This is a genomic window from Candidatus Binatia bacterium (assembly GCA_029243485.1).
Classification (GTDB): domain Bacteria; phylum Desulfobacterota; class Binatia; order UBA12015; family UBA12015; genus VGTG01.
The window spans coordinates 115,344-222,213 of the sequence record JAQWRY010000007.1 but is presented as its reverse complement, the minus strand read 5'-3'; the positions used below and the strand labels follow the sequence as shown (position 1 = coordinate 222,213).

The window sequence follows — 106,870 nt, the reverse complement described above, 5'->3', positions numbered from 1 at the left end:
ATCGTCGCCTTGGTAGGCCTTTACCCCACCAACAAGCTAATGATGCGCAGGCCCATCCCAAAGTGATAGCTTTCAAGAAGAGGCCATCTTTCACCCCAAGAGCTGTCACTCCCGTGGTCATATCCGGTATTAGTCTGTCTTTCGACAGGTTATCCCAGACTTCGAGGTAGGTTACCTACGTGTTACTCACCCGTGCGCCGGTTTACTAAAGAACCCGAAGGTTCTCGTTCTCCCTCGACTTGCATGTGTTAAGCACGCCGCCAGCGTTCGCTCTGAGCCAGGATCAAACTCTCCAGTTAGAGAGTCGCTGTCAAACTTCGACAGCTAATTGAACAGGTCCCGACCTAATTCGATTCTACTGGTTTGCCAACCTCGCATCGAGATTGGCGCGCTACCACTTAGTTTTCAAAGACCGAACACTTGCCACACGGGCAAGGAGCGGAGAGTTAACTGAGCACCCCGCGAGAGTCAACAACTACCGGAGGACGGCTCACCAACTGACCTGCCGCTTCAGGCCGCCGTTGGAATCGGTGTTGTTAACGCCGCGGACGCGGAGCGTCAAGGGGGGTGTCACGAAAAAGGCACGAGGATACGTACTTTAGCTAGCCTGCGACGCCCCACGGCGACGAGGTATTCCCCCCCCGCAGGGAGCCGGTGCAGGGGGTCCTCGACAGCCTCTCCGTCCACCTTCACGGCGCGCTGCCCTGCCAGACGTCGCGCTTCGCTGTTCGACTTGGCAAACCCGATACTCGAGACGATCTGGAAAAGCGGCAGACCGCCCTCGGCGTCGGCCTCCAATTCGACCTCATCGGGCTCGTACGCATTTCTTTCCTGAAAACGCTGCTCGAAGTGCGTCCGAGCAGCGCCGGCGGCCTCTGCCCCGTGAAACTGTCCCACTATATTCTCCGCCAGGGCCTTCTTGGCCTCCATCGGGTGGATCTTCCCCGCGGCGACCTGCGCTCCGAGACCGGTCATCCCGTCGCTCACGAGCGTCGCGTAGCGAGCCATCAGGTCGTCAGAGATCGACATGAGCTTGCCGAACGTCTCCTCCGGGGCATCGGCCACGCCGATCGAATTCCCCAGGGATTTGCTCATCTTCTGTTTTCCATCGGTGCCTTCGAGGAGCGGCATCGTCAGAACCGCCTGGAGCGGCTTTCCGTAGGACTTCTGGATCTCTCGGCCCGCGAGCAGGTTGAACCGCTGGTCTGTCCCCCCCACCTCGACGTCGGCTTCCAGCGCCACCGAGTCGTAGGCCTGCACGAGCGGGTACAGCAGCTCGTGGATCCCGATCGCCCGGTTTTCCGACATCCGCTTCTCGAAATCGTCCCGCTCGAGCATCCGAGCCACCGTAAACTGGGCGCAGAGCTTCACCATGTCCGCCCCGTTCATCTTCTCCATCCACTCGGAGTTGAAGCGGACGGAGGTCTTGTCCGGATCGAGGATCTTGAAGATCTGCTCACGGTAGGTCTCAGCATTCGCCGCCACCTGCTCCCGCGTGAGCGCCTTGCGGGTCTCGGAGCGGCCGGTCGGATCGCCGATCCGGCCGGTAAAGTCCCCGATCAAAAAGATGACCTGATGGCCGAGCTCCTGGAACTGGGCGAGCTTCCGCAGCACCACGACGTGGCCGAGGTGTAGGTCCGGGGCCGTGGGGTCGGCGCCCAGCTTCACTCGGAGCGGCCTCCCCTCTTTTTCCGCCCGCGCGAGCTTCTTCTCGAACTCGCCTTCGGGCAGGAGATCGACCGCGCCTTGGCGGATGACCTCCATCTGCTCGGCAATGTTGCTCATGGCTGGTGCACCTCACGCAGACGCCGAATCGCTTGTGCGTTGCCCGTTTCCGGGTCGACGTCGATGAAGGCTCCTTGCAGGACGACGGGCCCTTTCGCCACCTCGAAACGTGCCGGGCGCTGGTTCAAGAACCGCTCGATCACCTCTTTGCGCCGCATGCCGATCACGGAATCCGTCGGCCCGCACATGCCCGCATCGGTCAGGTGGGCCGTGCCGCCCGGCAGAACGCGCTCGTCGGCGGTCTGGACGTGCGTGTGCGTTCCCACGACGGCCGCGACCCGCCCGTCGAGGTACCACCCCATCCCGACCTTCTCCGACGTCGCCTCGGCGTGCATGTCGACGATCACGACCTGAGCTTCCGCTCCCGGGCCGGCCAGCACCTCATCCGCCGCGCGGAACGGACAATCGTAGTTGTCCATGAAGACCCGGCCGATCAGGTTCAGAACACCCACCTTCACGCCGTTCTTTGCTTCGACTACGGCGAAACCGTGCCCGGGACTCCCCTGCGCGAAGTTCTGCGGCCGCAGGAGTCGCTCCTCTCGGTCGAGGTACGGGAGAATGCTGCGATGCTGCCAGATGTGGTTCCCCGACGTGAGTACATCAACGCCAGAGTCCAGCATCTCCTCGAGAGAATCCGGGTCGATTCCCCGCCCGCCGGCGGCGTTCTCACCGTTGGCGATGACGAAGTCGACCTCGTTCTCGGCCCGGAGCCGTCGCAGCTCGCTTCGCAGCAAGCGCCGGGCTCCACGCCCGACGACATCCCCCAGGAAAAGGATCTTCATGTTGCCCCCTGGAGGATTCTAGTGCGCAAGATGGCTCGCGCGGGTCTCCCGAATCACGGTGACCCGGATCTGCCCGGGGTACGTCATCTCGCTCTCTACCCGCCGCGCGACTTCACGCGCGAGCAGCGCCGACTCGTCGTCGTTCACCTTCCCCGGATCCACGAAGATCCGGATCTCGCGTCCGGCCTGGACGGCGAAGGACTTCTCGACGCCCTTGAAGGAGTTCGAGATCTTCTCGAGGTCCTCCAAGCGCTGGACGTAAGACTCCAAGACCTCGCGCCGGGCACCCGGGCGGGCTCCAGAGAGAGCGTCGGAGGCGTCCACCAGGGGCGCGAGCATCGTCTCCGCCTTCACCTCTTCGTGGTGTGCGGCAATCGCGTTGCAGATCTTCGCGGACTCCCCGTACTTCCGAGCGATGTCCGCACCAATCAGCGCGTGCGAGCCCTCGACCTCGTGGGTGAGCGCTTTGCCGATGTCGTGCAACAGCGCCGCGCGACGCGCCTGCTTGGCGTTCAAGCCCAGTTCGCTCGCCATGACGCCACAGATGAACGCCGCTTCGATCGAGTGCGCCAAGACGTTCTGCCCGTAGCTGTAGCGGTATCGAAGCATCCCGAGGAGCTTCACGATCTCCTGATGAACGCCGTGGACACCGACCTCGAAAAGGGCCTTCTGACCGGCTTCGCGGACGGTCTCTTCGACGTCCTTCTCGGACTTCCGCACCACGTCTTCGATACGGCCCGGGTGGATCCGCCCGTCGGCGATGAGCTTGTCAACGGCGATCTTGGCGATCTCCCGGCGGACCGGGTTGTGGCAGGAAATCACTACGGTTTCGGGTGTGTCGTCGATGATCAGATCGACGCCCGTGGCGGCCTCGATCGCTCGGATGTTCCGCCCCTCGCGGCCGATCAGCCGGCCCTTCATGTCGTCGCTCGGGAGGTGGACGATCGAGATGGTGCGCTCGGCGACCCACTCGCCGGCCAGGCGTTCGATCGCGACGGCGACGACCTTCTTCGCGCGACGCTCGGCGTCCTCCTTCGCCTCTTCCTCGATCTGCCGGACCCGACGGCCGGCTTCGAGGCGGGCTTCGGATGCCATCTCGTCGACCAGGCCGCGCTTCGCCTCGTCGCGAGTCATGCCTGCGGCGCTCTCGAGTGCCGCGCGGGCTGCGTTTAGGCTCTCGTCGAGCTCGGCCTTCGTCGTGTCAGCCACCTTCTGCTGATCCCGAAGGGTGTTGTCGCGGCGGTCGAGTTCCTTGCCCCGGGAATCGACCCTGGCCTTCTTCTTTTCGAGGTCGACTTCCAACCCGGTGAGGCGCTTCTCCAACTCAGAGAGTTCCCGTCGCTGGTCGCGGGTCTCTCGCTCGACTTTCGATCGAGCCTTTAGCGCCTCCTCTTTCCCCTGTACCTCGGCCTCTTTCGTGATCGATTCCGCCCTATTTCGGGCTTCGTCCAGTACCTTCTCGCCAGCTGCGTCGGCGTCTTGTGCCCGCTTCGTAATCCCGGATCGCTGCATCAAATACAACAGCGCCCAGATGACCGTCCCGACGACGAAGCCGGCCAGCCCCGTCTGCAAGTTGCTCACTCGTCCTTCTCCAATATATTTCGGACATCGTAGAACTCGTCAATCTACCGCCCCGGTGTCAGCTCCGGGACGAAACAGCCTGGAGCGCGGGGCGGACGAACCCGTTCGGACCCTAGGGACCATCTCGGCCAGGTGTCAAGCGATCCACCGGCCCACGGCTGGGATCACTCGACGTCGGGAAGCAGCCCGTCCACGAAGGCTCCCGCGTCGAAAGGCTGGAGGTCTGCCGCCGTCTCGCCGAGGCCGACGTAGCGCACCGGAAGGCCGAGTTCGTGTCGGATCGCGACCGCCATTCCGCCGCGGGCCGAGCCATCCAACTTGCTCAAAGCGACGCCCGAGACGCCGACCGCCTCGGTGAACGACCGGGCCTGCGAGATCGCGTTCTGCCCCGTCGTCGCATCCAAGACGAGAAGCACCTCGTGCGGAGCCCCGGGGCACTGGCGTTCGACGATCCGCCGCACCTTTTTCAGCTCCTCCATCAGGTTCACCTTGGTGTGCAGCCGACCCGCGGTGTCGATGAGCACGACGTCCGTCTTGCGAGCGACCGCGGCCGCCACGCCGTCGAACACGACGGACGACGGGTCTGCGCCCGTTTCCTGCCGGACGATCTCTGCTCCGCTTCGACCGGCCCAGACCTCGAGCTGCTCGATCGCCGCGGCGCGAAACGTGTCACCGGCGATGAGTAGGACCGAGCGTCCCGCCTCGCGGTGGCGGGTGGCGAGCTTGCCGATCGTCGTGGTCTTCCCGACCCCGTTCACGCCCACGACCAGGCAGACCCAGGGAGCCTCACCCGTCGGCTCACCCCCACCGGGCTCCTGGGCCAAGAGGGAACCCACCTCACGCCGCAGCGCCGCGCGAACGCCGGCTTCGGTCCGGTCGGCCGCGGGGAGCCCCCGCACGGCCTCGAGTAGCGTCTGGGTGGTCCGCACACCGACGTCGCTCTCGATCAGGCCCTGCTCCAGCCCTTCGAGGAGGGCGTCGAGGTCCGCGTCCTGTCCGAGTGCGCCCCGGATCCGGCGCGCGAGCGCGTCGCTGCTCTTGCTCAGCCCAAGCCGGAAACGATCGCCTGCCGATCGCTCGACCTCCCTCTCGGGTGCCGACCCCGGCGGCTCCGCCGCGGCTTCGACGTCGGCCCGCGCCCGAAGGCGGTCGCGCAGAAGGCCGAACAGCACGACCAGGAGCGCGATGCCCCAGGCCGAAGCCCAGCCGACCATCGCCGGGTTGGTCCACTCCGGCATCGATCCAGCGTCGCTCAGGCCGAGGCCGCGAGCACCTGGCTCTCGTCGTCGGTCGAGCCCATTCGGACCGAAACGATCTGCGAAACGCCCGCCTCCGCCATGGTGACCCCGTACAGAGCGTCCGCGGACTCCATCGTCCGCTGTTTGTGCGTGATGACGATGAACTGGGTGCGGGCGCTCATCCGACGAAGCATCGCGTTGTATCGCGTGACGTTCGCATCGTCGAGCGGCGCATCGACCTCATCGAGAACGCAGAACGGAGTCGCACGCAGCGAGAAAAGCGCCATGATCAGGCTCACAGCCGTGAGCGCGCGCTCGCCGCCGGACAGGACCGCCAGGCTTCCCAGGCGTTTCCCGGGGGGCTGCACCACGAGGTCGACGCCGGTCTCCATCATGTTCGACGGATTGGTCAGCTCGAGGGAGGCTTCGCCGCCCTTGAAGAGCTCAACGAACACTTCGCGGAACTTCTCGTTGGCCTGCTCGAACGTCTCCTTGAAACGCTTGCGGGTCGTACGGCTGAGCTCGCCGATCGTCTGCTCGAGATTCTCCATCGACGACTCGAGGTCGCTCCGCTGAGTCAGCAGGAACGCATGCCTGTCTTCCAGTTCCTTGGCGTCCGCGATGGCGGCAAGGTTCACGTCGCCTAGACGCCCGAGCCGATCCCTTAGGTTCGCGATGCGGGCCAGGGCCGATTCCTCTTCGAATTCCGCGGGGTGCTCGGCCTCGTTGACTTCGACCCCGTGGTGCTCTCGGGTCTGGACCGCGAGCGCATCGACCTGAGCTTCGAGCGACGCCGACCGGGTCTCCAGCGCGGAGGATTCGTCGCGGGCCGAGTCGTAGCCGCGGCGAGCGACCGAGAGGCGCTGTTCGCACTCCCCGAGCCTGTCCTGAACGTGCCGGGCCTTGGTGCGAACGGCCTCGACCCCCGCCTCACGCTCCGCCAGGGCGACGCGTGCTTCCTCGAGCTCTCGCGCGAGAAGCTCCAGGCCGGCCGTCGCGGAGGCCCGCTCCGACTGCAGTCGATCGACGTCCTCCACGAGCGTCTTCACACGGGCCATGACCACCGAGTGCTCGTGTTCGCGTTGCGCATGCTCGGAGACGGCGTGGGTCATCGCTTCTCGCGACTCCCCGAGCGACCGGCGGAACGCGTCCCGGTGGCGCTCACACTCCTCGACCACACGCTGCTGCTCGGCCAGCGACGTGACCGCGCTCTCGAGGCGCTCTTCCCACTCGGCAATGGCCGCAACAGCCTCCGCTTCCGCCTCTTGTGCCTCGCGCGCGAGAACTTCGGCGCGGGCGATCGCCTCCAGCGCAACGTCGAATTCCTGCTGGGCTTCCGTGGAACGGGCCCTCGAAGCCGACTGCTCGCGCTCTGCAGCGTCGCGCCGGTGCTCGGACGCGACCAGCGCCAGCGTGGCTTCGTGCGCATCCGAGTCGAGGCGGCGAAGCTCGTCACCGAGCTGGGCGCACTCGCTTCGGACGGCTTCGAGCCGGGTCTCGACGACCACGAGGTCCCGCTCGTCGGTGGCGAGCTTCTCGCCCAGTTCGCTGAGTGCGCGTCGCCTCTCGAGGATGTCGGCCGAGGCCGGGGCCTGGCCGCCGGTCACGACCCCGTTCGGGTGTACCACGTCGCCAGCTCGGGTGACCCAGAGGTACCCGTTGCCGTGCGTGTTCCATGCGTTGACGGCCGTGGCCAGGTCGTCGGCCAGGATGACGTTTCCGAACAGCGCGTCCCGCAGCCGCTCGTACCCGGGCTTCGCGCCGATGCGCGGTGCGAGTCGTACGGTTCCCCACGGCAGAGGCGCCGATCCATCGGCCTCGATTCGTCCCTCGATCGGAACCAGCGACACGCGGCCATCACCGGACGTCCGCAGGTGGTCCGCGATCTGAGCTCCGTCGAGAGGCCGGCCCACAACCGCCCCCTGGAGGACCTCACCGAGCGCGGCAGCGGCCGCGGGCTCGAGGTTTTCGGGGATCTCGAGGACCTCTACGAGGAGCGCCCGCGGCGGGGTCTCCATCGCCATGACGGTCCCGATGCCCTCGGCGTAGCCCGCGTAGGCCTGCTCCAGCTCCTGCAGTCCCTCGACTCGGCCACGCACGTGGACGATGCCCTCGCGCAGGCCCGCCTGCTGCTCTTCCAGACTTCGAACCGACTCTTCGCGGCCACGCAGCTCCGCGGTTGCGCGACGTCGGCTGCCTTCGAGGCGATCGTGCAGTTCGCGAGCCGCATGCTGCGCCCCGCGAGCTTCTTCGAGCTCGACACCGGCGTTCTCAACGTCGCGACGGCGTTCGCCCGCGCGCTCCTCGAGACGCGTGCGGTCACCGCGGAGTTCCTCCATGCGGGTCCCGCCCTCGGCCCGGCGAGCTGAAGCGGCCGCGGCCTTGCCGCGGTTTTCGTTGAGCTGCGCCAGCGTATCGGCGTGCTCCTGTCGGCGCCCTTCGCGCTCCGGCTGAGCGACCCGCAGGGATTCCTCGCCCTCCTGCAGAGCCACCTCGGCCCGGCGAACGACGCCGGCGGCCCGGACCCGGACCTCCTCGGCGTTCCGAACCTGCTCGGCGAGTTCGGCGTCGCGGCCTTGGATCGTGCGGGACTCTTCGGCCGTGCGCTCGATGCGCTCGTCCAGCCCGGCGACGACGTCCCGGGTCGCGGCCTGGCGCTCTCGGGCCCGGACCACGACGGCGCTGCTCTGGGCAACACGGGAGAAGCCGACCTCGATCTCTTCCTTTGCGATTCGGTCCTCGGCCTGGGCCTCGTCGCGGGCAGCTTCTTGGCTGGTCAGTTCTTCCTGCAGGCCCGCCAGGCTCTGGCGCACCTCCGCGAGTTGTTCGGCGATCTGATCCCGCTCGGCGTGGAGGACCTGGAACCGGTGGGACGCGAGGCCGATCTCCGTGGTTCGGAGTTCGTCCTGGGCCAGGCGGTACTCCTCGGCTCGTTTCGCCTGCCGACGGAGCGCGCCGAGCTGCCGGTCGATCTCCCGCATGACGTCATTCACCCGCGAGAGGTTCTCCCGGGTGCGTGCGAGCTTGCGCTCGGAGGCGATCTTGCGGGCGCGGAAGCGGGTCGTGCCAGCCGCCTCTTCGATGAACATCCGGAGCTCTTCAGGCTTGGCCTGGACGATCTGGCCTACCCGCCCCTGCTCGATCATGGCGTAGGCCTTGGGGCCGACGCCGCTGCCCATGAACAACTCGGTGATGTCACGGAGCCGAGCCACGGAACCGTTGATCAAATACTGCGACTCTCCCGAGCGGAAGATTTTTCGAGTGACGGAAAATTCGGCCAGCTTTGCAATCTGCGCAGCAAGGCCGTCTTCCAAGCCCTCGGTGCCGAGCGACGCCTCGTCGGCCTGGTCGAACGTCAACGTGACCTCGGCCATGTTCAGCGGATCGCTCGTCGCGTTCCCACCGAAGATCACGTCCTCCATGTCCTTGGCGCGCAGATTCTTTACGCTCTGCTCCCCCATGACCCATCGGATCGCGTCGGAGATGTTCGACTTACCGCAGCCGTTGGGACCAACGACCGCGTTGAGACCCGGCAGGAGGGTCACTTTGGTCGGTTCTCGGAACGACTTGAAGCCGACGAGATCGATCTGCCGGATACGCACTTCCTACCTCCCCTACCGCATCGGCCCGCGCGTCGCGCGCGGGCGCCTCAACCGAACCCGACTTCCCATCAAATTGTGGTCGGAGTCAAGAGTGGCCACAAGTAATTGCGGTCTGCGATGCAAACGACGCCCGAACATCAGCACGACTCCGTCGCGCGCACACCGAGAAACGGTCCCCACTCGGAATACCGGCCGCGCGACGCAGTCTCGGCAAGAAACGGAGTCCATGCAGGACGCCGGGGTTTGCGAAGAAGACGCACCCCGCACTGCTCGGGGGTTCGCCCCCCCTTGCGCCAATTGCATCGGTGACAAGAGCAGACGACGTTCTCCCAACTCGACGTTCCCCCCTGCGATCGCGGCAAGACATGATCGAGATTGAGTTGGCTTCGAGGAAGACGGCGCGCGCAGTACTGACAGGTGTCGCCGTCGCGCGAGTAGACGTTCTGACGACTGAACCGCACCTCCCTGCGCGGCACGCGATCGTAGACGGCGAGTTGGATGACCCGGGGGACCGGCATCGTCCGACCGATGAGCCCGAGACGCTCCCCCTCGCTCGGGCCCGCCTGGCACCAGCGCGCGAAGTCGAACGTCTCGTACGTCGTGTCCACGGCTCGGGCGATTCCTCCGTATAAGAGCACGCAGGCCCGGCGGACGGAGGTGACGTGGATCGGCAGGAAGCTTCGGTTCAGCACCAGGGCCTTGCTTCGGAGCAAGGCTTCCCCCCGGCGAGGAGCCTCTTTGGGGCCATCGCCGACGTCCCGTTGCCGAAGAGCCGCCGCGCCGTTCATCCGAATCGTTCTGGCCCTCCCCTGCGGGCGAGCAGGAAAACGCTACCGGCGTCCCTCGACCGAAGTCAAGGCGAAGAGCCTCCAAGGCCCGGGCCTTGGGGCTTTTCCCGGCATCTGCTTGCCCTTGGATTCCGCATTGGATAAGCCGGAGTCATGGCGGTCGCGCGAGACGCGTGCGCCGCGGACTCGCCAGCGCTCAGCTTTTCGCCCGACCCCGCCGTGGGGGTCGGCCCCAGTCGCTCTAGGCGCACCCGGCCCCGTTTCTCTTTGGGGCTCAGGCCGCTACGAATTACCGCAACTTCAAGTGCGTAAACAGATCGTCGTCAACAGTTCCGCCATCGAAACCCGCGTCGCCCTAACTGAAGGCAACGCGCTTGCCGAGTTGCACCTCGAGAGCGCGGGCGACCACTCGATCGTCGGCCACGTGTTCAAGGGGAAGGTTCTGCGGGTGCTTCCGGGCATGCAGGCCGCCTTCGTGGAGATCGGCCTCGATAAGGCCGCTTTCATGCATGTGTCGGATTTCTGGGATCCTCCACAGCGCGACGAGCACGCGGACGAAGCCGACGACGGCCATGATGACGGGGATCCGATGGCAGCGTTCGCCGAGGACGCCGACGTCGAGGAAGACCCCGCCGAAGTCGTCACGGCCGAGGACGACCCGGCGGAGCCGGACGACGTCGAGCTCGAGGATGAGACCGAGATCGACGCGACCGACGAAGCCGAAGAGGCGGAACCGGACGACGAGCCCGAGGAGGAGGACGAGGAGGAACGCGAGGACGACGCGCCCGCCAAGCCCGCGATTCAGGATGTCCTGAGCAAGGGCCAGGAAGTCCTGGTCCAGATCTCGAAGGAACCGATCGGCACCAAGGGCGCCCGGATCACGTCCCACATCTCGCTGCCCGGCCGCTTCGTGGTCTACACGCCGACGTCCGATCACATCGGTGTCTCCCGCCGAATCGACAATGAGCCCGAGCGCAAACGCCTTCGCGAGATCGTCGAGTCGGGCAGGACCAAGGGCAGCGGCGGCTACATCGTCCGAACCGCGTGCGAGGGGATCAGCAAGCGCGAGATCCTCGCTGACATGAAGTTCCTGAGCCGGTTGTGGGCCAACATTCTGAAGAAAAACGCGGACTCGCCGGCTCCCAGCCAGCTCCACGAGGACCTCGACATCGTCCTCCGCTCGATCCGCGATCTCTTCACGAGTGATGTGGACAAGGTGGTGGTCGACCACCCTGCCGACCACGATCGCATCATCGAGTTCATCGACGGAGTGCTGCAACCCAAGCTCAAATCACGGGTCGAACTCTACGACGACAGCGAGCCCGTCTTCGACCGATTCGGCATCGAGACCCAGGTTCGCCGGGGCCTAGAGCGACGTGTCTGGCTCAAATCGGGCGGCTATCTGGTGTTCGATCAGACCGAGGCCCTCACGACGATCGACGTGAACACCGGACGCTTCGTCGGCAAGAGCACCCACGAGGAAACGGTCCTGAAGACCAACCTCGAGGCGGCCGGGGTCTCGATCGATCAGCTTCGCCTGCGAAACATCGGCGGCATCATCATCATCGACTTCATCGACATGGAGAAGGCCGCCAACCGCAAGAAGGTCAGCGACGCCATCGCTGAGGCGGTGAAGCGCGACAAGGCCCGGACCAACATTCTGCGGATCTCCGAGCTCGGCCTCGTACAGATGACCCGCAAGCGCACCCGCGACAACCTTCGCCAGCTCATCACGTCGCCCTGCCCCACGTGCTCGGGCGACGGACGGCTCCGTTCGATCGAGTCCCTCGCCGCGCAGGTGATGCGTGACGCCCGGCGCCACGTCGGGTCGGCCGGGAACGTCGCTTCGTTGCGCGTAAAGGTCTCTACGGAACTCGCAGAGGCGCTGCGCAAGCGTTTCCAGAAGGGCGTGGCCGAAACCCGCAAAGACCTCGGCGTCTCCATCGACGTCCGAGCCGACCAGAACCTCGCCCGCGGCGAATGGGAGATCGAGGTGACGTCGACCGGCGACACCGAGCCTGCCGCCGACGGCGAAGGCTAGTGCCCGCCAGCCCGGCCGAGGGCTTCGAATCGCCGGATCCAACCGGCGTCGCCGGGCCGGCGCGTCCGGACCGAGAGCACTCGCCCGCCGCGGGCCGCGAACGCAACGAGCAATTCGAGCCCGTCGATTGGCTTTCCTCCGCGCCGTTCGTCCACCAGGATTGTCGACAGCCGCCGGTTCAGATCTTCCCGATCCAACCCAGGCGGCAACGCGAATCCTCCCGCTACCAGTTGCTCGCCGCGAATCGGGAACCACCGCGAATCCTTCTCAGACGGCTCCGCCGGAGCCCTACCACTTGCGGTAACTCGTAAATCCGCCAGCTTGGAGTCAACGGAGGCCAGCTCCTCGATCAGCCGATTTCGCCGGGCAAGGAGCCCGGAGATCTGTCCGTCTATCGCATTGGCGGCGTTCGGCCGAAGAGACTTGGACGACCCAGTCGGGACCCACCTCGCGGTATCCTTGATTTGGGACATGACAAAATCCTATACGTTCCCAGTTGGGAGTTGCCCAGAGGAGAGTGGTTGATGGAGTTGCCGAAGTGTCAGAAGTGCAACGGGGGGTTGTTGATACCGCTCTCGGATTACGGGCAAGAAGGTGCAACCGTCATGTTCAAGGCGTGGGTGTGCACGAGCCCGTCCTGTGGTTTCTCGATCCGAATCGACAAAGGTGAGGTTACCTTTGGGCGCAAAGTGGAGCAGCGGCATTAGCCCGACTCCCTACCGACTCAGTCCGAGCGGCACGTTTCGACCCGCTCGACCTGGCCATCGCTGACCAGGACGACCTCGCCCCACCGTCCGGTCGCCCGCCACCGAGTGCCTGCACGGTGGTAGCGTGCGCTGACCTCTGGAGCCGGAAAACCAAAGCGGTTGAAGGTTCCGAGGGACGCGATCGCGAGCCCTGGGCGCACGGCGCGAACGAATGCCGCCGTGCTCGACGTCCGGCTTGCGTGGTGCGGCACCTTGAGCACTGTCGCCGCCAGATCCGCTCCACCCCGGACCAGACTGCGCTCGGCTCGCGCTTCGATGTCACCGGCGAACAAGATGCGGGTGGCGCCGTAGCGCGCGGACAGCACCAGCGAGGCATCGTTGCGGCCAAAGGACGCGCTCGCTTCCGGCGGGTGTACAACGGTGAGCTCCACCTCCCCGCGGGAGTCCCAAAAGCGTTTCCCGGCGCTCGCGGCCACTTGGGCGGCTCCCCCCCGACGCGCCGCCTCCAGGAGCGCCTGAAAGCTGCGAGACTCCGAAGGCCTGTCATTCCACAAAAATTCGCCCGGCCGCAGCGCCTCGATCACGGCGGCGAGACCGCCGTAGTGGTCGCGATCCGCGTGGGATAGGACCACGGCGCGCAGAGAGCCACCCCGGCGGGCCGCCACGGCGGGAACCACGACACTCGCCCCGGTATCGAAGTCGCCGCCGAGCCCACCGGCATCCACGACCCATAGGTCCCCTCCCGGCGCCTCCAGGAGCAGAGCGTCCCCCTGGCCGACGTCGAGTGCGGCCAACCTCATCTGCCCGGTCGGCGCCCGTAACCAGAGGGCTGCCGCGACGATCCCGCAGGCCAGCCAGGCCCTTCTTCGCCACCGGCGCGACCGCAGTGCCATCGTCGCGATCGCAGCGAGCCCCAACAGCACGGTCGCGACACCCGGAAGCTCGAGCGGGACCGCCGCATGGGGCCACGTGCCGAACCAGTCCGCGATAGCAATCGAAAGATCGATGAGCTGCCCGGCCCAAACGAACCCGACCCGGCCGACCCACGGCGCCCACGGGCCGCAGAGGGCACTGACCAGCCCCAGACCCAGCGCACCAACGCCCAGCAAGGGCCCGATGACCAGATTCGCGACAACACCGACCAGAGACACCATTCCGAAGTAGTGCGCTGCGAGCGGCGCCGTGCCGACTCCCGCTGCGAGCGAGACCATCACGCCGCTCACCAACCAGGCCCACGCCTTCCGGGGCCGTGCCGATCCGGAGCCAGGCGACATGGCACTCCCGAGCGCGGTCCCGCGAGACCGCGTGGCCAGCCCCAGAATCGCCGCGACGGACACGAACGAGAGCTGGAACGAAAGGTCCCGCAGGATGTCGGGGTCGGTCAGCAACAAAAGTCCGGTTGCGAAGAGGAGCGCACGAAACGACACCGCCCGGCGGCGAAGGCAGAGGCCGAGCCCCACCACCGCGGCCATCCCGAGCGCGCGCATCGTCGAGACGGCCCCGCCAGTCAGGAGTGCGTAGGCAGCCGCAGCAAGAACACCCGCAGGTGCCGCGACTCGGGTGAGCGCGATCCCCAGCGCGAGCCGGCGCGGCACGGCCAACGCAAATCGGGCGATTGCGACCACACTCGAGGCCACGATGGCGAGATGCATCCCGGACACCGCGAGAAGGTGCGCCGTACCCGTCCGGGCGAACGTCTCGCGGAGGGCCGGCGTGAGACGCCCCTTGTCCCCCAACACGAGTGCCCGCAGCACAGCCGCTGCCGGATCGCCGACGCTCTGGTCGATCCGCGTTCCGATGTCGCCACGGACCCGCCTCACCCAGCCCCCGACGGAGCGCACCGGGGCCGGGCCGACGCCGGTGAGATTCCCATCGTCGCGCACCCAGGCGGTCCATTGGACGCCGCGGTCGACGAGCCAGCGGGCCCACCGGTCCCGGCCGCCATTGCAGAAACCTCGGACAGGCCGCGGCGTCAGCCGCACCTCGACCTCGTCCCCAATTTCCCAGGGGCTTCGACTCCGGCCCACCGATACCCGGATTCCGTCCCCTACAGACGGCCCACGCAGCCTCTCCTGCGTCTCCGCCACCCGCACCTCGAGCCTCGCCCAGCCAACCCCGGGCGCCCACTCCCCGCGTCGCACCAACTCCACGACGCCCCGAACGGTTCGCTCCCGAAGGGGCCCACCGACGAACGCGGGTTCCCCCGAGACGAGCCCATTCGCCCGGACATGCCCACAGAGGGCGCACGAGGCCGAAAGCAGCACCACCGCTCCGAGACGACGATGCCACAGCAAAACGAGCGGCCCGACCAGCACGCTCGTCAAGATGATATTCAGCCCGTACGGGCTACCGAGGAGTGCCAGCTCCGAGCCCAGGGCCAGACCGGCAACGGCTACAGGGAGCGGCAGCCTCCACCCGAGCGGGCGCCGGCGAGAAAGCGCCCCCACCCGGACTCGCGCGCGGGCCCACCTGTCGCGAAGGGCACGGAGCACGCCGCGTACCTGCCCGTCCGCGGTCGCTCTCGGAAGCGCGGGAGTACCCGCAGGCCCTACATGCCTTCGAGCGCGGCCTTGACGGTCTCGGCAAGTGCACGACCAATCCCCGGCACAGCGGCGACGTCCTCCACCGATGCCGCCCGAACCCGCGCCACGCTGCCGAAGTGCCTCAAAATCGCTTTCCGGCGCGTCGCGCCCACGCCGACGATCTCGTCCAGGGGCGACCGAAGCCGCGCCCGGTCACGGAGCTTCTTGTGATACGTCACTGCGAAACGGTGCGCCTCGTCGCGAACCTGCTGCAGCAAAAAGAGCGCATTCGAATTGCGCGCGAGAACGACCGGGTTTGTGCGCCCGGGAAGGAACACGCGCTCCTCCACCCTCTGAACCTCCGAGGCCTGCGCATCACTGAGCGCTCGTGCCTTTGCCAGGCCGACGACGTCGAGCCCCTCGACCCCCAACTCCGAGCACACTGCGAGCGCGATCCCGAGCTGGCCCCGGCCACCGTCGATCACGAGCAGGTCGGGAAGATCGTCGCGGCGCAAGCCCGCCGAAAGCCGGCGGGTGAGCATCTCGCGCATACTCGCAAAGTCATCGGTGCCAACGACCGTCTTGATCCGGTACCGCCGGTACCGGCTCGTGTCCGGCCGGCCCTCGTCGAACGCAACGACCGACCCCACGGTTTCGCCCCCCTGGAACGTCGAGATGTCCACGCATTCGAGCCGCTTCGGCGCGCTTCGTAGGTGGAGACGGCGCTGAAGCTCGTCGGCCGTGTGCGCCAGCCGCTCCTGAGCGTCTCGACGCTCGAAGAAAGCCTGCTGCGCGTTCTGGGTCGCCAGCTCGACCAGGGCGCGCTTTGCACCCCGCTGCGGCACCAGGATCTCGACGGCCCCGTCTCGTCGCTCGCGAAGAAGTTCGACGCGCGCGGCGTGATCTTCCAACCCCACCGGCAGCAACACCTCGCGCGCCACGGCCCGGTTGCCCTGATAGAACTGCGTGAGCATTGCGCCGAGGACCTCGTCGTCCGGGAACTCCCAGTCGCCAAAACCGAACGACTGGTTCGCAGTCAGCCGCCCGGCACGAACGATCAGGACCTGCACTTCGATGAAGCCGCCTTCGCGGTACAAACCGAACACGTCCTGATCGACCCCGGCGTGCGCGACGACCTGCTGGCGTTCACCGGTCGTCGCGATGGCCTTCAGTTGATCGCGAAGCCGCGCCGCCTCCTCGAAGTGGAGGTCTTCCGAAGCCCGCGCCATCCGGTCCTCGAGCAGGCGCGTCAGCTGAGAATCTCGACCTTGCAAGAGGAGCGCCGCCGACCGCAGGTGCCCCTCGTAGTCCTGGCGATCCACTGGCAGAACGCACGGCGCGAGACATCGTTTGATCTGGTACTCGAGACACGGCCGTGAGCGGTTCCGGAACACGGCGTCGCTACAGGTCCGAAGCGGGAAAACTTTGCGGATGACGTCGATCGTACCGCGCACCGCCGACGCGGAATGGAACGGACCGAAGTAGCGACTCCCGTCCTTCACGATCTTGCGCGTCACCAGCACGCGGGGCCATTCGTCACGCGACGTGATCTTCACGCTGACGTACGACTTGTCGTCCTTCAGCCGGACGTTGTACCGCGGTTTGTACTGCTTGATGAGGTTATTCTCGAGGATCAGCGCTTCCTTCTCGTTGCGCGTGACCAGACACTCGACATCCTCGATCTTCCGCACCAGGAACTCGATCTGATACCGGCCGTCACCTCCCCGGAAGTAGCTCTGAACGCGAGCGCGCAGGCTCTTGGCCTTGCCGACGTAGAGCACGCCGCCCGAGGCATCTTTCAGGAGATAGACGCCCGGACGCGGCGGAACCGCTTCGAGCTGGGCCTCGAGGCGATCCGCCGGGCCCTCCTCGGACGGCGGCGGCGGCGGCGTCACCGCCGCCGCCTCGCGCCCCGACCGAAGGCCTTCTTCTTCCCGCCCCGCTTCGCTTTTCCCGTTCCTTCGGCGACGAGACCGGCCCCCTCGCCCTCGCCGGAGAGCTCCTGGATCCGGTCCCGCAGATCGGCGGCGCGTTCGAACTCCAAGGCCTCGGCCGCCTCGCGCATCTCTCGCCGGAGCTCGACGAGGTCAGTCGACTTCCCACCATCCTCGTCCGGAAGCGACACCGTCGTGTAGTCCGCCTCGTAGCTCTGCACGAGGGGCGAACCGATCGCCTTCTTCACGGACTCGGGCGTGATCTCATTGTCCACGTTGTACTGCCGCTGAATGTCCCGACGACGAGAAGTCTCATCCAATGCCCGCCGCATCGAGTCGGTGATGTGGTCCGCGTAGAGGAGCACCAGTCCGTTCACATTGCGCGCGGCGCGACCGATCGTCTGGATCAGCGAGCGCGTCGATCGCAGGAAGCCCTCTTTGTCGGCGTCGAGAATGGCGACGAGAGACACCTCCGGAATGTCCAACCCCTCGCGCAGGAGGTTGATCCCGACCAACACGTCGAAGTCTCCGCGACGAAGACCTCTAATCAGCTCGACACGCTCGATGGTGTCGACGTCCGAATGGATGTACCGCACGCCGATCCCGACATCCTGGAAGTAGTCGGTGAGATCCTCGGCCATCTTCTTGGTGAGCGTCGTCACCAAGACCCGCTCCTTCAGCTCGATTCGCTTGCGGATCTCCTCGAGCAGATCGTCGACCTGGGTCCGGGCCGGGCGGACCTCGACAACCGGGTCCATCAGGCCCGTCGGCCGGATCACCTGCTCGGTGACGAGGCCCTCGCTCTTCTCGAGCTCATAGTCGCCCGGAGTCGCAGAGACGTAGACTCGCTGGGGGGCTCTTGTGTCCCATTCCTCGAAGTTGAGGGGCCGATTATCGAGCGCGGACGGGAGTCGGAAACCGAAATCGACGAGCGTCGACTTCCGGGCACGATCGCCCCGATACATGCCGCCCACCTGCGAAACGGTCACATGGCTCTCGTCGACGACCAGCAGGTAGTCGTCCGGAAAGTAGTCGAGCAGCGTCGACGGAGGCTCCCCGGGGTTGCGGCCGTCGAGGTGGCGCGAGTAGTTCTCGATCCCGTTGCAGAAGCCCATCTCGGCCAGCATCTCGAGGTCATAAACGGTTCGCTGTTCGAGTCGTTGTGCTTCGAGCAGCTTGTCGTCTGCACGCAACTCGTGAAGTCGCTCGGCGAGCTCGGAGCGAATCGCCTGAACCGCGTCGTCGAGCTTGTCGCGCGTCGTCACATAATGACTCGCCGGATAGACGCCGACGCGCTCGAGGCCGCGAAGGTTTCGTCCCCGAAGCGGGTCGAACTCCGTGATCGCCTCGATCGTGTCGCCGAAGAACTCGACGCGCAGAGCACTCGCGTCCTCATACGCAGGGAAGATTTCGACTACATCTCCGCGTACCCGGAAAGTCCCGCGGTGAAAGTCGATGTCGTTGCGCTGATACTGAATGTCGATCAGCTTCTTGAGCATCGCGTCGCGATCGATCGTGACGCCGCGCTCGAGAAAGACGAGCATCTCGAAGTACTTTTCAGGAGAGCCGAGCCCGTAGATGCACGAGACGCTGGCGACGATGATGACGTCACGCCGCTCGAGAAGCGCCTTCGTCGCCGAGTGCCTCATCTTGTCGATCTCGTCGTTGATCGACGAGTCCTTCTCGATGAACGTATCGGTCGACGGGACGTACGCCTCGGGTTGGAAGTAGTCGTAGTAGCTCACGAAGTACCGAACCCGGTTCTTCGGGAACATGTCCTTGAACTCACTGTAGAGCTGCGCGGCGAGCGTCTTGTTGGGCGCCATCACCAGCGTGGGCCGGTTCACGCGAGCGACGATGTTCGCGATCGTGAGGGTCTTCCCGGACCCCGTCACGCCGAGTAACGTCTGGTGAGGAACCCCCGCCTGCAGACCCGCGGTGATCTCCTCGATCGCGGCCGGCTGATCGCCCGCCGGCTCGAAGGGCGCCTCCAGTTCGAACGCTCCCTCGATCATGGAAGCCTTCCTACCATGCAAACCGAGCGGCGCTCAGTCTCCGTAGCGCTTCTCCTGGTAGAGTTGACCGACGGCCCGCCGCTGCTCGGGCGTGAGGTCGCGGTAGGCTTTGTAGTTCTTGCGGATGGTGTCCTTCTCGCCCGGGCGCATGGCCTGCCATTCCTGATAGCTCCGCTGGATCTCCTGCTGCCGATCCTTCGGCATGTTCTTGTAGATGTCGTACTTCTCCTGCGCCTTCTCGCGATCCCCGGGGGAGAGTTGGTCCCATCCCTGGATGGGGATGACATCTTCTGCGGGTGCGACTGGTGCGCCCAGAACCAGCGGGAACGCGGCCAGGAGCGCCCCGAACCATCGAATCGTCATCAGGTACGACCCACTTCTGCCTCGCGCCCCTCCGCACCCGGGGAGTCCAGGAGAGCGGGCAGCTGGCGGAGCTTCTCGAGGCGACGCACGATGACGAAATCGACGAACATGTCCGGGTGCTCGACCAATTCCGGCGGGAGCACCGGCGGCGCGGTTTCGGCCACGGCCACCAGCGGCGCCGGCGCGCTCGTCGGCCCGGTCACAGGCGGAGCCGACGGGATCAGCTGGTAGAAGAAGAGGGCGGCGGCCGCCGCCGCGGCGAATGCGATGGGGACCAGGCCCCCTCGTCGCGCGCCGCGCCGCCCATCGCCGGCGCCCCGTGCCCAGCTTGGAGGCCGGGCATCACTCGCGCGACGAGAGCCCTCGCTCGGTCCGTCGGCCGCGGCCCATAACTCATCGAAGCGGGGACGGGCCGGGGGCTCGGCCGCTAGCGCCCCCTCGAGAAGCGCCTGCGTTCGCACCAGTTCTCGATGCTCCGCGGCACAGCCCCCGCAGATCTCGAGGTGGGCCTCGACCTGCACCGTCGCGGCCGGGTCGAGCTCTCCGTCGAGGAGCCCGACCAACTCCTCCCTTAGTTCTTCACAACTCATCGATCGTCCTGGATCCATTCCTTCAAACCCTCTTTGAGGCGGCGGGTTGCACGAAAAACCAAGCTTTTCACGGCCTGTTCGGTGCACCCAAGCACCGCACCGATCTCCTCGTAACGCAGGTCTTCGACGCGGCTGAGCAGCAGCGCCGTCCGCTGGTTCTCCGGCAGCTCTCCCATCAAGGTGTGCAATCGCTCCTCGAACTCGTGGCCGGAGACCAACTCCTCCCCGGCGAGCGCCTTGCGATCCGGCAAGTCCATGGGCTCCCCGTCGGCGTTCTCGAGCGGCCCGACCCGGCCCCGATAGTCGAACCGACGAACCTCGTTGAGACACAGATTGTGCGCGATCGTGTACAGCCAGGTCGTGAATCGAGCCCGAGGTTCCCAACGCTCCCGCGCCCGGTAGACCTGCAGGAAGATGTCCTGAGCGAGTTCCTCGGCGCGCGCTCGATTGCCGGTGAACTTGGCCGCATAGCGCACGATCGGATCGAGATGCTTCTCGTAGAGCTGCCGGTACGCCTCCCAATCGCCCTCGCGGACCCTGGCCATCAACGCCGCGTCGGGGTCGGGGCGGCCTTGTGGGGGGGCGCCGACCGGCTCGCTCAAGAACACCGCCTGCACACCCATATTTTCTACGACTTTTGCGGGTTAGCCTCAAACCACTATCCTCTCTTCTCATGGCGGAACCACCGTCGGGACCAGCCCCCAAAGGGAGTCGACCCGAGCTCCCGACCCTCCAGGAGCACATGAGCCGGATCCAGTCGTACCTGCGAGGGTGCGGACTGCTCGCGTTTCCGGGCGAGACACCGGTGCGCCACGAGCTCGCGCGCTTCATGGAGAAGCACAGCGACGAGACGGCGCGGATCTGGGCGGACACGATCGGCCCGGCCTTCGACATCGACGACGAGGAACTCGAGTTCCTGGCGAAGGACATGCGCGAGGCTCAGGAACGCTGGCTCGCGCACATCTGCGACCCCCACGACGTCGAGACCTACGAGGTCTTGCGCGAACACGCGCGCGGCGGGTTCATCGCGGAGCATCCACCCTCTCGCTTCCTCGCAAGCCAGCTGAAGATCCGACAGATCCTCGCTGATCTGCTGCGGCGCGAGATGCGCGACAACTTCGCGCTTCCGGAGCTCTTGAGCCTCCTCGACCAGGCTCTGTGGGAACGCGTCCTGCACATCACCGACTTTTTCGTCGAGGCACGCCTCTCCGAACGACGGAGGCTCGAGCTCCAGCTGATTCAATCAGAGAAGATGGCGGCGATCGGACAGCTGGCCGCCGGCATCGCACACGAGATACGCAACCCCCTCGGCATCATCATGAACGCGCTATACGACCTCGCCGAGCTGCTGCCCGATGCCAGTGCCGAAGTCGAAGAGGACCTTCAGATCGCGCGCGCCGAGATGGGCCGCGTACAAGAAATCATCAACAACCTGCTCGAGTTCTCGCGCGACAGCACCACCGAAATGCAGAGCGTCGACCTGAATCGCCTGGTGACGCAGACGCTGAAGCTCATGAACAAGCATTTCCAGAACAGCGGCGTGCAACCCGAGACGTGCTTCGCCGACGTCGGACGCTGCCGCGCCAGTGAGAACGGGATGCGACAAGTGCTGCTCAACCTGATCACGAACGCCGTCCAGGCAATGCCGCACGGCGGAGAGCTTCGGATCGAAACCTACCGCCGCAGCAACGGGCGGGTCGTGCTCGCGATCAGCGACACGGGCATCGGCATTCCGGAGGAGCACCTCGGGCGGATCTTCGACCCGTTCTACACGACGAAGGATCCCGGCGAAGGCACCGGCCTGGGCCTCTCCGTCGTCCATTCGGTCATCGCGAACGCGGGCGGCACTCTCGACGTGAGGAGCACCGCCGGTAGCGGGACAACCTTCTCTATCGAGCTCGGTGCGGACGAGTCGAAAGCGCCGAACGGGAGTGCGTCGTGAGCCCACCGACCGTGACCCGCATCCTCGTCGTAGACGACGAACCGAACCAACTGACGACCATTTCGCGGATCCTCTCCCGACAGGGGCACGAGGTGGCGACCGCCGCCAACGGCGCTGACGCCCTCGAAGTGCTCGCGCGCGACGCGATCGATGTCCTCATCACCGATCTCAACATGCCGGTAATGGACGGGATGACCCTGTTACGCGAAGTCGCCGATCTCACGGCGCGCCCGTCGACGGTCGTCCTCACGGGATACGGAACCATCCAGTCGGCCGTCGACGCCATGAAACACGGCGCCGCCGACTACCTCATCAAGCCGTGCAATCCCGACGAGCTCAAGCTCGTCATCGAGCGACAACTCGAGATGCGTGCGCTGCGTCGGGAGGTCTCCGACCTGCGCCGAGAGGTGAAGCGACACCAGCGCTACGGAGCTCTAGTCGGGAATAGCGCCCCGATGCGGGCGGTGTACGACGTCATCGAGAGCGTCAGCCAGAACAAGAGCACCGTGCTGATCACCGGCGCGAGCGGCACCGGCAAGGAGCTCGTCGCACGCACTCTGCATGCCCGATCGCCTTGGTCCGCGGGGCCGTTCATCGCCGTCAATTGCGGTGCGGTGTCGGAGACGTTGCTCGACAGCCAACTCTTCGGGCACCGACGCGGCGCCTTCACCGACGCCGTCGGCGATCAAGAGGGCCTGTTCCAGGCCGCGCACCGCGGGACACTGTTCCTCGACGAGGTGTCCGAGATCCCCTTGGCACTCCAAGTGAAGTTCCTCCGCGCCGTCCAGGAGCGCGAGGTCCTGCCTGTCGGGGCCACCCGCCCGAAGAAGGTCGACGTCCGGATCGTCGCGGCCACCAACAAGGACCTTCGCGAAGAGATGAACCAGAGGCGCTTCCGCGAAGATCTGTTCTACCGGTTGAACGTCGTCACGCTCCGGCTCCCCTCCCTCGCCGAAAGGCCCGAAGACGTCGAACCCCTCACCGAGCATTTCATCGAAGAGATGGCCGCGAGCTACGGCGTCGGGCCGAAGACGCTGACTCCCGCCGCTCGGGCGCGCCTCGTGAGCTACGCGTGGCCCGGCAATGCTCGCGAGTTGCAGAATGTGATCGAGAGAGCCTTCGCCCTCTCCGACGCCACCGAGATCGACCTGTCCGACGTCAACCCGGCACTGGCCCCGATGACCGACGGAGGCGACGCCCCAGGCGGCCAGGTTCCCAGCCCGAGGATTCAGACGCTCGAAGAAGCCGAGCGGGAGCTGATCGTCGCCGCCCTGCACGACTCCGCCGGCAACAAGAACGAGGCCGCGCGCCTCCTCGGCATCGACCGACAACGCCTGTACCGGAAGATCGCGAGGTACCAGCTGAAGTAGCAGGTTGTGCAAGAGCTCCGGACCGAGCCAGGTGCGTCGATTCGGCCCGATGTCCAGGCGCGAAGCCGCCGCGATAGTCGGTCACTCGCGCTAGGTTTCGCAACCCAAGGCACCGGGCCGGCGCGGCGTGCCTGGCTACGGGAGGAGCTTTTCAACAGCCTGCTAGTGCTCAGGTCGTGTAGGCCGAGTTGAAGCGAACGTAGGCCGGCGAGAGGTCCGACGTAATCATCCGAGCACGGCCCCGCCCGCCTCCCAGCCGGATTCGCACCGAGAACTCGTCCCGCGTCATCCGTCGCCGCGCGCGCACCTCGACCCCCGAGCACCCCGCGCCCCGACGGAACACCTGCACGTCGTCAATCCAGATCGAGACCGCCGAGGGCTCGAACGCCACGCCGCTGTACCCAATCGCACACGCGATCCGGCCCCAGTTCGGATCCGCACCGTGGAAGGCGGTCTTCACCAGCAGCGATCGGGACACCGTCTCGGCCACCCGCCGCGCGACCGGCGTCGACGAGGCACCCGACACTTCGATCGACACCGCTTTCGTCGCACCCTCCCCGTCGAGCGCCACCATCCGAGCCAGGGAGTCGCCTACGCGGACCGCCGCCCCCCGCAGAGCGCGCAGGGGTGCTTGTCCACGCGTAATCGGGTTTCCCGCGCAGCCGCTCGCGAGAACGTAGAGGCTGTCGTTCGTCGACGAGTCACCGTCGACACTCAGTTCGTTGAACGACCCGCCGGCAACTTCCCGAGCAAGCCAACGGGCCTGCGCCGGCGACAGCGCGGCGTCGGTGAGAACCAACACGAGAAGAGTCGCCATGTCCGGCGCGATCATCCCCGCGCCCTTCGCGATTCCGACGACCGAGACGGTCCGACCACCGATCCGGACCTTCTCCTCGGCGACCTTGGAGAACGCATCCGTGGTGCGGATCGCTCGCGCGAAGCGCCACAGCCCGGCAGGACTCACCCGGTCGGCCGCCGCGGCCACACCGCGCTCGAGTCGCACCATCGGCAGTGGGACGCCAATCACCCCGGTCGACAGCGGCGCCACGAGGTCGGCTGCGATCCCCAACTGCTGCCCGACCACTCGACTCGTGCGCCGTGCGTCGGCGAGCCCTCGGCGGCCGGTGCAGGCGTTCGCGTTGCCGCTATTTACGAATAGGGCCTGCAGCCGGCCCCCGCGGACCCGCTCGCGGCCCAACAGGACCGGCGCCGCGGCAAAGCGGTTTCGAGTGAACACGGCCGCCGCCGTGGCGGGCGCGTCGGCCACGATCAGTCCGCAGTCCGAGCGTCCGCTCGGCTTGATCCCGCAGGCCGCCGCACCGAAGCGAAAGCCGGCCACTTCGATCGGGCGTTCCTTGACCACTCGTTTCACCAGTCCCACTCCTTCCAGGGGCGCCGCATGGCGCCCCCGGGGTGTTTCCCAATACCGAGCACATCGCAAGCCGCGAAAACCTACCGAGGACGGGCACTTCTGCTCTGACGCCGCGTTGAAAGGCCCTGTGCACAACTGTATCCATGTGGGGAGAACGTGGTGCGGGGCCGTCCGAGTCGGCCGCAAGGAGGAGAAGGACCTGATGAACGACGGCCAAACGACATCGGCGACGACCAAGAAAACCCAGGAAGTCGACACCGTCGTAATCCGATTCGCCGGCGATTCCGGCGACGGAATGCAGCTCACCGGCACGCAGTTCACGAACGCATCTGCGCTCGCGGGCAACGACATCAGCACCCTCCCCGACTTCCCGGCCGAGATCCGCGCGCCGGCCGGGACGCTCGCCGGCGTGTCCGGGTTCCAGGTGAACCTGTCGCACCACGAGATCTTCACCCCCGGCGACAGCCCCGACGTTCTGGTCGCGATGAACCCGGCCGGGCTCAAGGCCAACCTCGACGACCTCCCGACGAACGGCATCTTGATCGTCGACCGCGAAGCCTTCAGCGAATTGAACTTGAAGAAGGCCGGCTACGCGTCCAACCCGCTGACGGACGGATCGCTCGACAAGTTCCAACTCTTCGCGGTCGACATCTCGAAGCTCACGACGCTCGCGCTCAAGGACAGCGGCCTCTCGAACAAGCACGTCCTGCGCTGCAAGAACTTCTTCACACTCGGGCTCATGTCGTGGCTGTACCAGCGGCCGGTGGAGCCGGTGAACAGCTTCATCGCCGCTCGGTTCGGAAAGAACGAGAGCCTGCTCGACGCCAACAAGCGTGCGTTCAAGGCCGGCTACAACTTCGGCGAGACGTCGGAGATGTTCGCCTCCCAGTACGAGGTCCGCCCCGCAGAGATCCAACCCGGCACGTACCGCAACATCACCGGCAACGCGGCACTCTGCCTCGGGCTCGTAACCGCGACGCGCAAGGCGAAGTTACCGCTGTACCTCGGCTCGTACCCGATCACCCCGGCAAGCGACATTCTGCACGAGCTCGCGACCTACAAGAGCTACGACGTCGTGACGTTTCAGGCGGAAGACGAGATCGCCGGTGTCGGCGCCGCGCTCGGAGCGGCCTTCGGCGGCGCTCTAGCCGTCACCACGACCAGCGGACCCGGCATCGACCTGAAGTCGGAGACCATCGGACTCGCGGTGAAAACCGAGCTTCCCCTGATCGTCTGCGACATCCAGCGCGGCGGCCCCTCGACGGGCCTCCCGACGAAGACCGAGCAGGCCGATCTCTTGGCCGCGCTCTACGGCCGGCATGGGGACGCGCCCGTGATCGTGTTGGCCCCCGCGACGCCGTCGGATTGCTTCGACATCGCTATCGAGGCGGTCCGCCTGGCAACGAAGTACATGACGCCGGTCTACCTGCTGTCCGACGGCTACCTGGCCAACGGGGCCGAGCCCTGGCTCCTCCCGAAGATCGAGGATCTTCCGGACATCGAGGTCGAGTACCGGACCGACCCCGAGGGCTACTACCCGTACCTGCGAGACCCCGAAACGCTGTCGCGCCCGTGGGTCGTCCCCGGCACGCCCGGCCTCGAGCACCGCATCGGCGGTCTCGAGTCGGAGTACCTCACCGGGAACATCAGCTACGCGCCCGCCAACCACGAGCAGATGGTCCGGCTGCGCGAACAGAAGATCGCCGGGGCTGCGCGTGAGATCCCACCGATGGAACTCGTCGGACCCGAGTCCGGCGACGTTCTCGTCCTCGGCTGGGGCAGTACCTACGGCGCCATCACCGCGGGCGTACGGTCCCTCCTAAAGGACGGGCACGCGGTCTCACAGGCGCACCTTCGCTACCTGAACCCGCTTCCGCCCGATCTCGGCGACGTCCTCTCTCGGTTCAAGCACGTCTTGATCCCCGAGATGAACATGGGCCACCTCTGGCGTGTCATTCGCGCGGAGTACCTGGTCGATGCTGTCGGATTCAACAAAATCCAAGGACGCCCTTTCAAAGTCCAAGAGATCATTTCCCGCGTGAAGAAGTTGCTGGAGGAGAGCTGAACGATGTCCATCGCGAACCTCGATGAGCCGACCAAGCTCACCCGGAAAGACTTCGAGTCCGACCAGGAAGTGCGATGGTGCCCGGGCTGTGGGGACTACGCCATCCTCGCCCAGGTGCAGCGGGTTCTGCCCGATCTCGGCGTGCCCCGTGAGAACTTCGTGTTCGTATCGGGAATCGGGTGCTCGAGCCGCTTCCCGTACTACGTGAACACCTACGGCTTCCACACCCTGCACGGGCGTGCGCCGGCGGTCGCGTCCGGCATCAAGATGAGCCGGCCGGAGCTTTCCGTATGGATCGTGACCGGCGACGGCGACGCCCTGTCGATCGGCGGCAACCACCTGATTCACATCCTGCGCCGCAACCTCGACGTGAACCTGCTTCTGTTCAACAACCAGATCTATGGCTTGACCAAGGGCCAGTACTCCCCGACGTCGGAACCCGGCAAGGTGACGAAATCTTCGCCGGACGGGTCCGTGGACAACCCATTCAAGCCTCTGGTCCTCGCGCTCGGCGCCGAGGCCACTTTCGTCGCGCGCACGATCGACGTCGAGGCCAAGCATCTCCAGAAGATCGTGCGCGCCGCCCACGCGCACAGAGGCGCCTCGTTCGTCGAGATCCTGCAGAACTGCAACATCTTCAACGACGGCGCCTTCGACGACGTGACAAACCGTGGCACCAAGGCCGACCACCAGCTCGTCCTGGAAGACGGCCAGCCGATGATCTTCGGCCAGGAGCGCGCCAAGGGCATCCGCATGAACGGGATGCGCCCCGAGGTCGTGAACGTGGCGGACGTGGATGCGAACGACATCCTGATCCACGACGTGAAGAACCCCGTGTTGGCCTACCTGCTGGGCCACATGACCGCGCCGGACTTCCCGACGCCGATCGGCGTGATCTACGACGTCGACCGCCCGGTCTACGAGGAAGGCGTCCAGGAGAAGCTAAAAAAGGCGCGTGCACAGCCCGATGCCGACGACCTCGAGGCGTTGATCTACAGCGGCGATACCTGGACCGTCTCGTGAGGTCGCGCCCCCGGGGCGGCCACGGTCACAGGGGGTAGTCCGCCCACCACGCGACGGCGCTGCGCGCCACGACCGCCACGGCTGCCCCACACAGAGTTCCACAGGCGAGGGACGCCAGCAGGCCACCGCGCCGGCGCGCCACGGCCCAGGCACCGAGGGTCTGCGCGAAGAGCATTGAGGCGAGCGAGAGATCGGCCGTTCGAGGATAGATGCACCACGGACAGTGGCGCAGCCCCGCTTCGAAGATGTTGCAGTGCTCGATCCCCCCCGACGATGGCCACGTGCAGCCGCAACCGAACAGGAGGTCGCACAGGGGTAGTAAGGCCGTCACGGTGACCGCACCGAGCAGGACGCTGCAGGCCACCACCCGCACCGGCATAGATCCCCAGACGCCACCGGGCCCGTTCTCGACCATCACTGCGCGGGCTCCGACGGGGTGAACGGGCCGCTCGGCGGCGGCCCGGTCTCGCCCCCGGCGAGCCAATCCGCGAAAAGGGTGACGGCAGAGGCCACGGCCCGCAGGGGGAAGCCGTGCCACTCCGCAGGCGCATCCGCCAACTTTTCGGCGCCGGAGAGAGAGAGAGAAGCGGCGCCGACGCGGTTTCCGGCGGCATCGTGATGCCAGGCGACTGCAGCTTGAATGACCCCCTGGAGCCACCTCTTGGCCTCGCCCTGCGCGGTGAGCCAGGCCGGCTCCAGGACCTCGTGCACCTCGAAGTACAGGCCCGCCTCGAACAGGACACGGGCCTGCCCCAACCGAACCTCGAGGGAGATCCCCCGCGGGGCCTCGGCCACTACCCGAACGTAGGCGCGAAGCTTTGCACGAGCCCGGTCGCGCCACTCCTCGGCATCCTCGAAGCCCGCGGCACGCAATGCCGCGGTCGCCGCTGCGGAGGAAGACGCGTCGCCGGGTCGGCCTCCGTCGGCCAGGGCCAGCGTCGACTCTAGGACGCGGCAGGGTCCGGGCACCCGCAGCCCATCCATCAGCAGCTCAGCGAGAGCGTTGCGCGCCGGAAGCGGGAGCAGTCCGCCCGCGTCCCGATCCACCGGCTGGGCCACGGTTTTACACTGCCACGGCCACGCGCTAGTGCCTAACGGCCGGTGGACAGCAGCTCGGACACACCCGCACCAAGTTCGTTGCAGAGAACGGTGGTGCGTCGGCTTTGGATGACCCTGGGCGGACTGGCGATTGCGATCGCGTTCCTGGACCCACGCGCCTGGCCCCTCGGCTGGGTCGGCCTCGTGCCGCTCTTTGCGCTCGCACCGCACACGCAACGAAAGCGCAGCGCGTTCCTCGATGGTTGGATCGTCGGCGTCATCGCGAACGGCACGGCATGCGCATGGCTCGTCGAAACCATCGATCGCTTCGGCGGCTTCCCGATCGTGGTCGCGCTTTTCTTCTACGGCGCGCTGATCGCGTTCACGGCGATCCCATTCGGGATCGTCGGCGCTCTTCTGCGGTGGGCCGGACCCCAGGCCTCGATCCTCCTAGCGCCCGCCCTCTGGGTCTCGGGCGAGTTCCTGTTTCCGAACTTCTTCCTGTGGCGAATGGCCTACTCGCAGCGCGAGGTGCTGTGGCTCGTGCAGATCGGAGACGTCACCGGCCCGTACGGGCTGTCCTTCGTGATGGCCTGGTTCGCGAGCGCACTGTCGCGGGCGCGCCGTCGGCCTTTGGCGCTGGTCCCTCCCCTCGTCGCCGCGGCCTTGCTCTGCGCCTACGGCGTCGTGCGGGTCGATACGATCCGAAGCGAGATGGCGAGCGCCCCGGAGGCCTCGATCGGTCTCGTGCAAGGGAATCTGTCCCTGATCGAGAAGGGCCAAGGCAATCTCTTTCAGGCGAACGTCGAGCGCTATAGGCGACTCTCCCTCGACCTCGATCCGGTACCCGACTTGATCGTTTGGCCCGAGACCGTCGTCGGCTGGGCCATCCCCCGCGACGCCACGTTTCTGGGCGATCATGACCCATTCCCGGAAGCACCGGCGCCGGTCGTGTTCGGCGCGATCTCGTACGAGGGAGCCGGGGAAGACGTGCACTGGTTCAACAGTGCGTTTCTTCGCATGAACGACGGCCGCGTGAACGGGCGGTACGACAAGCTGGTCCTGATGCCGTTTGGGGAGTTCCTCCCCTTCTCTTCCACCTTTCCGTGGATCAAGTCGCTGAGTCCCAACACCGGCGACTTCACGCCGGGCGACGGTCCGGTCGTGCTCGAGGTCACACCGGACCTGCGGGTCGGCGCCCTCGTTTGCTACGACGACATGCTGGCCGGCCACGTCCGGGAGGCAGCGCGCCAGGGAGCCACGGTGCTTCTGACCCTCGCCAACGACGCCTGGTTTGGGGACAGCGCAGCCCTCGACCTCCATGAGTCGCTGGGCCTGTGGCGCGCCATCGAGAATCGGCGTTTTCTCGTGCGCGCGACCAATACGGGCCTGACGTCGGTGATCGACCCCCTCGGCGTCGTCACGCTCGAACTCCCCACGTGGATCGAGACGGCCGAAACCACTCAGGTCCAACTACTGGAGATCCCTAGCCTTTATCAGGAGTATGGTGACCTGTTCGCTTGGTCAGCCGTGGCGCTCGCCCTCGCGCTTCTGCTAATATCTGGCTGGCGCGGAAGTCTTGCATCTGCGCAAGATCCCTCTTGATCACGGGGCGACCCGCCCCGCCAATTGTCGGCAAACCATCTCCGAGCTCCAGCCTCGAGCAACTCTAGCCGATGTACGCAACGTCGGAACGAACGTATGTATCTCGAGTTCTATGGTCTCAGTGAGAAGCCGTTCAGCCAAACGCCTGATCCTCGGTTTCTGTACTGGAATGACGCCTATCGCGAGACGTTGGCGAGTCTCAGCTACGGGATCCGTGAGCGCAAAGGCTTCATCGCCATGCTCGGCGAGGCCGGGACAGGGAAGACGACCCTCCTGCGCAAGCTCCTGGACGACCTCGGCGACGACATCGTTTCCGTATTTCTTTTCAACCCGAACGCGACCTTCGAGGAGATCCTCGAGTACACGCTGAGTGAGTTGGGCATCACCGCGCCCTCTGGGCGGAAGCTCCAGATGCTCCAGCGACTCAACGAGTTCCTCCTCGCCGCATACAGCGAAGGGCGCAACACGATCCTGATCATCGATGAGGCCCAGGACCTCGATTCGGACGTGCTGGAATCGCTGCGGCTCCTCTCGAACCTGGAGACCGCCGAGGACAAGATCCTGCAGATCGTCCTCTCGGGCCAACCCGAGTTCGCAGAGAAGCTGGCGGATCCCGGTCTGCGACAGCTGAAGCAGCGCATTTCCGTGCGCTGCCGCCTCGAGCCGCTTCAACGAGACGAGCTTCCGGACTTCCTGAGCGCCCGACTGGCGGTGGCCGGCGGGTCGCCCGACCTGTTCGACCCCGAGACCTTTGACACGATCTGGACCTTTACGTCCGGAATCCCACGGATCATCAACTCGGTCTGCGACAACGCGCTCCTGCTCGGATACGCTCTCGGGAAGCGCACCATCGACGCCGGAGTCATGCAGGAGGTAATCACCGACCTCCGGAAGATCGACGTCGATTCGTGGTTGCCGACGGCAGCCCCGGGCGAACCCGACATCGCGGTGCCGGCGGAGTCGCCAGCCGCCCCGCCCCCGCAACAGGCCCAGATCCAACCCGCGCCTATGAGCGAGCCCGCGCCCCGCGGCTCGGGACGTCCGCCGAACAGCGCGAACTCCCTGGGTTGGATGGTGGCCGCGGTCCTCGCGAGCCTCGTCCTGCTCTTCGCCGGAGCCTGGCTGGGCCGGGTCGGAACCGATGGGACCTCCATGCCGGTGAGCCCCGCGGTCGACGCGACGGATGCTCGTACCGGTGCCGTCGGCGTCACCCGCACCGCAACGGCCACCGCGGCAACCGACGCCCCCGCCAGAGTGAGGGCGGAGCCTCCGACCGAAGTCGAGGTGGTTGCAGAGGCGCCAGCATCGGTCCCCCCCGCCGACGACGGCGGCTTGCCGTCCCGCGAGGTCGACGAGGTCCGGGACCGCATGAACGACTCCGCCTCGGGCACACCCGCAGGGATGCCTTCGGTCCCCGAAGAACCCGTCGTCTTGGCGGAGGCGCCTCCCGCGGTGCGCGAGGCGCCGGCGCCGGCGCCGGCACCCGCGCCGGCACCCGCAGCCGCCGAAGCCAAAACGAACACGCCCGGCGGCCCCCTAGGGCCACTCGAGGAATCCACCCAAGCCGCTCGCCGTGAGGTCCTGCAAGCGGATCTCGTCGCCGACGCGGTCCCCGCGGCTCCCCCGACCGAGAAAGCAGCCCCGGTCGCGGCCATTCCAGTTCCGGCGGCGCCGGTGCCCGAGGAGAGACTGGCGCTGGCGCGCACCGAGCCCATGGTCCCGGCCGCCCGCCCTAGCCAGCCACCGTCCGCGCCCGCGAGCACCGTCTCGGTCTCGAGGGGGGACACCCTCCAGGGGTTGGCCAATCGCCGCTACGGCTCCTCGAACCTCACCACCCTGGATATGCTGCGCGTCGTGAATCCAGACGTACGAGACGTCGACCTGATCATCGCCGGCTCGGGGCTCGAGTTCCCCGATCCCGGGCCGAGGTCCCGCGTCCTTCCCGACGGGAGCGGCTTCGCCGTTCTTGCACTAACGACACAAACACTCTCTCGAGCCCTCGCCGTACAGTCCTCCCTGGAGGACAGCCTGGATCGCCCGGTGGCCCTCGAGCGCTTAGCCACGCGCGGAGGCACCAGCATTTTCCGGGTTTCGGTCCGTGGTCTGAGCGACGAATCCGACGCCGCGGCGGTCGCCACGGGCCTCGGTTCCATCCTCGAGGACCCCAAACCATGAACAATGCGTCTGCGCGGCTCTCGTATTTTTGCACGATTCAGCCACAAGTCTGCATACTTGCAGGTTTTGCGCCTTTGAGCCGGAGGGCGATCCACCGCGAAAGCGCTGTAAAATCAAGGTCTCAAGCCCGCGGCCGATTAAGCGGAGTGGCGTCGGTTTTGCACAATGTCTGGGTTGGATGGGGCGGATCTGCAGATGGGAGAGTTGCGATGAGCGATTCTCCACGTGGGCTTCGATCGACTCGATCGGGTTCCCGGCTGCATTCCGACCCGCCCTGGACGGTTCCCAGCTCCTGGATCCTGCGCATTTCCCGCTTCCGACACTCCGACCAACCGTCATGCCCGCTCCATTCGCGTCTGCGGACGAATTCCACTCGCCGCAAGCTTCGGCGCTCGCACCCGTACACATCCGTTCGACGCACTGGAGCAGCACTCTGTCCGCAAGGATTAGGTTGAGAGATATCGATGCACAACAAACCTTATAGCGCCTGCGATAAAGACACCGGTTGGCAGCGCTTCATCACCACCTTTTTGGTGGTTGTCGTCGCCGTCGGCGGGTCTGCATGTGGGCCGAGCACTCGCCAGCAACATCAGCAGGCGCAGGCTCAACTCATGCTTCAGCATGGCGACGGCGCGGAGTCTCCGATGGGCGCGAGCACCGCCTTCGCTCCTGCCCCGGACTTCGATGATTACAGCTACCGGCTCGCACCGGGCGACATCATTGACATCAAGTTCCCGTACCATCCGGAAGAGAACGAGCGCGTTCCTGTTCGTCCCGACGGCATGATCGACCTGCAAGTCGTGGGTGACATCGACGCCGCCGGCATGACCGTAGCGGAGCTCGAAGCAGAGATCGTCGCGCTGGCCTCTCGCACACTGAGAGACCCGGTCGTAAGCGTCGTGATCGCTCAACTCGCGGAGCACAAAGTCTATGTCGGAGGCGATGTCCTTCGGCCGGGTTTCGTGAACTATCGCGACGGCCTGACACCACTCCAGGCAGTGATCGAACGCGGTGGATTCACGGACACTGCAAAATCAGACGAAGTTCTGTACATCACCCGTATTGGCGAGGAGATACAAGCACAGAGACTTGACTTGGAATCCATCATAGATGGAGACTCTACTGGGGAAGTCATCATGGCGCCGGACGACGTCGTGTTCGTTCCAAAAACTTTCATCGGCAAGGCAGATGTTTGGGTTGACCAGTGGATTCGCGGTCTTCTCCCGACTGTTCCACGGCCAGGCTTCGACCTGAACTCCGTCGCCTTCTAAACACCCGGAATTATACTACACAGTGGGAAAGACTTACGAAGCCCTCAAGCGCGCAGAAGCCGAGCGTAAAGCCAAGGCAGCGCGAGACGTCAACACTATCGTTGCGCCTAGGCGAACCACTGCGACGGCTCCGACGGAATCGACTCCGACGGAAACGCCTCCCGCGTCGGCAAGGGCTGACACGACCGACGACGTCCCGGCGCCCTCCGAGCGGCGCTGGTTCCGTTTCGGTCGACAAGGCAATGGCGATGGTCACAGCGAGGCCGAGAACGGCAACGGCAATGGTCACGCGCAAGCCGGCAACGGCAACGGCAACGGTCACGCACACGCCGGCAACGGCAACGGCAATGGTCACGCACAAGCCGGCAACGGCAACGGCAATGGTCACGCGCAAGCCGGCAACGGCAACGGCAATGGTCACGCGCAAGCCGGCAACGGCAACGGCAATGGTCACGCGCAAGCCGGCAACGGCAACGGCTACCCGCGCCAGGGCAACGGCAATGGCTACCCGCGCACCGGAAACGGAAACGGCTACCCGCGCGCCGGCAACGGGAACGGAAACGGAAACGGCTGGCGCGGCAACGGGAACGGGAACGGTTGGCGCGGCAACGGGAACGGCAACGGCCGTGCGCCCTACCGGTTCCGCGAGAGCCAGGGCAACGGCGGCTTCCGCGGCAACGGCTTCTTCGGAAACGGCCGCGGGAACGGCGGCAATGGAAACGGTCGCGGAAACGGCGGCAATGGAAACGGCCGCGGGAACGGGAACGGCTGGCGTGGGAACGGTTACCGCAACGGAAGCGGTTACCGCACATTCACCTTCGACGTCCCTCCGACGACGATTGAAGAGTTCCAGCAACTCCGCAAGAACATCATGGCGACCAAGGCGCCCCGCGCCCTGCAGCTCATCCTCCTCGTCTCCTCCCGGCACGGCGAAGGCGCCACGACCACCACGGCCCTACTCGGGTCCACGATGTCCCAGGGCGGCCGCTGCCTGCTGATCGACGCGAACTTCCGAACGCCAGGGCTGACCCGAATCTTCGGCGGCGACCACGCGCCCGGCCTCTGCGAAGCACTCGCGGACGGCGGCGCCACGTCCGAGCACTATCACGCGACGGAAATCCCGAACTTGTACTTCATGCCGACCGGCCAGGGCCCGACGCGCGTTCCGTACATGTTTGAAGGACGTGGACTCGACGACGTCGTGACCTCCGTTCGCAAGGAGTTCGACTCCATCCTCATCGACGGTGCGCCGATGGAGATGTACGCGGACAGCTCTTACCTCGCACCCCGCGCCGACGGCACCATCCTCGTCGTGCAGGCCGAGTCTACTCCGACTGGAGCCCCCGCGGTTTCGCTTCGTGAACTCGAGCGGGTTGGCGCGCATGTTCTCGGCGCCGTCCTGAACCGGACCCAAAACTACATTCCGGAGCTTCTCGCCCGCCTCACGAATCCGCAGGAGCTCATCGAGGTCGCCGTGGTGCCCGGGCCCGAGGAGCCTCGATGAACGAAGCCGTACGCGAGTTCCTCCATATTCTGTTCAAGCGTAAGCGGTTCGTCGTGATCGCTTTTCTTGCGATCTCGATCCCCATCATCGCCTTCACGCTGGTTCGTCCCCCGAAGTACGTCGCGCGGGCGAAGCTCCTTGTCATCGGCAGTCGTAGTTACATGCACCTCTCCCCGCAGGAGACGCGCAAGACGACGCAGATTCCCGAAGCACAGGTCATCTTCGCCGAGATCGAGAACCTCCAGAACCGCTCGTTCCTCCTCGCCGCCGCACGCCGGCTCCAGGTCGACATCATCGACGACGCGCCAGCCGATCCGGACAAGCGCGCCTCTCGCACCGCCGCCGCCATGCGCAAGGGCCTACAGGTAAGCGCCTTTCCAAAGTCGCCGATGATCGAGATCGCGTTCGTTCACCCCGACAAGAACCTCGCGGCAGCCGTAGTGAACACCCTCGTCGACACATACCTCGAGTATCACCCGAGCTTGTACGAGTCGCCGGAGATCGCCGTCTTCTTCGAGAAGCGGAAGAAGGATCTCGAGACGAAGCTGATCGCCGCCGAGGCGGACCTCGACCACTACCAGCACAAGACGGGCATCATCGACCTCGACCAGCAGTTGGATGAGAGTGTTCGCCAGATGATGGCCAACGAACTCGCGATCGACGAGACCTCCGCCCTCGCCGCTCAGAGCAACCAGCTGATCACCGAGCTCGAAGCCACGCTGACAAACGAGCCCGAACGCGTCGCGAGCGACGTGAACATGGTGAACAACCCGGTTGCCCGCGCGCTCGAGGAGCGCATCGGGATCCTGACCGTCGAGCTCTCCGATCTCCGCCAGAAGTACACGGGCGTCGACCGTCGTGTTCAAGACAAAATGCGACAGATCTCCGAGCTCCGCGCGCAGGTGGCCGGCCAGCCGCAGCGGATCATCGGCACCGAGCGCTTCGAACGAAACCCGATCCGGCAAAACCTCGAAGAAGAGTTGCACCGCGCACGCGCAAACCGCGAAGCGATGCTCGCCAAGAAGGCTTCGCTCCAGGCCACCGTCTCGACGTACAACGAGCGGATCCAGGACATCGACAAGCACGGATCCAAACTGCGCTCGCTAGGGAACACCGTCGAGCAGCTGCGTATCGCACTCAATCGCGCGATAGAAGACAACCACGAAGCATCCCTCTCAATGGAAATGAGTGCGGACAAGTTGGACACCGTCCGCATCGTCGACCGTGCCTACCCGCCGAACAAACCGAGCGGGCAGAATACGATGCTGACCATCATCGTCGCCCTCATCGCCGGCGGTGCGCTCGGTATCGCGGGCGCCTTCGGCCTCGAATACCTCTACCAAACCTACCACTTCGGCTCCGACATCGAACGCGAGCTGGAACTGCCGGTTCTCGGCCTCATCTCCGACATTCACCCGAGCTAGTCGTCCCCGCGACGATGCTGTACGGCCGGCGTATCTTCCACAGGAGACGACCATTTCCAATGTGATCCGCAATCTGGCCAAGCTGGCGATCCACCATGGAGGGATCTCCTCCGTCGCCCGCGCCTGCCTTGCAGGCCGCGCCGTCATTCTTCGCTACCATTCCGTGAGCACCGCGGCCGATGGCACCCACCTGTGCCTGGATCCCGGCCTCGCCGTCCGCCCAGAGCATTTCGACCGCCAGTGCGCCTACCTCGCGCGGCACTACAACGTGATCTCGCTCGACGAGATGGTAACCCGACTGATCGAGGGAAAGCCGCTCCCCCCCAAGGCCGTCGCCCTCACCTTCGATGACGGCTACCTGGACAATTACACGCAAGCCTTCCCGATTCTCGAGCAGCACGGTTTGAACGCGACGTTCTACGTCACGACCAACTGCATCGACAACGAGGAGATTCTCTGGACCGGCCTCCTGCGCTTCGTCGTCTTCACGACCGAGGTGCCCGTGCTCGAGACGCACGAACCGATGGCCTTCCGGCTCCCCCTCGGCAGCCCCGAGGAGCGCAAAGAGGCGTTCACCAAACTGGTCGTGACGATGAAGAACGTCCCGACAGCCCGCCGCCTGGAACTCCTCGAAGCGGTTCGTGTCGCCGGCGAGATCGACGATACCTCGGCCCTCAGTGGGATCATGATGTCCTGGGACCAGGTACGCGAGATGCACAAGGCCGGAATGATCTTCGGCGCGCATACCCTTACCCACCCAAACCTACCTAACGCCACGCCGGAAGAGGCGCAGCGAGAGATCGATGGTTCCGGCAAGGCTCTGGCAGAACAGATCAACGAACCCATCCGCCACTTCTCGTACCCGAACGGCCGAGGCAGTGCGCACCTCACCGAGGCAGTGAAGGGCATGGTCCGCGACGCGAAGTTCGACTCCGCGACGACCTCCGTGACGGGCAGCGTGCAGATCGGCGACGACCCGTTCGCGCTCAAGCGCATCGGCATCTACAACCGCCACGGAGCGCTCCCTGAGTTCACTCTAGATATCGAACGGGGCAAGATCGGAGCGTGAGGGGGGCGTGACCGCATCCCCACTCCCCGCCGGAAGCGCCACCACCCGGCGCACCGGCGAAGTAGCCGCCCTCCCCGCGTGGGCGCTGGGCGGTCTCGCCATCGCGGCGATCGCTCTCGGCCTCGCTGCGCTCGTAGACGATCGCGCGGTATTCGTCGGTGCGGCTCTCGTCGTCGGCCTCTTCGGCGGTGCGCTGGTCTTCTACAAGCCGCACATCGGCGTCTTCATCATCATGTCGACGATGTTGATGTCCTACCCGGATGCCCTGAAGGGCGTCAGCCCGTTCACCATCAACAACATGCTCGGGGCGATCCTGCTCACGCTCCTCGTCTTCGAGACCTACCGCACACACGACTACTGGTTCTTGCGCGAGCCCGAGATCCGGCTCCTCGTGATCATCTCGCTCTGGATGATCACGATCGCCCTGGTCAGTGACTTGTTCCTGCCCGACAAGCGCCTTCTCCCGGCGGTTTCGCGCGCGAAGGTCACCGGCCCCGCATTCTACGGCAACAACGACGATACGGCGAGATGGGTCTTCGAACTCGTCTCACGGCTCGTCTTTGTCATCTTCTTTCTGCAGTGGATTCGCACGCCCAATCAGCTCCGCTGGGCGCTGTTCCTGTTCGCCTTCTGCGTTGCGTCCGTGCTGCCCACACTCGGCCCGGATATGACCCGCGGTGAAGCCGAGTATCGAATCACGTCGAAGGTGGTTGGCTGGGCGGTGAACCTGAACCGCTTCGCGTTCATGATGAACGTCGGCATCGCGCTCTTCATCTATCTCGCCAATATCGTCAGACCATTTTTCTGGAAGTTCGTCTTCCTCTCGTGTGCCGCGGTCAGTATGCCGCTCGTGCTGCTCTCTGCCTCGCGCAGTGGATTCATCGGCCTCGGGTTGATCGCCGTCCTGATGCTGCGCAGTGGGCAGATTCCGCGCCGCTGGAAGATCGGCTCCGCCATGGCGGGCCTCGCCATGGCGGTCCTCGCGTTCTCGTTCGTCCTGACGGATGCGCACCGAGAGCGCCTGCTTAACATCAACCCGTTCGCCACCACAGACGTGAACGCCGGTCCGCGCGAGGAGGGATCGCGCTCGACCGAGCAGCGTGTGAGCACCCTGGAAAACGCGTTCATCGTGATCGCGAAGTACCCACTGACGGGCGTGGGCCTTTCGAAGTTTCGTTGGGTCAACGCGCTGATGAACAACTCGTATAAGCCGCCGCACAACTCCTACGTCTGGGCCGCTGCAGAGGGAGGAATACCAGCGCTCGTGATGTACTTGATGCTCTTCGGCTTCCTGTTCACACGAATCCAAAAATTAAGACCAAAGTTCAGGAACCATCCAACGCTGCCGTATTTGGCGGATTGGCTCCATCTGTACATGGTCCTGTTCTTCTTCTTCTCCATCTTCGCGGATGTCTGGATCGAGGTTCACCTGTACTTCATCGTCGCCTTCTCGATCGTGTTGTCTCGTTGGGCGGAAGAGGACGAGCTTCGCGGGCGCGGACTTCCCGGCGTCGTCGCCGGGACACCCGGAGCGCAACGCGCGGCCTCCCGCGCGTTGTACCGACAACCCGAATCATGATCCGGATCGCATACGTCATCGACCACCTCCGGATGGGCGGCGCCCAGCGCCACCTCCTGCAAGTGGTGCACGGGCTAGATCGCCGCCGCTACGCGCCGGAGATGTGGACAACCTCCGCCAGCCGCGGCGAGCTGGCGGCCGACTTCGAAGCCATGGGTGTCCCCGTTCGAAGCTTCGAGATCGAGTCCACGCTCATGAGCCCGAAAACCCTCCAGGCCTGCCGCCGGGTCGCGCAGGATTGGCGCGCGCGCGACATCCACATCGTGCACGCCTACCTCTTTGAGGGGAATCTTCTCGGCACGATCGCCGGGAAGCTCTCGAAGCGCCCCGTCGTCCTGATCAGCAAGCGAAGCCTCGATCGCTACGATCGATTCGATCGCCGCGCGGCCGCGTGGTGGTGCAACCGCACTGCGAACCGGGTCCTCGTGAATGCGATCTCCGTGCGCAATGTGGTCCTCGAACACGAAGGCTGCTCGCCCGCCGTCATCGAACACATTCCGAACGGCGTCCCTCTCCCCGACCCGCTGAACCTACCGGAGGCAGCCGAGCCCGAAGTCGATCCGCGAGGCGACGGGCCGCTCGTCGGCATGGTCGGCCGACTCGGCTGGAAGAAGGGGTATGAATACGCCCTGCAAGCCTTCGCCCAGCTCCGGGATCGCATCCCGGGCCTCCGCGTCGACATCGTCGGGGACGGCGACCTGCGCGATGAGCTCGCAGAGCAAGTCCAGCAGCTCGGCCTGGCCTCTACGGTGCGCTTCCTGGGCCAGCAGACCGACGTTGCCCGTCGGATGAGCGGGTTCGATTGCTACGTTCTCTCGTCGGTCATCGAGGGGATGCCCAACGCGCTCTTGGAAGCGATGGCGCTCGGCCGTCCAGTCGTGACGACGTCCGCGGGAGGCAGCTCGGAGGTCGCGATCGATGGGAAATCGGGAATGGTCGTTCCCCCGCGCGACGCGGACGCCCTAGCGAACGCCATCGAACGCGTGCTGACGGACCAGCTCCTCGCCGAGCGCATCTCCCGGGGTGCTGCGAGCCGGGTGAAAGAGCAGTTCAGCGAGAAGGCCATGCTCACAGCGCTCGATCAGCTGTATTGCAAGGAGATGGCTGCCGCCGGCCTCAAGGCAGAGACCAAAAATGTCGAAGAGTCCCCAGGGAGCGCTCCGGGCGAGAGGGTGGTTCCGAATTGACGACGATGGGAGCATTTCTATTTTGGGGTGGAGTTCTGACACTGGTCTACCAGTACGTCGGATACCCCCTCCTCCTGTCGCTCTTGGCCCGGCTCCGACCCGACGTCGAGCGCGGCTCGTACGCGAGCGATGACGAGCTGCCTTCCGTGACTCTGATCATCTCGGCGTACAATGAGGAGGAAGTGCTCGACCGGAAGCTCGAGAATGCGGTCGCGCTCGATTACCCCAAGGAGCGTCTCGAGATCGTGGTCGTCTCCGACGGCTCCACCGACCGGACCACCGAGATCGCGGAGAGCTTCGCCGATCGCGGGGTGGTCCTTCACGAGTACACGGAGAACCGCGGGAAGAACCTCGCGTTGAACGAGTCGATGCCTCGGGTGCGGGGCGACATCACCGTCTTCACCGACGCCAACGGAATGTACGAGCCCGACGCCATGAAGAAGCTCGTGCAACCGTTCGCCGACGCCACCGTCGGCAGCGTGTGCGGCGAGCTCGTGTACCGAAACTTCAACGAGAACGCGATTGCCGAGGGCTACAACCGGTACTGGGAGCTCGACCAGATGCAGAAGCGTCTGGAGAGCGACCTCGGCACACTTCTCGGAGCGAACGGGTCGATCTTCGGCGTCCGGACAACGCTCTGCCGCCCCATACCCAATGACACCTGCAACGACATGGTGCAGCCCATCTGGGTCGGAGCCGCCGGACATAAGTGCCTGTACGAGCCGGGAGCGCTCTCGATCGAGGCCGGCTCGAAGGATCTCGACGACGAGCTGAAGCGCCGGTCGCGCATCATCGGTCGAGGCATCCGGGGGATCTTAGCCGTCTGGCCGGACATCGTCCGCGGGCGCGCCAAACTCCTCGGACTCGAGCTCCTCTCCCGCAAGGGTCTTCGTTACTTGACGCCCGTCTGGTTCCTGATGATCTTCATCGGATCTGGACTCGCGACAGGACTGGGATTGTTCTATCAGCTCGCCTTCGCCGCGCAGGTCCTGGCCTACGGAGCGATTCCGGTCGCCCAGCTCTTGCCCGAAGGACGGCTTCAGCGGCTGGTTTCGCCGGCCGTGTACTTCGGCATCGCGAACCTCGCCGCCACGATGGGCTGGTGGAAGGTCCTCACGGGCTCCGAGCTCGGCCGCTGGAATACCGCGGACCGCCCGTTCGAGACCGGCAGCGATGTGGCACCGTCCGCGTCGGATGGCAGCGACTGAGATGGCTTCCTCCGAGATCACGAACGCTTTCTCCGTCGACGTCGAAGACTGGTTCCAGGTCTCTGACTTCGAGGAGCAGGTCCGACTCGAAGACTGGGACAAGTACGAGAGCCGGGTCGTCGAGAACACGCGGCGCCTGCTGCGGATGCTGGCCGAGTTCAACGTCAAAGGCACGTTCTTCATTCTGACGTGGAACGCCGAGCGCTTCCCCGGCCTGGTCGAAGAAATCGCGGCCGACGGGCACGAAGTCGCGACCCACGGCTACGCGCACCGGCTTGTCTACGAGCAGGGGCGTGACCTTTACAAGCAGGATCTCGAACGCTCGCAGGAGATCCTCATGGGAATCCTCGGGACGCCCGTGAAAGGCTATCGAGCGCCGTCCTTCTCCGTGACGTCACGCTCGATGTGGGCCCTCGACGTCATGCTCGAGGCCGGCCTCGAGTACGATTCGAGCATCTTCCCGGTCCAGGACGCCCTGTACGGTATGCCGGGAGCCCTACGGTTTCCGTTCGTGATCCACCAATCCGGCGATCGCCGGCTGGTGGAGTTTCCTATGACGACCGCCAAGGTCGGGAACAAGAACCTGCCGCTGGGCGGCGGGGCCTACCTTCGCCTCCTGCCCTACCACTATATGCGGTGGGGCATGCGCCGGGTGAACCGGGAGGGCGAGCCCGCACTGGTCTATCTCCACCCGTGGGAAATCGACCCGGAGCAGCCCCGGATCAAAACCCGAGGAAAACGGGGCTTTTCGACCCACTACCTCCGGTTGGAGGCCATGGAGGAAAAGCTCCGCCGCCTCCTCTCCGAGTTCCGCTTCGCCCCGATGAGCCAAATCCTGGCCGAACGGGGCTGGCTGGCCTCCTAACTCAAGTTTGCAACTTGTTTATAACCGGCCACACCCTCAGAATGACCGATCGAGTGTAGGAACGAACGCAATGCCACTCAAAGCCTTCATCATCACCCAGGAAGACTGCCTGTATCTGCCGCAGTTCACCCACACGGTGCTTCGACACCGGCGGGCGAACCTCGCCGGGATGACGATTCTGCCGGCGCTGATGCCCAAGCAGACCTGGACCACGACGATGCGCGATCACCTGGCCGTCTACGGCCTGGTTCAGTTCTTCCGGCAGGGGCTGCGCTACGCATCGCGACGCGCGCTCGCGATCCTAGAGCAGTACGTGCCGCTTCCAGGACACTACTCGGTCCAAGGCGTCGCGAAGGCGTACGATCTCCCTCTGCACCCGACCGAGAGCGTCAACTCGAAGGAGTACCTCGACTTCCTCCGAAGTCTCGACCTCGACGTCATCATCTCGATCAACGCGAGTCAGAAGTTCAAGAGCGAGATCCTCGCCCTGCCCCGTTTGGGCTGCATCAACGTGCACGGGGCTCTCCTTCCCCGGTACCGCGGGCGGCTTCCCAGCTTCTGGGTTCTCGCGAACGGCGAGAAGGAAACGGGCACGACGGTGCATTTCATGAACGAGGAGCTCGACGACGGCCCCATCCTCCTACAGGAGACCGTCGAGATCGGCGACGCGGACACGCAGGACACGGTAATCCGGAAGACCAAGGCTGCCGGAGCGCGGCTCATCATCGAGGCGATCGATCGCCTCGAAGGTGGCAGTGCCAGCACGCAGCCCAACGATCGCAGCCAAGCAACGTACTTCTCATTTCCTACCCGCGCCGACGGCCTCCGTCTGCGCCAGCAGGGACGTCGGTTCCTTTAGGGAACCCATTTCCATTCCCGATCCGCCGGAGCGCACACGCCATGACGAACGACGAAAATTCCGTAGCCGATGACATGAAGGGATGGTTGCGAGACCGCGGTCTCACCAAGAGCAACCTGAAATCCTACAAGTACTGGATTCCGTACACCGTCGCCGGCGGTAAGGCATGGACGCCGCAGTCGGTCACCTTCGAGCTGACCCTACGCTGCAATCTGTCCTGCCAGATGTGCCCACTCGATCTGCCCCGCATGATGCACAACAAGACCGACGGGGAGCACGTGAAGTCCCGCCAGGGCCACGAACTCAGCACCGAAGAAGTGAAGAAGGTCATCGACGACATCGCGAAGATGGGCGTCGAGGACATGACGATCACCGGCGGTGAGGTCTTCCTGCGCAAGGACGCGTTCGAGATCATCGAGCACATCACGAAGACGCCGATTCACCTCTGCGTGAACACGAATGGCTGGTTCCTCCGCCCCGAGGAAGCCCGTCGACTCGTCGCCCTGAAGCCGCATGCACTGTCGATTTCGGTCGACGGCCCGGACGATCTGCACGATGAGATCCGCCGCGGAAAGGGCAGTTTCCGCCGTTTGCTCGAGGGCATCCAGAACATCCAGGACGCCAAGAAGGAGTTGGGCGTCCGGCGGCCGAAGATCGGCATCACCGTGACCGTCTCGGCCCTGAACCAGCATCGCTACAGCGAGGTTCTCGACTGGTTGAAGGACACCGGCGTCGACACGGTCGACTTCGACTACATGTTCTACACCACCCCCGAGCACGACCGGGAGACCGAAGACCTCGTGCCGCTTCCGGTCGCCTCAAAGGAAGAGGACCAGGACCTTCCGATGTACCTCCGTCAGGTCAACGGCCAGACGCTGTTTGAGGAATCGGAGAAGGCGAAAAAGAAGAGCGAGGAGTACGGCATTCCGATCGGATTCGGGCCGCCGCTCACGACGCCCGAGCAGATGGAGCGTCGCTTCCTCGATGACGAATACGCCTTCGTCGAGAAGTGCTTCTACCCATGGAAGACGTTCCGCATCAGCCCGTATGGTGACGTGTACTCATGTTCGATCGACGTCGCCTTCGGCAACGTTCTCGACTCGAGCGTGATCGACATCTGGAACAACGATGCCTACCAGACCTTCCGCCGGACGTTGAAGGAGCGCCGCCTCTTCCCGAAGTGTGCGAAGTGCTGCGCGCTCAACAACGACTTCTGGCGCTACCTGCCGACCTTCGGCTGATCTCAGCGAGCTTTTCATCATCATGAGTGAGCGTTCCCATCGGGTAGCCCTCGTCGGCGCCGGCCGTATCGCCGCCGTCCACCACGGCTACGCCAAAAATGTGCCAAACGCCCAGGTCGTGGCGGTGTGCGATGCCGACCGCGACACCGCCGAGGAGTTCGCACAGCAGCGCAACATCCCAGCGTTCTACGACGACATCGAGGAGATGCTGCGCAAAGAGCAGCCGAACATCGTGCACATCGTGACCCCGCCCGCGACACACGCGAGGCTTGCCGTCGCCGCGATGGAGAACGGGGCCAACGTCCTTGTCGAGAAGCCGATGGCGATGTCCGTCGAGGACTGCGACCAGATGATCGAGACCGCGGAGCGGTACGGTCGGCGGATCTGTGTCGACCACAACCGACTGTTCGACCCCGTCATCTTGAAGGCACGCAACCTTGTGGACAGCGGCGCCCTCGGAGAGATCGTCTCCGTGGAAGCGCTCCAGGGTGTGAACCCCGTCGACGGTGGCCCTGCGCCGACCGGCGACGCTCACTGGAGCGTCGCGGACCCCTTCGCCCCGCTCTACAACCTCGGACCCCACCCGCTGTACCTGGCCGCGCACTTCCTCGGCCCGGTCGACGGCGTGCAGATCGTCGGGCAGCCGATCGGCGCGGACGGCCTGCTGCGGGAGATCCGGGTTCTTCTCGAATCGAACGGAACCTACGGCTACGTGACGTTCTCGATGGGCGCCCAGCCCTACCTGAACCACGTGAACGTGTTCGGAACGAAGGGAACGCTGCGGGCCAACTTGAACACCATGGCGATGACCGTCGAGAAGGTGCGCAAGCTCCCGAAGATGGTCGCGAAGTTCACCTCTAACCTGGAACCGGCTGCGCAACTCGTCGGGTCCACGGTCGAGACTGTCCTCGCCGTGGCGCTGCGCCGAATGAAGACGTACCCGGGCATCGGCCAGAACATTCGACGGTTCTACAAGAGCCTCGATCAGGGCGACCCCGCACCGGTGGATGGCGCCGCCGGCCGCCAGAACGTCTGGCTGCTCCGCGAGATCGAGAACCACTTCTCTACCGTCGCACGCGCCGAGACCGGCACGGGCCACATCACGAATGGCGAGGACTCATGGAACTCCTGACGGGTTGCACGGGATACCTCGGACGCCACTTGTCTGCGCGACTCGCGGCCAAAGGCCGCACGCTGCGCGCGTTGGTACGGGTTGGAACGGACTTGAAGCGAATCCCAGAGGAGATCCAGGAGACGGTCTGGGGCGGACTCGACGACCCCGCCGCGCTCGCCCGGGCCACCCACGCGATCGACACCGTGTTCCACGTTGCGGCGCGTGTCAGTTCCGGTGGCTCTCGGGATGCCTTCGAACGCGACAACGTAACCGCCACCGAGAACCTTCTCGAAGCGGCGGAAGCTGCCGGCGTGAAACGGTTCGTCTACGTGAGCTCGGCCGGCATCTATGGCTCCGACGCCGCGTCCGGCGACATCGACGAGACCACGCCCCTCGATCCCTCGATCGAACAGCGCGGCGCGTACGCCTGGTCCAAAGCCCGGGCAGACGACCGGGTGCGACGCTTCGGCGAGAACTCGAACGTCGAGGTCGTCATCATCCGCCCGGGGCTCTTGTACGGGTCCGAGGCCAAGCCCTTCCTCGGCCGCCTCAGCTTCCCGGTCCCACGCGGCCGTGGGAGACGCATCGTCGTAGGGTCACGCAACAACCTGCTGCCCCTCACCCATGTAGACAACGCCTGCGACGCGATAGTGCTCGCCGGCGAGCGCGGTGCGCGTGGCGGAACCTACAACGTAGTCGACGGCACGACCTCGCAGGGCGACTACCTCGCGCTACTGGCCACCTCCGGCGTCGCACCGATCCGTCCCACGTACGTCCCCTCGGCACTTTTCACCCCGATCGCCATGGGCTGTGAATTGGCGACTCGTCTCACCGGTCGCTCCCTTCCGCTCACGCGGTACAAGCTCAAGCGAGCCACCGAGAGCCTGCGATACGACACGAGCGCGGCGCGCGACCAACTCGGGTGGGAACCAATCCTCGACCTCACCGCCGGCGTCGACAGCATGAAGAGCCCCACGACGCCCGACGATTCGACGGACAACTCCCGCTGACCCCTCCGACGTGGCCTGCGCCGCGTCGGATATTCGATTTCAGGATCGCTTTCATGGACGAAAATCAGGTTTCGCCGAGCCAAGGCGGTGCACAGGTCCTGCAGTGGCGACCGCGCTCCGGCTCCGGTCTCCCGCAGACGGCGGGCCCCTCGGGGCCCCCGCTCCGCGTGCTGTTCATCATCGATGAACTCGACATCGGCGGGACCGAGCAGCAGATTCTCGAGCTGGTCAAACGAATCGACCGAGAGCGCTTCGAGCCCCACGTGTGCTGCTTCCGCTACGGCCGGAAGGCGAAGGAAATCGCGTCCTTCGGCGTCCCGGTCCACCACGAACCCAAGCGCATGAGGGCCGACCCCGGCTTGATTCTGCGGCTCGCCAGTCTGATGAAGCGCGAGCGCTTCGACATCGTCCAGACCTACCTCTGGACCGCCAATACCTGGGGCCGCCTCGCGGCCCGACTGGCCGGCGTGCCCATCATCGTCGCATCCGAGCGCAACGTCGACATCTGGGAAGAGGCCTACAAGCGCGTCATCGGCCGGTGGCTCGCGCGCAGGACCGACTGCGTGGTAGCCAACTCCGAGGCGGTACGAACCTACCTTCTCGACCGAGGCGGACTCGACCCGGACAAGGTGCTCACTATCTACAACGGGGTAAATTTCGAGCGCTTTCGCGCCCCATGCGATCCTCAGGTTCGCCGCCAGGAACTCGGCGTACCGGACGACTGCATCCTCGCCGGAGTCGTGGCTCGCGTGGAGCCCGCCAAGGACCACGGCACGCTCCTGCAGGCCATGTCGCTGATCCGCGACCGTGCGCCGAAGCTGCACCTCGTCGTGGTCGGCGGCGGAAGTGAAGAAGAGCGCCTCCGACGCATGACGCGCGAGCTCCGCATCGCCGACCGCGTCCACTTCACGGGGTTCCGTACCGATGCAGCCGAGTGGCTACAGAGCCTCGACTTCTCCGTCCTCTCCTCGGTGAAGGAAGGACTCTCGAACTCAGTCATCGAGTCCATGGCGGCCGGCCGGTCGATCGCCGCGACCGACGTCGGCGGGAACGCCGAGGTGATCATCCAGGAAGAAACCGGACTGTTGGTCCCGGCCCGCGACGCGCCCGCCCTCGCCAATGCCCTCGCGCGCCTGTGCGGTTCCAAGGAACTTCGCGAGAAGTTCGGACGAGCCGGACAAGAGCGGGTCGAGACCGTCTTCGCGGTGGCCTCCATGGTCGCCCACACCGAGCAACTCTACCGGAGCCTCGCGGAGCGCCTGAAAGCGGCGGCCTGAACATGCTGGCCTTCATCGTCAATCAGTTCCCGCGCCAGGTCGACGCGTACTTCCTTCGCGAACTACGCGGCTTGCTCGAAAGCGGCCTCGATTTCGGGATCTACTCTCTCCTCCCCGCGCCGAAGGGCTGGAAGATTCACGAGGACGCTCGCCCCCTGCTCGAGCGTACGATCTATCCGCCCGCTCCCACAGCGCTCGGCGGACAGACCCTAGCTCAGCTGGCCCGCCACCCCGCACAGACCGCGGGAATCGCGGCCCGCGTCGCCGCCGGCCACCGCTCGATGCCAGCGGCCCTTGCGAAGTCGATGGCAATCCTGCCGCAGAGCCTCGCATTCGCGCGCGAGATGCAGGAACGCGGCGTGCGCCACATCCACGCGAACTGGGCGACCTATCCTGCGACTGCCGCCATGGTCATCTCCGAACTGACAGGACTGCCCTACAGCTTCTCGGGACATGCGACGGACATCTTCGTCCATCACGCGATGCTGCGCGAGAAGATCGAAGCCGCGCAGTTCGTCATTACGTGTACGAAGTTCAACCGCACCTACCTCGCCGAGATCGCGCCGGAGCACGCCGACCGGATCCGCACCGTGTACCACGGCGTGGACCTGCCGGCGTTCGCACCGACCGGCGCGCCGAGGCATCCGCGCCTCGTGCTGAGCGCCGGTACGCTGCGCACCTGCAAGGGCTACGACGATCTGATTCGCGCGATCGGCCTGCTTCGCGATCGCGGCTCGGACGCCGAACTGGAAATCGTCGGCGAAGGCGAAGAGCGAAGCGCTCTCGAGAATCTGATCAGCTCCCTGAATCTCGGGGACCGGGTGCGCCTCCCCGGTTATCGCCCGCAAGAGGAACTGATCCCCGCGTATCAAACCGCAGCGGTCGTGGCCCTGCCCGCGCACCACGAGGATCATTTCGGCATCCCGAACATCTTGATCGAAGGACTGGCCGCGGGCGCGCCGGTGGTCTGCACCGAACTCCCGTCGCTCGCCGAACTCGTGGAGCACGGCGCCAGTGGCCTGTTCGTACCCGAGCGTGACCCCGCCGCCCTGGCGGACGCCCTGGGAGAGCTTCTCGCCGACCCGGAGCGCGCCGATCGGATGGCAAAGGAAGGGCGTCGCCGCGTCGTCGAGCACTTCGACATGGAACAAACCGTCGCCGAGCTCGTTCGCACATTCCGAACGGCCACGCAGAAAGAGGCCGCCTGATGGTCCGGTCCCGGCTCTCCCGCAGCCTCCGAACCGTCGCCGGCGAAGCGGCGGCGGTGGCGCGCCGCGTAAGGCCGAGCCGGTCGGGCACGGCGCGAGTCCTGTACTACCACCGCATCGAAGAAGAAACGCACCGCTCCTGCGTGCGGCCGAGCGCGTTTGCCGAGCAGATGGCGCTCCTGCGACGGGAGGGATACCATCTTCTCCCCCTCAGCGCAGTTCGTGAGCACCTCGACACGAAGCGGCCCTTCCCCGATCGGACAGTCATCGTCACGTTCGACGACGGCTTCGCGGACAACTACCAAAACGCGTTTCCGATCCTGCAACGCGAATCGATCCCGATGACGCTCTTCCTCACGGCGGACTTCATCGGCACCGACGAGCTCCCCGTGCTGCGAGATCGCAGCGGCGTGAAGCCGCTCGACTGGGCTCAAGTAAGCGAGATGGCGCACCACGGAGTCGAACTCGGCGCGCACACGCTCACCCACCCGAACCTCACGGACCTCGACGACGAAGCACTTCGCCGCGAGGTCACCGAATGTCGTGATCGAATCGAGGAACGCACCGCCGTCCGGGTTCGAACCTTCTGTTATCCGCGGGGCGACTTCGACGACCGAGTGAAGGACGTCGTAAGAGAGGCCGGATACGATCTGGCCTGCACCACGATGGAGGGCTGTGTCACCAAAGAAACGCATCCGTTCAGCCTTCGCCGAACGTTCATCGCGAACGACGACTCCCTGCGCGACTTTCGCCACAAGATCGAAGGCAGCTTCGACCTTCTTCACGGCGCGCGCGCGTGGTTGCGTAACGGCCCCGGCCAACAGGCCGCGGTCTAGGAGAGAATCTGCGTCATGTGCGGAATTGCAGGACAGCTCTCCCTCGACCCCACCGCGATTCTGAACCAAGCCGACGTTCAGCCGATGTGCGACGTTATCGTACACCGCGGCCCCGACGATCAGGGCTTCCTCGTCGACGGGCCGCTTGCGATGGGCATGCGGCGCCTCTCCATCATCGATCTCGAGGGCGGCCACCAGCCGCTCTACAACGAGGATCGCACGATCGGCGTCGTTCAGAACGGCGAGATCTACAACTTCCGCGAGCTCCGCGAGGAACTCGAGAGCAAGGGTCACAAGTTCGAGACGAACAGTGACACCGAGGCGATCGTCCACCTTTACGAGGAGTACGGAACCGCCTGCGTCGAGAAACTGCGCGGCATGTTCGCCATCGCCATCTGGGACGCACCCCGACGCCGGCTGATGCTGGCGCGTGACCGCCTGGGCATCAAGCCGCTGTACTACGGCCATTCGCGCGGGCGTCTTCTCTTCGGCTCCGAGTTGAAGAGTCTGCTTGCGGCCGGCCTGGACTGCGCCATCGACCGACAGGCGCTTCACGACTACCTGACGCTCACCCACATCCCCGCACCGGCCAGCATCTTTCGTGATGCGCGCAAGCTCCCGCCGGGCCATCGGATGATCGTCGAGAATGGCAACACGACGATCGAGCGGTACTGGACACTCGACCTGACCCCGAACCCGGCTCTCGCCGACGAGCGCGTCGCTCTCGACGCCGTGCGCGACGCGGTCGACGATGCGGTTCGAAGCCACCTCGTCTCCGACGTGCCTCTCGGCGTCTTTCTCTCCGGCGGCGTCGACTCGGCCACTCTCGTTGCGTGTATGCGCAAGTTCCACACCGGCGAGCTCAAGACGTTTTCGATCGGATTCGAAGAGAAGACGTTTAGCGAACTGGATCGCGCGCGTATCGCTGCAAAGAAGTACGAAACCGACCACCACGAGCTCGTGGTCACGCCCGACGCCGTGGCGCTGGTCCCCGACCTCATGGCGTCGTTCGATGAGCCATACGCCGACTCGTCGGCAATCCCGGTCCTCTGCGTCTCGCGTCTCGCGCGCGAACACGTGACCGTCGCGCTTTCGGGCGAAGGCGGCGACGAGATCTTCGCCGGCTACAAGACGTACTCCGCAACCCTCCTGGCCGGGTGGTATAGACGCCTCGTCCCATCACCGGCACGGAAGCTCCTCGCCAGCATGGTGGGACAGCTTCCCGTATCCCACGGCAAAGTCAGCTTCGACTACATGGCCAAACGCTTCGTCGCGGGAGCAGACCGTGACCCGCTCGAGGCCCACCTCTCCTGGAAGGCCATCCTGGACGAGGACGCCAAGCGCGAACTCTACGCCTCACAGCCCGACGGCATCGAGGAGACACTGCGCTTGTACCAGGAGGCGGCCGGAGACGTCGACGAGCGCGACCTCCTGGCCCAGCTTCTTGCGATCGATACCCGGATCGGGCTCGAGAGCGATATGCTGGTGAAGGCCGACCGGATGACCATGGCGACCTCTCTCGAAGGTCGGGTCCCCCTGCTCGACCACCCGCTCGTCGAACTCGTGGCATCGATCCCCAGCAGCCTCAAAATGAAGCGCCAAACGAAGAAGTACCTTCTGCGCAAAGCGATGGAGGACCGCCTCCCCCACGAGACGCTCCACGCCCCGAAACAAGGCTTCAACGTCCCGATCCCGAGCTGGCTCGTCGGCCCCCTGCGGGAGCGGGTCCGCGACACCCTGGCGCCCGACCGGATCCGAGCGGCCGGCTTCTTTGATGCCGATGCCGTCCAGAACCTCATTCAGGGCCACGAGACCAAGGAACGCGACAATAGCCGCGAGATCTGGACCCTCCTCATGTTCCAGAGCTGGCACGACGCACTGAGCCAATCCACCCCGGCCGACGCTCAGCCGCGACTCGTGGGTTGACGGCATTCTTACCCGTCGTGCATTCTGCCGATAGAAGTTCTGGAGCCACCAACTTGTCGAGACCCGTAACCTTGCGCGCCGTGCCCAATCCCGCAGAGCCCCCGGGAATATCGGAGGAAACCGGGGCGACCAGCCAAGCGCCGGCGCGCGTCGTCCCGCCCGAGGTCCCCGAGTCCTCGATCCGGTACCTCGTGCAGGCCACACTTTCCCTCACTGCTCTCCTGCTGCTTTCACCGATCCTACTGACCGTCGGACTCGCCGTGAAGATCAGCAGCCCAGGCCCCCTGTTCTACGCCGGCGTGCGCGTCGGCAGGAACCAGAAGCTCTATACGATGTACAAGTTCCGGACCCTTCGTGAGGGTTCGGAACGACAGATCGGCGGTCGACTGCTCAGCGCGCAGGACGACTTCTACACTCCGATCGGCAAGTTCCTGAAGCGCTCGAAGCTCGACGAAGTTCCGCAGCTCATCAATGTCCTCCGCGGCGAGATGAACTTCGCAGGGCCGCGTCCTCTGCGACCAGTCTTTCTCGAGCGTTATCTCGACGAGATCGCACACTACGCCGATCGGTTCCGCGTCGCGCCCGGCATGACCGGACTCGCGCAGGTCCGCGGTGGCTACTTCACCTCTCCGCAGAACAAGCTGCGGTACGACCGACTCTACATTTCGCATCGAACCCTGTTTCTCGATGCGCAGCTCGTCGGCCTCACCGCTCTCAAAGTACTAAACCGCTGGATCACCCTCGGGGCGTTCCTTCTGGTGCTTCTCCTCTTCGTTTCGTTCATCCCCGCCGGGATGATCTCGGATCTGTACATCGAGTTGGGCGGTGCCAAGGTCAACCCGCTACACGGGGTGATCGCGTTCGGCGCGCTCTGGATGATCTTGCGGCACGCGCCGCGAGACCGGATCAGCCTCTACCGAACGCCGCTCAACTTGCCGATCGCAGCGTTCCTTCTGCTGTCGCTCGCGTCGGCCTTCCTGTCGGACTCGCCGGTACAGGCCATTCGCGGCGCGACATACTACCTCATCACCGGCTTCATCGTGATGCTCGCAGTGATCAACGGCACATTCACGCGCCAATTCGTTCGCAGTGCAATCAACGCGGTCGCGCTGATCTCCGTAGCGATCTCGGGCATGGGACTCCTGGAACTTCTCGTCTCCGACTACCTCGCTCCGGATTCGCCGATCCGAAACCAATTCGGCATGGTACCGGGCGCGATCTCATCCACACTTGGCAGTCCAATCGCCCTTGCAACGTACCTGCTCCTGGGCGTGCCCTGCGTGCTCTGCAGCTTGTCACGCGCCCACACAAGGGAGATGCGAGACTTCTGGGTCGCCTCCACTACGATTTGCCTCGTCGGGATCCTACTCACCCGTCACCCGGCTGGGCTCATTACCCTCGCCCTGATCGCCAGCGCCTACCTCTGGCGTCACCTCAGCATTCGCTGGGCCTTCGCGGCGCTCATCCTCCTCGCGCCCTTTGCGTACCTCTCGGTGTACACCGCTCTCCCTGCGGGGAATCTCAACTGGCAGTCCGTGCTCTGCGGTGAGGCCACCGAGGCCTGCACCGCGCTGACGAAGCTTCCCGCCCGCGAGCTGTTGCTCGGGCTCGGGCCCCGCACGCTCGGCGAGTTGGTTCCTCCGGGCTCCCCGGCGAGCGATGCCGCCCTCCTGCAGGCGAACGGCAACCTGAGGCTCCTACTCGAGAACGGGCTCCTCGGCTGGGGCGCGATGCTCTGGATCCTCGGCGCCGCCCTGGTGTCGCTCTACCGCAGCCAGCAAACGATGGCCGACCCTGGACTGCGCGCCGCGCTCTGGGCCGTGCTCTTCTCCGTGGTGGGTTTCCTGGTCGCGATGCAGAGCTTTGACCCGTTCGACAACATCGCGATCCAGCTGCTGTTCTGGGGCCTCCTCGGCATCGGTATCGGGACCGAGGTCCGCCTCGGCGAGCGCCCGAGCGACTACCGCATCGCCCTCAAGCTCGGCCAGGAATAGTCTCTCAGCCGCCGACGCGGACGTCACCGGCGAGATCGCGTGCGGTGATTTGCCGCGACCAAGCGGCCACGCGAAGAGTCACCTCCGAAGACCCCGCGCGGCGCGGTCCCGGACAACGGATCGTCTCGAGCGAGAGTGTGCCCTTCCAGGCCCCATCCGCTCCCGAGGTCCCGGCGACCTGGCCTCCGGAGGTCACCACCTCCACGCCGGCAACCGCCGCACCCGCGGCATCGACGAAGCGAACGTCCACTCGCTGCTCCACCCGAGCCACCCCCGCGCCTTTGCACTCGACGCGCCGCAGAAGAGTATTGACCGCGGTCAGATCGCTGTCGGCATTCAGCTCGAGCGATGTGCCGCAATCCAACCCGGCGCCTTCAAGCCGAACGGAACGCGCTTCGATCAGCCGCACACATGGCTTGGAGCTGCTGATCTTGCCACCGGACACGGTGATGTCCCGAGGCACGGTCTTACCGCGGGGGCCCTTGTTGTAGGGCTGAATCGTGAGGCCCTGGCCCGACACCGTGTTGCCGATCAGCTTCACCCCGGAAGACTCGCCGCGAACCTGGATCCCGCGACCGTCGATCGTGTTGCCCTCGACCCGCACGTTCCGGGCGTGTTTGATGAAAACCGACGAAGCGCCCCCCCCGCGGAGGGTCGAGCTCTCAAGGCTATTCCCGTCGTTCTCGAGGAAATAGACGTTCTCCCGGTAGTTCTCCTCGAAGCGCGAGGAGCTCACACGGTTGTTTCGCGCGTCGTTCCCGATATGAATGCCCTCGTCGGCATTGTGATGGACATACACGTTCTCAATGACGTTGTTCGATGCGCCACGCGCCACGTCGATGCCGTACCCCTTGTGTGCGACCGGGTCGCCGTTGTGATGCGACTCGACGTTCTCGACGCGCGCGCCATCGACGCCGGCGAGCCGAATCCCGCGTTCGAAACCGGTCACCTCGAGGTTTCGGACGACGGCGCCCGACGACTTCTCGTCCAGGACAACACCGCTGCTCGACCGCGCACGGCTTCCACGCAGCGTGTGCCCGCCCCCCTCCAGCGTGACGCCCCCGCGAACCGTCAGGCCGTGTTTCTTGCAAGGCCCGAGGCTGCCGACGAGCTCGTAGTTCTGCGCAACATGGTCGCCACACCGACACACCTTCCGCCCACCGCACTCACGTGCGTCCGCCGTGCCTACGGGCCCGACGACCGCGAAGGTCAGTAGAACCAGCGAGAGGATGCGCGTTCGATGAATCCAGGACCACCCGAAAGAGAGCATCCTTCGATCATCGGCGGAGACTCCGAGGTTCGCAAGCGGGGCCCGCAGCGGATCCTATGGCTCATCGCTTGTGTGCTGGCCGTGGGCCTTGTGTGCCTTGTACCGCAGTTCCTTGCGATCTCCGGCGAGATTCCATCCTCCGCCCAGGCAATCTACGTCTTCCCGGGCCAGGTCCCCGAACGCGCGGAATGCGGGGCCGCACTCTACCGGCAAGGCGTCGCCCCGAAGGTGGTCTTCTCCGGCGGTCGCGTCGACACGGAACTCGCGGCCATCGGGCACCCTATCGACGATGCGACGCTCAACGCCCGCATCGCTCACGACCATGGAGTGCCAGACGAGGCCGAAGTTCTCCTTCACGCGGGCTCGAGCACTTGGGAGGATGCCTTGGCCCTCGGCGCCTGGATGCGCTCCGCAGACGTGCGCGAGGTAATCGCCGTCACCTCACCGACCCACTCGCGCCGCGCCCAGTTGACGCTCTGGCTTTCGCTGGGCGACCTGGGGGATGGCATTCGCGTCTACCGGTGCGGGACGATCTACGGGCCCCTGTGGTGGACGCGAGAGCGCTCGATCGTGCGGGTCACGCTCGAGGCATTGAAGTTCGGATTCTATGCCATCCGCTACTTCGTGCCGGCCCTCCTCGGCTTCGATCCCGTTCCACCCCGGCCCCAGAGGCACGCATAACATCGCCGATATGACCCGACTTGCGGGGTCCCAAGTCACTGCAGTAGGACCGCACCGTGCAACGTTCCAAGCCGGAATGCACGTTCAGAGGCCGAAAGAGGCTCGCTTTTCCGACGTCTGTTTAGGCCTTCGTGGCCTTTTCCATGCTCTGTCGACCAGCACCCGACAGCCACTGCGCTGCCATGGGCGAGTCCGCCACGGATCATCGTCAAAAGCGAGAGAAGAATCGAAACCCGAGGGCACCAGCGCATCTCGCACTCGTGGTCCTGTTCGTAGCCGCCGCCCTGTCGCCGAGCCTGGCCTGGAGCCGCCGCCTGCCGATGCGCGCTCGTCGCGCCGCCGCAACGCTGCCGACGACCAATTGGCTGGACTTCACCATCATCGCGGAGAACCGGCTGGACATCGGTGCGAACCTGAACCTCTCGGGGAACTTCGCGACGTGGGCGGCCGGGGGCACTCTGGAGCTCGGGCGGAACACCTACCAGCTCGATGACGCTCCGCCTCCGTTCGTCGCCGCGGACACGCTCAACCTCGCAGCCGTCGCGTCTGAGGCCAACGCGTACACGAACATAGTCACAGGGAACCCCACCGGCAAAGTGCGCGGCACCACCGAACCCACGAGCTTCCCGCTCGGCCTCAGCCTTCCGACCTTCCCCACGGCACACGTCTGCAACAACTGTACGCTCAGCGGAGCCAACTTCGTCGTCTCTCCCGGCGGCTCGTTGACCCTCCCCCCCGGTTGTTACGGAGAGCGCCTCGCCCGACAGAACTCGACCGTGTTCCTCGAGACCGGCACGTACAACTTCACCAAATGAGACATCCAAAAGTTCGCGAGCGTCACCGCCAACGGCCCGGTTCAGATCCACATTCGGGAGAACGTCCACACCCAAGAGAGCAACATCTTGGCCGCGACTAGCGGCGAGATCCTCGACTTCCAAATGTGGATTGGTGCCCGCAAGTCTTGCCTGCCGACGGCGACGCCTCAGCCCACGCCAACACCTCAGGTCACGCCGACACCGAACTTCCCAACCCCCACCCCGACCCAGCCGTTCATCCCGCCGACCTCCGTCCCGACCCAGCCGTTCACCCCGCCGACGCCTACCGAGGCTCCCACGCAGAAACACCCCTGGGCCAAGAAGTCCGGGCTGATCGACACGCTCTTGCCGGAACGTGCCGGCGATCGCATCGCGCCCAGCATGAAGAGAGCGCTCGGCGTCCGCCGATAGTCGGTTCCCCGGGGCGGGGGCGGCCCACTTCGCGTGGCCCCCGCTTGCCGTTTGGGGACTCGAAAGGCACCTTTGCGTTCGTGGCGCGCTTCCTACCGGCTCCTCTGTACGCGATCGTCGACGTCATGAGCGGAGAAGCCGCCGAACCGCTGGCTCTCGGCGAGAAGCTCGCTGCTGCAGGCGTACCCTGGCTGCAGCTCCGCGTGAAATCCACGCCGAGTCGTGAGCACGTCGCGATCGCGGAGCGGCTCATCGGACTGGCGAGGCCCCACGGCACGCGCGTGATCGTGAATGACCGCCTCGATGTCGCGCTCGCAAGCGGTGCCGCCGGCGTGCACCTCGGCCAGGACGACCTCCCGCTCACCGCCGCTCGGTTTGTCGCAAACCACCCCGAGTTCGTGATCGGTATCTCCACGCACGACGTGGGTCAGGCCCGTGCGGCGGAGGCCGGCGGCGCCGACTACATCGGATTCGGACCGATGTTCCCGACGTCGAGCAAGGCGAACGCGCTCCCCCCCCGAGCAAACGGCGCACTCGGCGCCGTGCGGGCTGCGGTCGGCCTGCCCATCGTCGCGATAGGCGGTATCACCGAGGCCACGGCGTCCGGCGTCCTGTCCGCGGGCGCGAACGCCGTCGCCATGATCGGCGCCCTCGCGAGCGCACCCGACCCGGTCGGGCTCGCGACGTCCCTGCTGCAGCTGAACGGCTACAGATCGTAGTCGTCGTAGTCCGCGTCCCCGCCGGGGTCGTCGTCTCGCGAGCTCAGATTCTCAAAGCTCGTGAACTCTTTGCGGAACGCGAGACGCGCCGTGCCGGTCGCACCGTTCCTCTGCTTCGCGATGATCACTTCGGCGACGCCCTGATCGGGCGAGGCCTTGTTGTAGAAGTCATCCCGATAGACGAAGGCGATCACGTCGGCGTCCTGCTCGATCGCACCGGACTCACGGAGATCGGACATCATGGGCCGCTTGTCCGCGCGACTCTCCACCGCCCGGTTGAGCTGCGAGAGCGCGAGGACGGGCACCTCGAGCTCCTTCGCCAGCGCCTTGAGCGAGCGAGAGATCATCGAGATCTCCTGCTCGCGGTTGTCGACCTGCCGGTGCGCCTGCATCAGCTGCAGGTAATCCACGACGATCAGACCGATGCCGCCGTTCTCGCGCTTGAGACGACGCGCCTTCGCCCGGAGCTCCAGGGCCGACAGACCCGGTGTATCGTCGATGAAGAATGGAAGGTCCGCCAGCTGGCCGGCGGCCATCGCGAGGCGCGGAAAGTCCTCGTCGGTGAGCGTCCCCGTCCGGATCTTGTTGCTGTCGATCCGCGCCGTGCCGCAGAGCATGCGCATGACGAGCGATTCCTTCGACATCTCGAGCGAGAACAGCCCGACGGCCTTGCCGGTGTTCGCTGCGGCATACTGCGCGATGTTCGTCGCGAGGGCACTCTTCCCCATGGACGGACGTCCCGCGAGAATGATCAGGTCGGCCGGCTGAAACCCGGCCGTCAGTTTGTCGAGCTCGATGAGACCGGTCGGAATCCCCGTGAGTGCCTCGGGGTTCTTGTACATCTCCTCGATCTGCCCGACCGTGGTGACAATGATCTCTTCGAGGCGCGCAAACGGCCGCATTCGGCGATTCGCTATGTCCAGGACGCCCTGCTCAGCCTGATCCAGCAACTCGCCCACGTCCGCCGCACCCAAGCTCGCGCGCTGCGCGATGTCGCTGCCGGCTTCGACGAGGCGACGCAAGATGGATTTATCGCGGACGATCTTCGCGTAGAAGCCGACGTTCGACGCGGTGGCCGTGCGGTCCACCAATTCCGCGACGCTCGATGCGCCCCCGACAGCCTCGAGATCACCGCGACGTTTGAGCGCCTCGGTGATCGTGATGACGTCGGCGGGCTCTCCGCGCTCATCGAGGTCGATCAACGCCAGGAAGATCCGGCGGTGCGCCTCGCGATAGAAATCCTCGGCGTTGAGGGATTCGATCGCCTGGTCCAAAGCGCGGTTGTCGACAAGGATCCCGCCGAGCACGGCCTCTTCGGCCTCGATACTCTGCGGGGGAACCCGCCCGCCCGTCGCCGGGGCCGCCGCCAGCCCGTTCGTCGTCACACTCTGCCTCCCGCGACCGCCCAGCGATCGGATTCCTGTAGATGAAGCGCAACCGACGAAACGACGGTCGCGAACGCAATTAGACCCAACCGACACGCGGGTGCAAGTGCGCCGGTCGCTTTCTCCTCACAATGTCTGCGGCGCACCGTCGGTCGGCACCACCGACCAGCCGCGACGCCGCGCTTCGCGTCTCAGCAGGCGGTCCGGCTGCACGATCCGCGGGTGGCCGACCAACTCGAGCACCGGCACATCCGTCACGGAGTCGGTGTAGAAGTAGCTCTGCGCAAGGTCGACGTCTTCCTCTTCTGCGAACTTCTTCGCCCAGAAGACCTTTCCGCGGCCATAACAGATCGGACCATCGGCTCGACCGGTAAACCGGCCGTCCTCGACTTCCAGGCGCGTCACCAGAGAGTGGTCGACACCCAGGTCGCGGGCGATGGGGTCGGCGAGATAGCTCGTCGTGGTGCTCAACAGCGCAACCGTATCGCCACGCCGTTGGTGTTGCGCGAGCAGATCGCACACGACCGGCACGAGATGCTCACGCATGACGTCTTCGTACCAACGGAGCGAGAACGCGGCGACCTCGGCCTCTTCCTGACCGACGATCAGTTCACTCGCTCGTTCGAGCGCACCCTCCATGTCCAGCAGATTCAACCGGTACTGGAGCAGATAGTACGCCGTACGAAGCAGATCGCGACGACGGGCCCGTCCGTGCTTGCGCATGTACCGGGCGTAGTGCGGAGCGGAGTGGACCGCCAGCAACGTTCCGTCGATGTCGAAGAACGCTGCCGTGCGGCCCACCACCGAATGCTCTCTACCGCTCGACGATCATCGCGATGCCCTGACCGCCGCCGATGCAGAGCGAGGCGACACCGAGGTTCTTGTCGCGGTCCTGCATGGCGTGCAGCAGGGTGACCAGCACTCGCGCGCCGCTGGCGCCGATCGGGTGGCCCAGAGCGATCGCGCCACCGTTGACGTTCACACGGTCACGGTCGATCTGGAGCTCGCGAAGCACGCCGAGCGACTGCGCCGCGAACGCCTCATTGAGTTCCCACAGGTCGATCTGGTCCTTGGTGAGACCCGCCTGAGCAAGGGCCTTCTCACACGCCGGCCACGGGCCCATGCCCATGATCGACGGATCGACGCCGGCGGACGCCCAGGTGCGGATCTTCGCGAGAGGCTTCAGGCCACGCGACTTTGCGGCGTCCTCGCTCATGACCACGAGAGCGGCGCCACCGTCGTTGATTCCCGATGCGTTGCCCGCCGTCACGGTGCCATCCTTCTTGAAGGCCGCGCGGAGGCCGCCGAGCTTCTCGGCGCTGGTGCCCGGACGCGGGAACTCGTCGACGGCGAACTCAACGGTCTCGCCACGCTTCTTGCCGGGGACCTGGACCGGGACGATCTCGGCCTTGAATTTGCCGCCTTCCATCGCAGCGCCAGCTTTGTTCTGGCTGCCCGCCGAGAACTCGTCCTGCTCTTCGCGGGAGATTTCGTACTTAGCGGCGATGTTCTCCGCGGTGACCCCCATGTGAACGTCGGTCATCGGGCACGTGAGCCCGTCCTTGATCATCGAATCGAAGACCTGCGAGTGACCGAGACGGTACCCGTAGCGGGCCTTCTCGAGCAGGTACGGCGAACTCGACATGTTCTCCATGCCGCCGGCGAGGCCGATGTCATAGTCCCCGTTGCGGATGCCCGAGGCGACGTTCGCAACGGCCTTCAGGCCCGATCCGCAAGCCATGTTCACACCGTAGCCCGGAACCTCTTTGGGGATCCCGGCATCGAGGTAGGCGACGCGCGCTGCATTGAGGCCGAGGCCCGCGGCAAGAACGTGACCCAGCACGACCTCTCCGAGCTCTTTGCCCTCGACGCCGGCGCGGCGCAGGGCCTCGCTCGTGGCGATCGAGCCCAGCTTCGTTGCGGGAAGGGTCGAAAGCGAGCCGCCCATGGCTCCGATGGGGGTTCGTGTTGCCGATACGATCACTGCGTCTGCCATGTTGTCCTCCAAGATCGGGCGCGGGCCCCAGAGCGATGCCACCGTCCCCGTGGCCGCCCCTTCAGGGAGCCTCCGGGGGCGCCGAAACCGTCGGATTCCAGAGCCCTACACCGTTGTACCAATTCATCCCGATTCGCTGCGCAGTCCGGCTGAGGCGAGCCACCCGGAACCAGAGATCGCTTCTCGGGCCGTAGAAGAGTCTCGCGGCCAGAGCGAGCCTTCGCAACTTCTTTCCCAGGGGCGATCCCGCCACCCGGGCCTGATACCGGGAGAAGCGCAAATCGCCCGCGAGGAAGCCCTCCTGGAGCTCCCGGGCGGCCATTTGGCCGTATTCCAGGGCGAAGGAGATCCCCTCCCCCAGGAGCGGATCCACCCCGGCCGCATCGCCCACCAGCAGGACGCCGGGGGCCGCCAGCGGACGTCCAGCCTCGTACAGGCGTATCGGGTGCGCCTTGCGGTCCGCGATCCCACCACTGCGACCGTCGAGGATCCCGGCCAGCCGCTCGCCCTCGCCTCGGCGGCGGACCGAATAGGCTCCAACGTTCCAATGCGGCCGGCCGTCGATCCAACACGGAAACGACCAGGCGTACCCGGCCAGGCCGTCGGGCACGTCACGAAAATCGAACTCGTAGATGTCCGGCGCCACGTCCCCCGCAATGGGAACGTCGCACATGATCGCGCGCGCCACCCAGCCTTCGTCCGGGTCGACGAGCCGTCGGCGGAGAAGGCTCCCCGCGCCGTCGGCCGCGACGACCGCACGCGCATCGATCGGGCCGTCACTCGTGTCGAGGCGGATGACGTCACCGCGGCGTTCCGCGCCGCGCACTCGCACGCCGGTGCGCACCTCGGTCCCGCGATCCCGTGCCGCAGACAGGAGCATGTCATCGAACTCCCGGCGTCGGATCACCCAGCAGCACCCACCCGCGGCCACTTCGATCGCACCGCCTCCGCCGGCCTCGACCCGCGCGTGGTCAACCCGGACCGCCGGCACCGACAGCGACAGATCGACGCTTTCCAACAGGCCGAGCGTCATGGGAATCAGCCCACCCGCGCAGGTCTTGTCGCGCGGGAACTCGGCTCGGTCGAGAATCAGCGCCCTCGCAGCAAGTTCCGGCGCCGCTTTCTGTAGAGCCAGCGCCGTCCCCGAACCGGCGGGGCCACCCCCGACGATGACGATGTCACGCTGTTCGACGGATTCCGCCATCAGCCGCGCGTGCGGACGTTCGAGCGAATCCACTCCACGATTTCGTCAGTCGTCGCACCAGGCGTGAAGATACGGGACACCCCCTCTTTCGACAGCGCGGTGATGTCGTCCACCGGAATGATCCCTCCACCGAACACAACGATGTCTGCGGCGTCGCGCGCGGCGAGTAGCTCGATGACCGCCGGGAACTGCACCCGGTGGGCGCCCGACAAAACCGACAGCCCGACGGCGTCGACGTCCTCCTGGAGGGCTGCCTCCACGATCATCTCCGGCGTCTGGTGGAGACCGGTGTAGATGACCTCCATCCCGGCGTCGCGCAGGGCGCGAGCAATGATCTTCGCCCCCCTGTCATGGCCATCGAGGCCGGGCTTGGCGACCAGTATTCGAAGCGGACGTTTCGTTTGGCTCTTCATCATCAGCGTCCCTGGAACGTCGGCGTGCGCTTCTCGAGAAACGCGTTCAGACCTTCCCGACAATCGTCGGAAGCGAACACGCCAGCGAAGCCCTCGATCTCGACTCGCGCGGCGGTGCGAGCATCACTCACTTCTGCCGCCGCCATCGCCGCCTTGGCTCGCCGCACGGCCAAGGGCGGCCGGCTGGCCAACTCCGCAGCCCAGGCAGAGGCACCGGCATCGAGTTCCTCTGGAGCAACCACCTTGTTCACGAGGCCCGCGGCCAGGGCTTCCTGCGCACCGATCAGTCGGCCGCTGTAGATGAGATCCCGCGCCGCGCCGAGACCGATCCGACGGACCAGGCGGGAACAGCCCCCGAAACCCGGCAGAAGGCCCAGGTTGGTTTCGGGTTGGCCAAACCGAGCTTTCTCGCTCGCAATCGCGAGATCACAAGAGAGCAGGAGTTCGCAGCCGCCGCCGAGCGCGGCGCCCTGGACGACCGCCACTTGAAGACTCGGCAACGCCTCGAGCGCATCGAACGTTTCATGCCCGAGTTCCGAGAACGTCCTCGCTTCCTCGGGGCTCATCTTCGACATCGCAGCAATGTCGGCGCCCGCGACGAACACGCGGTCACCCGCGCTGCGAACGAGAACGACTCGCGCCGGCTCACGCGCGAGCGTCTGCACGTGCACGCGCAGTTCCGACAAGGTTTCGGCGTCGAGCGAGTTCATCGCGCGCGGCCGATCGATCCGGAGCGTGGCGATATCGCCGCTGCGCTCGAGGCTTGCGTTTCCCATGGGGCGGACTCCTAGTACTCGGGTTTCAAATCGAAGTGGTGGAAGGCCTCGATCCAGCGGACCGTTCGGCTCTGCGATCGCATCACGACCGAGTTCGTCGTCGCGCCGCCCCGCTGGAACTGCACGCCTTTCAGAAGGTGCCCGTTGGTGACGCCGGTGGCCGCGAACATGACGTTCTCCCCGATCAAATCGGGTGCGCGAAAGATTCGCGCCTGATCCGTGATTCCGGCATCGGTGAGACCCATCACCTCGTCGCTGGTCATCGGCTTGAACCGTCCCTGGAACTCGCCTCCGAGACACTCCAACGCCCCGGCTGCCAAGACGCCCTGCTGCGCGCCGCCGATTCCCATCACGATGTCGATGCCCGAATCGGGTCGAGCGGTCGCGATGGCCGCGGACAGATCGCCGTCGGCCAGCAGCTGGACACGCGCTCCCGCCCTCCGGACCTCATCGATCAACCGCGAATGGCGCGGTCGGTCGAGGAGAACCACCGTGAGATCCTGCACGTACACGCCCTTCGCTTCGGCGAGGGCCTGCAGGTTGTCTGTGGGTGAGCGATCGAGGTCGACCACCCGCCGCCCCGCCGGGCCCACGGCGAGCTTCTCCATATACGTTTCGGGACAGCTGAGAATCCGGCCACGCTCCCCAATCAGAATTAGGGAAAGCGCATTGGCCCCACCCGTCGCACAGACGGTCGCGCCTTCCAGCGCGTCGAGGGCGACATCGATCGACACGGTCTCGGACCCGCCACCGATGTGCTGACCGACGTGGAGATCGCCCTCCTGCCCCTCTCCGATGACGATCACGGCCTCCGCGTTGATCGCGCCGAAGGCTTTCCTCATCGCCTGCGCGGCGGCGGCATCCACCGCCGCCGCGTCCCCGCGACCCATCAACCGCGCCGACTCGAGCGCCGCGGCCTCGGTGACGCGGACGACCTCCATTGCGAGATTGCGATCCATTAGCCCGGATTTTCTTCGATCCGGATGGCCACGGGCGTCCCCTTGATCGTCTTCAGAGCGGCGACCTTCGCAAGCGCGCGACGTAGGTCTCGCTCACGCGTCTCGTGCGTGCGGAACACCATCGGAACGGCTCCGTCGCTCTTTCGGCCCCGTTGCACTACTGACTCCACCGAGATGCCCGCCCGACCGAGATGCCCGGCGACCTCCGCGAGCACGCCCGGCTGATCCTTCGCCTGGATCCGCAGGTAGTACTCGCTGACGACGTCGCCGATCGGCCGCACGCGGGCCTTCTGAAGGTCCCGAGCGGCGAAGCCGAGCGGAGGAAGCCGCGGGCCGCCGAGGCCCAACCGATCGCGGGCCAGGTCCAGGATGTCGCCGACGACCGCCGTCGCTGTAGGCATCATGCCCGCACCTGCGCCGTAGTACATGCTCGGGCCCAGTGCGTCCCCGTGGAGACAGACCGCGTTCATCGCACCGTCGACGCCCGCGAGCAGGTTGCTGGTCGGGATCATGGTCGGGTGCACGCGGGCTTCGATCGAGTCGTCGAGCTGCTTCGCGATCGCGAGAAGCTTGATCTCGTACCCGAGCTCCTTCGCGTAGGCCATGTCCAGCTCATCGACCTCGCGAATCCCCTCGGTGTGGATCGCGTCCAGGGGGATGTGCACGCCGAAGGCGAGCTGCACGAGGAGCGCCAGCTTGTGCGCAGCGTCAATTCCGTCGACATCGTACGTCGGATCGGCTTCAGCCAGGCCGGACGCTTGAGCGGCCGCGAGAACCTCGGAGAACCCATCTCCCTTCGCCGCCATCGTGCTCAGGATGTAGTTCGACGTCCCGTTCATGATGCCGAAGACTGCGGAATGACGATCCCCCCCGAGCGCCTCACGCAGCGTGCGGATGATCGGGATGCCGCCCCCCACACTCGCCTCGAAACCGAACCCGACACCCGCCGCCTCGGCCGCGGTGAAGATCTCGCGACCGTGATGCGCGAGAAGCGCCTTGTTCGCCGTCACGACGGCCTTGCCGTTCGCGATGGCTTCGAGGACAAAGGTCCGGGCCGGCTCCAGGCCGCCGATCAGCTCGACCACGATGTCGATGTCCGGGTCCTTCAGGACCGCCTTCGTATCTTTGGTGAGGAGGCTCTTCGGAACCCGCACGCTGCGCTTGCTCGTGAGATCGAGATCCGCGACCCGCGCCAGTTCCAACGGTGCGCCGAGACGATCCGAGAGTGCGTCGTGTGACCCTCGCATCATCTTGATCACACCCGATCCGATGGTGCCCCAGCCGATGAGTGCCACGCGCACACGACGCTGACCCGGCTTTCCCGACGGTGCCCGCCGACTCCGATCAGCTCTTGCCATGGTCTTCCGCCTCGTCCGCAATCGAGTTCGCCTGCGGCGCGCCACCGAGCCCCAGTGCCCGCCTCATGCCTCGGACCGCCTGACGGGTCCGGTGTTCGTTCTCAATGAGCGCCATACGCACGTAATGATCTCCGTATTCACCGAAGCCAATCCCCGGTGACACGGCCACCTTCGCCTCGCTCAGGAGGAACTTCGAAAACTCCAGGGAACCACGTTCCTTCCACTCGTCCGGGATCTCCGCCCAGACGAACATCGTGGCCGGCGGCCGCGGCACGTTCCATCCGGAACGGGTGAGCCCGTCGCACAGCACGTCGCGACGGGAACGATACACGCCTCGAATTTCATCGAGACACTCCTGCGGCCCGTTCAGGGCCGCGATCGCCGCGATCTGCACCGGCTGGAAGATACCGTAATCGAGATAGCTCTTCATCCGAGCAAGCGCGGCAATGAGTTCCGGGTTCCCGACTGCGAAACCTACGCGCCAACCGGGCATGCTGTAGCTCTTGGACAGAGAGAAGAACTCGACGGCGATCTCTTTGGCCCCGGGCACCTGCAGAATGCTCGGCGGCTCGTATCCGTCGAAGACGATGTCGGCGTACGCGAGGTCATGCACGACATACATCTCGTGCTCGCGTGCGAAATCGACGATTCGCTGGAAGAAATCGAGGTCGACGACTTCGGTCGTCGGGTTGTGCGGGAAGTTCAAGATGAGGAACTTCGGGCGCGGCCACGTCTGACGCGTGGCCTCGACGAGGTTCTCGAAGAAGTCTTGCCCGGGCCCGAGGGGAACCGACCGCAGATCGCCGTTGGCGATGATCACCGCGTACTGGTGAATCGGGTAAGTCGGGGTCGGGGCGAGAACAACGTCGCCCGGGCCGAGGACAGCCAGCGCCAGATGCGCGATCCCCTCTTTAGATCCGATCGTCACGATGGCTTCGCTGTCCGCGTCGAGATCTACGTTGTAGCGACGGCGGTACCAATCGCAGATCGCGAGACGGAGCTTGTAGATCCCGCGCGACACCGAGTAGCGGTGATTCTGCGGCTTCTGAGCCGCCTCGATGAGCTTCTCGACGATGTGCGGCGGCGTGGGCTGATCCGGGTTCCCCATCCCGAAATCGACGATGTCCTCCCCACGGGCTCGCGCCGCCACCTTGAGACCTCCGATCACGTCGAACACGTAGGGCGGCAACCGCTTGATTCGCGGGAAATCCATAGCCCAGTCGTTAGCACACGGCTCTGTTCCCGGAAAAAGGCCTACCGCACCAGCGTTTCGAACCCCTCGGAAGCGGCCCCCGGCTACCCGACCCGGGCCAACCCGAGACGCCCCGCCCAGCGCGCGTCCAGGAGCTTCGCGATCGCCCGGGAGGACTCTCCGCCGAGCGTGGGGTCCCCCTTCAGGATCTCCTCGGCGAGCCCACGGGCGTCTCGGAGGATCCCCGCGTCGCGCAGGAGACTGGCCACCCGGAAATCCGGAACCCCGGCCTGCCGTGTCCCGAGGAGCGCCCCCGGTCCGCGGATCTCGAGGTCGGCCTCCGCGATCCGCAGACCATCGCTGGTCTCGGTCATCACGCGCAGACGCTCCTTCGCCTCGTTCGACTGGGCATAGTCGGCGATGAGGATACAGTACGCTGCATCGCTCCCCCGGCCGACGCGACCGCGGAGCTGATGCAGTTGCGACAAGCCGAACCGCTCCGCGTGCTCGATGACGATCACGCTCGCATTCGGCACATCGATCCCAACCTCGATGACGGTCGTGGCGACGAGGATGTCGTACTCGCCATCGCGGAAGGCGCGCATGACCGCGTCTCGTGCCGCCGATGCCATCCGGCCGTGCACAAGTGCAACACGAAAGTCCGCAAACGGACCGCTCGCAAGCTCCTCCGCCGCGGACGTCGCATCCCGCAGGTCGGTCTTCTCGGATTCCTCGACGAGTGGGTACACGACGTACGCCTGACGCCCTGCCGCGACCTCGTCGCGAACCGTCTCGTAGGCACGCGAGCGATGCGATGCACCGAACAACTGAGTCGTGACCGGCTTTCGACTAGGCGGCAGCTCATCGATCGTCGACAGGTCGAGATCACCGTAGACGCTCAGAGCCATCGTCCGCGGAATCGGAGTGGCAGTCATGAGAAGGACGTCTGGTGGAAGTTCCCCCTCCGCCTTGGAGAGCGCGGCCCTCTGCATCACGCCGAAGCGGTGCTGCTCGTCGATCACCGCGAGGCCGAGCCGCCCGAATCGAACCTGATCCTGGATCAGCGCATGCGTTCCAACCGCGAGCCCTGGCCGCCCCTCCGCAAGTTCGGCGAGCGCCGCCCGCCGTTCCGTGGTCGGGGTCTCACCGGTGAGCGTCCACAACCCCACGTCGAGGCCCCCGGCGACCTTCTGCACGGTCCGCCAATGCTGCTCCGCGAGCAACTCGGTCGGAGCCATCAAGACCGCTTGGTAGCCCGCCTCGATCGCACGCAGCGCGGCCGCGACCGCGATGACGGTCTTCCCGCTCCCGACGTCGCCCTGCAGAAGGCGGTGCATGGGCCGCGCGGCCTCCATGTCCGCACGGATCTCGCTCAGAACGCGCTCTTGCGCGCCCGTCAGGGCGAACGGCAGCTCCGACAGCAATCGGTCCGCCAACACCCCCGGTACGGAGAACCCGATCCCGGCCTGCCGGGCTACCGTCGCCTTGCGCAGCAAGAGGCCGAGCTGCACGAAGAACAGCTCGTCGAAGATGATCGCGCGGTGGCAGGCCGAGCCACCGCGGGCGAGGTCCTCGACGTCCTCCTCTCCTTCGGGTGCGTGCACGCACTCGAACGCGTCCGTCAGATCCCGGAGCCCCAGACGCTCGCGATGTGCGACCGGCAGCGTGTCCGGGATCGTCTTCGCATGCTGGCGGATGGCAGCGTGAGCGATCCGCCGCATGGCCGAGGCCGGCATCGCCGTCGGCTTCTCGTACACCGGCACGATGCGCGGGGCGGAGCTGCTCTCTCCTTCGTCGGCGGCCTCCATCTCGGGGTGCACCATTCGGAGAGACACGTCGTGTCCTCGCTCGACGCGCCCGTGGACGAGCCAACGCGATCCCTCCTTCAGCCGCGACCGGAAGTACCGGATCTGGTGGTACCAGACGAGCTCGACCACGCCGGTTTCGTCCCGGCCGATCGCGCGGAGCACGCGGCGTCCGCGCCGACCGAACGAGCGATCGTCGACACCCGAGAGAGTGAGCGTGGTGGTAGCCGCCTCCCCTTCGCGGAGGTCCTCGACCAGCGCCAGCTTCCTGCGATCCTCGTAACGGAACGGGAGGTGGTACAGGACGTCCTCAACCGTCTCGAGACCATACTTCGACAGCTCCTTCCCCCGCGCCGGACCCACCCCGGACAAGCTCGTCACCGGAAGTGCGAGAGCCGCCAGATACGCGTCGATCGCGCCTTCCGATGCCGGCGCAACGCGCTGATGCTCCACCCGAACCGGGGCCTCAGCTGCGCTCGTCGCTGTGGCCGCTGCCACTCTCGTCGCCGTGGACGTGGCCGGCCCCGGCGCTGGCTTGGTCGGCGTAGCGGTCGGCCCGGGCGTCGGTTGCGGCGGTCCAGCGTCGTCACCTGCGATCGTGCGCAGTAGCTCCAGCGCACGATCGAGGAGCTTCGTCTCCTGACGCGCCTCGGCGTCGTCGAGGCGCCTGAGGATGTCGGCCAGTTCCGCGAGCCGGGGCTCGGCGGATTCCAGAGTCTCGATCCGCTTCAGCCAGGCCGCAACCGGCAGACGCGTCCGCGCGCGCTGACCAGCATCCGCTTCGCGCAGGAAACTCAGCGGCCGCGCGGCACTTGAAACCAGGTCGGCGAGCGGGTCGCTCGGCAAGGGTCAGGCGCCTCGCGCTCTCGCGGCGGACGCGTGGTACTCTTGGAGCGTTCGAACTTCGAGCGGACCACCGGAGCGCTCCGCACTCGCCTCAGCCGCGGCAACCGCTCCTTCGATCGTCGTCACGTAGGGCGTCCGGGTCTCGAGGGTCGTGCGCCGCAGCGAGAAGGAGTCGACGATCGACTGCGGCGACGACGTCGTGTTCACCACGAGTGCGACGCGGCCATCGCGCAACGCGTCGACGATGTGCGGCGAGCCCTCGTGCACCTTGTTCACCCCTTCGCATTCGACGCCGGCGGCGCGCAGATGCCCTCCGGTTCCGTGCGTCGCGAGGAGTTGGAAACCCGCTTCGGCGAACCGCCGCGCAACGGGCAGAATGCGATCTCGGTCCTCTTCGCGAACGCTCACAAAGACAGTACCCGACGCGGGAAGCTCACTGCTCGCACCGTCGGCGGCCTTCAAGAAGGCTCGCGCGAACGTGCGATCAATTCCCATCACCTCACCGGTGGATTTCATCTCGGGTCCGAGCAGCGTGTCCACGCCCGGGAACTTCAGGAACGGAAACACCGACTCCTTCACCGATACGTGCTCGGGAATGATCTCCTCCGTCACGCCCTGCTCGGCGAGCGACTTCCCACCCATGACCCGGGCCGCCACCTTCGCCAGGGGTCGTCCGATTGCCTTGGAAACGAACGGCACCGTCCGTGAAGCGCGCGGGTTCACCTCGAGAACGTAAACGGTGTCCGCCTGCACGGCGAACTGGATGTTCATCAGACCGATGACTTCGAGTTCTCGGGCAAGCGCGACCGTCTGACGACGAATCTCCGCAAGGGTGTCCGCGGACAGACGCTGCGGCGGAAGTGCGCACGCCGAGTCGCCGGAGTGAACTCCCGCAGGCTCAATGTGCTCCATGACCCCGCCAATGACTACGTCGGTCCCATCGGAGACGCAGTCGACGTCGATCTCGATCGCATTGTTCAGGAATTTGTCGACGAGCACCGGGTGGTCCGGCGAGGCACTGACGGCGCGGTCCATGTAAGATCGAAGCCCCTCTTCGTGGGCCACAATCTCCATGGCGCGACCGCCCAGCACGTAGCTCGGTCGCAGAAGGACCGGATAGCCGATCCTCTTCGCGATGACGGACGCTTCCTCGACCGACCGGGCGGTTCCGTTCTCGGGCTGGTGGAGTCCCAGATTCTCCAAGAGTTCCTTGAAGCGTTCGCGATCTTCGGCGCGATCGATTGCGTCGGGACTCGTCCCGATGATCGGCGCGCCCGCCCGCTCGAGGTCCACCGCCAGCCGCAAGGGGGTCTGGCCCCCGAACTGCACGATGACACCGTAGGGCTTCTCCTTCTCCACGATCGCCAGGACATCCTCCAGCGTGAGCGGCTCGAAGTACAGTTTGTCCGACGTGTCGTAGTCGGTGGAGACGGTCTCCGGGTTGCAGTTGACCATGATGGTCTCGAACCCGTCTTCCTTCAGTGCGAACGCCGCGTGGACGCAGCAGTAGTCGAACTCGATGCCCTGCCCGATCCGGTTCGGCCCGCCGCCGAGGATCATGATCTTACGCCGATCGGTCGGCGACGATTCGCACTCTCCCGGCTCATACGCCGAATAGAAGTACGGCGTGTACGCTGCGAACTCCGCCGCGCACGTATCCACCGTCTTGTAGACCGGGGTGATACCGAGGCGCTCGCGAGTCTTTCGGATCACGTGCCGGTCCGTTCCCAGGAGCGCCCCGAGGCGGCGATCCGAGAAGCCCAGACGCTTCGCCGCGGCCAGCCCGGCCGCTCCGTCGCGCTCGAGGCCCGCGAGACCCAGCTCGCCGATCTCCGCCTCTGCCGTGACGAGATCCTCGATGTTGCGCAAGAACCAGGGGTCGATGCGGGAGAGATCGTGGATCTCCTCCTGCCCCCAACCGCGGCGGAATGCATCCGCGACGAGCAGCAACCGCTGCGGGTTCGGCACCTGCAGGCGATCGCGCAAAGTCTCGTCGGTCATGTCGCCGGCCGTCGGCTCCAGGCCGGCGATCCCGATTTCCATCGAGCGAAGCGCCTTGTGCAAGCTCTCCTTGAACGTGCGACCGATTGCCATGGCTTCGCCGACCGACTTCATCTGAGACGTCAGGTGATCGTCCGCCTGCGGGAACTTCTCGAACGTGAACCGGGGAATCTTCGTAACGACATAGTCGATCGAGGGTTCGAACGACGCCGGTGTCTCTCGCGTGATGTCGTTCTTGAGCTCGTCGAGCGTGAAGCCGACGGCGAGTTTGGCCGCGATCTTCGCGATCGGGAAACCGGTCGCCTTCGAGGCGAGGGCCGAGCTGCGCGACACGCGCGGGTTCATCTCGATGACGACCATGCGACCGGTCTTGGGATCCGTCGCGAACTGGATGTTCGAGCCGCCAGTGTCGACCCCGATCTCTCGGATGATCGCGATCGAGGCGTCACGCAGGATCTGGTATTCCTTGTCGGTGAGCGTCTGAATCGGCGCGACCGTGATCGAGTCGCCGGTATGAACGCCCATCGGGTCGAGGTTCTCGATCGAGCAGATGATCACGACGTTGTCCGCGTGATCTCGCATCACCTCGAGTTCGAACTCCTTCCACCCGGCGATGGACTCCTCGACGAGGACCTCGCTGTGCGGCGAGAGATCGAGGCCCCAGGCCGCGAGCTCGTCGAACGCCTTCTGATCGGAAGCGAATCCGCCTCCCATGCCACCGAGTGTCCGAGACGGTCGAATGATCACCGGAAAACCGAGATCGCGCTGCACCGCCTGAGCTTCGGCCAACGTCCGGGCGTAACCCGAGCGCGGCACTTCGAGGCCAATCGCGTGCATCGCGTTCTTGAAGAGGTCCCGGTCTTCCGCCTTCTTGATCGCGGCCGTATTCGCCCCGATCATCTCGACGCCGTACTTGTCCAGAATCCCGGCTTCGGCGATCTCGAGGGCCAGATTCAAACCGGTCTGCCCACCGATCGTCGGCAGCACCGCGTCCGGGCGTTCGCGCTCGATGATCTTCTCGAGGATCTCCAGAGTCATCGGCTCGACGTACGTCGCGTCCGCGAAATCCGGATCCGTCATGATCGTCGCCGGGTTCGAGTTCACCAGCACGACGCGGTAACCCTCGCTGCGCAAAGCCTTGCACGCCTGGGCGCCCGAGTAGTCGAACTCGCACGCCTGGCCGATAACGATCGGCCCGGAACCGATCAGAAGAATGGTTTTGATGTCGTCGCGCCGCGGCATGCTGTCAGCCCTTCGCCCGGTCGATCATGTCGGCAAACCTCGCGAAGAGGTACGCCGACTCCCGTGGGCCGGGCGAGGCCTCGGGGTGATACTGCACAGAAAAGAGCGGCAACGCCTCGTGGGCGAGCCCCTCTACGGTACCGTCGTTCAAGTTCAGGTGACTCACCGCACCAACACCGCGAAGAGACTCGGCGTCTACCGCGAATCCGTGGTTCTGCGACGTAATCTCCACTTTGCCCGTCGAAAGATCCTGCACCGGGTGGTTTCCCCCGTGGTGACCGAACGGAAGCTTGAAGGTCCGACCACCGAGAGCCAGCGAGAGAACCTGGTGGCCGAGGCAAATCCCGAAAAGCGGGACCGCGCCCACCAACTCCGCGATCTCTCCCCGCGCCGTCTCCACGGCGGCCGGGTCACCAGGCCCATTCGACAGGAAGATGCCATCCGGCTTCATCTCGAGAACTTCTCGAGCGGGTGTCGCCGCCGGAACCACGCGCACACGGCAGCCGGCATCCACCAAATTGCGCAGAATGTTTCTCTTCAGCCCGAAATCGTAGGCGACGACGAAGCGCTCGAGATCCTTGCCACGACGGTAGCCAGCCCCGAGGGTCCAGCCCCCCTCGTCCCAATCGTAGGGCTCGGTGCAGGTCACGCGCGAAGCGAGGTCCTGCCCCTCGAGCCCCGGGACGGCCGCCGCGCGGCGGAGCACGTCTGCCTCGTCGTAGTCGCCGCTCGAGATGATCGCGGGCTGCGCGCCCACATCCCGGATGTGCCGAACGAGAGCGCGAGTGTCGATGTCTTCGATGCCCACGATCCCGTGCTCACGCATGTACGCGTCGAGTGACTGCTGTGCGCGCCAACTCGACGGCTGCGGCCAGTACTCGCGAACGATGAACCCACCGACGTGCGGCTTGCCAGACTCGACGTCCTCGTCGTTCACGCCAACGTTGCCAATCTCCGGGTATGTCATCGCGACGAGTTGGCCCTCGTAGGACGGGTCCGTGAGGATCTCCTGGTATCCGGCCATGGACGTGTTGAACACGACCTCGCCCGATACCTCCCCGGTCGCGCCGAACGCACGCCCGCGGAACGCGCGGCCGTCGGACAACGCGAGAATCGCCGGAGTGCGGTTCGCTGCCAATCCCAGACTCAAGCGCTTCTCCTCTGTCCGACCGAACTCACCGCCTGGCGGCCATCGTGGGCGACTCGGCCGCCAACGAGGCTGACGAGAGCGCGCCCGCGCATCGGCCAGGTGCCGAACGGTGTGTTCCTGCTCTTGCTCTTCAGTGACATCGGATCGAACGTCCATTCCAGTTCGGGGTCGACCACCGCGACATCCGCGACAGCCCCCACTTCCAGGCGGCCCCCCGGCAGCCGTAGAATTCCAGCCGGCTCGCTCGTAATCTTCGCGACCGCGGTCGGCAAATCAAGCACGCCCTCGCGGACCAGCCGCATCGTCAGCGGCAGCAGCGACTCCAGCCCTACCACCCCGTGCTGAGCGCAGTCGAACTCCACATCCTTCTCGTCTCGGTGATGCGGAGCATGGTCGGTCGCGATCGCATCGATCGTACCGTCCCGCAGCCCCTCGCGCAGGGCATCCCGATCGAGCTCTGTCCGCAGCGGCGGAGCCATCTTCGCGTTGGTGTCGTAGTGCCCAACCGCTTCGTCCGTGAGCCACAGATGGTGCGGGGTCACCTCCGCCGTCACCTGGACACCCGCCGCCCGTGCGGCGCGTACACGACGAACGGAGCCCGCCGCACTCACGTGGGCGATGTGGAGGCGCCCGCCCGTCAGCTGCGCGAGCGCGATGTCCCGCGCAACCATCACCTCTTCCGCCTCGGCCGGGATACCCCGGAGGCCCAGGCGAAGTGAAACGGCCCCCTCGTGCATGACGCCGCCCGCGGCCAGCGCCGGATCCTCCGCGTGGTCGATGACCGGAATGTCGAAGAGCTTCGCGCACTCCAGCGCCCGCCGCATCAGCTCAGCGTCCGCGACAGGGCGGCCGTCATCCGACACCGCGACGATGCCCGCGTCGTGCATGCCCGCAAACTCGGCGAGGATCTTCCCTTCGAGTCCGATCGAAACGGCGCCGATCGGATACACCCGTGCACCTTCGGCGACCCGTGCCCGCTCCAAGATGAAGCGTGTGACCGCGGGCGTGTCGTTGACCGGGCGCGTATTGGCCATGCAGGCGACGCTGGTGACGCCGGCGCTGACGGCGGCCTTCGCCCCGCTCTCGATGGTCTCCTTGTACTCGAACCCGGGCTCGCGGAGATGCACGTGCATGTCGACGGCGCCGGGCAACACGAGAAGGCCCGTCGCATCGATCGTCTCGATCCCGTCGCCGGCATCGGGAACGCCGTCGCCGATCGCGGTCACGGTGCCGTTCTCGACGAGAACGTCCGCTTGCGTCTCCTTGAGCTTTCTCGGGTCCACGACGGTCCCGCCGACGATCCGAATCGGCCTGCTGCCCGTATCACTCACCAGTCGCCGCCCTCTGCAGCACGCTCGCCTCAGACGTGGCCTCGGCGCTCGCTTCGTCGTCGCTTTCACTGGAACCGGACCGGCGACGGCCGACCAGGACGTACAGGGTCGCCATCCGGACCGCGACGCCGTTGGTGACCTGGTCCATGATTACCGAATAGGGACCGTCCGCGACCGTGCTGGAAATCTCCACGCCGCGGTTCATCGGACCGGGGTGGAGAATGATGACGTCGCGCTTCGCCTTCGCAACGGCGTCCGCCGACAGGCAGTAGAGGCGGGAGTACTCGTCGAGCGAGGAGAAGTACCGCCCGGTCATGCGTTCGCGCTGGATGCGGAGCATCATGATGACGTCGGCCCCGCGCACGCCTTCGTGGAGATCGTGCACCAACTCGGCGCCGAGGTCCGCGAAATACGGCGAGACGAGCGACGGCGGCCCGACGAAGCGAACGTGCGCTCCCATCGTGCGAAGTCCGTGCAGATTCGATCGCGCGACTCGGCTATGGAGAAGGTCGCCGACGATCGCCACCGTGAGCCCTTCGATCTGGCCCTTGTGCTCGCGAATCGTGAGGAGGTCGAGAAGCGCCTGCGTCGGATGCTCGTGCTGGCCGTCGCCCGCGTTGATGATCGGGCAGTCCACGTGTCGCGCAAGCAAGTCCGGCGCACCAGACGACGGGTGCCGAACGACGATGGCATCGGGGCGCATCGCCGCGAGATTCCGCGCCGTGTCGCTCAGGGTCTCGCCCTTGGCCGTCGATGAAGCCTCTACGCTCAGATTCACGGTGTCGGCAGAGAGCCTCTTCGCGGCGATCTCGAACGACGTGCGCGTCCGCGTGCTCGGCTCGTAGAAGAGATTCACGACGGTGCGCCCACGGAGCGCAGGCACCTTCTTGATCTCGCGTTCCGAGACTTCCTTGAACGACTCGGCGGTATCCAGGAGGAACGTCAGCTCGTCCGCCGTCAGTCCCTCGAGCCCGAGCAGGTGCGGTCTTTCGAACAGCATTCCTCAAGCCCTCCCGGTCGCGCCTACGGGACCCTTACCCGGCGAGGCCAAGGGGGCACCCGGCCGGAGGAGTGCCGGCCCGGGCAGAATCGCGACCTCGTCGACGCCTTCCGATTCGGCCAGGCGGACCTGAACGTTCTCCGACCGCTGGGTCGGAAGATTCTTGCCGACGTAGTCGGCGCGGATCGGCAACTCGCGGTGGCCCCGGTCGACGAGCACCCCCAGCTGGATCGCCTGCGGACGCCCGAAGTCCATCAGGGCATCCAGCGCAGCGCGAACTGTGCGCCCAGTGAAGAGGACGTCATCGACCAACAGAATCGTCCGGCCGTCGACTTCCCAGGGGATGTCGGTGATCTGGACGGGAGCGTGATCGGCACCCCGGTGGAGATCGTCGCGATACAGAGTGATGTCCATCGCGCCGAACGGGACGTCCGCCCCTTCCAACCGGCGGATTTCGGCCTGCACGCGCCGGGCGAGAACGTCCCCTCGGGAGCGGATACCGACGATGCCGAGGCCGTCGATGCCCTTGTTGCGCTCGACGATCTCGTGGGCAATTCTAACGAGCGCTCGCTGCAGGCCCGCCGCGTCCATCACCACACGTCTGCTGACGTGGTCGGTCTCTTCGCTCATACCTGACCTTTCCGGACCTCTCTGGATCCGATTAAAAGGTGTGTGTTGAGTCTTCGGTACTCCCCGGCAGTGAGGCTGTCAACGCGGACTAGCCGGAATCAACTCCCCTTCTTGGCCCGGGCGCTCTGCAGCAGGTCGCCAAACGTGGAAAGACTCTCGATGGACTGACTCTGAGAGTGGCGCGCGATCTCCTCCTGCTCTTCCCGGCGTTGGGCCCGCTTGCGCGAAAGGCGCGCGCGCCGCCCGCCGGCTTCGACTCGCGCGACCTCGGCCTCGATCTCCGTCCCGCGCGGGAACTCGGCTTTGTGGTCCGCCCCACGCGGCGTACCCATCTCCGCATTCGGGATCACGCCGAGTTGGCCGGGCCCCAACCGTACAAGAACGGCCCCGGCCTGGACCTCTTCGACTCGACCGGTGACGTTCGTGCCAGCCTTCAGCGGCAGCGGCTCTACCCGCTCGCCGGCAGCCAGCCCTCCGGGCGCCGGCGCGAGCGAAATCCGGTGACGTACCAGGTCCACGTCGAGGACCAGGACAGCCATGAGCGCGCCGCCCTTCGAGGCCTCTTCCAGCTTAGCCAGAGCGCCCTTCGGGAGCTCGCTGTCGTGCAGCAAGCCCTCCAGCCCCGGAGCCAGCTCTACGAACGCCCCGAACTCCGAGACCCGCAGGATCCGACCGTCGGCCACCTGCCACGGCTGGAATTGATCGGCGGCGCGGGTCCACGGATCTTCCTGTGCCCCTTTGATGCTGAGCCCGATCCGCCCTGTGGACCGCCCCGCTCGGCGCCCCTTCCCACCCTTCCCGCCCTTCTGGTCCTTCCCGCCCTTCTGGTCCTTCGAGTCCTTCTGGTCCTTCTGGTCCTTCGAGTCGTTGCCGACGCGAAGCACCCGAACGTCGACCACCTGGCCGACCTCCAGCACATCCGCCGGCTTCTCGATCCGCCGATGGGAGACCTCGGACACGTGGACCATTCCCTCGATGCCGCCCAGGTCGATGAAGGCGCCAAAGTCGGTCAATCGAGAGACGCGTCCACTCAGGACCGCCCCGGCGACGATCTGACGTCGCAGATCGCTCGTGCGCTCACGCGCCTCGCGCTCGAGGAGTTTGCGTCGAGAGAGCTTCAGCCGCGACGAATCGTCGGGCGTGCCGAGGACCGCGAAATCGAACTCTCGATGCAGGAAGGAGGACGCATCGGTTACCCGCCTCGCATCGATCTGCGAGAGCGAACAGAACCCGGGGCCGCGGTCGGTCTCGACTTCGAAGCCGCCCTTTACCAAGCCGGCAATCCGACCCCGCACGATCTGCGGGCCGGCTGCTTCTGTTGGACCCTTGTCTGCGGGCATCCGGTCCTCCTACCAGCCTGGTCCCCTCGATCAGGCGGACTCGGCGAGCTTTACCGGATTCGCGAATGGATCCGGCGCACCGAGCTTGATAATGCGCTCGGAAAAACGGCCTTCCAGCCCGCGCGTAGCGTTCCGCGTGTCGACCACGAGGCGCGAGCACGAAGTAATCCACGGGATGTCGAAGGCGTTGTGGTCCGTCAAAATCACGGCGCAGTCCGCGAGCCGCAGCGTATCCTCCGAGAGCGGTACGCAGGCCATCGAACCCGACTCCAACACCAGCTCTGGGACGTACGGATCGTGATAGCTCACACGCGCGCCACGGTCCTCGAGCAGCTTGATGACAGAGAGGGCCGGCGACTCACGCATGTCGCTCACGTCCTTCTTGTAAGCGACACCGAGCGCGAGAATCCGGGAGCCCTTTACCGATCGGCCGTGATGATTGAGGCCGGCCGTGACCTTCTCGACCACGAGCTGAGGCATCTGCTGATTAACCTCTGCGGCGAGCGCAATGAAGCGGGCCGTGAAGTCGTGCGCCTTCAGCTTCCAGGCGAGGTAGTGCGGATCGATCGGAATGCAGTGACCGCCCAGACCGGGTCCCGGGTAGAACGGAAGGAATCCGAACGGCTTCGTGGCCGCGGCGTCGATGACCTCGTAGGCATCCACGCGGAGGACGTCGCACATCGACGCGAGTTCGTTCACCAGGGCGATGTTCACACTGCGGAACGTGTTCTCGAGAAGCTTCACCATCTCGGCGGTGCGCGCCGACGAAACCGGAACGACCGTCTCGATGAACTGCGAGTACAGCGCCACTGCGAGTTCGGTGCAGCGCGGCGTGATCCCACCGACGACCTTCGGCGTGTTGCGCGTGCCGTGCGTCTTGTTGCCTGGGTCGATGCGCTCGGGCGAGAACGCGAGGTAGAACTCGCGACCAGCCCTCAGCTGATCGTTTTCGAGCTCTGCGCGGATCAGCTCGTCCGTCGTACCCGGATACGTCGTGCTCTCGAGGACGATGAGTTGGCCCGCTCGGAGGTGCTTCTTGATCGAGGCGACGGCGTCGAGGATGTACGAGACGTCGGGGTCCTTGGTCTTGGACAGCGGCGTCGGAACACAGATGCTGATCGTGTCGACGTCGGCAAGCGCCGAAGGGTCGGTCGTCGCCGAGAGCCGCCCCTCGCTGACGTGCTTGGCCAGGACCTCAGTGGGAACGTCCGGAATGTACGAGTTCCCCTCGTTGATCTCTTTGACCTTACGCGGGTCGGCATCGATGCCCACCACGGTGAAGCCGGCTTCGGCCATTTCCATCGTCAGGGGAAGCCCGACATACCCCAGGCCGATGACTGCGACCTTCGCACTTCGCGACGTTAGCTTTTCACTCAGCTGCATTTCGTCCTCCCGCAATTCCGTTCGCGGATGAAATCCCGCTCGGCCGGCGCACGTTCAGCGAACCAGGCTACCCAGGCGCTCAAAGCGTACCCAGGTCTCCTCGCCGTTCCATGACCAATAGATGATGAATGCCTTACCCTTGATGTCCTCAAACGGGACGAAGCCCCAAAACCGCGAGTCGAAGCTATGATCGCGATTGTCGCCCATGACGAAAACGTGCCCTTCGGGCACCGTAACCGGGCCGAAGTTGTCTCGGACACCGGGTTCCACCCCCTTCGTATACTGGGCATAGGGTTCGTCGGATCTATCGACCGCTTTTCCGTTCCGGTATAGCTGCTTTTGTCGAATCTCGATGACGTCGCCCGGCGCTCCCACGATTCGCTTGATGAAGTCCTTGTCGCGGTCCTCCGGGTAGACGAAGACGATGATATCCCCCTCTTCCGGTTCAAAAAAGCTCAGGAATCGGGTTCCGATGACCGGGACCCGAATCCCGTACAGGAGCTTGTTGACCAGGAGGTGGTCGCCGATCTGGAGGGTCGGAAGCATGGACCCCGAGGGGATCTTGAAGGCCTGGACGAAAAAGGTCCGGATGAACAGGGCCAGCGCCAGGGCGACGATCAGTGCCTCGGCGTACTCGCGAAAGGTCGACTTCACCTTCGGTCCGGACGCCTCCGGGGCCTGGGCGCCCTTGCGCTTGCCCGAGCCGGACGCGCTCAATTTTCCACCTTCAGGACCGCCAGGAAGGCCTCCTGCGGAATCTCCACACGTCCGACCTGCTTCATCCGCTTCTTACCTTCCTTCTGTGCTTCCAGGAGCTTCCGCTTCCGACTGATGTCGCCGCCGTAGCACTTCGCGGTCACGTTCTTGCGCATCGCCTTCACGGTCTCGCGGGCGACGATCTTCGTCCCAATCGACGCCTGGATGGCGACCTCGAACATCTGCCTCGGTATGAGTTCCTTCATCTTGAGTGCGAGCTCCCGGCCGCGCGGGTAAGCGCGGTCGCGGTGCACGATGAGCGAGAGGGCGTCGACGATATCTCCATTTATCCGAACGTCGAGCTTGACCAGATCACTGGGAATGAATCCCTGCAACTCGTAGTCGAGCGAGGCGTAGCCTTTCGAGACGGATTTCAGGCGATCGTAGAAGTCCACGACGACTTCGTTCAGGGGGATCTCGTAGGTCAGCACCGCGCGGTTCTCGCCCGCGTAGCGGATCCCCTTCTGCTCGCCGCGCTTCTCCTCACAGAGCTTGAGGACGCCGCCCAGGTACTCCGACGGGACGTGGATCGTCGCGTGAATGATGGGCTCTTCGATCTTCTCGATGTTGGTCGGTGGCGGGAGCTTCGCCGGGCTGTCCACCGCGATCACTTCTCCCGCGGTCGTCGTGACTTGGTAAGCCACGGTGGGGGCGGTCGTAATGAGGGTGAGGCCGAACTCGCGTTCGAGCCGCTCCTGCACGATCTCCATGTGCAGCAGGCCCAGAAAGCCGCAGCGAAAACCGAAGCCCAGCGCGAGCGAGCTCTCGGGCTCGTACGAGAACGACGAATCGTTCAGCTTGAGCTTCTCGACCGCGGTGCGGAGCGCCTCGTACTGCTTGGTGTCCGCCGGGTAGAGCCCACTGAACACCATCGCCTTCACGGCCTGGAAGCCCGGTAGCGGCAGCGGCGCCGACGGCTTCACGAGCGTGACCGTGTCGCCGATCTGCGCGTGCGCGATCTCCTTGATCGAAGCCATCAGGATTCCGACTTCACCGGGACCGAGGCTTTGGACCTGCGTGGGGCCGGGCGCGAGAACGGCCAGTCGCGTGACGTCGTAGTCGCGCTCGGCCGCCATCAATCGAACCCGGTCTCCGGTCTTCACCTCGCCGTTCACGACGCGCACCAGGATGACCGCACCGTGGTACGGATCGAACCACGAGTCGAAGATGAGCGCCTGGAGCGGCCCCTCCTTGTTGCCGGTCGGCGCCGGGACCTTCTCGACGACCCGTTCGAGAATCTCCTCGATGCCGATGCCCTGCTTCGCGCTCGCGCGAACCGCGTCGCTCGCGTCGAGCCCGATGACGTCTTCGATCTCCTGACAAACACGATCGGGATCGGCAGACGGAAGATCGATCTTGTTCAGAACGGGAATGATCTCGAGATCGTGATCGAGGGCGAGGTAGACGTTCGCGAGTGTCTGCGCTTCGACTCCCTGCGCCGCGTCGACGACCAGGATCGCGCCTTCGCACGCCGTGAGGCTGCGCGAGACCTCATAAGCGAAGTCGACGTGCCCGGGGGTGTCGATCAGGTTCAGGATGTACTCCTGGCCGTCTCTCGCCAGGTACGTGAGGCGGACGGACCGCGCCTTGATCGTGATGCCGCGCTCTCGCTCGAGATCCATGTCATCGAGGAGCTGCGCCTGCATGTCTCGGGACGTCACCGTGCCCGTGGTCTCGAGGAGCCGATCGGCCAAGGTGGATTTCCCATGGTCGATGTGGGCGATGATCGAGAAATTGCGGATGCGAGCCGGGTCCATCGAAACCGAAATCCTTACCAGACGAGCCCGCCGTGCGCCCGACCCCTCCCGCGAGAGCCGAGCGGCATCTCAGGCGTCTCGATTTCGGAAGAACTCCGCCGTCTGCCGGAGCCCGTCTGGGAGCGACGTCTCGGGGCGCCAAGAGAGCACCTCGCCCGCAAGTTTCGGGGAAATCGCACTACGGCTCTGCTCCCCGGGCTTGGCGGCCCCGTGCTCGGCAGGGAGGTCCTTGCCACACGCCTCGCAGATCCCCGCGTAGAGCTGATTCACGTCGGTCTCGATTCCCGTTCCGAAGTTGACCGAGCCGGACCAGTTGCTCTTGCTGAGCAACACGTTCCCACGGACGATGTCACTGACGAACACGTAGTCACGGGTCTGCTTCCCGTCGCCATTGATCGTCGAGGACTCTCCCGCGAGTACGCGCTGCGTGAAGATCGCCACGACGCCGGCTTCGCCATGCGGATCCTGACGGGGCCCGTAGACGTTCGCGTAGCGCATCGCCGCGTACTCCAGGCCGTACATCGCCTTGTAGCACGAGAGATAGAGCTCACTTGCCATCTTGCTCACGCCGTACGGACTCACGGGCGCGATCTCGTGCGTCTCGGGAGCGGGAAACTCGTCTTGCTCGCCATAGCCCGCCCCACCCGACGAAGCGAAGAGCACGCGACGCAGCCCATTCCCCCTCCCGGCTTCGAGAAGGTTCAGCAGACCGACAACGTTCACTTGCGCGTCGAAGGGCGGATCGGCCACCGAGCGTCGCACGTCCATCTGCGCGGCATGGTGCACGAGGACCTCGGGCCTCTCCTTCGCAAAGACCTCACGAATGCCCGCCGCATCACGTACGTCCACTTGATGGAACGTCGCCGCGTCCGGAACCTGATGACGTTTGCCGCCCGACAGATCGTCCACCACGACGACGTCGTTGCCCTCGGCAATCAACGCGTCCGACACGTTCGATCCAATGAACCCAGCTCCGCCCGTTACCAGGATCTTCATTCCGCCCCCCGCGCCCGCGGACGCCACCGCGTCAGTTCGATCGATCGCGCGAGAGCAATTCGCGGAAGTAGTCGACCGTCTTGCTCAGCCCGTCTTCGAGAGCGACCTGGGGAGACCACCCCAAGCGTTCCATGGCACGCCCGATGTCGGGCCGCCGAACCTGAGGATCATCCTTCGTGCGTTCGTCGGTGGGGGTCACATGGATCAACTCCGAGCCGCCGCCGGTCAGCTTCTGGACCGTCTGCGCGAACTCGAGGATCGTCATCTCATTCGGGTTCCCGAGATTCACCGGCTCGGCTTCATCGCACGCGAGCAGCCGCAGGATCCCATCGACGAGGTCGCTCACGTAGCAGAAGCTCCGCGTGCGGGACCCGTCATCATAGATCGTGAGGGCCTCCCCGCGCAGCGCCTGCGCAATAAAGTTGGTCACCACACGCCCGTCGTCGGGCCGCATCCGCGGACCGTAGGTATTGAAGATCCGGAAGATACGCGTGTCGAGCCCGTGGTAGCGGTGATAGGCCATCGTGATGGCCTCGGCGAAGCGCTTCGACTCGTCGTAGACGCCGCGCGGGCCGACCGGATTCACGTTCCCCCAGTAGTCCTCGGGCTGCGGATGGACGAGCGGATCTCCGTAGACCTCCGACGTCGACGCGAGCATGAACAGCGCGCCCTTGGCCCTCGCTAGGCCCAACGCCTTGTGCGTCCCCAGCGCCCCGACCTTCAGCGTCGGGATCGGCTTCTTCAGGTAGTCCACAGGACTGGGCAGCGAAGCCAGGTGCAACACGACGTCGAGCTCACCCTCGACGTAGAGATAGTCGACGACGTCATGCTTGATGAAACGGAACTGTTCGTTGCCTGCCAGGTGTTCGATGTTCCGCGGATGGCCGGTCGCCAGGTTGTCGATCGCGATGACGGAATGTCCCTCGGCCAACAGCCGATCCGCGAGGTGCGACCCGATGAAGCCGGCGCCGCCCGTAATCAGGATTCTCATTTGGTTCAGGCCTCAGCGGAAACCGCAGAGCGGCCCACCGAGTGATACGTGAAGCCCTGCTCCGCCATCTGGTCCGGCTCGTAAATGTTCCGCCCGTCAAACACGACCGGGGAAGCAAGAGCCTTCTTCATACGGGCAAAGTCGGGACGCCGGAACTCATTCCACTCCGTCACGATTATCAGTGCGTCCGCGCCCTCCAGCGCATCGTAGTTCAGCCGGTGATACGTCAGCCGATCTCCAAACATCTTCTTCGCTTCGTCCATGGCCTCCGGATCGTGAACGGCGATCTCCGCTCCCGCGGCGAGCAGGCGCTCGATGATGATGACCGCAGGCGCCTCGCGCATGTCGTCGGTCCGAGGCTTGAACGCCAATCCCCAGATCGCGAAGCGCTTGCCGGTCACGTCGCCACCGAAGTGGTCGAGAACCTTGCCGACCAGAAGCCGCTTCTGACGATCGTTCACGTCCTCCACGGCCCGAAGCAGCGTGAAGTCGATCTGGTAGTCCTGCGCGGTGCTGATGACCGCCTGGACGTCCTTTGGGAAACAACTCCCCCCGTACCCGACACCCGGAAACAGGAAGTGATGACCAATCCGGCGATCGTGACCGATGCCTCGGCGAACCATCCCGACATCCGCGCCAACCTTTTCACAGAGGTTCGCCATTTCGTTCACGAACGAGATTCGCGTCGCGAGCAGCGCGTTGGCCGCGTACTTCGTCATCTCGGCGGAGCGATTGTCCATCGAAAGGATCGGATTGTCCGTGCGAACGAGCGGAGAATAGAGCTCCTTCAGTCTTCCGAGAGCGGCTTCGTCGCGCCCACCGATGACGACACGGTCGGGCTTCATGAAGTCGTCGATCGCTGCGCCTTCCTTCATAAACTCGGGATTCGAAACGACTTCCATCGAGTGGCTCGTGTTCTCTTCGAGAACGCGACGCACCCGGTCGGCAGTACCCACGGGAACCGTGCTCTTGATCACAACGACCTTGTCGCCGTTCGCAGCCTCGGCCATCGACTTCGCAACGGCCATCACCGCGGACAGGTCCGCGGCCCCGGAACGACCCATCGGGGTACCCACCGCGATGATGCAGATCTCCGACGCTTGGACAGCCGTCTTCAGATCGATCGTGAACGAGAGGCGATGCTCCTCGCTGTTTCGACGGACGAGTTCTTCGAGCCCCGGCTCATAGATCGGGATCTCACACCGCTCGAGCGCAGCGATCTTCTCGGGCACCACGTCCACACAGATGACGTCGTTGCCGCACTCGGCGAAGCATGTTCCTGCCACGAGACCGACATAGCCGGTCCCAACTACACAGATCCTCATTCACGAATCTCCCAGCGGGCAATGCCGCCGTCAGGGGGAAGCTTGATCGGCGGGGTGTCCGCCGCCTCGCTCAGTACGCGTTCTTGCCAGCGAACCCGCGTACGAAGGTCAGCACCAGAATCTTCAGATCCAGGCGCAGCGACCAGTTCTCGATGTAATACAAGTCGTGTTCGATCCGCTGCTCGATCGATGTGTTTCCGCGCCAGCCATTCACCTGAGCCCAGCCGGTCATTCCGGCCTGAACCATGTGGCGAAGCATGTACTTCGGAACGCGAGAGCGGAAGTCCTCGATGAACACGGGCCGTTCCGGGCGGGGGCCAACCAGGCTCATCTCGCCACGAAGCACGTTCAAAAGCTGTGGCAGCTCGTCGAGGGAGAAGCGTCGCAGAACGCGTCCCACCGTCGTCCGCCTCGGGTCGTTCTCCGTCGCCCAGACGGGGCCAGTGTCGGCCTCCGCGTCCACCCCCATCGTGCGGAACTTCCAAACCCGGAAGACGCGTCCGTCCAAACCCATCCGATCCTGCGCGAACAAGGCCGGGCCGGGCGTCGACAGCCTCACGGCCGCCGCGATCAGAAGGAGGAACGGCGATAAGAGAACCAACACCATCACCGCGAGGCAGAAGTCCATCGCTCTCTTCGCCACCCGACTCCAACCCATGAGCGGCGTCGCACGCAACGAGATCAGCGGAAGACCACCGAACTCCTCGATGCCGCTCCGCAAGCTCACGAAGCGATCGACGTCCGGAACCACCTTGACGTCCACGGCGGCCTCGTCGAGTTTCTTGATCAGTCCGCCCAACTCCGGCAGGGACTCGAACGGGATCGCAAACACCACCTGATCGATGTCGTCTCGCTCTACGATCTCCTCCAACTCGTCCCATTGTCCGCAGATCGGGGTCGAGCCCACGAACCCACCGACCCTCAGATGATCTTCGGCCAGGAACCCCCTTACCTTGAGCCCGAACTCCGGATGACGGACCATCCGCTCCTGGACGGCGCGGCCCAACTCGCCGTCCCCCACGATCAGGACGTGGCGCAGGTTGTATCCACACCGGCGCGCCTCCCGCAGAACTTCGCGCAGGGCTGCACGCTCGAGCACGACCGCTCCGGTCACCAAGACGTAGAAAAACAGCAGCGTTAGCCTCGAGAGCGAGAAAGCCTTCTCGATCCCGAGGAAACTCACCGCGGTGAAGATCAACATTGCAAGAGACGACGCCCGGATGATCAGACGACGCTCAGACGATTCGCTCGCTCCGCGCATTGGGTCGTAGAGACCGTGCGCCTGGAAGACGAGCCCCCAGATCGCGAAGACGACAGGCAACAAGGCGAGGTAGTTCTCGGCGGGCGGAACTCCCTTGGTCACCGGCACGAGCGGGACGTAGAAGCGCAGGGCGTAAGCGACCACGAAGGAGAGACCGATCATGAGCAGATCAGCACCCACGAAGAGCCCGCTGAACAGCTGTCGACGCTCTTTCAGCACGGGCAGAACCGTCCCCGAGGCCCGATCGCGCGGCGGATGCCGCGGGCTCCCTGTTGCCACCGTGTCTGGTTCACGTCACGCTCGCGAGTGCGCGCTCATAGGCGGCCAGCGTTGCTCGGGCGGTGCCTTCCCATGTGAATCGGTCGGCTTGGTCCCATCCACATTGCACCAGCTCTTCGCGCTCATCCCCCTGGAGCTCGAAGGCTACTGTATAGAGCGCCTCTCGCAGGTGGGCAACCGATCCTGAGGGAAACAGGAGGCCGGCGTCGCCGACCACCTCGGGGAGTCCCCCGGCATCCGAGGCAACCACCGGCACGCCGGCGGCCATGCCCTCCAGGGCCGGGAGGCCAAACCCCTCATGTTCCGAGGCCACAACGACTGCCGTGGCGGAAGCATAGGCCAAGCGCATCTCTCGTTCGGACAGGCCGCCGAGGGGCAGGACCGTGTCGGGCGGGAGCCCGCACTCCGCGATTTCCTCCCGTACTTCGGGGCGATCGGAGCCCTGCCCAGCCAGGACGAGCCGCAGTCCCCGCGGATCGGCCCGGACCGCCTCCGGGAGCAGGTCCCGAAACGCCGCGAGCAGGGTTCGCAGGCCCTTATGAGGCAGCCCATTGGTCACATTCAGAACGTAGGGGGGCTCGAGTCGCAGGCGCCGCAGGAACGCGTCCACCTCGGGGCCGGAATTCGGGGCTCCCCAACCCGGCGAGACGCCGTTGTAGACGACCCGGATCCGGTCGGGCTCAATCCCGCCGAACTCTTCGACGTCGTGGGCCACGGCCAGAGACGGGGTCAGGACCAGAGCCACCCGCCTGCGAACCTCGGCCATCATCCGCCGGCAGTAAAACGAGTGGATCCGCGACCGCGGGAACTGCATGTGGATCAGGTCGTGGATCGTCACGACCATCGCGCAGTTCACTCCGAGCGGTGGGACATAGTGGGGAACGTGCAGGAGATCCAACTCCGCGCGACGCACCTGCCACGCGACCTCTACGTGTTCTCGCAGGGAGTAGATCGGGGCCGTGACCGGAACGATCTCGATGCCGGGTGCCCGCCGCCGTACTTCGACATGGTCGCGTGGGTGCGCGAACACGACGATCTCCTCGTTCCGCACGAGACCCGGATAGGCTTCGAGCAACTCTCCGATATATCGCCCAATGCCACCGTTGTGGAGCATCCGAGCATCGAGCCCGATCCGCGGCAAAGCCTAAGTCTCCGAGCCTGGCGTCCGGTCCGGGTCGAGAGTCTCACCGACCACGTAGACCGGCTTCCCCTGCGACTCGTGGTAGGTCCGCGCGAGCATCTCGCCGAGCAACCCGAACGTGATGAACTGCAGGCCGGTGATCAGCAGTACGATGGCGAGGAGAACGATCGGGCGTCCACCGAGTTCGACGCCGAGAAAGATCCGCTCGAGCCCGAGGAACGCGAGCAGCAACCCGCCGGCCAGCGTGACGGCGAGGCCGAAAAGTCCGAAGACCTGAATCGGTCGCGTCGAGAAGTCCGAGAGGAACTTCACGGTGACCAGGTCCAGGATCACACGGATCGTGCGGGTCAGACCGTACTTCGACTTCCCCAGAGTGCGTGCACGGTGATTCACCTGAAGCTCAGTCACGCGCGCACCGAGGTCGGCGGCGATGGCCGGAAGGAATCGGTGCATCTCTCCGTAGAGGCGCAGCTCCGACACGACATCCCGCTTGTACGCCTTGATGCCGCAGCCATAGTCGTGCAGGTGCACCGAGGTGACCGTAGAAATGATCCAGTTCGCGACCTTGGACGGGAGGACGCGGTGCAACTGCGCGTCCTTGCGGTCGTGGCGCCACCCCGAGACCACGTCGGCGCCGGCATCTAACTCGGCCAGAAGCCGCGGGATGTCCGCAGGGTCGTTCTGGAGGTCGCCGTCCATCGTCACGACGACGCGCCCGCGCGCGTGCTCGAAGCCCGCCGCCAGGCCGGCCGTTTGACCGAAATTCCGGCGCAGCCGGACGACCCGCACACGGGGATCCCCCTCATGAACGGTACGGAGCCGCTCGAAGGTCTGATCGCGCGAACCATCGTCGACCGCCACGACCTCGGACTTGGTGTCCAAACGATCGAGCACCGACAGGAGTTCGGAGAAGAAGGGCTCGATCGCCTCCTCCTCTTCGTAGAAGGGGACGACGACCGACAAATCGCAGGTGCTCTGTGCCACGCCCCCCGTCATAGATACTTCCCGGCGATCACGCGCAACCTCTCGCGCGCCTCGGCGGGAATCGCAGCGAGATCGGAGATGATCGCGCCGTCCAGAGCGTGTCGACAAGCACAATCACCGGCCGGCAGCGTGGCCGCCAACTCGCCGACCGTCTTCGCGGCGAGACGCGCGTTCGCGCGCAGCACTTCCAGGATCGCGCTGACGTCGACCTCTTCCTCGCTCTCGTGCCAGCAATCGTAGTCGGTGCAGAGCGACAGGCTCGCGAAACACATCTCGGCTTCGCGGGCGAGCTTCGCCTCCTGCAGATTCGTCATGCCGATGATCGACGCGCCCCACGAGCGATAGAGATTCGATTCTGCGCGGGTGGAGAACTGCGGTCCATTCATGTTCACGTACGTGCCGCCGACGTGGATGTTCTCGGCCCCGGCGCCGCGCGCGGCGCCCGCGGTCGCGTCCGCAAGCGCGGCACAGACCGGATCACCGAACTGCACATGTGCGACGATACCTTCCCCGAAGAAGGTCGCCGTACGTCCGACCGAGCGGTCGATGAACTGATCCGGCACGACGACGTGCCCCGGCGCAATCTCCTCCTTCAGCGAGCCCACCGCGCCCACCGACAACAACTGGGTCACGCCCAATTGCTTCATCGCGTGAATGTTTGCCCGGAAGTTCAGCTCGCTGGGCAGGATACGGTGCCCCCGCCCGTGTCGCGGGAGGAACGCCAATTCGACGTCACCGATCGTACCGAGCACCAATTCGTCCGACGGATCTCCGAAAGGCGTCGCCAGACGCACACGCCGGACGTCCGACAAATCGTCCAGATCGTAGAGACCACTTCCACCGATGACCCCGAGGGTCGCGCGCGTATCTTCTGACATGAGTTGTCGAGCTTTCGCACAAGGCCCCAGGTGGGGCAATTAGGAGGACGGGTCCACGCCTTCCGGGGTTGGCGTCGCCCCCGAGGGCTCCGCAGGGCTTTGCGCGGCCAGCTGGCCGCACGCGGCTGCGATGTCCGGGCCGCGACTCTCACGGATGCTCGCGTGGACGCCGTGATCGAGCAGGATCCGCTGGAATCGGTGCGTCCGGTCACGGGTGGCGCGTACGTAGTCAGCTCCCGGGAACGGGTTCCAGTAGATGAGGTTCACCTTCGCTCGGATGCCGTGGAGCAAGGCCACCAGGCGACGCGCGTCCTCGTCTGCGTCGTTCTCGCCCGTGAGCAGGGTGTACTCGAAGGTAATGCGCTTTCGGCGCGGCAGCGGGAGCTTTCGGCACGCATCGAGAAGCTGGGCCAAGCTGTACTTGCGCGTCACAGGCATGAGTTCGCGACGCTTCTCCTCGGTCGTCGCGCCGAGCGAAACGGCGAGGCTGACCTTCGTGCTCTCGAGGAGGCGACGCATCTCAGGGACGAGTCCGACAGTCGATACGGTTATCCGCCGCGATGAGATACCGAGGCCCCACTGCGACGTGAGAATCTCGATGGCCGGCAAGAGGGCGTCCAGATTGTGCAGCGGCTCACCCATCCCCATGAAGACGAGGTTCGTGAGAGGCCTCCCCTCCGGCCCCATGGTCGCGGCGACTTCGCGCGCGAGTACGATCTGACCGACGATCTCCTCCACACGCAGATGACGCTTCAACCCGAGACGAGCGGTCGCGCAGAACGTACACCCCATCGCGCAACCCACCTGGGAGGAGACACACAACGTGAGCCGTTCCCGGTCGGGGATCAGCACACTCTCGATCACCTCGCCGTCGGCGAGACGCACCGCCAGCTTGCGCGTCCCGTCGGAGGACTCCTGGACGTCCGGCGACGAGACCGCCGCCCCGCTCAGGTGCTCGCGCAGAGTCGCGCGAGCGGCGGCCGGTAGGTCAGTCATTTCCTCGGGGTCGGCGACCCCGCGGCGGTAGACCCAGGAGAGGAGCTGGCCCGCCCGATAACGCGGAAGACCCAACTCGGCCACGAGATTCTCCGCGGAATTGGGATCGAGCGCGTGGACGGGCTGCATCGGGGCCTCCCGTGAAACGGGCTTCGGTTCAGCTCAGATCGGCGGCCGGAAAGAAGAAGCTGATCTCCTCCTTCGCGGTATCCGGTCCGTCCGAGCCGTGCGCAGCGTTCTTCTCGACGTCGGTGCCGAAGTCGGCACGAACGGTTCCAGCCGCAGCATCCGCCGGATTCGTCGCGCCGAGGATCTCACGGTACCGCGCAATGGCATTGTCGCCTTCGAGCACCGAAACGAACACGGGGCCGGAGGTCATGAAGTCGCAGAGGTCCGAGTAGAACGGACGCTCTTTGTGAACCGCATAGAATGACTCGGCCTGCGCGCGCGTGAGGCGCGTCATCCGGCCGGCGACCACGCGAAGGCCGCCCTCTTCGATCCGTGCGAGGACCGGGCCGATGCCATGCTTGGCAACCGCGTCCGGCTTTACGATTGAAAAAGTTCTGTCCGCCATGAGTCTGGTCCTTTGAATCGCGAGGCGCTCAGGCGCCCATCGCTTCCTTCAACGTGATGCCGAGATCGGCCGGGCTCGCCGCAACCTTGATGCCGGCTGCGTTCATCGCCTCGATCTTGTCCGCGGCGGTTCCCTTGCCTCCGGAGATGATCGCCCCGGCGTGCCCCATCCGCTTCCCCTCGGGAGCGGTCTGGCCGGCGATGAAGCCCGCGACGGGCTTCTTCATCTCTCGCTTTACGTATTCCGCCGCTTCTTCTTCGGCCGAACCACCGATCTCACCGATCATGATGACGCCGTCGGTATCCGGATCAGCGTTGTAGAGCTCGAGCACGTCGATGAAGCCCGTGCCGTTCACCGGATCGCCACCGATGCCGACGCAGGTCGACTGCCCGATGCCGAGCTGAGTGAGCTGATGCACAGCCTCGTACGTGAGCGTGCCGCTACGCGACACGACGCCGATCTTGCCGGCCTGGTGAATGTAGCCCGGCATGATGCCGATCTTGCACTCGCCCGGCGTGATGACGCCCGGGCAGTTCGGCCCGATGAGGCGCGTTTTCGAGCCGGCGAGAAAGCGCTTCACCTTCACCATGTCGAGGACTGGAATGCCCTCGGTGATGCAGATGACGAGCTCGACGCCCGCGTCGGCCGCCTCCATGATCGCGTCCGCCGCGAAGGGCGGCGGGACGTAGATCACGCTGGCATTGCAGCCGGTCGCTTCGCGGGCCTCACCTACCGTGTCGTAGATCGGAATGCTCTCGAAGTCGCCGCCGCCCTTGCCGGGCGTGACTCCGGCGACCATCTGGGTGCCGTAGTCGCGACAGGTGCGCGTGTGAAACTGCCCCGTCGACCCGGTGATACCCTGGGTAACGACCTTGGTGTCTTTTCCGACGAGGATGCTCATTTGGACGCCTCGACGACCTTCTTCGCCGCGTCGGCCATGTCGGCCGCGGTGATGATGTTGAGTCCGGAATCGGCGAGGATCTTACGGCCCTCATCGACGTTGGTGCCTTCCAGCCGGCAGACGACCGGCACGGCCAGCTTCATCTCGCTGGCGGCCTGCACGACACCGGTCGCGAGGACGTCGCACTGCATGATGCCACCGAAGATGTTGATCAGAACCGCCTTGACGCTCGTGTCAGCGAGAATGATCCGGAAGGCCGCTGCGACCTTCTTCGCGTCCGCGCCGCCCCCTACATCCAGGAAGTTCGCAGGCGCCGCACCGGCGAGTTTCACGATGTCCATGGTCGCCATCGCGAGACCGGCGCCGTTCACCATGCAGCCGATCGAACCGTCGAGCGCGATGTAGGAGAGATCGTACTCTTGCGCCTGCTGTTCGCGGGGATCCTCTTCGTCGGGATCACGCAGTTCGCGAAGGTCCGCGTGGCGGAAGAGCGCGTTGTCGTCGAAGCCCATCTTCGCATCGAGAGCGACGAGGTCGCCATCCTTCGTGAGAACGAGAGGATTGATCTCGATCAGCGCCGCGTCGGTCGCAACGTACGCCTCGTAGAGAGCCGAGAGGAACTTGGCGAACTTGCCGAGGCTCTTCTGCGGCAGACCGAGAGCCTTGCCGATCTTGCGGCCCTGATAGCTCTGACAGCCGACCTCGGGGCGAATGGCCTCGCGCAGGATCTTCTCCGGCGTCTTTGCGGCGACCTCTTCGATTTCGACTCCGCCCTCGGCCGACGCAATCGCCGTGACGAGGCTCGTGTCGCGATCGAGCGCGAAGCCCAGGTACAGCTCGCGATCGATGGCACAGCCCTGCTCCACGAAGAGGCGTCGAACGACGCGCCCTTCGGGACCGGTCTGGTGCGTGACGAGAGTTTTGCCGAGAAGGGAAGCCGCAAAGGTCTCCGCTTCTTCTGCGCTCTTCACGAGCTTGACGCCACCGGCCTTCCCTCGACCGCCTGCGTGAATCTGCGCCTTCACGACCCACGGACCATCGCCGCCGATCGCTTCCACCGCTTCGCGTGCCCCTTGCGCCGAGGTGGTCATGACGCCCTTCAGCGTCGCGACGCCATAGCGTGCGAGGATCTCTTTGCCCTGATGTTCGTGGATGTTCATGTCGCCTCGACCGTTGTGAGCTGAACCTCGTGTCTCATGGCATACGCCCCTCTAGCCTGCCAGGTCGGGACGCCCGGCGAGCGCCACGTCGAGCGCTCCCTGCGCAACGGCGAAGCCCGGATCCGCGGGCATGTGCACGAAACTCGATTCGACCCCTGGTGTGCTCAGAATCGACTCGCGGAAGCCGGGAATATCGAGTACGTGACCGACGAGAACGATGCCGACGGCCTGGTGCATCAGGACCGAGTCGATCGCGAGTCTGAGGGCGGTCTGGCCGACCAGCCGCACCAGGGCCGCCGCCACGTCTTCGGGACGCGTCGAACCATCCGAACGCGTGAGCCGGCCGAAGTGCGCGGCCGTCGCGTCGGCGCGAACCGGGCCGACGCCCTGCCCCACGATGTCCCCCACGCTTAGGTCACAGCGGGCAGGGTCGCCTTTCTGCACGAGCGCGCCGATCTCTTCGACATTCTCGGTGCCGAGAAGCAGTCGAGCGAGGCCGATCAACGTCCCCCCACCGACACCACTTCCGATCAGGCGCTCGGGCTCCTTGGGCGGGCGCGCCAGGACGATCCCGGTTCCCGTGCCGAGGCTGACGACAACCGCGGGCGTCGCAATCCCCGTGCGTACCGCACCCACCGCCGTGGCGGCCGCCTCGTCGACCGCGACGAGAGGAATGCCGTCGACATCCTCGGTCAGCGCGCCGGAACGACCACCAGTGACGGCCACGAGCGTCGGCGGAACCGCCCCCGCGGACACGCCCTCGAGCAGGCGACGGACATCAGCCGCCGTCGGGCGTTCCACCGCCTGCTCGGCCCGGAGCACCTCCGACCCGTCTCCACGACGCAAGACCACGTCGGTGACCGAGCCTCCGAAATCGATCGCTGCGCAATCCATCGACTCGGCCCCCGCGCTGGAGACTTAAGAGGCCAGGACCTTGTCGAGCGCACCAACGAGGTCGCCGACATGAGAAGCAGACACCTTGACCTCTTCCTTCTCCTTGTCGGTGAGTTCCACCTCGACGACCTTCTCGACGCCGCCGGCACCGATCTGCACCGGCACTCCGAGGTAGAGGTCCGAGCATCCGTACTCGCCCTCGAGATACGCCGCGCACGGCAGGATCTCTTTCTTGTCGAGCAGGTACGACTCGGCCATACGAACCGCAGCCGCCGCCGGCGAGTAGTAGGCCGAACCGGTCTTCAAGAGACCGACGATCTCGCCGCCCGCCTTACGGGTGCGCTCTTCGATGGCCTCGAGACGCTCGGCCGAGATGAGCCGATCGACAGGAACGCCGCCGACCGTGCAGCTCGAGCGAACCGGGACCATGTCGTCGCCGTGACCGCCGAGGACCAGCGCCTGCACGCTCTTCACCGAGACGTTCAGCTCCATCGCGAGGAACGAGCTGTACCGCGCCGAGTCGAGCACTCCGGCCATGCCGACGACCTTCTGCTTGGCGAAGCCGGTCTGGCGCTTCATCAGCGTGACCATGGCGTCGAGCGGGTTCGTGAGAACGATCACGAGCGCGTCGGGGGCGTGCGTCTTGATGCCCGCGGCGACCTCCGAGATGATCTTCGCGTTGATGCCCAGCAGGTCGTCCCGGCTCATGCCCGGCTTGCGAGCGAGGCCCGAGGTGACAATACAGACGTCGGCGCCGCCGATGTCCTTGACGTCGTTCGATCCCGTGACGTCGACGTCGAACAGATCAATCGGGCCCGACTCGGTGAGATCGAGCGCCTTGCCCTGGGGCATGCCCTCGACGACGTCGTAGAGCACCACGTCGCCGAGCTGCTTGAGCGCCGCCATGTGCGCGATGGTTCCGCCGATATTGCCTGCCCCGATCAGGGCGATCTTCTTACGAGCCATTTTTGGTCTTCCTCCTGCTGAAGTGGCGGATGGATTGGACCGCCAACGCGAACAGTCGTCTAACGAGCCGCTCCGCCCCGCGCTACCGGGGCCGGGGAACCCGTTTGACGGTTTCCTCAAGCGCCCCTAGAGTTTTCAGGTGATGCGGATTTTGGGGCAGGTAGTCGGGCTGGCGCTTCTCGCGCTGGCGATTGTTCAGTGCGGCGGCGACGACATTTGCCTGAACTGCGAGGCGGTCCCGACACCCACGCCGGGTGCACCCCAGGTCCTCACTGTGAGCGGAAACATCCTCAGCTTCGACACCCGCGATCCGATCGAGTCCATCCTCTCGATCGGCTGCATCGACCTGCCCAGCGACGCGCCACCCGAAGAGTTCACGAGCTGCCTTCCAACCGGTGAGGCCTACCCCGATTCGGCGGGTAACTTCGACTTCCGGATCACGGTGGATGCGACGTCCTCTCTCGACCTGGCCTTCTGGATTTGCCGCAGGAACGAAGGCCGGTGCGGCAGGATCGAACCGGGCGACGAGTTCGCCCAGTTGTCCGACCCGGACAACAAGCTGCAGGACATCCTACGCGGCTGGACCGCGTCGATCTCGGGCATCGACATCGACTTCGAGACCCAGACGGCGACGGCCGGTGTCATTCGAACCTTCCGGTCCCCCACCGCCACGCCGACGCCATCGACGGAGGCAACGCCGACGCCTTGACGCGCCCTACTTCCCGCCTTTCCGCAGCAGGTTCCGCTTCGCCTGCTGCTGCAACACGGACGCGACGTTCTTCGAGCGCGCAAGCAGCCGCATGTCGCGCTCACGAATGCCGCTCAGCAACGTGAGCGCGATCTGCAAAGGTGTCTTCGGATTCTGCACGAGGGCCAACCGCACGGCGTAGTGTCGGACCCATTCGCGGTGGTTCGCGATGATCCGAAGCAGGTCGCCGTGTAGGCTTCGGTTCTTCGCCATCGCGAGCGCCTCTTCGAGAGTGACCCGCGGATTCTTCAACACACCGGTCTGGATCATCCGGACCGGATCCCGCGCCAGGACCTGCCGCGCCTCCTTGTTCCCCGACATAGCGAGTTTCAGGCGCTCGGGTACCGACATCTTGCGCACGCGCCCAAATACGGACTCCTTGCGTTCGGGGGGAGCCGGCTCGGTGACCAACTCGGAATCCAATTGGATCGTGTCCCGCCCTTCGAGCACTGCGACGACCTCGGGGTCCTTCGCCATGGGGTCCGCCGGCGCGCCAAGCGAGCCCGGCCGCGGCGGATTGCTCAAGAACCTTCCGATTGCTTTTTAGCCCACGCGATCTTCTCTGCGAAGTGCGACGGGAGTTCTTCGTAGTGCGAGAACTCCACGTGGAACGAACCCCGGCCGCCGGTCATGGAGTTCAGATCCGGCGCGTAGGTCAGGATCTCAGCCATCGGAATCATCGCCTTGATGACCTGACCATGCCCTTTGGGCTCGACGCCCTGCACCTTGCCGCGCCTCGAATTCACGTCGCCGAGCACATCGCCCATGGCCTCGTCGGGCACACTCACGTCAATGGCCATGATGGGCTCCAGAATCACCGGCTTCGCCTTTTCGAATGCCGCCTTGAAGCCCATCGCCGCGGCCAGCTTGAAGGCCATCTCGGACGAATCCACGTCGTGGTGCTTCCCGTCGTAGAGCGTGACGCGCACATCGACGACCGGGTACCCACCGAGCGCGCCTTTGCGCATCGTCTCGATGACGCCCTTCTCGACCGCCGGGATGAAGTTCCGCGGCACCGAGCCGCCCACGACCTTATCGACGAACTCGAAGCCCGCCCCGCGGGGCAGAGGCTCGATCTCGAGTTGTGCGAGCGCGAACTGGCCGTGTCCTCCGGTCTGCTTCTTGAGCCTGCCCTCGGCTTGCGAGCGCGAACGGACGGTCTCGCGGTACGGGATCTTCGGAGCCGAAAGGAGCACCTCAGCGCCGAACTTCCGCTTCAAGCGCTCGACGACGAGGTCGACGTGCAGCTGGCCCATTGCGCCGAGCATGATCTCCTTCGACTCCGGATCACGGTCGAGGTGGATCGCGGGATCTTCCTCCTGCAGTCGCTGGAGGCCAACCATGACCTTGTCTTCTTCGCCCTTGTTCTTCGCCTCGAGTGCAAAAGAGATGGCCGGCTCGAAGCTGCGAAGCAGCGGATAGTAGGTGTGCACCTTCTCATCACACAGGGTGTCGCCGGTGTTGCCGACCTTGAGCTTCGCGACGGCGACGAGGTCTCCCGCAACCGCCTCCGTGACGGCCACCTGCTTCTTCCCCTCGAGTCGGAAGAGGTGGCCGAGCTTCTCCTTTTCCGCGCGCGTCGAGTTGAAGATCGGGCTGTCCGCGGCGACCTTGCCTGAGAACACACGCATCACGGACAGCTTGCCCGCGAACGGATCGATCAGGGTCCGGATGATCTGCGCCGAGAACGGCTCGTTCAGGTCGGCCGCTCGGAGGATTTCATCCCCGGTCTTCGGATCGTCGCCGAGCGCCGGCGGCAGGTCCGCAGCCGAGGGACAGTCCTCCGCAATGAAGTCGAGAAAGGTCCCGACGCCGAACGCCTTCTCGCCCGAGCCGCACAGCAGCGGGAGCAGTGCCCCCGACGCGATGCCGGAAACGAGGCCGGCGCGGAGCTCCTCTTGACCCAGTTCGCCTTCTTCGAGGTACTTCTCCAGCAGGTCGTCGTCCGCCTCGGCAACGGCCTCGACCAACTGCTCCCGAGCGCTCTCCGCCGCTTCGACGAGGTCGTCGGGGATCGGCGCTTGCTTGGACTGCCCCTTCTCCCCCTGCCCGAGCAGCGCCTTCTGATGGAGAACGTCCACGATGCCGACGAAGCCGTCTCCGGCGCCGATCGGCAGGTGAAGAGCCACCGGCTTCAGTTCGAGCCCGACGGTCAGAGCTTCGCGCGCCCGCTCGAAATCGGCTCGCTCGTGATCCATCCCTGTGACGAAAGCGATGCGCGGAACCGATCCGTCGGCCACCCAGCTCAGTACCTTCTCGTCCTCGCCGCGGGTTTCCCCGTGCGACGACACGACGAGCACCGCCGTCGTCGCGCCCTGCAACACGGCACTCGCGTCGTGCACGAACGCGTTCGCGCCCGGGCAGTCGACGATGTTGATGGCCTGGTCCTTCCAGGTGAGGTGATGGAACGCGGAGAACATGGAGTGGCCGCGCGCCTCCTCCTCAGGCTCCGTGTCGAAGTTCGAGGTGCGGTCCGCCGTAACTCCGCGACTATTCGTTTGGCCGGCTGTCAGAAGGAGCGCCTCACCGAGGGTCGTCTTCCCAACGCCACCGTGTCCGATCAACACGAGGTTTCGAATGCGTGCAGGGTCAAGAGCGGCCATGCCCGGTTCCCTACCGATTCCGCTCGAAGATGAGACGCAGACCTTCGAGCGTCAAGAATTCGTTCACGTCGTCGATCGTCTCCGACTCGGAGGCAATCAGTTGTCCGAAACCACCGGTCGCGGTCACGGTCGCCGGCTCGCCCAACTCCTCCTGGATCCGCCGAACCATTCCGTCGACCATCGCGACGTACCCAAAGTACACGCCCGATTGGATCGAGTTGACGGTATTCCGGCCGATAACCTTCGGCGGCCGCACGAGTTCCACTGCCTGGAGCTTGGCCGTGCGGGAGAACAGAGCGTCGAGAGAGATCCCGACGCCCGGAGCGATCACTCCCCCAAGGTACTCACCGCGCTTCGAGACGACATCGAAGGTCGTCGCCGTGCCGAAGTCCACCACGATCGAGACGTCGTGATTCCGCTCGTAGGCGGCCACCGCGTTCACGATGCGGTCGGCGCCGACCTCACGGGGGTTGTCGTAGAGGATGGGCATCCCGGTGCGGATGCCGGGTCCGACCACCAGAGGGCTCTGACCGAAGGTCTCGGTGCACATCGCCTCCACCACCGACTGGAGCGGCGGCACCACGTTGGATACGATAATCCCCTGGATTTGACCGGCCTCGACGCCGCTCATGCGGGTGAGATTCCAGAGCACCACACTGTACTCATCCGCCGTACGAGAGTGTTCTGTGACGATACGCCAGCGTCTGCGCAGCGTATCCCCTTCGAACAAACCCAGTACCGTGTGAGTGTTCCCGACGTCGATCGCGAGCAACATCCGAGCGGCGCCGAGACTAAGTCACGGGACGCATCTCGCGCAAGGGAATTAGGAACGATACGTGCCGCGGAGCGTCACCTCGCCGGAGGAGACCCGGACGACGCCGTCGGCCGTCTCGACCAGGAGCGCCCCGTCCGGAGCCACGCCCCGGACCACTCCCCGGGGGTTTCCGGCCCCCTCGACGCGCACGCGACGCCCCGGGAGGCAGTGATACGCCTCGTAGGCCTTCTGCACGGCGGGAAAACCGCCGGCCACGAACTGGTCGTAAACAACCTCGAGCTCGTTCAAGAGAGCGCCCGTGAACGCGGCCCGGTCGATTCGCCGGCGCGTGGCAATACGCAGGCTCGACGCCTTGCGGCGTAGCTCGGGAGGAAAATCCCGGGCGGTCGCGTTCAAATTTACCCCGATCCCGAGGACCAGAAACCGGACCCGGTCCGACTCCGCATCCATCTCGGTCAAGATCCCGCAGACTTTTCGCTGGCCGAGAAGGACGTCGTTCGGCCACTTGATCCCGGATCGTAAGTCGGTCGTGGACAGGATCGCCTCGGCGACCGCGATGGCGGCCACCAGGGACAACGACGTGACGTCCACCGGCGCGACGGGCGGACGGAGCACCACAGACAGATACAGATTCAGATTCGAGGGTGAGGTCCACTCTCGCCCGAGGCGACCTCGCCCTGCGGTCTGCGCCTCGGCGACCACCACGGTACCCTCGGGGGCGCCACCGCGCGCAAGCTCCCCCGCCAACCTGTTCGTCGAATCGACCTCTTCGCGGTGCACGATGTCCATGCCGAGTCGCTTCGCCGTCAGATGACGGCGGACCTCAGTCGGCAGCAGTCTGTCCGGTCCTCCGAGCAAGCGGTATCCACGACCGGCCATCGCCTCGATCGAGTAGCCCCGTTCCCGAAGCGCCTCGATCTTCTTCCAGACAGCCGTCCGAGACACGCCGATGCGTGTCCCGATCTCCGCACCGGAGCACCACGCACCACCCTGCAGGGTCTCGAGCAGCGCTTCGTCGATCACTTCTTGCGGCCCGCCCTGGCGCCTTTGACCTCGAGCGAGAGGTCGATGGCCCGCGCCGAGTGCGTGAGACCGCCGACTGAGATCAACGCAGGACCGCGCTCCGCGTACTTGCGAACATTGTCGAGTCCGATACCGCCCGAGACTTCCACGACAGCGCGCCCCGCGATGAGCGCGTGTGCGCGTCCCACCACGGCCGGCGTCATGTTGTCGAGGAGCACCACGTCGGCGCCGGCGGCGAGCGCTTGCTTCACCTGGTCGAGCCGGTCGCACTCGACTTCCACCCGAAGACCGTGCGGGGCACCACGACGCGCCCGCTCGACGGCGGCCCGAACCGAACCGCACGCGGCCACGTGGTTATCCTTGATCAGAATACCATCATCCAGACCGAACCGGTGGTTCCGACCTCCGCCGACCCGAACCGCGTACTTCTGGAGAAGACGGAGGCCCGGGATCGTCTTGCGCGTGTCGAGAATCTCGGCGCCGGTGCCCTCGACCGCATCGACGAAGCGGCTCGTGACGGTCGCCGTTCCGCAGAGCTGCTGAAGGAAGTTCAGGGCGAGTCGCTCGCCCGTAAGGATCGTCGCCAGTGGCCCACGAAGCTCCGCGAGAGCCCGCCCCGCTTTGACCGACGCGCCCTCGCGAACGCGCAGATTTACGGAAACGACACCGGGCCCCACCAGCGCGCCGTAGATCCGCTCGATCAGCGGCAGGCCGGCGACGACGCAATCCTCGCGCGCTACGAGCCTTGCCGCACCAGCGTCTGCGGGCGGAATCGTCACCAGACTCGTGACGTCTCCGCGCCCGACATCCTCGGCGAGCGCCGCCGCGATCAGCGCCCCGGTACTCGGATGCTCGAACGGATCGACGCCCGAGCCGAGTTCGCGACTCACGACTGAACCTCGGCGAGACGCTCGAGCCCACGCGCCAGCAGGTCCCGCCGGCTTTCGAGCTCGGCGGCCTTGCCGCGCTCTTTCTGCACAATCTCGTCCGGGGCCCGTGCGATGAACGACTCGTTCCCGAGCTTCTTGAGAACCGCACCGAGATCCTTCTCGACGCGCTGAATCTCCTTCGCGAGGCGCTCCCGTTCGGCGGCGACGTCGACGAGGCCCGCGATCGGGACGTACATCTCGACGCCCCCGGCGACCGCGACCGCGGCACCCTTGGGACGTTCAGCGCCTTCGATCTGCCCCATCGATCCCACCCGCGCGAGGGATCCGATCGCGCTCCGGAAGGATTCAACCCCGCCCCACGAGCCCGCAGCCACCTCGGCCACCTGGACCTCGATCTCCTGCTTCGGCTTCACGCCCAACTCCGACCGAAGCGTACGCAGAGCTCGGACCACGGCGATGAGTTGCTCCACACCCTGCTCGGAGGCCTCGTCCCGGGCGAAGTCGTCGGCCTTCGGAAATGGCGTCAGAACCACACTGGCCGGCGGCTCGCCGACCCGAGGCAGCGAAAGCCAGACCTCCTCGGTGAGAAACGGCATCAGCGGGTGCATCAACCGCAACGACGCGTCGAGGACGTCCACGAGCGTCTGCTGGGCAGCGCGACGCGCGTCGGCGTCGTCGCCGTTCAGAGAGAGCTTCGCGAGTTCGACGTACCAGTCGCAGAACTCATTCCAGAGGAATCGGTAGATCGTCGTCGCGGCGTCGTTGAACCGATAGCCGTCGAGCGCAGCGCGGAACTCCTCGATAGCCCGCGAGAGTCGAGTGCGAATCCAACGCTCCGCCGGGCCCCCGACGAGACGCTCGGCCGCCGGATCGTAGTCGTCGAGATGCATGTGCGTGAAGCGCGCCGCATTCCAGACTTTGTTCGCAAAAGCCCGGTTCCCATCGATTCGCTCCAGGGAAAGGCGGATGTCGCGGCCCATGGCCGACTGCGCGACCAACGTAAAGCGCAGCGCATCCGTGCCGTAGGTCGCGAGGAGCTCGAGCGGGTCGCGGACGTTCCCTTTGCTCTTGCTCATCTTGTCGCCGTACTCGTCGCGCACGAGGCCGTGGACGTAAACGTCGCGGAACGGGACCTCGCCGGTGAACTTGAGACCGAACATCATCATCCGGGCGACCCAGAAGAAGATGATGTCGAACCCGGTGACGAGGACCTGCGTCGGGTAGTACTTCTGCAGCTCGGGCGTCGCATCGGGCCACCCGAGGGTCGAGAACGGCCAAAGCCCACTCGAGAACCACGTGTCGAGCACGTCTTCGTCCTGGCGGAGTTCGCCGTCGCAGGTCGGACAGGCGCTCGGCTCTTCGCGGAGGACGAGAACGGAATCCTCACCGCAGGCGTCGCAGTACCATGCGGGTATCCGGTGCCCCCACCACAGCTGACGGGAGACGCACCAGTCGCGGATATTCTCGAGCCACGCGAAGTACGTGCGCTCCCAGTGCTCGGGATAGAACTTCGTACGTCCGTCGCGGACCGCCTGCATTGCCGGTTGCGCAAGAGGCTTCGCCCGCACGAACCACTGCAGCGAGAGCAACGGCTCCACCACTTCGCGGCAGCGGTAGCAAACGCTCGCGGCCAGAGCGTGCGGCTCTTCGTGGTCGAGAACACCGTCGGCCTCGAACGCGGCAACGATCTTCGTGCGGCACTCGGCGCGGTCGAGCCCGGCGTACGGCCCGGCCTCGTCGGTCATCCGGCCCTGCTCGTCGATCACGGAGATCTGCGGGAGGTCGTGCCGACTCCCGACGTCGAAGTCGTTGAAGTCGTGCGCAGGCGTGATCTTCACCGCCCCCGAGCCGAACTCCTTGTCCACGTACTCGTCGGCGATGATCGGGATCTCGCGATCGAGGATCGGGAGACGAATCGTCTTGCCCACAAGGCCCGCGTATCGGTCGTCCTCGGGGTGCACGGCGACAGCCGTGTCGCCGAGCATCGTCTCAGGACGCGTCGTTGCCACGGTCACATGGCCACTGCCGTCCGAGAGCGGGTACCGCAGGTGCCAGAGGCTCCCCTCGGTGTCCTGGTGCTCGACCTCGATGTCGGAGAGCGCGGTGCCGCAGCGACAGCACCAGTTGATCAGGCGCCGACCGCGGTAGACCAGCCCCTCTTCGTGGAGCCGAACGAACACCTCCCTGACGGCTCGCGAGAGGCCCTCGTCCATCGTGAAGCGCTCACGCGTCCAATCACACGAGGCCCCGAGCCGCTGGAGTTGCGAGATGATGTAGGGAGCGACCTCGTTCTTCCAGGCGAACGTCTTGTCGAGGAAGGCCTCACGGCCCAGCGTGTGGCGATCGGTGCCCTGCGCGGCGAGCTGTCGCTCGACGACGTTCTGGGTCGCGATCGACGCGTGGTCGGTGCCGGGCACCCAGAGCGTGTTGAAGCCGTCCATCTTCTTGTAGCGCAGCAACACGTCCTGGATCGTGTTGTTCAGCGCGTGGCCCAAGTGGAGGTGCCCGGTCACGTTCGGTGGTGGGATCACCATCGAGAACGCGTCTCCGGGAGCCGCCGCGTCCGCGACGAAAAACCCTTCCTTCACCCACTTCTTGGCCCAACGATCCTCGACCTCGTTGGGTGCGTACGCCTTCGAAAGCTCGGCCGACATCCGGGGTGGAAGGGTAGCAACCGCCCCGCAGGCGCGCCAATGAGCACGCGTGCTCTGCTCTCCACGGTCGTGCCGAGCGATTGCTGTTCAAAAATCAGGCATCCGCCCGTCCTGTGAGCAGGCAATCCCTCCCGGGTGCCCGAAACGCCACATGGGAACACCCGCCCCCCGCGGCACGGGCATTGCTGAATCCAGGCTCCACAGGCGCCCCTACAAGGCGGCGCCCACCGTAAGGAGTCTGGGATGAAAAAGATCGAAGCCATTATCAAGCCGTTTAAGCTCGACGAAGTGAAAGAAGCGCTGACTAAGGAGGGCGTCGAAGGCATGACCATTTCCGAAGTCAAAGGCTTCGGTCGGCAACGCGGACATAGCGAGCTCTACCGCGGCGCCGAGTACGTCGTGGACTTCCTGCCGAAGGTGAAGCTCGAACTTCTCGTCGACGACGACAACGTTCCCGCGATCGCCGAGACCATTCGCACGGCGGCCGCCACCGGGCGCATCGGCGACGGAAAGATCTTCATTCTCAGCATCGACGATGCCGTACGCATTCGCACCGGCGAACGCGGCGCGCACGCAATCTGAACCCATCAGTTCCCAAAGCCGGGAGGTCCATACCAATGAAGAAAATCTACAAGAATAGTTTCGCACTGGGAGCCCTTGGGCTCCTTGTCCCGACTCTGGCGATGGCCGATGACGGCGTGTCGGCGGGTCAGTTTGTGGCCAACAACGTCTGGATGATGCTGGCCACGGCGCTCGTATTCATCATGCATCTCGGTTTCGCGTCCGTCGAAACCGGGCTGACGCGCGCCAAGAACACCACGAATATTCTGTTCAAGAACGTATTCGTGATCTGCTGCGGCCTTCTCACGTACTACGCGGTCGGCTTCAACCTCATGTACCCTGGCGAATTCAACGGATACTTCGGCTTCGCCGGCTTCGGCCTCACCCCCCCCGCGGACGGGATGACGACGGCGTACGCGGACGGCGGCTACACGTACTGGACCGACTTCCTCTTCCAGGGGATGTTTGCCGCGACCTGCGCGACGATCGTGTCGGGCGCGGTCGCCGAGCGCATCAAGCTCCCCGCCTTCATGATCTTCTCGACGATCTTCGTTGCCCTCGTGTACACGATCGCCGGCTCCTGGAAGTGGGGCGGCGGGTTCCTCGACGCCATGGGCTTCTACGACTTCGCGGGTTCGACCCTCGTCCACTCCGTCGGCGGCTGGGCCGCTCTCGTCGGTGCGGCGATGCTCGGCCCACGGCTCGGCAAGTACTCGAAGGACGGACGTCTCACACCGATCCCGGGTAGCAATCTTCCGATGGCAACCGTCGGCGTCATGCTTCTGTGGCTCGGGTGGTTCGGCTTCAACGGCGGCTCGGTTCTCTCGGCCGACCCGCAGCTCACCTCCCTCACCCTCACGACGACCTGCCTCGCAGGTGCCGCCGGCGGGCTGGGCGCGATGGCCGCCTTCATGTTCGTCTCCTCGAAGCCTGACCTCTCGATGGCCTTGAACGGGATTCTGGCCGGCCTTGTCGGCATCACCGCCGGCGCCGACGTCATGACGCCAGGCTCGGCCATCCTCATCGGCTTCATCGCAGGCGGCCTGGTGGTCGGGGCGGTCCTGTTCTTCGACCGCATCAAGATCGACGATCCGGTCGGCGCGATCTCGGTCCACCTGGTCTGCGGCATCTGGGGCACCTTGGCGGTCGGTATCTTCTCGACCAACCCAGACCACTCCCTGGCCGTACAGGCCATCGGCGTCGGCGTCTACGCGGTCTTCACCGTGCTCTGCGCAGGCACGATCTTCGGAGTCCTGCAGGCCACGATCGGCATCCGGGTCAGCGAAGAGGACGAGATCGAAGGCCTCGATCTCAGCGAGCACGGCATGCACGCCTACGACCTGCACACCTCGGGTACGTCTCTCGACGAACCCCTGGGCCTCGGTCGGCCGCTCTCGCAGTCCTCCTCGGCGAGCGACCTCGCCTCCGAGCGCAGCTAACCTCTTTCCCCGGCGGCGCTCCGCGCCGCCCGATTGAAAGCCCGGCGGCTCGCGTTCCACGACGCGGGCCGCCGCTTTCGTTTCAGGCCACGGCGGCGAGATTTGAAGCGCGCGTGCCGGACTGGTAGCTGCCGATCTGCCGGGCGAGAGTGGCGGAATTGGCAGACGCGCAGGTTTCAGGAGCCTGTGGGGTAACACCCGTGTGGGTTCAAGTCCCATCTCTCGCATCTTTGCGCAGACGAGCACGGCTCCTCGGAGCCGCGCTCGTTTGTGTCTGCACCCCGGGCTGCGCCACCTTCGA

Annotated in this window: 85 protein-coding genes, 1 tRNA gene and 1 rRNA gene; 32 read left to right on the top strand and 55 right to left on the bottom strand. The window is 65.4% G+C overall.

Going from position 1 to position 106,870, the window contains the following annotated elements:
• The 7 genes from P8R42_04670 to P8R42_04640 all read right to left on the bottom strand — a co-directional run.
• Window positions 1–299, bottom strand: a 16S ribosomal RNA gene (locus tag P8R42_04670); the annotation flags it as partial.
• 271 nt (window positions 300–570) lie between these two features.
• Complete coding sequence (gene tyrS, locus P8R42_04665; protein MDG2303943.1) at window positions 571–1,785, bottom strand: tyrosine--tRNA ligase; 1,215 nt, start codon at window positions 1,783–1,785, stop codon at window positions 571–573.
• Window positions 1,782–2,567: a TIGR00282 family metallophosphoesterase gene (locus P8R42_04660; protein ID MDG2303942.1), complete on the bottom strand. Its 786-nt coding sequence runs from the start codon at window positions 2,565–2,567 to the stop codon at window positions 1,782–1,784. The genes tyrS and P8R42_04660 overlap by 4 nt, the downstream gene beginning before the upstream one ends.
• Window positions 2,568–2,585: 18 nt before the next feature.
• Window positions 2,586–4,148 carry a ribonuclease Y gene (gene rny, locus P8R42_04655; GenBank protein ID MDG2303941.1) on the bottom strand — a complete coding sequence of 521 codons (1,563 nt, stop codon included), beginning with the start codon at window positions 4,146–4,148 and terminating at the stop codon, window positions 2,586–2,588.
• A 164-nt stretch (window positions 4,149–4,312) separates the two neighbouring features.
• Complete coding sequence (gene ftsY / locus P8R42_04650; GenBank protein MDG2303940.1) at window positions 4,313–5,386, bottom strand: signal recognition particle-docking protein FtsY; 1,074 nt, start codon at window positions 5,384–5,386, stop codon at window positions 4,313–4,315.
• A gap of 14 nt (window positions 5,387–5,400) precedes the next feature.
• Window positions 5,401–8,988: a chromosome segregation protein SMC gene (gene smc, locus P8R42_04645; GenBank protein MDG2303939.1), complete on the bottom strand. Its 3,588-nt coding sequence runs from the start codon at window positions 8,986–8,988 to the stop codon at window positions 5,401–5,403.
• A 137-nt stretch (window positions 8,989–9,125) separates the two neighbouring features.
• Window positions 9,126–9,701 carry an HNH endonuclease gene (locus P8R42_04640; GenBank protein MDG2303938.1) on the bottom strand — a complete coding sequence of 192 codons (576 nt, stop codon included), beginning with the start codon at window positions 9,699–9,701 and terminating at the stop codon, window positions 9,126–9,128.
• A 379-nt stretch (window positions 9,702–10,080) separates the two neighbouring features.
• Here P8R42_04640 and P8R42_04635 point away from each other — a divergent pair, with 379 nt between their 5' ends.
• Complete coding sequence (locus P8R42_04635; protein MDG2303937.1) at window positions 10,081–11,817, top strand: Rne/Rng family ribonuclease; 1,737 nt, start codon at window positions 10,081–10,083, stop codon at window positions 11,815–11,817.
• Window positions 11,818–12,541: 724 nt separating this feature from the next.
• Here P8R42_04635 and P8R42_04630 read toward each other — a convergent pair.
• The 6 genes from P8R42_04630 to P8R42_04605 form a co-directional block, all read right to left on the bottom strand.
• A complete protein-coding gene (locus tag P8R42_04630) occupies window positions 12,542–14,971 on the bottom strand; it encodes a DNA internalization-related competence protein ComEC/Rec2 (GenBank protein MDG2303936.1) in 2,430 nt (809 codons plus the stop codon).
• 101 nt (window positions 14,972–15,072) lie between these two features.
• Window positions 15,073–16,941: an excinuclease ABC subunit UvrC gene (gene uvrC / locus P8R42_04625; protein ID MDG2303935.1), complete on the bottom strand. Its 1,869-nt coding sequence runs from the start codon at window positions 16,939–16,941 to the stop codon at window positions 15,073–15,075.
• Entirely contained in the window at window positions 16,938–18,995 is a 2,058-nt protein-coding gene (uvrB, locus tag P8R42_04620) for an excinuclease ABC subunit UvrB (GenBank protein MDG2303934.1), read from the bottom strand. Before uvrB ends, uvrC begins: the two co-directional genes overlap by 4 nt.
• A gap of 33 nt (window positions 18,996–19,028) precedes the next feature.
• Window positions 19,029–19,358: a DUF3106 domain-containing protein gene (locus tag P8R42_04615; protein ID MDG2303933.1), complete on the bottom strand. Its 330-nt coding sequence runs from the start codon at window positions 19,356–19,358 to the stop codon at window positions 19,029–19,031.
• On the bottom strand, window positions 19,358–19,948 hold the full coding sequence (locus P8R42_04610; GenBank protein ID MDG2303932.1) for a zf-HC2 domain-containing protein: 591 nt from the start codon (window positions 19,946–19,948) through the stop codon (window positions 19,358–19,360). The genes P8R42_04615 and P8R42_04610 overlap by 1 nt, the downstream gene beginning before the upstream one ends.
• Entirely contained in the window at window positions 19,945–20,571 is a 627-nt protein-coding gene (locus P8R42_04605) for a sigma-70 family RNA polymerase sigma factor (protein MDG2303931.1), read from the bottom strand. The genes P8R42_04610 and P8R42_04605 overlap by 4 nt, the downstream gene beginning before the upstream one ends.
• Before the next feature lie 50 nt (window positions 20,572–20,621).
• On the opposite strand from P8R42_04605, the gene P8R42_04600 reads away from it, so the two are divergent.
• Both P8R42_04600 and P8R42_04595 read left to right on the top strand, forming a co-directional pair.
• Window positions 20,622–21,890: an ATP-binding protein gene (locus tag P8R42_04600; GenBank protein MDG2303930.1), complete on the top strand. Its 1,269-nt coding sequence runs from the start codon at window positions 20,622–20,624 to the stop codon at window positions 21,888–21,890.
• Window positions 21,887–23,260, top strand: a complete 1,374-nt coding sequence (locus P8R42_04595) for a sigma-54 dependent transcriptional regulator (protein MDG2303929.1) — start codon at window positions 21,887–21,889, stop codon at window positions 23,258–23,260. The genes P8R42_04600 and P8R42_04595 overlap by 4 nt, the downstream gene beginning before the upstream one ends.
• Window positions 23,261–23,429: 169 nt before the next feature.
• On the opposite strand, the gene argJ is transcribed toward P8R42_04595, so the two are convergent.
• Window positions 23,430–24,632 (bottom strand): bifunctional glutamate N-acetyltransferase/amino-acid acetyltransferase ArgJ, encoded by a 1,203-nt coding sequence (gene argJ, locus P8R42_04590; GenBank protein ID MDG2303928.1) that lies wholly within the window; start codon window positions 24,630–24,632, stop codon window positions 23,430–23,432.
• Between the two features lie 202 nt (window positions 24,633–24,834).
• Between argJ and P8R42_04585 the strand changes: the two genes are divergently transcribed.
• Both P8R42_04585 and P8R42_04580 read left to right on the top strand, forming a co-directional pair.
• Window positions 24,835–26,697 (top strand): 2-oxoacid:acceptor oxidoreductase subunit alpha, encoded by a 1,863-nt coding sequence (locus tag P8R42_04585; protein ID MDG2303927.1) that lies wholly within the window; start codon window positions 24,835–24,837, stop codon window positions 26,695–26,697.
• A 3-nt stretch (window positions 26,698–26,700) separates the two neighbouring features.
• Window positions 26,701–27,720: a 2-oxoacid:ferredoxin oxidoreductase subunit beta gene (locus P8R42_04580; protein MDG2303926.1), complete on the top strand. Its 1,020-nt coding sequence runs from the start codon at window positions 26,701–26,703 to the stop codon at window positions 27,718–27,720.
• A gap of 25 nt (window positions 27,721–27,745) precedes the next feature.
• Here P8R42_04580 and P8R42_04575 read toward each other — a convergent pair whose 3' ends face one another.
• Together P8R42_04575 and P8R42_04570 are read right to left on the bottom strand one after the other, a co-directional pair.
• Window positions 27,746–28,138 (bottom strand): hypothetical protein, encoded by a 393-nt coding sequence (locus tag P8R42_04575; protein MDG2303925.1) that lies wholly within the window; start codon window positions 28,136–28,138, stop codon window positions 27,746–27,748.
• Entirely contained in the window at window positions 28,135–28,779 is a 645-nt protein-coding gene (locus P8R42_04570) for a DUF309 domain-containing protein (protein ID MDG2303924.1), read from the bottom strand. Before P8R42_04570 ends, P8R42_04575 begins: the two co-directional genes overlap by 4 nt.
• Window positions 28,780–28,872: 93 nt before the next feature.
• Here P8R42_04570 and lnt point away from each other — a divergent pair, with 93 nt between their 5' ends.
• From lnt to P8R42_04475, 19 genes are all read left to right on the top strand, one after another.
• Window positions 28,873–30,363 carry an apolipoprotein N-acyltransferase gene (gene lnt / locus P8R42_04565; GenBank protein ID MDG2303923.1) on the top strand — a complete coding sequence of 497 codons (1,491 nt, stop codon included), beginning with the start codon at window positions 28,873–28,875 and terminating at the stop codon, window positions 30,361–30,363.
• 96 nt (window positions 30,364–30,459) lie between these two features.
• Complete coding sequence (locus P8R42_04560; GenBank protein ID MDG2303922.1) at window positions 30,460–32,538, top strand: AAA family ATPase; 2,079 nt, start codon at window positions 30,460–30,462, stop codon at window positions 32,536–32,538.
• Window positions 32,539–33,002: 464 nt separating this feature from the next.
• Window positions 33,003–33,809 carry a polysaccharide biosynthesis/export family protein gene (locus tag P8R42_04555; GenBank protein ID MDG2303921.1) on the top strand — a complete coding sequence of 269 codons (807 nt, stop codon included), beginning with the start codon at window positions 33,003–33,005 and terminating at the stop codon, window positions 33,807–33,809.
• A gap of 22 nt (window positions 33,810–33,831) precedes the next feature.
• A complete protein-coding gene (locus P8R42_04550) occupies window positions 33,832–35,313 on the top strand; it encodes a hypothetical protein (protein ID MDG2303920.1) in 1,482 nt (493 codons plus the stop codon).
• Complete coding sequence (locus tag P8R42_04545; GenBank protein MDG2303919.1) at window positions 35,310–36,737, top strand: hypothetical protein; 1,428 nt, start codon at window positions 35,310–35,312, stop codon at window positions 36,735–36,737. The genes P8R42_04550 and P8R42_04545 overlap by 4 nt, the downstream gene beginning before the upstream one ends.
• 61 nt (window positions 36,738–36,798) lie before the next feature.
• Entirely contained in the window at window positions 36,799–37,806 is a 1,008-nt protein-coding gene (locus P8R42_04540) for a polysaccharide deacetylase family protein (protein MDG2303918.1), read from the top strand.
• 7 nt (window positions 37,807–37,813) lie between these two features.
• On the top strand, window positions 37,814–39,385 hold the full coding sequence (locus P8R42_04535; protein MDG2303917.1) for an O-antigen ligase family protein: 1,572 nt from the start codon (window positions 37,814–37,816) through the stop codon (window positions 39,383–39,385).
• Window positions 39,382–40,572, top strand: a complete 1,191-nt coding sequence (locus tag P8R42_04530; GenBank protein MDG2303916.1) for a glycosyltransferase — start codon at window positions 39,382–39,384, stop codon at window positions 40,570–40,572. The genes P8R42_04535 and P8R42_04530 overlap by 4 nt, the downstream gene beginning before the upstream one ends.
• A 5-nt stretch (window positions 40,573–40,577) precedes the next feature.
• Window positions 40,578–41,780: a glycosyltransferase family 2 protein gene (locus P8R42_04525; GenBank protein MDG2303915.1), complete on the top strand. Its 1,203-nt coding sequence runs from the start codon at window positions 40,578–40,580 to the stop codon at window positions 41,778–41,780.
• Window position 41,781: 1 nt separating this feature from the next.
• Window positions 41,782–42,645 carry a DUF3473 domain-containing protein gene (locus P8R42_04520; GenBank protein MDG2303914.1) on the top strand — a complete coding sequence of 288 codons (864 nt, stop codon included), beginning with the start codon at window positions 41,782–41,784 and terminating at the stop codon, window positions 42,643–42,645.
• Between the two features lie 70 nt (window positions 42,646–42,715).
• A complete protein-coding gene (locus tag P8R42_04515; protein ID MDG2303913.1) occupies window positions 42,716–43,504 on the top strand; it encodes a formyltransferase family protein in 789 nt (262 codons plus the stop codon).
• 41 nt (window positions 43,505–43,545) lie between these two features.
• On the top strand, window positions 43,546–44,745 hold the full coding sequence (locus P8R42_04510; protein ID MDG2303912.1) for a radical SAM protein: 1,200 nt from the start codon (window positions 43,546–43,548) through the stop codon (window positions 44,743–44,745).
• Window positions 44,746–44,767: 22 nt separating this feature from the next.
• Window positions 44,768–45,877, top strand: a complete 1,110-nt coding sequence (locus P8R42_04505) for a Gfo/Idh/MocA family oxidoreductase (GenBank protein MDG2303911.1) — start codon at window positions 44,768–44,770, stop codon at window positions 45,875–45,877.
• Window positions 45,865–46,869, top strand: coding sequence for an NAD-dependent epimerase/dehydratase family protein (locus P8R42_04500; GenBank protein ID MDG2303910.1), 1,005 nt, complete (start codon window positions 45,865–45,867; stop codon window positions 46,867–46,869). Before P8R42_04505 ends, P8R42_04500 begins: the two co-directional genes overlap by 13 nt.
• Window positions 46,870–46,922: 53 nt before the next feature.
• Complete coding sequence (locus tag P8R42_04495) at window positions 46,923–48,146, top strand: glycosyltransferase (protein MDG2303909.1); 1,224 nt, start codon at window positions 46,923–46,925, stop codon at window positions 48,144–48,146.
• 2 nt (window positions 48,147–48,148) lie between these two features.
• Entirely contained in the window at window positions 48,149–49,354 is a 1,206-nt protein-coding gene (locus P8R42_04490) for a glycosyltransferase family 4 protein (protein MDG2303908.1), read from the top strand.
• A complete protein-coding gene (locus P8R42_04485) occupies window positions 49,354–50,190 on the top strand; it encodes a polysaccharide deacetylase family protein (protein MDG2303907.1) in 837 nt (278 codons plus the stop codon). Before P8R42_04490 ends, P8R42_04485 begins: the two co-directional genes overlap by 1 nt.
• Before the next feature lie 15 nt (window positions 50,191–50,205).
• On the top strand, window positions 50,206–52,116 hold the full coding sequence (gene asnB, locus P8R42_04480) for an asparagine synthase (glutamine-hydrolyzing) (GenBank protein ID MDG2303906.1): 1,911 nt from the start codon (window positions 50,206–50,208) through the stop codon (window positions 52,114–52,116).
• Window positions 52,117–52,169: 53 nt separating this feature from the next.
• Window positions 52,170–54,110, top strand: coding sequence for a sugar transferase (locus P8R42_04475; GenBank protein ID MDG2303905.1), 1,941 nt, complete (start codon window positions 52,170–52,172; stop codon window positions 54,108–54,110).
• Window positions 54,111–54,114: 4 nt separating this feature from the next.
• On the opposite strand, the gene P8R42_04470 is transcribed toward P8R42_04475, so the two are convergent.
• Window positions 54,115–55,380 carry a right-handed parallel beta-helix repeat-containing protein gene (locus P8R42_04470; protein ID MDG2303904.1) on the bottom strand — a complete coding sequence of 422 codons (1,266 nt, stop codon included), beginning with the start codon at window positions 55,378–55,380 and terminating at the stop codon, window positions 54,115–54,117.
• Here P8R42_04470 and P8R42_04465 point away from each other — a divergent pair.
• The 4 genes from P8R42_04465 (at window position 55,351) to thiE (ending at window position 58,006) form a co-directional block, all read left to right on the top strand.
• Window positions 55,351–56,061 carry an ElyC/SanA/YdcF family protein gene (locus P8R42_04465; GenBank protein MDG2303903.1) on the top strand — a complete coding sequence of 237 codons (711 nt, stop codon included), beginning with the start codon at window positions 55,351–55,353 and terminating at the stop codon, window positions 56,059–56,061. The genes P8R42_04470 and P8R42_04465 overlap by 30 nt on opposite strands.
• A gap of 143 nt (window positions 56,062–56,204) precedes the next feature.
• A complete protein-coding gene (locus P8R42_04460) occupies window positions 56,205–56,876 on the top strand; it encodes a hypothetical protein (protein ID MDG2303902.1) in 672 nt (223 codons plus the stop codon).
• An 87-nt stretch (window positions 56,877–56,963) separates the two neighbouring features.
• Window positions 56,964–57,287: a hypothetical protein gene (locus P8R42_04455; protein ID MDG2303901.1), complete on the top strand. Its 324-nt coding sequence runs from the start codon at window positions 56,964–56,966 to the stop codon at window positions 57,285–57,287.
• Window positions 57,288–57,367: 80 nt separating this feature from the next.
• Window positions 57,368–58,006, top strand: coding sequence for a thiamine phosphate synthase (gene thiE, locus P8R42_04450; protein MDG2303900.1), 639 nt, complete (start codon window positions 57,368–57,370; stop codon window positions 58,004–58,006).
• On the opposite strand, the gene dnaB is transcribed toward thiE, so the two are convergent.
• From dnaB to mdh, 32 genes are all read right to left on the bottom strand, one after another.
• The gene (gene dnaB / locus P8R42_04445) at window positions 57,994–59,391 is read right to left on the bottom strand and encodes a replicative DNA helicase (GenBank protein ID MDG2303899.1); all 1,398 of its coding nucleotides are present in this window, start codon (window positions 59,389–59,391) and stop codon (window positions 57,994–57,996) included. The genes thiE and dnaB overlap by 13 nt on opposite strands.
• Window positions 59,392–59,517: 126 nt before the next feature.
• Complete coding sequence (locus P8R42_04440) at window positions 59,518–60,195, bottom strand: HAD-IB family hydrolase (GenBank protein MDG2303898.1); 678 nt, start codon at window positions 60,193–60,195, stop codon at window positions 59,518–59,520.
• Between the two features lie 10 nt (window positions 60,196–60,205).
• Window positions 60,206–61,387 carry an acetyl-CoA C-acetyltransferase gene (locus tag P8R42_04435; GenBank protein ID MDG2303897.1) on the bottom strand — a complete coding sequence of 394 codons (1,182 nt, stop codon included), beginning with the start codon at window positions 61,385–61,387 and terminating at the stop codon, window positions 60,206–60,208.
• A 61-nt stretch (window positions 61,388–61,448) separates the two neighbouring features.
• On the bottom strand, window positions 61,449–62,624 hold the full coding sequence (locus tag P8R42_04430) for an FAD-dependent monooxygenase (GenBank protein ID MDG2303896.1): 1,176 nt from the start codon (window positions 62,622–62,624) through the stop codon (window positions 61,449–61,451).
• A complete protein-coding gene (locus P8R42_04425; GenBank protein ID MDG2303895.1) occupies window positions 62,591–63,004 on the bottom strand; it encodes a cobalamin B12-binding domain-containing protein in 414 nt (137 codons plus the stop codon). The genes P8R42_04430 and P8R42_04425 overlap by 34 nt, the downstream gene beginning before the upstream one ends.
• Before the next feature lie 2 nt (window positions 63,005–63,006).
• On the bottom strand, window positions 63,007–63,780 hold the full coding sequence (locus P8R42_04420; GenBank protein ID MDG2303894.1) for an enoyl-CoA hydratase-related protein: 774 nt from the start codon (window positions 63,778–63,780) through the stop codon (window positions 63,007–63,009).
• Window positions 63,781–63,791: 11 nt separating this feature from the next.
• Complete coding sequence (glpX, locus tag P8R42_04415) at window positions 63,792–64,739, bottom strand: class II fructose-bisphosphatase (GenBank protein ID MDG2303893.1); 948 nt, start codon at window positions 64,737–64,739, stop codon at window positions 63,792–63,794.
• Complete coding sequence (locus P8R42_04410) at window positions 64,739–66,097, bottom strand: homoserine dehydrogenase (protein ID MDG2303892.1); 1,359 nt, start codon at window positions 66,095–66,097, stop codon at window positions 64,739–64,741. Before P8R42_04410 ends, glpX begins: the two co-directional genes overlap by 1 nt.
• Complete coding sequence (gene alaC / locus P8R42_04405; GenBank protein ID MDG2303891.1) at window positions 66,084–67,310, bottom strand: alanine transaminase; 1,227 nt, start codon at window positions 67,308–67,310, stop codon at window positions 66,084–66,086. Before alaC ends, P8R42_04410 begins: the two co-directional genes overlap by 14 nt.
• An 83-nt stretch (window positions 67,311–67,393) precedes the next feature.
• A complete protein-coding gene (gene recG / locus P8R42_04400) occupies window positions 67,394–69,940 on the bottom strand; it encodes an ATP-dependent DNA helicase RecG (protein MDG2303890.1) in 2,547 nt (848 codons plus the stop codon).
• A gap of 3 nt (window positions 69,941–69,943) precedes the next feature.
• Complete coding sequence (gene carB / locus P8R42_04395) at window positions 69,944–73,183, bottom strand: carbamoyl-phosphate synthase large subunit (protein ID MDG2303889.1); 3,240 nt, start codon at window positions 73,181–73,183, stop codon at window positions 69,944–69,946.
• A gap of 4 nt (window positions 73,184–73,187) precedes the next feature.
• Window positions 73,188–74,333 carry a glutamine-hydrolyzing carbamoyl-phosphate synthase small subunit gene (gene carA, locus P8R42_04390; protein ID MDG2303888.1) on the bottom strand — a complete coding sequence of 382 codons (1,146 nt, stop codon included), beginning with the start codon at window positions 74,331–74,333 and terminating at the stop codon, window positions 73,188–73,190.
• A complete protein-coding gene (locus P8R42_04385; protein ID MDG2303887.1) occupies window positions 74,330–75,664 on the bottom strand; it encodes a dihydroorotase in 1,335 nt (444 codons plus the stop codon). Before P8R42_04385 ends, carA begins: the two co-directional genes overlap by 4 nt.
• Entirely contained in the window at window positions 75,657–76,664 is a 1,008-nt protein-coding gene (locus tag P8R42_04380; GenBank protein MDG2303886.1) for an aspartate carbamoyltransferase catalytic subunit, read from the bottom strand. Before P8R42_04380 ends, P8R42_04385 begins: the two co-directional genes overlap by 8 nt.
• A gap of 3 nt (window positions 76,665–76,667) precedes the next feature.
• The gene (pyrR, locus tag P8R42_04375; protein MDG2303885.1) at window positions 76,668–77,294 is read right to left on the bottom strand and encodes a bifunctional pyr operon transcriptional regulator/uracil phosphoribosyltransferase PyrR; all 627 of its coding nucleotides are present in this window, start codon (window positions 77,292–77,294) and stop codon (window positions 76,668–76,670) included.
• 98 nt (window positions 77,295–77,392) lie between these two features.
• Complete coding sequence (locus P8R42_04370) at window positions 77,393–78,634, bottom strand: S1 RNA-binding domain-containing protein (protein ID MDG2303884.1); 1,242 nt, start codon at window positions 78,632–78,634, stop codon at window positions 77,393–77,395.
• A 30-nt stretch (window positions 78,635–78,664) separates the two neighbouring features.
• Window positions 78,665–80,017, bottom strand: coding sequence for a nucleotide sugar dehydrogenase (locus P8R42_04365; GenBank protein MDG2303883.1), 1,353 nt, complete (start codon window positions 80,015–80,017; stop codon window positions 78,665–78,667).
• 54 nt (window positions 80,018–80,071) lie between these two features.
• Window positions 80,072–80,671: a signal peptidase I gene (lepB, locus tag P8R42_04360; protein ID MDG2303882.1), complete on the bottom strand. Its 600-nt coding sequence runs from the start codon at window positions 80,669–80,671 to the stop codon at window positions 80,072–80,074.
• Window positions 80,672–80,730: 59 nt separating this feature from the next.
• Window positions 80,731–82,530, bottom strand: coding sequence for a translation elongation factor 4 (lepA, locus tag P8R42_04355; GenBank protein ID MDG2303881.1), 1,800 nt, complete (start codon window positions 82,528–82,530; stop codon window positions 80,731–80,733).
• 69 nt (window positions 82,531–82,599) lie between these two features.
• Entirely contained in the window at window positions 82,600–83,526 is a 927-nt protein-coding gene (locus P8R42_04350; protein ID MDG2303880.1) for an NAD-dependent epimerase/dehydratase family protein, read from the bottom strand.
• A 31-nt stretch (window positions 83,527–83,557) separates the two neighbouring features.
• On the bottom strand, window positions 83,558–84,517 hold the full coding sequence (locus P8R42_04345; GenBank protein ID MDG2303879.1) for an SDR family oxidoreductase: 960 nt from the start codon (window positions 84,515–84,517) through the stop codon (window positions 83,558–83,560).
• A gap of 5 nt (window positions 84,518–84,522) precedes the next feature.
• Window positions 84,523–85,842 (bottom strand): UDP-glucose/GDP-mannose dehydrogenase family protein, encoded by a 1,320-nt coding sequence (locus P8R42_04340; protein ID MDG2303878.1) that lies wholly within the window; start codon window positions 85,840–85,842, stop codon window positions 84,523–84,525.
• A 70-nt stretch (window positions 85,843–85,912) separates the two neighbouring features.
• Window positions 85,913–87,322 (bottom strand): undecaprenyl-phosphate glucose phosphotransferase, encoded by a 1,410-nt coding sequence (locus P8R42_04335; protein MDG2303877.1) that lies wholly within the window; start codon window positions 87,320–87,322, stop codon window positions 85,913–85,915.
• A 70-nt stretch (window positions 87,323–87,392) separates the two neighbouring features.
• Entirely contained in the window at window positions 87,393–88,496 is a 1,104-nt protein-coding gene (locus P8R42_04330; GenBank protein ID MDG2303876.1) for a glycosyltransferase family 1 protein, read from the bottom strand.
• Between the two features lie 30 nt (window positions 88,497–88,526).
• On the bottom strand, window positions 88,527–89,519 hold the full coding sequence (locus tag P8R42_04325; GenBank protein MDG2303875.1) for a glycosyltransferase family 2 protein: 993 nt from the start codon (window positions 89,517–89,519) through the stop codon (window positions 88,527–88,529).
• Window positions 89,516–90,385 carry an S-methyl-5'-thioadenosine phosphorylase gene (mtnP, locus tag P8R42_04320; protein ID MDG2303874.1) on the bottom strand — a complete coding sequence of 290 codons (870 nt, stop codon included), beginning with the start codon at window positions 90,383–90,385 and terminating at the stop codon, window positions 89,516–89,518. Before mtnP ends, P8R42_04325 begins: the two co-directional genes overlap by 4 nt.
• 39 nt (window positions 90,386–90,424) lie before the next feature.
• On the bottom strand, window positions 90,425–91,510 hold the full coding sequence (gene rlmN, locus P8R42_04315; GenBank protein ID MDG2303873.1) for a 23S rRNA (adenine(2503)-C(2))-methyltransferase RlmN: 1,086 nt from the start codon (window positions 91,508–91,510) through the stop codon (window positions 90,425–90,427).
• Between the two features lie 28 nt (window positions 91,511–91,538).
• Window positions 91,539–91,955 (bottom strand): nucleoside-diphosphate kinase, encoded by a 417-nt coding sequence (ndk, locus tag P8R42_04310; GenBank protein MDG2303872.1) that lies wholly within the window; start codon window positions 91,953–91,955, stop codon window positions 91,539–91,541.
• Between the two features lie 28 nt (window positions 91,956–91,983).
• On the bottom strand, window positions 91,984–92,856 hold the full coding sequence (gene sucD / locus P8R42_04305) for a succinate--CoA ligase subunit alpha (protein MDG2303871.1): 873 nt from the start codon (window positions 92,854–92,856) through the stop codon (window positions 91,984–91,986).
• Window positions 92,853–94,016 carry an ADP-forming succinate--CoA ligase subunit beta gene (gene sucC / locus P8R42_04300; GenBank protein ID MDG2303870.1) on the bottom strand — a complete coding sequence of 388 codons (1,164 nt, stop codon included), beginning with the start codon at window positions 94,014–94,016 and terminating at the stop codon, window positions 92,853–92,855. The genes sucD and sucC overlap by 4 nt, the downstream gene beginning before the upstream one ends.
• Window positions 94,017–94,067: 51 nt before the next feature.
• On the bottom strand, window positions 94,068–94,910 hold the full coding sequence (locus P8R42_04295) for a Fumble domain-containing protein (protein MDG2303869.1): 843 nt from the start codon (window positions 94,908–94,910) through the stop codon (window positions 94,068–94,070).
• Between the two features lie 24 nt (window positions 94,911–94,934).
• Window positions 94,935–95,876: a malate dehydrogenase gene (gene mdh / locus P8R42_04290; GenBank protein ID MDG2303868.1), complete on the bottom strand. Its 942-nt coding sequence runs from the start codon at window positions 95,874–95,876 to the stop codon at window positions 94,935–94,937.
• Between the two features lie 139 nt (window positions 95,877–96,015).
• Between mdh and P8R42_04285 the strand changes: the two genes are divergently transcribed.
• Window positions 96,016–96,585 (top strand): hypothetical protein, encoded by a 570-nt coding sequence (locus P8R42_04285; protein MDG2303867.1) that lies wholly within the window; start codon window positions 96,016–96,018, stop codon window positions 96,583–96,585.
• Window positions 96,586–96,591: 6 nt separating this feature from the next.
• On the opposite strand, the gene P8R42_04280 is transcribed toward P8R42_04285, so the two are convergent.
• Genes P8R42_04280 through P8R42_04255 form a run of 6 tightly spaced genes read right to left on the bottom strand, consistent with a single transcriptional unit; the run spans window position 96,592 to window position 104,569 of the window.
• Window positions 96,592–97,149 (bottom strand): hypothetical protein, encoded by a 558-nt coding sequence (locus P8R42_04280; protein ID MDG2303866.1) that lies wholly within the window; start codon window positions 97,147–97,149, stop codon window positions 96,592–96,594.
• Window positions 97,146–99,227: an elongation factor G gene (fusA, locus tag P8R42_04275; protein MDG2303865.1), complete on the bottom strand. Its 2,082-nt coding sequence runs from the start codon at window positions 99,225–99,227 to the stop codon at window positions 97,146–97,148. The genes P8R42_04280 and fusA overlap by 4 nt, the downstream gene beginning before the upstream one ends.
• Window positions 99,228–99,237: 10 nt before the next feature.
• Complete coding sequence (locus P8R42_04270) at window positions 99,238–100,002, bottom strand: type III pantothenate kinase (GenBank protein ID MDG2303864.1); 765 nt, start codon at window positions 100,000–100,002, stop codon at window positions 99,238–99,240.
• Between the two features lie 48 nt (window positions 100,003–100,050).
• Window positions 100,051–101,025 carry a biotin--[acetyl-CoA-carboxylase] ligase gene (locus tag P8R42_04265; GenBank protein ID MDG2303863.1) on the bottom strand — a complete coding sequence of 325 codons (975 nt, stop codon included), beginning with the start codon at window positions 101,023–101,025 and terminating at the stop codon, window positions 100,051–100,053.
• On the bottom strand, window positions 101,022–101,915 hold the full coding sequence (gene nadC, locus P8R42_04260) for a carboxylating nicotinate-nucleotide diphosphorylase (protein ID MDG2303862.1): 894 nt from the start codon (window positions 101,913–101,915) through the stop codon (window positions 101,022–101,024). Before nadC ends, P8R42_04265 begins: the two co-directional genes overlap by 4 nt.
• Window positions 101,912–104,569: a valine--tRNA ligase gene (locus P8R42_04255; GenBank protein ID MDG2303861.1), complete on the bottom strand. Its 2,658-nt coding sequence runs from the start codon at window positions 104,567–104,569 to the stop codon at window positions 101,912–101,914. Before P8R42_04255 ends, nadC begins: the two co-directional genes overlap by 4 nt.
• 243 nt (window positions 104,570–104,812) lie before the next feature.
• Between P8R42_04255 and P8R42_04250 the strand changes: the two genes are divergently transcribed.
• From P8R42_04250 to P8R42_04240, 3 genes are all read left to right on the top strand, one after another.
• Entirely contained in the window at window positions 104,813–105,151 is a 339-nt protein-coding gene (locus P8R42_04250; GenBank protein ID MDG2303860.1) for a P-II family nitrogen regulator, read from the top strand.
• Between the two features lie 101 nt (window positions 105,152–105,252).
• Window positions 105,253–106,569 carry an ammonium transporter gene (locus P8R42_04245; protein MDG2303859.1) on the top strand — a complete coding sequence of 439 codons (1,317 nt, stop codon included), beginning with the start codon at window positions 105,253–105,255 and terminating at the stop codon, window positions 106,567–106,569.
• Between the two features lie 143 nt (window positions 106,570–106,712).
• Window positions 106,713–106,796 (top strand) — tRNA-Leu (locus tag P8R42_04240).
• The last annotated feature ends 74 nt before the right edge of the window (window positions 106,797–106,870 follow it).

Coding starts and splice junctions, on each gene's coding strand:
- tyrS (MDG2303943.1), bottom strand. CDS start 1,785: ATGAGCAACATTGCCGAGCAGATGGAGGTCATCCGCCAAGGCGCGGTC.
- P8R42_04660 (MDG2303942.1), bottom strand. CDS start 2,567: ATGAAGATCCTTTTCCTGGGGGATGTCGTCGGGCGTGGAGCCCGGCGC.
- ftsY (MDG2303940.1), bottom strand. CDS start 5,386: ATGCCGGAGTGGACCAACCCGGCGATGGTCGGCTGGGCTTCGGCCTGG.
- uvrB (MDG2303934.1), bottom strand. CDS start 18,995: ATGATCGAGGGAGCGTTCGAACTGGAGGCGCCCTTCGAGCCGGCGGGC.
- P8R42_04615 (MDG2303933.1), bottom strand. CDS start 19,358: ATGACGATTCGATGGTTCGGGGCGCTCCTGGCCGCGTTCCCGCTGGTT.
- P8R42_04610 (MDG2303932.1), bottom strand. CDS start 19,948: ATGAGTTGTGAAGAACTAAGGGAGGAGTTGGTCGGGCTCCTCGACGGA.
- P8R42_04605 (MDG2303931.1), bottom strand. CDS start 20,571: ATGGGTGTGCAGGCGGTGTTCTTGAGCGAGCCGGTCGGCGCCCCCCCA.
- P8R42_04600 (MDG2303930.1), top strand. CDS start 20,622: ATGGCGGAACCACCGTCGGGACCAGCCCCCAAAGGGAGTCGACCCGAG.
- P8R42_04585 (MDG2303927.1), top strand. CDS start 24,835: ATGAACGACGGCCAAACGACATCGGCGACGACCAAGAAAACCCAGGAA.
- P8R42_04580 (MDG2303926.1), top strand. CDS start 26,701: ATGTCCATCGCGAACCTCGATGAGCCGACCAAGCTCACCCGGAAAGAC.
- P8R42_04560 (MDG2303922.1), top strand. CDS start 30,460: ATGTATCTCGAGTTCTATGGTCTCAGTGAGAAGCCGTTCAGCCAAACG.
- P8R42_04555 (MDG2303921.1), top strand. CDS start 33,003: ATGCACAACAAACCTTATAGCGCCTGCGATAAAGACACCGGTTGGCAG.
- P8R42_04545 (MDG2303919.1), top strand. CDS start 35,310: ATGAACGAAGCCGTACGCGAGTTCCTCCATATTCTGTTCAAGCGTAAG.
- P8R42_04530 (MDG2303916.1), top strand. CDS start 39,382: ATGATCCGGATCGCATACGTCATCGACCACCTCCGGATGGGCGGCGCC.
- P8R42_04525 (MDG2303915.1), top strand. CDS start 40,578: ATGGGAGCATTTCTATTTTGGGGTGGAGTTCTGACACTGGTCTACCAG.
- P8R42_04520 (MDG2303914.1), top strand. CDS start 41,782: ATGGCTTCCTCCGAGATCACGAACGCTTTCTCCGTCGACGTCGAAGAC.
- P8R42_04515 (MDG2303913.1), top strand. CDS start 42,716: ATGCCACTCAAAGCCTTCATCATCACCCAGGAAGACTGCCTGTATCTG.
- P8R42_04510 (MDG2303912.1), top strand. CDS start 43,546: ATGACGAACGACGAAAATTCCGTAGCCGATGACATGAAGGGATGGTTG.
- P8R42_04505 (MDG2303911.1), top strand. CDS start 44,768: ATGAGTGAGCGTTCCCATCGGGTAGCCCTCGTCGGCGCCGGCCGTATC.
- P8R42_04500 (MDG2303910.1), top strand. CDS start 45,865: ATGGAACTCCTGACGGGTTGCACGGGATACCTCGGACGCCACTTGTCT.
- P8R42_04495 (MDG2303909.1), top strand. CDS start 46,923: ATGGACGAAAATCAGGTTTCGCCGAGCCAAGGCGGTGCACAGGTCCTG.
- P8R42_04490 (MDG2303908.1), top strand. CDS start 48,149: ATGCTGGCCTTCATCGTCAATCAGTTCCCGCGCCAGGTCGACGCGTAC.
- P8R42_04485 (MDG2303907.1), top strand. CDS start 49,354: ATGGTCCGGTCCCGGCTCTCCCGCAGCCTCCGAACCGTCGCCGGCGAA.
- asnB (MDG2303906.1), top strand. CDS start 50,206: ATGTGCGGAATTGCAGGACAGCTCTCCCTCGACCCCACCGCGATTCTG.
- P8R42_04465 (MDG2303903.1), top strand. CDS start 55,351: ATGAATCCAGGACCACCCGAAAGAGAGCATCCTTCGATCATCGGCGGA.
- P8R42_04470 (MDG2303904.1), bottom strand. CDS start 55,380: ATGCTCTCTTTCGGGTGGTCCTGGATTCATCGAACGCGCATCCTCTCG.
- P8R42_04460 (MDG2303902.1), top strand. CDS start 56,205: ATGCTCTGTCGACCAGCACCCGACAGCCACTGCGCTGCCATGGGCGAG.
- P8R42_04435 (MDG2303897.1), bottom strand. CDS start 61,387: ATGGCAGACGCAGTGATCGTATCGGCAACACGAACCCCCATCGGAGCC.
- P8R42_04425 (MDG2303895.1), bottom strand. CDS start 63,004: ATGAAGAGCCAAACGAAACGTCCGCTTCGAATACTGGTCGCCAAGCCC.
- P8R42_04420 (MDG2303894.1), bottom strand. CDS start 63,780: ATGGGAAACGCAAGCCTCGAGCGCAGCGGCGATATCGCCACGCTCCGG.
- glpX (MDG2303893.1), bottom strand. CDS start 64,739: ATGGATCGCAATCTCGCAATGGAGGTCGTCCGCGTCACCGAGGCCGCG.
- P8R42_04410 (MDG2303892.1), bottom strand. CDS start 66,097: ATGGCAAGAGCTGATCGGAGTCGGCGGGCACCGTCGGGAAAGCCGGGT.
- alaC (MDG2303891.1), bottom strand. CDS start 67,310: ATGGATTTCCCGCGAATCAAGCGGTTGCCGCCCTACGTGTTCGACGTG.
- carB (MDG2303889.1), bottom strand. CDS start 73,183: ATGCCGCGGCGCGACGACATCAAAACCATTCTTCTGATCGGTTCCGGG.
- P8R42_04380 (MDG2303886.1), bottom strand. CDS start 76,664: ATGCTGTTCGAAAGACCGCACCTGCTCGGGCTCGAGGGACTGACGGCG.
- pyrR (MDG2303885.1), bottom strand. CDS start 77,294: ATGAGCGAAGAGACCGACCACGTCAGCAGACGTGTGGTGATGGACGCG.
- P8R42_04370 (MDG2303884.1), bottom strand. CDS start 78,634: ATGCCCGCAGACAAGGGTCCAACAGAAGCAGCCGGCCCGCAGATCGTG.
- P8R42_04365 (MDG2303883.1), bottom strand. CDS start 80,017: ATGCAGCTGAGTGAAAAGCTAACGTCGCGAAGTGCGAAGGTCGCAGTC.
- lepA (MDG2303881.1), bottom strand. CDS start 82,530: ATGGACCCGGCTCGCATCCGCAATTTCTCGATCATCGCCCACATCGAC.
- P8R42_04350 (MDG2303880.1), bottom strand. CDS start 83,526: ATGAAGATCCTGGTAACGGGCGGAGCTGGGTTCATTGGATCGAACGTG.
- P8R42_04345 (MDG2303879.1), bottom strand. CDS start 84,517: ATGAGAATCCTGATTACGGGCGGCGCCGGCTTCATCGGGTCGCACCTC.
- P8R42_04340 (MDG2303878.1), bottom strand. CDS start 85,842: ATGAGGATCTGTGTAGTTGGGACCGGCTATGTCGGTCTCGTGGCAGGA.
- P8R42_04330 (MDG2303876.1), bottom strand. CDS start 88,496: ATGCTCCACAACGGTGGCATTGGGCGATATATCGGAGAGTTGCTCGAA.
- P8R42_04325 (MDG2303875.1), bottom strand. CDS start 89,519: ATGACGGGGGGCGTGGCACAGAGCACCTGCGATTTGTCGGTCGTCGTC.
- mtnP (MDG2303874.1), bottom strand. CDS start 90,385: ATGTCAGAAGATACGCGCGCGACCCTCGGGGTCATCGGTGGAAGTGGT.
- rlmN (MDG2303873.1), bottom strand. CDS start 91,510: ATGCAGCCCGTCCACGCGCTCGATCCCAATTCCGCGGAGAATCTCGTG.
- ndk (MDG2303872.1), bottom strand. CDS start 91,955: ATGGCGGACAGAACTTTTTCAATCGTAAAGCCGGACGCGGTTGCCAAG.
- sucD (MDG2303871.1), bottom strand. CDS start 92,856: ATGAGCATCCTCGTCGGAAAAGACACCAAGGTCGTTACCCAGGGTATC.
- sucC (MDG2303870.1), bottom strand. CDS start 94,016: ATGAACATCCACGAACATCAGGGCAAAGAGATCCTCGCACGCTATGGC.
- P8R42_04295 (MDG2303869.1), bottom strand. CDS start 94,910: ATGGATTGCGCAGCGATCGATTTCGGAGGCTCGGTCACCGACGTGGTC.
- mdh (MDG2303868.1), bottom strand. CDS start 95,876: ATGGCTCGTAAGAAGATCGCCCTGATCGGGGCAGGCAATATCGGCGGA.
- fusA (MDG2303865.1), bottom strand. CDS start 99,227: ATGGCCGCTCTTGACCCTGCACGCATTCGAAACCTCGTGTTGATCGGA.
- P8R42_04270 (MDG2303864.1), bottom strand. CDS start 100,002: ATGTTGCTCGCGATCGACGTCGGGAACACTCACACGGTACTGGGTTTG.
- P8R42_04255 (MDG2303861.1), bottom strand. CDS start 104,569: ATGTCGGCCGAGCTTTCGAAGGCGTACGCACCCAACGAGGTCGAGGAT.
- P8R42_04250 (MDG2303860.1), top strand. CDS start 104,813: ATGAAAAAGATCGAAGCCATTATCAAGCCGTTTAAGCTCGACGAAGTG.
- P8R42_04245 (MDG2303859.1), top strand. CDS start 105,253: ATGGCCGATGACGGCGTGTCGGCGGGTCAGTTTGTGGCCAACAACGTC.